Genomic DNA, 110,257 nt, shown 5'->3' with positions numbered 1-110,257 from the left:
TCTTGCACCTCCATTGCGTGGCTTCGCACTTGCCTCGCCGGCCAGAGTGCCCCAGCTACGTCGCAGGACAAACAGGAGAATTGAATGTCGGACCTCACGCTTCTCGGGCTTTCGGGATCGCTTCGCAAGGGTGCGCTCAACCGCCGTCTCCTCGCAGAGGCGGTAACGCGTTTCCGACCGGCCACCTATCTCGAGGGCGATCTGCGCCTGCCCCTTTACGACGGCGACCTGGAAGAGGCCGAGGGCGTGCCCGAAGAGGTCACGCGCCTGGCCGAGCAGATCCGGACCGCCGACGCGGCCGTGATTTCCTCGCCCGAATACAACAAGGGCATCACCGGCGTTCTGAAGAACGCGCTCGACTGGATCAGCCGGGTCGAGGGACGGGTCCTGGCCGGCAAGCCCACCGCCGTCATCTCGGCCAACGCCGGGCGCACCGGCGGCGAGACCGGGCAATACATGCTTCGGGCCTGCCTCGTGCCGCATGGCGCGCGCGTGCTGACCGGCCCCCCCGTCCTTGTCGCCAATGGCGAGAAGGAATTCGACGATGACGGCCGGCTTGTGACGGAAAGCTACCAGAAGGCGCTCGACGGGCTGATGGCGTCGCTCCGCGAGGAGGCCGAGGCGCGGCGCGGCTAGCCCGCGCCGCCGCGCGGCAGGCTTCGTTCGGGGCGCAGGGCGTCGGGGATCGCGTCCTCCCTGCCCTCGAGCAGCAGGTCCGCCATCGCCTCTGCCGCCTTCGGCGCCATGCCGAAGCCGATCTTGAACCCGCCATTGGCGATGAACTGCCCGGGGTGCGCCGGGTGCGGGCCCAGCACGGGCGCCCGGCTGCGTGCGCGCGGGCGCAGACCCGCCCAACGCTCCATCACGCGCGCGCCGTGCAGGACCGGCACGGCGGCCGCGGCGCGTGCGATCACCTCGTCGAGCTGTTCGTCGGTCGAGACGGGATCCTCGTAGTCCCGCTCGGTGGTCGAGCCCACCGCGACCGTCCCGTCGGCGTGGGGCACGACGTGAAGCCCCTCCGCGTAGAGCTGCGGGCGGTCGCGCATGTCGAAGTTGAGCAGTGCCGCCTGTCCCTTCACACCGGTGCCGAAGCCGCCGCCGATCTCGGCGAGGCCGGCCGCGCCGGTCGCCCGGACCACCCGGCCGGCATCCGCGCCCTCGGCCGTGACCTCGCCGCCGCGCGCGACGATGGCGGCCGCCAGCGCCGCGCAGGCGCGGCGCGGATGCAGCCGGGCCGAGAGCGTGTCGCGCACCAGCCAGCCCGTGGGCGATGCGGGCGCCCAGCCGCGGGCCTCCGCCGCCGGGATCACCTCCCAGCCCGCGCGACCCTGCCAGTGCGCCGCGGCCCCGGCGGCCCGCTCGCGCGCCCGCGCCAGCGCCGCCGCGTCGGCCACTGGCTGAAGGCGACCCAGCCGGGCATAGCCCGGATCGATGCCGCCGGTGTCGCGGACCTCGGCCCAGAACGCTTCGGCCATGAGCAGGCTGTCGAGCTGGAAGGCCTTCAGCGCGTTCCAACCCTCGGGCGCATGCGGGGCGAGCGCGCCCACCACGCCGCCGCTCGCCCCCGCGCCCGGCCCGCCCGGGTCGATCACGCGCACCCGCGCGCCGCGACGGCAGCACGCCCAGGCCACCGAAAGCCCGAAGATCCCCGCCCCGCGCACCGTCACCTCTGGCGTTGTCATCCGGTCACCCCTTCGCCACTCTCGCCGCGTTCCGGGAAGGCTTAGGGCAAACGGCGATGAGCGACCAGTACGCGGGGCTGACATGGAAGGAAGGCGTGCCCGTCTCGGGCCGCTTCGACGATCCCTACTACTCCCTCGCCGACGGGCTGGCCGAGGCGCGCCACGTCTTTCTCGCCGGCAACGGGCTGCCCGGTCGCTTCGGCGCGGGGTTCCGCATCGCCGAGCTGGGCTTCGGAACCGGCCTGAACCTGCTGGCCGCGCTCGGTGCGTGGCGGCAAGGCGGCGGGCCCGGCCCGCTCAGCTACACGAGCTTCGAGGCCTTCCCGATGGCGGCGGCCGACATGGTGCGGGCGCAGGCGGCCTTCGGGGAGCTTGCGCCGCTCGCCGCGGAACTCGCGCCCTTCTGGCGGGACGGCGTCCGCCGGATCGAGCTGCCCGACCTTCACTTCACGCTGGTCGTCGGCGACGCGCGCCGCACGCTTCCCGACTGGACCGGCATGGCGGATGCGTGGTTCCTCGACGGCTTCGCGCCCGCGAGGAACCCCGAGCTGTGGGAGCCGGCGCTTCTGGCCGAGGTCGCCCGCCACACCGCGCCCGGCGGCACGGCGGCCACCTACACCGCCGCCGGGCATGTCCGCCGCGCCCTCGCCGCGGCGGGCTTCGAGGTGACCCGCGTGCCCGGGTTCGGCGCCAAGCGGCACATGACGCGAGCGCGGCGGCCGTGATCGAGCAGAACACCCGGCTCGGCATCGCGCTGATGGTGGCGACCACCTTCGTCTTCGCGGTGCAGGACGGAATCTCGCGTCACCTGGCCAGCGAGTACAACGTGCTGATGGTGGTGATGATCCGCTACTGGTTCTTCGCCGCCTTCGTGATCGCGCTGGCCTCGCGCAAGGCCGGGGGCGTGCGCGCCGCGGCGCGGACCCGGCAGCCGCGTCTCCAGGCGTTCCGCGGCGCGCTGCTGGCCGTCGAGATCTGCGTGATGGTGCTGGCCTTCACCCTGCTCGGCCTCGTGGAAAGCCATGCCGTCTTCACCTCCTACCCGCTTCTCATCGCGGCGCTCTCCGGGCCCGTCCTGGGCGAGCGGGTGGGCTGGCGGCGCTGGACGGCGATCGGGGTCGGCTTCGCGGGCGTGCTGATCATCCTGAAGCCGGGCTGGGGCGTCTTCGCCCCCGAGGCGGCTGTGCCGCTCCTCGCGGCCTTCCTCTTCGCGCTCTACGGGCTGCTCACGCGCTTTGCGGCGCGCGAGGACAGCGCCGCCACGAGCTTCTTCTGGACGGGCACCGTGGGCGCCGTGGTGATGACGGCCGCAGGCCTCTGGACGTGGGAGCCGATGAGCCGCCCTGACTGGGCGTGGATGGGCACGCTCTGCCTTACCGGCGCGCTCGGCCACTGGCTGCTCATCAAGTGCTACGAGGTGGCCGAGGCGAGCGCGGTGCAGCCCTTCGCCTATCTCCAGCTCGTCTTCGCCAGCGTCATCGGCATCGGCGTCTTCGGCGAGACGGTGGCGCCCAACGTGGCCATGGGTGCGGCGCTGGTGGTCGCGGCGGGGCTCTTCACGCTCTGGCGGGCGCGGCGGGCCGGCTGATCTCAACCCCCGAGCAGGGTGCGCCCCTTGAGCTCTTCGGAGAACGGAACGGGGTGCGGATCGCGGCCGAGGCGCGCGCGGTAGACAGGCAGGCTCTCGGTCACGCGCATGACGTAGTTGCGCGTTTCGGCGAAGGGGATCGCCTCGATCCAGTCCACCACGTCCACGGTGCCGAGGCGCGGATCGCCGTTTTCCTCGATCCAGCGGATCGGGCGCGAGGGCCCCGCGTTGTAGGCCGCCGCCACCAGCACCGGGTTGCCGTCGAAGCGCTCTACCAGTTCGGCCAGGTAGGCGGAGCCGAGCGTGGCGTTGTAGCGCCAGTCCGACAGCACACGGGCGAGCGAGAACTCGAGCCCGAGCGCGTCCGCCATCTCCCGCGCGGTGCCCGGCATGAGCTGCATGAGCCCGCGCGCCCCCGCGCCCGAGATCACCTCGGGGTCGAATTCGCTTTCGCGCCGCGCGATGGCGAGAGCGAGCTCGGTGGGCACCGGCCAGTCGCCGTCCGCCATCGGGTGCAGTGGGTAGTAGGGCGCCGGGATCGTGAACCCGGCCCGCGCCGCCCGCTTGCCGAGCATCACCGCGACATGGGGCTGGTCGATCTCTGCGAGCATCGCGCCCATGCGGTTGAGATCCGCCTCGTCGAGGCTTTCGGCGAGATGGGTCAGGAAGCGCTCGCCGAGCGAGAGCTCGTCTGCGGCGAGCAGCAGGCGTCCCGCCTCGTAGACCGAGCTTTCGGTGAAGCCGGCGCTCGGCCAGTCGGGGTAGGGCTGTCGCCCGCCGAGCCGCCCGTCGAAGGGGAATCCGCCGCGCTCCGCCGCGAGCAGTCCGTAAAAGCTGGTCTGGTGGTCTGCGGCCGCCGCGTAGGCCGCGCGCGCGCCGGTGGCGTCGCCGGACGCTTCCCGCGCCCGCCCGAGCCAGTAGCCGGCGCGACCAAGGGAAATGGGCGTGCTGACATTGGCGCCGAGGCGTTCGAAATGTTCGGCCGCCCTTTCGCCGTTGCCGAGCTTGAGCGCGGCATAGCCCGAAATCCATTCGAGATCGGCGTAGGCATAGTCGTCGGTGGGGGCGATGTGATGCGCCGAGGCGATGCGGTAGGCGAGGATCGCGTCGCCCTCCTGCACGGCGTCCCGTGCGAGACGGCGGCGCAGGTTGGCCCAGGCCATGGGCTCGCCCAGCGCCTCCGCCGAGGTCGAAACGCGCAGCAGGAGATCGAGGGCGTCGAGCGTGCGCCCCTTGCGAACGCGCCACGCGAAACGCTCGTAGGCGAGCCCGGGGTGGCTTGCCAGCGATTCGGGAACCCGCGCGATCAGGGCGTCGACCCCGGGCGCCTCGGCCATCAGGGCAAGGCGCGCCTCGGCGAGCGCCCGCCAGGCGCCCGGGACGAGAGGAAGCATGGCCTCCGCATTGCGCTCCCACCCCTTCCAGAGCGTCATGTCGAGGCGCGCCTCGTGGTGCGGGGCGAGAAGATCGCCGTAGCGCTCCAAGAACTCCGCCTGCTCTCCCGCCCCGAGCGGGAGCGTGCGCCACGCAAGCACGATGCCCGCTTGCGCGGCGCCCACGTCGCCCGCCCGCTCGAGCGCGGCGGCCTGGGCGAGCGCGCCCGCTCCGGTCTGCGGAAGGTCTTCGGCGAAGAAGGAGAGGACGGTGGCGTCATCTGCGTCCGCGATGGCCGGCTCGCTCTTGCGCCCCAGCCAGTCGAGACCCGGCCAGTCCGGGTTGCGTTCGAGGAACGCCATCACCTCCTCGGGCGCGCCCAGACCGGCGCGCAGGCGATGCCACGTCACGATATCCTGCGCCACGGCCCCGGCCGCGCGCGCGTCCCGGGCGGCCTCTTCCCAATCGCCGGCGCGCAGCGCGTCCATGGCGCCGGCCACCGCTTCGGGCCCGGCGACAGCCGCGCGCGCCGCCGTTAGGACGATCACGATCACTGCCGCGAGACGCGTGGCCGCTTGCATTTTCCGCTCCGGCAAAGGATAGACACGCGGAAAATAGACCGCGCGCGCCCCTCTCGCCACTCACAAAGCCGGGAATTGGCGGCGCACCGCCAGAAGGACCCGGGTGCCATGTTCCACGGATCGATCCCCGCCCTCGTGACGCCGTTCCGGAACGGAGCGGTCGATCTCGAGACGTTGCGCAATCTCGTGGACTGGCATGTGGCGCAGGGCAGTCACGGGCTCGTGCCCGTCGGCACCACGGGCGAGAGCCCCACGCTGAGCCACGCGGAACACGAAACGGTGGTCGAGGAGGTCGTGCGCGCCGCGCGCGGCCGCATCCCGGTGATCGCGGGGGCGGGCTCCAACAACACCGCAGAGGCGGTGCGCTTCATTCAGCAGGCCGAGAAGGTGGGCGCCGACGCGGCGCTCGTTGTGACGCCCTACTACAACAAGCCCACGCAGGCGGGGCTCGTCGCGCATTTCACGCTTCTGCACGATTGCTGCGAACTTCCGATCATCATCTACAACATCCCCGGCCGCTCGGCCGTGGACATGATGCCCGACACCATGGCGGAACTCGCGAGGCTTCCGCGCATCGTCGGCGTAAAGGATGCCACGGGCGATCTGGACCGGGTCTGCCGCCAGCGCATGCTCTGCGGGGCCGACTTTCTCCAGCTTTCCGGCGAGGACGCGACCGCCCACGGCTTCAACGCACAAGGGGGGCGGGGCTGCATCTCCGTCACCGCCAATGTGGCGCCGCGCCTTTGCGCGGACATGCAGGAGGCGTGCCTCGCCGGCGATTACGGCAAGGCGCTGGAACTCCAGGACCGGCTGATGCCGTTGCACAAGGCGATCTTTGCAGAGCCGGGCCTGGTCGGCGCGAAATACGGGCTTTCCGTGCTGGGCCTCTGCTCGGACGAGGTGCGCACGCCGCTCGTGCCGCTGACCGAGGGCACGAAGGCGCGCGTCGAGGAGGGCATGCGCCACGCGGGGCTCATCAACTGAGCGCCCGCGCGGCCGGCGGCGTGCACTCTCTGCCGGCCTACTGGCCCGGCGTCGTCTCCAGCCCCTCGGGCTGACCGGCCACCACGAAGTGCAGCCGTTCGGGCTTCAGCAGCTCCGCGGCCACGCGGTTCACGTCCTCGAGCGTGATCGCCGCCAGCTGGTCGTTGCGCGTCTGCGGGTAGGTGGTCGGCAGACCGTCCATCTGCATCCCCACCAGGATACGGGCGATCGGCCCGTTCCCGTCGAAGCGCAGCGGGTAGGCGCCGGTCAGGTAGGTCCGGGCGGCCTCGAGCTCGGCTTCGGTCACGCCGTCCCGGGCGATGCGCGCCCACTCGCCGCGGATCACCTCGATCGCCTCGGCGATGCGGTCGTTGGCCGACGCCACGCGGCCCATGTAGAGCGCGGCGTGATCCTTCGGCGCGAGATAGCTGTAAACGCCGTAGGTCAGCCCGCGCTTCTCGCGCACCTCCTGCATCAGGCGGCTCTCGAAACCGCCGCCGCCCAGGATCTGGTTGAGCACGAAGGCGGCGAAGAAATCCTCGTCGTCGCGCGGCAGGCCCTCGTGGCCGAACACGGCGACGGACTGGGGCGTGGCGAATTCGACCACCGAAATGCCGCCGGGCAGCGCCACCGCCACGTCCCCGGGGCGCGCGCCGCCTGTCTCCGGCAGGCCGCCCAGAAGCTCGTCGAGCAGCCCCCCCAACTCCTCCGCGGTGATGTCTCCGGCGGCCGCGACGAAGACGCGGTCGCGGGCAAGCGCTTCGGCATGCGCGGCCACGAGGTCGTCGCGGGTCAGGGCGCCGACGCTCTCGATCGTGCCGTCGGACGCGCGGCCATAGGGATGATCCCCGAAGGCGAGGCGGGCGAACTCGCGGCTCGCGATGGCACCGGGATCGTTCAGGTCCGACCGGATCGCGGAAAGCGCCTGAGCGCGCACGCGCGCGATCGCGTCCTCGTCGAATCGCGGCTCCATGAGCGAGGCGCGCAGAAGTTCCACCGCCTCGTCGCGCGTCTCGGTCAGGAAGCGCGCCGAGACGGACACCGCGTCGTCGCGGGCGTCGTAGTCGAAATCGGCCGCGATCGTCTCGGTCGCCGCCGCGAAGGCTTGCGCGTCACGCTCCCCCGCGCCCTCTTCGAGAAGCGCGGCCATCAGGCGCACGGCGCCTTCCTTGCCCGGCGCGTCGAGCGAGGTTCCGCCCTGGAATCTCAGCTCCAGCGCGGTGAAGGGGATGTTGTGGTCCTCGACAAGCCAGGCGGTGATGCCGCCGGGGCTCGTGACTTCCTCGATCTCGATCTCGGCGCGCGCGGGCAGCGCGGCGAAAACCGCAAGCGCGAGGGGGGCCAGCCACTTCATTGCATCACCTCCGTGTTCGCAGTCTTGTCGGCCTCGGGCGCCCGGAGCCAGCCGGTGACCGAGCGTTCGGGCACCAGAACGTCGCGCGCCACGGCCATGATCTCTTCCCCGGTGATCGAATCGAGGATCCCGGGCCAGGCCGCGATGTCCTCGAGCGCGAGCCCGCTGGTCAGCGCGCGGCCGTAGCGCTGGGCCACCGACTGCACGTTGTCCTGCTGGTAGATGCGGCTGGCCTTCAGGCCGAACTTGATCCGCTCGAGCGCCTCGGCATCCACGCCCGTCTCGAGGAAGCGGGCGATCTCGGCATCGAGCGCGGCCTCGGCCTCGGCAAGGCCGACGCCTTGGGCCGGCACCACGACCACGCCGAACCGCGTCCGGTCCAGCGAGGTCGCGCCGTAGAAGGCGCTGGTGAACACGGCGACGGGATTGTCGTACTGAAGCGCCGTGGTCAGGACCGAGGTCTGCCCGCCGCCCAGAAGCTCGGACAGCAGCACGAGGGCCGCGGCCTGCCGCTGGTCGCCCGGATCGCGCTCGGGCGCGAGCCAGCTTCGGGTGACGTAGGGTTGCGCCACGCGGGCGTCCTCCATCGTCACGCGGCGGGGCGCGCGCTGCGGCGGCTCCTGCGGGCGGGCACGCTCCGTGACCGCGGGGTTCGCCGGGATCGGGCCGTAATGGGTTTCGGCAAGACGCCGCACCTCGTCCGGCGTGACGTCGCCCGCAACGATCAGGATCGCGTTGTTGGGCGCGTAATGCCGGGTGTAGTACGCGTTCAGGTCCTCGCGGCTCAGCGCCTCGATCTCGTGGCGCCATCCGATGATCGGCGCGCCGTAGGGATGGTTGAGGAATTGCGCGGCCGAGGTCTGCTCGCGGAAGAGCGAGCCGGGCTCGTTCTCCACGCGCTGGTTGCGCTCTTCGAGGATGACGCCCCGCTCGGTCTCGACCAGCTCGGGCCGGAGCAGGAGGTTGGCCATGCGGTCGGCCTCCATCTCCATCATCAGGCCCAGCCGGTCGGCGGCGACGCGCTGGAAATAGGCGGTGTAATCGTAGCTCGTGAAAGCGTTGTCGTTGCCGCCGTTCGCCGCCACGCGTTCCGAGAACTCGCCGGGGGCGCGCGTCTCGGTGCCGCGGAACATCATGTGTTCGAGGAAATGCGCAGCCCCCGAGGCGCCCGGCCGCTCGTCGGCGGAGCCGGCGCGATACCAGACCATGTGCACCGCGAGCGGTGCGCGGTGATCCTCGATCACGACGACCTGCATCCCGTTGTCGAGGACGAAGTCGGTGACGTTCTCGGTCGCGAGCGCGGGCCGGGCGATGAATGTGAGGGCAAGGGCGAGGAAAAGCGCGGCACGGCGCATCGGGGCACCTCCTGTCATGGGCACGCTGCTAAGCTACGCGGCGCCCGCGACCGTTCAAGCGTCGTTGACGGGTTTGTGAGGCGGACGCCTCACTGTGGCGGGGCGGATGGCGTGCGCAGGCCGGCGCGGCGGTAGGCCTCGAGCGCGGCGTTCGGGTCGAGCGCCTGCCGGCGATATGCCTGGCGGTACCGGTCGTTGCGGATGAGCTGGAAGGTGAAAAGCCCGAAGCGCTGGCGGTATTCCGCGTCCTCCGCCGCAAGGCGCGCGCGCAGGCCCGCCGGAACGCCGTAGCGCGACGCGTGCGAGACCAGCGCGCCGTCGGATGCGGGCACCCCGCGCTCCGACAGGGCCGCGGGATCGCCCCCCAGCGCGGCCACCGCGTCGGCATTGGGGGTCAGGTCCACCCGGTTGCGCGCGCCCGGCGTCGGCGTCGGCAACTCGGCGAAGCTCTGCGGTGTCTCCAGCGGCTTGAACGGCACCACGGCGAACTCTTCGGGGCCTTGCTGAAGGCTGTAGGGAAACTGCCTGAGATCGCGTTCGCCGCGCGCGCCACAGCCCGCGAGCGTCACCGCAACCAGAGCCACGAGCACAAGCCGCGCCCACCGCATCGCACCCTCCTCGATCATCGCCACAGCCTTAGCTCATCCCGCAGCCCGCGTCACGGGGCCTTTTTCGTGTCCCGGCGTCCGTCGCCGCCCGTGAAGAAGACGAGGCCGAGCGCCCCCGCGAAGATCGCGATGTCGGCCACGTTGAAGGCGTAGGGGTTTTCGATACCGCAACAGGACATGTTGAGGAAATCCGCCACCGCGCCGTAAAGGACCCGATCCACCACGTTGCCGAGCGCACCGCCGACGAGAAGGCCCGCCGAGACGCGCCCGGCGACGCCCGGCGGCTCGCGCCACATCCAGACCGTGACGGCGGCCGTGATCGCCAGCGCGACGACGATCAGGACCCAGCGCGCGGTTTCGGACCCGCCTGCGAAGAGGCCGAAATTGATCCCGGTGTTCCACGCCATGCGCAGGTTCAGGAAGGGCGGCAGCACGTCGATGGCACCCAGCCGCGCCAGCCCGAGCCAGTGGACGACGTAATATTTCAGCGCCTGGTCCAGCACGAAGACCGCCGCCGCCACCTGTATCACCAGCCGCATCGGGGCTCCTTTCGGGACTATGCCGGCCATTCAGTGACGGAAGTGGCGCTGGCCGGTGAAGACCATGGCAAGCCCGGCCTCGTCGGCGGCCGCGATCACCTCGTCGTCGCGCATCGAACCGCCCGGCTGGATGAGCGCGGTCGCCCCGGCCTCCGCCGCGGCCAGCACGCCGTCGGCGAAGGGAAAGAACGCGTCCGAGGCCACGGCCGATCCCTGCGTCGGCAGAACGGACAGGCCCAGCGTCTCGGCCATGTCGGCGGCCTTTCGCGCGGCGATGCGGGTGCTGTCCACGCGGCTCATCTGCCCCGCGCCGATGCCCACCGTCGCGCCGCCTTTCGCGTAGACGATGGCGTTGGACTTCACGTGCTTGGCCACCGTCCACGCGAAGAGCATGTCGCGCATCTCGCCCTCGCCGGGCGCGCGTTTCGTCACGACCCGCAGATCCTCCTGCCGCACGACCGCGGCGTCGCGGTCCTGCACGAGCCAGCCGCCCGACACCTGCCGCACGGCGAGGCCCGCCTCCGCGGGGTCGGCCAGCCCATGCGCGAGCAGCAGGCGCAGATTGGGCTTCGTCGCGAAAAGATCCCGCGCCGCCTGATCGATGGCGGGCGCGATGACGACCTCGGTGAAAAGCTCGAGAATCGCCTCGGCGGTCCCGGCGTCCAGCCGCGTGTTGAGCGCCACGATGCCGCCGAAGGCGCTGGTGCGGTCGCAGTCGCGCGCGCGCAGATACGCCTCGCGGAGCGTCTCCCCGCGCGCCACGCCGCAGGGGTTCGCGTGCTTCACGATCACGCAGGCGGCCCCGTCGCGCGGCATGAATTCCGCGCAGAGCTCGGCCGCCGCGTCGGTGTCGTTGATGTTGTTGTAGCTGAGTTCCTTGCCCTGAAGCTGCTCGGCGGCGGCCACGCCCGGGCGGTGGGAGCCGTCGCCGTAGAAGGCCGCGCGCTGGTGCGGGTTCTCGCCGTAGCGCAGCGTCTGGGCGAGCCTGCCCGCGAAGACCCGGCGCCGCGGGGCGTCTTCCTCCAGCGCCCCGGCCAGCCAGCCCGACACCGCCGCGTCGTAAGCGCCGGTGCGGCCGTAGGCGGTCAGCGCGAGGCGCTGGCGGAACGGGTACCGCGTGGCGCCGTCATTCCCGTCGAGTTCTGCCAGGAGCGCCGGGTAGTCCTCGACGTCCACGACGGTCGCCACATGGGCGTGGTTCTTCGCCGCGGCGCGGATCATCGCAGGGCCGCCGATGTCGATGTTCTCGATCGTCTCGTTGTAGCCTGCGCCGCGGGCCACCGTCTCCTCGAACGGGTAGAGGTTGACCACCAGCAGGTCGATGGGCGCGATGTCGTGCTCCTCCATCGCGGCGCGGTGCTCCGGCACGTCGCGCAGCGCGAGAAGCCCGCCATGCACCGCCGGGTGCAGCGTCTTGACGCGCCCGTCCATCATCTCGGCGAAACCGGTGAGGTCGGACACGTCCCGCACGGCAAGCCCCGCCTGCCGCAGCGTCGCCGCGCTGCCGCCGGTGGACACGAGCTCGACGCCCCGTGCCGCGAGCGCCTTTCCGAGCTCCGCGAGGCCTGTCTTGTCGGAGACGGACAGCAGCGCGCGGCGGACGGGAACGAGATCGGGCATGGGCTGGGGGCCTTTCCTGTCGGGAAAACGGGTCTCAGGGTTCGTATTCGGGCATGGCGTGGACCAGGTCGCGGACAGCCGTCGCGGTCTCCTGGGTCTTGGCCACGGACCATCGCACGCGCGTCGCATACTCGAAAGCGCGGCCGGACAAAACGATCTGTTGCGCGGCGCGCGGCCGCAACCGGCCACGCTCGAGGTAGACGCCCCGTTCGAGCGACAGCCGCGCCGCGCCGTCGTGGCGAAACACCCAGATCTCTCCCGAGGGCGCTGCGAGCGAGACCGCGGCCCCCCCCATGTCGAGCTCGGCGTCCACCTCCGGGTGCAGGTGGAACCGGATCTGGTAGGGCAGGCCGCGCAGCCTGGCGGCGTCGAGCGCGGCATCGAAGCGTCGCTTGTCGTGGGCTTCGAGCGCGAGCAGCAGATCCTCGCCCGAAAGCCCGCGCCCGTCGAGCGACAGGGCCAGCATCCGCGCATGGGTCACTCCCCAGCCCGGGCGGTACCCGTCATGCGCGCCCTCGAAACGATGCGCCTCGGCGTCCCGGTCGAGGTCCGCCGGGACGTCGGTGGGCGCCGCTTCAAGCATCTCGCGCCGCATGCCCGCCACGAGCACGGGCTTTCCGAGCCGTGCGCTCGACCGGCCTTCGAGGCAAAGCGTGGAATGGGAGGGCGTGGCGCGGCCCGCCCGCCGCCACTCCGCGCCGAAGCTGCCCCCCGCGCCGCAGTTGACGATGACGGGCCGGCGTCCGGAGGTCAGTTCGAAGGCGAGGGTCGAGGCATGGGCGTCGAAAGAGCCGCGGCCCCCGGGCGGGCGGGCCGCGTCCACGATCAGGGTCGTGCGGCCGGCGCGCAGCCGCGCATATCCCATGGCGAGCCCCGCGGGCGGCCTGCGCCGCGCGTCCGTCGCCGCGAGCGCCTGGTCCAGCCGGCCCTCCACCCCCCGCCCGCCACCGTGAAAGCGCGGCAGGCCGCCGTCGGCATGGCGCAGACCGCGCAGCGTCGGGGCCACCCGCGCGATCGCCGCGGCCAGCTCCGGCCCCGGATCGCGGCCCGCGTCGCGCAGCACAGCGACGATCCAGGTGAGAAGCGTCAGCACCTCCATCAGCTCTTCGGGGTTGCGCGTGGGAATCGCGCCGCCCGCGTCGATCTCGTCGCGGCAAACCCTCTCGAGCGCGGCGAGGCCGGCGTCGAGCCGGTGCTCCAGCCCCTCCAGCATGAGCCCGGCCAGAACGACGCCCGACACGGCCTCGAAACGCTCCAGCCCGGGAGGGGCGGCGCGCCAGCGCCGGGCGGCGAAGGCGGCCTGCACGGCGAGGGCGCGAAAGAACGCCGCCTGCGTCGCCGCGTCCCGCCCCATCGTCAGGAAGAGCGCGTGCTCTATCCAGCGCGTGAGGCGCCGCCCCGCGAGGTCCGCCGTCCATCCCGGGCCGCGCCCGGCCCCGTAGCGCCCGATCCAGTCCCAGAGCCAGTCCTGCGCCAGTGAGCGCGCCGGGGCGGTGCCTACCGCGGCCAGGTCATCGAGCCAGCCGAACCCGTGCAACTCGGCCGTGAAGGCGGGGTCGGGGGGCGCGATGCCCCAGGGCCGGGTGCCGGGCGGCGTTTCGACGAGATGGCCCGCGAACATCAGGTTCCCCGCGAGAAGCTGCCGCCCGCGCGCGACAAGCCCGAAGGTGCGCGGCTCGGGCGGGGTGCGGAACCCCGTGGCCGGCCGTGCCCGGGCCGCGCGCCACGCCGCCCAGCCGTCCAGAAGGCGCGCGCTGCGCGCCGGCCAGCCCTGCCCGTCTGCCATTCCGATCTGCCCCGGTTCCGCGCCTCTCGGGCGTGCGCGATCGTGCGCAGTATAGGCGCGTGGAAAGGCCAAGTCACCTTCGGCGACGCGCAAGGCGCGTGCCTGTCAGGCGCGGCGCAGCACTGCCATGTAGAACCCGTCCATGCCGCCCGACGCCGCCCAGTAGTCGGGGCGCAGACGCAGCCCGCCCTCGGCGCTTCGCCAGGCCGGGTCGAGGCCCGGGCGATCCAGCGCCGCCCGGTCCGCGACCAGCCCGGGATGACGGGCGAGGGCCGCGGTGACCTGCCCCTCGCCCTCTTCGGGCAGAAGCGAACAGGTGCAGAAGACGAGGCGGCCCCCGGGGGCGAGCCGGGTCAGGGCGTGATCCAGCATCTCGGCCTGAAGCGCGACGAGCGCGTCGATGCCCGAGCCGTCCCGCACATGGGGCAGGTCGGGATGGCGGCGGATCGTGCCCGTGGCCGAACAGGGCGCGTCCACAAGCACCGCGTCGTAGGGTCCGCCGGCGTGGGCGCGCGCGTCTTCGGCGCAGAGCGTGGCCGACAGACCGGTACGCGCGAGGTTGCTGGCCACCCGCGCGAGGCGCTCTGGCGACATGTCGACCGCGGTCACCTCGGCCCCGGCCGCGGCAAGCTGAAGCGCCTTGCCCCCCGGCGCGGCGCAGAGGTCCAGCACCCGCTCGCCGGGCCGGGGCGCGAGAAGGCGGACCGGCAGCGCGGCCGCCGCGTCCTGAATCCACCAGTCGCCTTCCGCGTAGCCGGGCACGGCCGACACCCGGGTGTTGCCCGACACCCGCACCGAGCCGGTGGGCAGCAGCTCCGCGGCGAGCCGCGCGGCCAGATCGCGCGGATCGCCCCGCGCCGTCAGGTCGAGCGGCGCGCCGGCGAGATGCGCGGCCTCCATCGCCGCCACCGCGTCGGCGCCCCATGCGTCCAGAAGCGGATCGCGAAGCCATGCCGGCAGCTCGGGCACGGGCAGCGCGTCCCAGCGGCCCGGCGCCTCGGTCGCCATCTTGCGCAGCACGGCGTTCACCATCCCGCGTGCGGGCGCGGCCTTGCGGCCCAGCGTGCCCACGATCGTCACCCAGTCGTTCACCGCGCCATGCGCGGCCGCCCCCCTGGCAAGTTCCGTCGTGCCGAGCCGAAGCGCGTTGCGTACGATCCGGGGCGGCGCGCGGCGCAGATGCGGCGCAAGCAGCGCGTCGGCCCGGGCAAGCCCGCGCAGCGTGTCGCGGGCGAGACGAAGCGCACGCGCGCGATCGGGCGGCGCAAGCTGCGCGATGCGGCCATCGGCCTCGGACAGCGTCTGCGCCTCGCCGGTCACGGCGTCGAGCAGCGCGAGCGCGCCGCGCCGGGCGGCGCGTCCGTGCCCCGGATCGGGCGCGACGGGATCGGGCGCGGTGGCTGTCATGGGGGCCTCGGCTTGGCGGTGGCGAAGGCGCGGTCTATATCAGCGGCGAGACCGCGAGGGAAGAAGATGGCCGACGACACGCCCGAAACACCCGCAGACCACGCGCGGCGCGACCTTCCGCCCGCCGCGCAGCGCGCCCTGGCCGAGGCCGAGGAGCGCCGCCGAAAGGCGAAATCCCTGGAGCTTCCGCCCGAACTCGGGGGCCGCGACGGCCCCGAGCCCGTGCGCTACGGCGACTGGGAGCGCAAGGGGCTGGCGATCGACTTCTGAAACGTTCCGCCCGGCGCGTGCAGGGCTGGGCGCGCGCGCGCCGCTCTGATAGCGAGCGTTTCGACGACGCGGCGAGGATGACGGAAATGACAGGCAGACCCGTTCGGGTAGCGATCAACGGCTTCGGGCGCATCGGGCGCACGCTCATGCGCCTGATCCTGTCGGAGGCGCGCGACATCGAGCTTGTCCTGGTGAACGACATCGCCGAGCCCGATCTCATGGCCTATCTTTTCGGATATGACAGTGTCTTCGGGCCATGGCCCGAGCCGGTGACGGCCCGCAACGGCGCCTTGCAGGCCGGCCGCCACAGCGTCCCGCTGCACCAGGCGGAGGATCTGCGCGCGCTCGACCTGTCCGGCGTCGACGTGGTGCTGGAATGCACAGGGCTTGCCACATCCCGGCCCGTGGCCGAGGCGGGCCTCGATGCCGGGGCGCGGCGGGTGCTGATCTCGGGTCCGTCGCCCGCGGCGGACGTCACGCTCGTGCTGGGTGCCAACGACGAGCGGCTGGCCGGGCAGCCCGTCGTCTCCAACACGTCCTGCACGACGAACGCGCTCGCCCCGCTGCTGCGGCTCCTCGACGGAACCTGGGGCGTGGAGAGCGGGCAGATGACCACGGTGCACTGCTACACGGGCAGCCAGCCCACCGTGGACAAGCCCCGCGGCACGCCGGAACGCTCACGTGCCGCCGCGCTGTCGATGGTCCCCACCACGACAAGCGCGGGCGCGCTCATCGGCGAGGTGCTGCCGTCCCTCCGGGGCCGGGTGGAGGCGCGGGCGCTGCGTGTGCCCACGGCGAGCGTCTCGTCCATCGACCTGACGGTAAGACTGAGACGTCCGGCCCCGCCCGAGGACGTCAACGCGGCGCTGCGGGATGCGGCCGAAGGCTCAGATGTCTTCGGCTGGATCGAGGCGCCACTCGTCTCCACCGACCTGCGCGGACGGTGCGAGTCCATCATCATGAGCGGGCCGGGCACGTCCGTCGCCGGCGATCTGACCCGGCTCTTCGGGTGGTACGACAACGAGTGGGGCTTCTCTTGCCGGATGCTGGACATGGCACGCCGGATGGCGGCCGAGGGGTGACGACCCTCAGCGAACGCGGAAATCCGCGTGGTCGCCCTGCCCCTGATCGGCGGTGAAGCGTACGGTGTTTCCGCTCATCTCGACGGTCTGGCAATTGTAACCCAGATCCCGTTCGCCCCAGTAGAGGTCGCGGCAGAACAACCCGCTCTGCCATTTCCAGGCGCCCCTGACCTCGCGCAGCGCGCCGGTGCCGCGGATGGCGCCGTCGGGCTCGACCTGGAGGCGGACGAGCGGGCGGGTGAGCTCCTTGCCCACGACGAGGTCCATGAACTGGGACCGGTCGGTGATCTGCGCGAAATCCGCCCGGACCGGAAGCGTCCCGAGGACGAGCGCGAGCGTGGCTGCAACAAGTATACGCATGGTCGGCATCCTCTTCGTTTAAAGGGGACTACGGTGTTACAGCCGGGCCGGATCAGTCTTTGCGTTCCTCCGCGAAGCCCAGCACATCGATCATGTCGTATTCGCCCGGCCCCTTGTCCAGACCCCAGAGCGCCGCGCGAAGCGCGCCCCGCGCGAACACGGACCGGTCGCTGGCCACGTGGCGCAGCGAGACACGTTCGCCTTCGCCGGCGAAGATCACCTCGTGCTCGCCCACGATGTCCCCGCCGCGCACGGCGTGAAATCCGATGGCGCCGCGCCTGCGCGGACCGGTCATCCCGTCGCGGGCACGGTCCGCCACCTCCGACAGGGCGACCCCGCGGCCCTCTGCCGCCGCCGCGCCCAGCATCAGCGCGGTGCCCGAGGGCGCGTCGGCCTTGTGACGGTGGTGCGCCTCGACGATCTCGATGTCGTAATCGTCGTCGAGCGCCTCCGCGACCCTGCGGGCCAGCAGCGTCAGAAGATTGACGCCAAGGCTCATGTTGCCGGCACGCACCATCGTCGCGTGGCGCGCCGCGGCGCGTAGCTTCGCGAGATGCGCGTCGTCGAATCCGGTGGTCCCGACCACGTGAACGAGGCGCGCCTGCGCGGCGATCTCGGCGAAGGCGACAGTGGCGTCGGGGCTGGTGAAATCGAGAACCGCGCGCGCGGACGCGAAGGCCTCCAGCGGATCGTCGCTCACCGTGACGCCGAGGGGCGCACCGCCCATCGCCTCGCCCAGGTCGCACCCGATCCAGGGGTGTCCCGGCCGTTCCACCGCGCCGGACAGGCGCGCGCGCTCCGAGTCGCGCACCGTTTGAACCAGCATCCGTCCCATGCGCCCCGAGGCGCCTGTCACCACGATCCCCGGCAGATCGGCCATCCCGTATTCCTCCCGACAAGGCGCGGCCTCCTTAGCGCCTCCGGCACCGCTTGGCAAAGCCCGCGGGAGGGCATATCTGTCGGCCATGTCGCGATCCCGCAATCATGCCGAACAGGGCCCCAGCCAGCGCCAGCTTCGCGTCGGGGAACTGATCCGGCGCACCCTTTCCGACGTTCTGAACCGTGGCGATATCCACGACCCGGAGCTCAACCGGCTGTCGCTGACCGTCGCGGAAGTGCGGGCCTCGCCCGACCTGAAGGTGGCGACCGTCTACGTCATGCCGCTTGGCGGGCGCGGACAGGAAGACGCCATCGCGCTTCTCGACCGCAACCGTGGCGAATTGCGGCGCGCCGTGTCGCGCGAGCTCACGCTGAAATACGCGCCGGAGCTGCGCTTCGTGATCGACGAGACATTCGACAGGATGGACGAGACGCGGCGCCTTTTCGAGCAGCCCTCGGTGCGGCGGGATCTGGAAGAGTGATCCGCGGCCTTGCCGCGCTCGCCTTCACGCTGGCTCTCGCCGGCGGGGCACACGGCGTGGAATGCCGGGATCAGACGCATGACGGCATTCCCTACACGGTCTGCGAGGTGGATCCGGCGCGCGAAGAGCTGAGGCTCTTTCACGCCGGCGCGGATGGCGTGCCCTACGGGCATTTCTCGACGCTGGAGCGTGCGCTGGGCGCGCGCGGACGGCATCTCGCCTTCGCCATGAACGCGGGCATGTATCACCAGGACCGCGCGCCCGTCGGCCTTTACGTGGAGGACGGCGAGCAGACGATGTCTCTCGTCACATCGGCCGGACCGGGCAATTTCGGGCTCCTGCCGAACGGCGTTCTGTGCATAGAGGCCGCACGCGCGCGGGTGATCGAGACCCGGCGCTTCGCCGAGACCGGGCCGGAGTGCCGCCACGCCACGCAATCGGGCCCCATGCTGGTGATCGACGGCGCGCTGCACCCCAGGTTTCTCGCCGACAGCACGTCGCGCTTCGTGCGCAACGGCGTCGGCGCGACCGAGTCGGGAGACCGCGTCGTCTTCGCCATCTCGGGGCGCCCCGTCACCTTTCACGAGTTCGGGCGGCTCTTCCGCGACCGCCTGGGCCTGCCCCAGGCGCTTTACCTCGACGGCAACGTCTCGCGCCTGCACGCCCCCGGGCTTGGTCGCTCCGATATCGGAAGATGGATGGGTCCGATCGTGGCCGTCGTGGAGCCGGCCGCCGATTGAGCGGGCGCGGCCCGCATTCCTCGTATCGAATCTGCGGCCGCGGCCCCGGATCGCCTCGCGCGCGACCCGGTGCGGCAGCCCCGCCGCGCGCCCGGGTGCGGGCGCGGCGGCGCGCTTACCACGTCGTCGGACCCTTTTCCGCGAACTGGTGGACGAGGAAATCGATGAAGGCGCGCACCTTGGGCTGGGTGAAGCGGCCCGGCGGGTAGACGGCGTAGATGCCGTGGGATTCCACCGGCAGATCGGGGATCGCGTCCTCGACCAGCCCCTGCGCCATCGCGTCGGCGTAAAGGTAGGACGGCAGGTAGGCGATCCCGAGCCCGGCGATGCAGGCGTTCAGAAGCGACTGCCCGTCATTCACCGAAAGCCAGCCCGCGGTGCGCACCTGGCGCTTTTCGCCCGAGGGTGCGGTCACGCGCCAGACACTGCCCGAGGACTGGCTCGAATAGTGCAGGAGCTTGTGCTCGTTCAGGTCGTCGATCCGCTGCGGGCGTCCGAATTTCTGGAAGTAGGACGGCGAGCCGATCATGCGCTTGGTCGTTTCCGTGAGCTTGCGCGCCCGCAGGCTCGAGTCTTCCAGTTCGCCGATCCGCACCGCCATGTCGAAGCCTTCGGAAATCAGCTCCACGTAGCGGTTGCTCAGAACCATGTTGACCGTGATGTCGGGAAATTCCTGAAGGAAGTCCCCGAGCACGGGAGAGAGATGGTTCACACCGAAATCGGTGGCCACCGAGACCCGCAGCAGCCCCGACGGGGCCGACTGCATCGAGGTCACCAGCGCGTCGGCCTCGCCGGCGTCGTTGAGCACGCGCCGCGCGCGGTCATAGTAGACAAGCCCGATCTCCGTCGGGCTGACCCGGCGCGTCGTGCGGTTGAGAAGACGCGCCCCCAGACGCGCTTCCAGCGACGAAACATGCTTGGAGACGGCGGATTTAGAAATCCCCAGCTTCTTCGCCGCGTCCGTGAACCCCCCCTGGTCCACGACGGTGGCGAACGCCTCCATTTCCGTGAGCCGATCCATACGATTTACCCTTTCAACACTATATTTGGCAGCAGGGTCGGGTATCGGTGGAAAATCCGGCGGTTTTTGGACTCTGGGCCGACAATACGGCGGTTTGAGTGTGCCAGTTCAACGGTAGGAAACGATCAAACCTGCGACATTCAACTCAGAGGTGTAATCGCCGCCTCGAGGATCGCATCGGCATGAAGCGCGGTCGTGTCGAAAAGGGGAAGGTCCGTGTCGCCCGGGCCGATCAGCAGGCCGATCTCGGTGCAGCCCAGGATGACCCCGTCCGCGCCCGCCCGGGCGGCGTCTTCGATGGCGGCCACGTAGCGCGCCCGGGACCCGGGGCGCACTTGGCCGCGGCAAAGCTCCTCGTAGATCACGCGGTGCACCTCCGAGCGCGCGGGCTCGGGCGGGATCGCGGTGTCCATCCCGAGGTCGGCCAGGCGGCCGCGGTAGAAATCCTGCTCCATCGTGTAGCGCGTGGCCAGAAGGAGCGGCCGCTTGCAGCCCGCGTGGCGCACCGCCGCGGCCGTGGCGTCGGCGATATGGACGAGCGGCACGCGCACCGCGCCGGCCACCTCGCCCGCGACCTTGTGCATGGTGTTGGTGCAGATCGCGATGCAGCCCGCCCCGGCCGCCTCCAGGCGCCGCGCGATCGCGGCGAGCTCCTCTCCCCCCCGCGCCCAGTCGCCGTCGGCCTGCATCCGCTCGATCCGGGCGAAATCCACGGACCAGAGGAGGATCTCAGCCGAGTGCAGGCCGCCGAACCGCTCGCGCGCGCGCTCGTTCAGGAGGCGGTAATAGACCGCCGTGCTTTCCCAGCTCATCCCGCCGATGAGACCTATGGGCCGCATCAGAGCGCCGCCGCGAGCCGGGTGCCCTGGTCGATGGCGCGCTTGGCGTCGAGTTCCGCGGCCACGTCCGCGCCGCCGATCACATGCGCGCGAACGCCCGCCGCCTCTAGCGCCTCGGCAAGGGCGCGCTCGCTCTCCTGCCCGGCGCAAAGAACGATGGTGTCGGCCTCGATGCGGGTGGGCCGCTCGCGCGCCTCCCCGAAGGAGACATGCAGGCCGCCCGCGTCGATGCCCTCGTAGTTGACGCCCGAGAGCATCTCGACGCCCTTCATCCTGAGGCTCGCGCGGTGAATCCAGCCCGTCGTCTTGCCGAGGCGGCGGCCCGGCTTTTCCGCCTTGCGCTGCAGCAGCGTGACCTTCCGCGCCGCGGGGTGCGGATGCGGCTCGGCCAGGCCGCCGCGGCGGTCCTCCGGGTCGCCGACGCCCCATTCCTCGCGCCAGAGGGCAAGGTTCTCGGTGGGGCTTTCACCCGCGTGGACGAGGAACTCGGCGACGTCGAAGCCGATGCCGCCCGCGCCCACGACAGCCACGCGCGGCCCGACCTCGGCGCCGCGCAACACCTCGGCGTAGCCCAGCACGTTGGGCCCGTCCTGTCCCGGGATGCCCGGATCGCGGGGATTGACCCCGGTGGCCACGATCACCTCGTCGAAGGCGGCGAGATCGGCCGCCGTCGCCGCCTTGCCCAGCCGAAGCGCGACGCCGTGCACGTCGAGCATCCGCGCATACCAGTCCACGAGGCCGTGGAACTCTTCCTTGCCGGGGATCACCCGCGCCAGGTTGAGCTGCCCGCCGATCACCGCGTCCCGCTCGAACAGCGTGACATCGTGGCCCCGCTCCGCCGCGGTGATCGCCGCGGAGAGCCCCGCGGGCCCGGCGCCCACGACCGCGACGCGCTTCGGGGCTGCGGCGGGCGCGATCACCAGCTCGGTCTCGTGGCAAGCGCGCGGGTTCACGAGGCAGGAGGAGACCTTGAGGCTGAAGGTGTGGTCGAGGCAGGCTTGGTTGCAGGCGATGCAGGGCGCGATCTCGTCGGCGCGCCCCTCGGCGGACTTCTTCACGAAATGCGCGTCCGCGAGGAAGGGCCGGGCCATGCTCACCAAATCGGCGCAGCCTTCGGCCAGCACCTTCTCGGCCACCTCCGGCGTGTTGATCCGGTTCGACGTCACCAGCGGCACGCCGACCTTGCCCATGAGCTTCTTCGTCACCCAGGCGAAACCGGCGCGCGGCACCGAGGTGGCGATGGTGGGCACCCGAGCCTCGTGCCAGCCGATGCCGGTGTTGATGATGTCGGCGCCGGCCTCCTCCACCGCGCGGGCGAGTTCGACCACCTCCTCGTGGGTGGAGCCCTCGGGCACGAGGTCGATCATCGAGAGCCGGTAGATCACGATGAAGTCGCGCCCCACGGCCGCGCGCACCCGGCGCAGGATCTCGACCGGCAGGCGCATCCGGTTCTCGTAGGGCCCGCCCCAGCGATCGGTGCGCTTGTTGGTGTGGGTGACGAGGAACTGGTTGATGAAATAGCCCTCGCTTCCCATGATCTCGACGCCGTCGTAGCCCGCCTCCCGCGCCCGTGCGGCGGTGGCGGCGAAGTCGGCGATCTGCTTCTCGATGCCCGCCTCGTCGAGCTCGCGCGGGACGAAGGGAGAGATGGGCGACTTGATCGCGCTCGGCGCCACGCAGTCCTTGCCGTAGGCGTAGCGGCCGGCATGCAGGATCTGCATCGCGATCCGGCCGCCCGCCTCGTGGACGCCCTCGGTCACGATCCGGTGGTGGGCCACGTCCTCGTCGCTGGCCAGCGCCGAGGCGCCGGGAAAGACCGCGCCCTCCGGGTTGGGGGCGATGCCGCCCGTCACCATGAGGCCCACGCCCCCGCGGGCCCGCTCGGCGTAGAACTCCGCGATACGGTTCCAGTCGCCGAGCTCCTCGAGGTTGGTGTGCATGGAGCCCATGAGCACCCGGTTGGGAAGCTGCGTGAAGCCCAGGTCCAGCGGTTCCAGAAGTCTCGGATAGGCGGTCATCGGCGGGTCCTCCTCACACAGGGTCAACCTGCCTCCGGGCGCGGGGGATGTCACCCGAGAACGCGGCGTCACGCCGCCCCCTCAGTCCCCGAGATAGGCCCGCAGCGCGGGCGGCGGCGCGGCGAGGATCTCCGCCGTGGGCACCGGCGCGGCGGCCCGGCCTTCCGCCACCAGCAGGATGTCGTCCGCGATGCGGCGGGCGTCCGCGGGGTCGTGGCTGACCAGAAGGACGGTCGCGCCGGTCTCCTCCGCGATCTCGCGGACCAGGTCGAGCATTCCGCCGCGCAGGGCGGGGCCGAGCGCGGAAAAGGGCTCGTCCAGCAGCAGAAGCGGCTTCGATTGCAAGAGCGCCCGGGCCAGCGCCACGCGCCCCTGCTGGCCGCCCGAAAGCTGCGCCGGGCGCCGTTCGCCGAGCCCGGAAAGGCCCACCCTGTCGAGCGCCTGTTCCACCGCCGCGGCCTCGGCTCGCGAGAGCCGCGCCCGCGGCGTGAGGGCAAGCGCCACGTTCTGGGCGGCCGTGAGATGGGGAAAGAGATTCGCCTCCTGGAAGAGCATGGCGACGGGCCGCTCGGCCGGGGTCAGCCGCGTGATGTCGCGCCCGTCCCAAAGCACGCGACCCGCGCTCGGGGCGAAGAAGCCCGCGATGACGTTGAGAAGGGTGGACTTGCCTGCGCCGGAAGGCCCGATCACGCCCACGATGCGGCCCACCGGGACGGTAAGATCCGCCTCCAGCCGGAACGTGTCCTGCGTGACGACGAGCCGCTCAAGCGCGAGCATCGATACGCCCCCCGCGGTCGAAGGCCCAGAAGAGCGCGAGGCTGAGCAGCAGCAAAAGAAGCGCGGCGCCGGCCGCGTCCGACGTGCGGTAGGCCCCCATGAGCCGATACATCTGCAAGGGCAGCGTCGCGCGCTCCGGGTCGGCGAAGAGCGCGATCACGCCGAGATCCCCCATGGAGAGCGCCGCGGCGAGCCCCGCCGCGAAACCGAGCGGGCGGCGCAGCCGAGGCAGCGCGACCCGCGTCCAGAACCGCCGCCCGGTCAGGCCGAGCGACAGGCAGAGGCGGCCGTAATCGGCCCGCACCGCCTCGAGCTCGGGGCGGATCGCGCGGAGCGCGAAGGGCAGCGCCATCAGCGCGTTGACGAGGGCGGTCACCGGAAGCGCCACGTCGCCCGGCGCGGCCACGGGTCGGAGGATCAGGAAAAGGCCGGTCCCGAGCACGAGCGGCGAGACGGCGATGGCGAGCACCGCCAGCAGCTCGCCCCGCCGGCTCGCCAGCGCGAGGGCGAGCGCGATGGCGAGCGCGGTGGAGACGAGCGCGACGGCGACAGAGCGCCCCGCGGCCGTCCACACGCTGCCCGGCAGCCGCGCCAGCCCCGGCACCCCGTCGATCACGATCATGGCGAGCGGCACAAGCAGGAAACCGGCGGCAGCCCCGATCCACAGCGCGTCCTGCACCCGCAGACCCGGGCGGTCGGCGTCCCAGCGCGGCACCACCCGGTCCAGCCCGGCGCCCATGGCCGGCGGCAGGGCGAGGCGCGCGGCAAGCATCGCCGCGCCGCCCGCGAGCGCCAGCTGGACGAGCGCGAGGGCCGCGGCCTTGCCGAGATCGAACTCGAAGCGGAACGCCTGGTAGATGGCGAGTTCCACGGTGGTGGCCGCCGGCCCGCCCCCGAGGATCAGCACCACGGCGAAGCTGGACAGGCAGATGACGAAGATCACCACCGCCGCGCCGGGCAGCACGCGCACCAGCATGGGAAGCTCGAGCAGGCGGAACACAGTCCTCGGCGGCAGGGCGAGCGCGGCGGCGAGGCGGAACCGCTCGCCCGGGATGGCGAGCCAGCCCTGAAGCAGAAGCCGCGTGGCCAGCGGCAGGTTGAAGAAGACATGGGCGAGCACCACGCCGTGCAGGCCGTAGATCGACAGCGGCTCCTGCCCCGCGAGGTCCAGCAGGTTGCTGGCGATGCCGTTGCGCCCGAACACGGCGAGAAGCCCGAAGACGGCCACGACGACGGGCAGGATGAAGGGCGCGCCCAGCAGCGTGACGAGCGCGCCGCGCCCCGGGAACCGGCGGCGCGCCAGCGCCCGCGCCACGGGCACGGCGAGCGCGGCCGACAGAAGCGCCGAGAGCGCGGCCTGGGTGAGCGAGAAACGCACCGCGGCCCAGTCGCCCGGGCCGAGCCGCCCCGCCGCGCCCGCGGTCCAGATCACCGCGATCACGGGGGCGAGGACGAGCGCGGCGACGAAAAGCGCCGCGCCCGCCGCCGCCCAGGGCGGCGCGCCTAGCGCGCCAGCGCCGCGCGCCATTCCTCGAGCGCCGGGCCGCGAAGCGCCGCGGCCTCCGCCGGCGGCAGCAGAAGGGCCGTCTCGGGCGCGATCAGCGTCTCGAAGCCCTCGGGCAGACCCTCGGGCGGGATGACCGCCGGGTACATCCAGTTCGTGGTCGGGATCACGGACTGGAAGCCGGGACCGGTCATGAACTCGAGGAACTGCCGGGCGAGGTCGGGCTGCTCGGTGCCGGCGAGCATGCCCGCCACCTCGACCTGCATGTAGTGCCCCTCCTCGAAGGGCGCGGCGGCCTTGGAGGGATCGTCCTCGGCGATCAGGTGATAGGCCGGAGAGGTGGTGTAGGAGAGGACCATGTCCGCCTCGCCGTCGAGGAAGAGCCCGTAGGCCTCCGACCAGCCGGGCGTGACGGTGACCACGTTGTCGGAGAGCCCTTCCCAGATCGTGCCCGCCTCGTCGCCATAGGCCGCCTTCACCCACATCAGCAGCCCGAGGCCGGGCGTGGAGGAGCGCGGATCCTGGATCAGGATGTCGAGATCGCTTTCCGCCAGCGCGCGGAAGGAGGTCGGCGCGTCGAGGCCCGCCTCGTGGACGAAGGCGAAATAGCCCCAGTCGAAGGGCAGGAAATGCGGGTCGTCCCACGCCACCGGAAGGTCGAATTCCGCCGCGATCCCGTGCTCGGCGAAAAGTCCCGTCTCGCGGGCGGCATAGGTCAGGTTCGTGTCGAGTCCAAGCACCACGTCGGCCTGCGTCCTCTCGCCCTCGAGCCGCAGCCGGGACAGGAGCGCGGCGCCGTCGCCCGCGCCCACGAAGCGCAGGTCGCAGCCGCAAACCTCCTCGAAGGCTGTCTCGATCTGCGGGCCGGGGCCCCAGTCGGAGACGAAGCTGTCATAGGTGTAGACGGTGAGTTCGGGGGTCTGGCCCGCCGCGCCCGTGGCGGCGGCGACGAGACCCGTGGCAATCATCGAAGCGCGCATCGTCTTGCTCCTTTCTTGCGACGGGCGGAGCAAGTCAGGGGAGGCGGGCGATCTGCCCCGTTGGTCCTGTCCCTTCCCTCCGCCGGTCCTAACCGGTTCAGGTTCAACGGGTTCGCCGTCCGGCATCTCAGGCCCGCGCGCGTGCGGGCCACCCCGAGGTGAGCGCGACGTTAGACCGCCGCCCTTGGCCCTTCAAGGCGAAACCGCTTGAGAGGAGGGGGTGCGCGGGCTAGACCGCCCAGTCAGGAGGACCATCTCGCATGAGCCTGAACAGCTTCGGCCACGTCTTTCGCGTGACCACCTGGGGCGAAAGCCACGGCCCCGCCCTCGGTGCCGTGGTGGACGGCTGCCCGCCCGGCGTCGCGCTCGACGAGGCCGCGCTCCAGCTCTGGCTCGACCGGCGCAAGCCGGGACAAAGCCGGTACGTGACCCAGCGCCGGGAGCCCGACGCGGTGGAGATCCTGTCGGGCGTCTTCGAGGGGCAGAGCACCGGCACCCCGATCCAGCTTCTGATCCGCAACGCCGACCAGCGCTCCAAGGACTATTCCGAGATCGCCAAGACCTTCCGCCCCGGCCATGCCGACATCGCCTACTGGCAGAAATACGGCATCCGCGACTATCGTGGCGGCGGGCGCTCCTCCGCGCGGGAGACGGCGGCGCGGGTCGCCGCCGGCGGCGTGGCGCGCGCCGCGCTGGCCGCGCTGGCGCCGGGCCTGGAAATCCGGGGCTACATGACTCGCATCGGCCCGCACGCCATCGACCGCGCGCGCTTCGACGCGGCGGTGATCGACGGGAACCCCTTCTGGTGCCCCGACCCGCAAGCCGCCGAGGACTGGGCCGCCTATCTCGACGCTCTGCGCAAGTCCGGCGACAGCGCGGGCGCCGTGATCGAGGTGGTCGCGTCGGGCGTGCCGCCCGGCCTCGGCGCACCGGTCTACGGCAAGCTCGACACCGATCTCGCCGCCGCGATGATGAGCATCAACGCCGTGAAGGGCGTGGAGATCGGCGAGGGCATGGCGGCGGCCGAACTGACCGGCAGCCAGAACGCCGACGAGATATTCATGGGCAATGACGGCGAGCCGGTCTATTCCTCCAACCACGCGGGCGGGGTGCTGGGCGGCATCTCCACCGGGCAGGAGGTCGTGGTGCGCTTCGCGGTGAAGCCCACCTCGTCGATCCTGACGCCGCGGCGCACCGTCACCCTCTCGGGCGAGGCGACCGAGATCGTCACCAAGGGCCGCCACGATCCCTGCGTCGGCATCCGCGCGGTGCCGGTGGGCGAGGCGATGATGGCCTGCGTCCTGCTCGATCACCTGCTTCTCGACCGTGCGCAGACCGGCGGCGCGCGGGGGCCGATCGGCTAGACCCCGTGCTCGACATCCTGGCGATCACCTTTCCCATCTTCGCGCTGGTGGGGCTCGGATACGGCTCGGTGCGCTTCGGGGCCTTCCGTCCCGAGGACATGCGCGTTCTGGGCCTTTTCGTGATGAACGTGGCGCTGCCCGCGCTGCTCTTTTCTGCGGTGGCGGGCCGCAAGCTCACCGAAAGCGTGAGCCCCAACTACATGGCGGTCTTTCTCGCGGGCGGGCTGGCCACCATCGCGCTGGCCTGGACCTGGCACACGCTGCGCGGCACAGGCCCGGCGCGCAAGGCCATCGCGGTGATGGGGTCGAGCTGTCCGAACTCGGGCTATGTGGGCTACCCGCTGATGCTGCTGCTGCTGCCGGAGGACGCGGGGCTCATCCTCGCGATGAACCTCGTGGTCGAGAATTTCGTGCTCATTCCCCTCACGCTGTTGTTGCTGGAAGGCTCGCGCCCCTCGCATGTCGGCAGCATCTGGCCGCGGCTGAAGGCCCTCATCTGGGGCGTGGTGCGGCGGCCCATGGTGCTGGGGCTGCTCGCAGGGCTAGCGGTATCTCTGGCCGGGCTCTCGGTGCCCTCCGGTGTGGCGCGGCTCCTCGACCTTCTGGCGTCCTCCACCGGGGCGATCGCGCTTTTCGTGATCGGCGGCTCGCTCGTCGGGCTGCCGGTGCGCGGCAACCGGATGCTCGCCGCGGAAATCGTCGCCGGAAAGCTCCTGCTGCATCCGGCGATGACCGCGCTCGCGCTGGTGGTGCTGCCGCTCATCGGGTTCCACGTCGCCGACCCGGATCTTCGCCTCGCCGTCGTGCTGTCGGCGGCCATGCCGATGTTCGGGATCTACGCGCTCTTCGCCCAGGATTACGGCCACGAGGGCATCGCCTCGCTCGCGCTCCTCGGCGCCACGACGGGCGCCTTCTTCACGCTGACGGTTCTTCTGGCGATCCTCGGCTAGCCGCGCCGCGCCGCGGCCGGCACGCGCTGCTGGCGCGACAGTTGCACCGCCAGGATGCCGAAGGCGATCACGGTGACGCCCACGATATCGAGCGGACCCAACGCCTCGCCCAGCAGAAGCGCCGCGATCGCCACGCCGAGAAACGGGTTGAGAAAGTGGAAGGTGGCCGCCTTCACCGCGCCCACGCGATCCACCAGCAGGAACCACACCAGCGTGGCGGCGAGGCCCGGGACGAGGATCGTGTAGGCGTAGGCCAGCCCCAGCCGCCACGACCAGTCGACCTCGATCGTCTCCAGCATGGCCGCGGGCACGGCCAGTGCCGCCGAGCCCACGAGCATCTGAAGCCCGACGACCATCAGGAAGTTGCCCCCCGACGAGGCGCCCCGCACCGAGAGCGTCGCCACGGTCAGCGCCCCCACCCCGACGACGCAAAGGGCCAGGCCGTAGGGATCGACCCCGCCCTGGAAGCGTGCGCCCATGATGAGCGTGACGCCCACGAAACCCGCCACGAGGCCGGCAAGGCCGAGCGGCCGGATCCGCTCGCCGAGGAAGACCCGCCCGGACAGCGCCACCAGAAGCGGCATGGTCGAGGCGATGATCGCGGCAAGTGAGGCCTCCACCGTCTGCATGGCGATCCAGTAAAGCCCCAGGTAGAGCGCGTTCTGGCAGACGCCGAAAACGACGGTGGCGCGCCACTGCGCCGGCGTCAGCCGCCAGGACTGCCCGAGATACCGGGCCACGGCGACGCCGATCAGACCCGAGATCAGGAACCGCAGCGAAAGCGACGAAAGCGGCGGCGCCGAGGCCACGATGATCCGCGCCGCGCTGAAGGCCGAGGACCACATCACCGCGAAGGCCAGCCCCAGAACGATCGCGCGAATGTCCAAGCCGCCGGCCCCCTCCCATCGCGGGCGACCCCCCTTCCGAAGGGAAGCCTCGCAAACCCCGCGCAATGCCCGCCCGGCCTGCCGTGGGACAGGCCGGTCCCACGCATGTGCCACGGGGGCGCGGCAAAGAAAAGGGCCGCCCACGGGCGGCCCCTGTCACCGGGACGAGGCGGGCGTCAGCCGTTCGCGCTGTCCTTGAGCGCCTTGGCGATGGTGACCTTCACCTGCTTGTCGGCGGGCTTCTTGAACTGCTCGCCGGTGGCGGGGTTGCGCACCATGCGCTCGGGACGTTCGCGCAGGTAGAACTTGCCGACACCGGGAAGCGTCACCGCGCCGCCATCCGCCACCTCGCGGGTGATCAGCCCGCATACCGCGTCGAGCGCGGCGCCGGCGGTTTTCTTGTCGCTGCCCATTTCCTCGGCCAGCGCGGCCACAAGCTGGGTCTTGGTCATCGGTTTGGCCATTTCCTGGTCTCCTTCCACTGCCCGCAATCTTGGGCCTCGCTTCGATCATATAACTTCATGTGGGCAACAAACACAACAAATGGTGGCCGCATACAAGCGGGATTCATGGTATTACGGCAACGTTTCGCGCGTTTTCCCGCTCAAAGGAAGGCGGTTTCGTCGAAACTGCGCAGTTTCCGGCTGTGGATCCGCTCCAGCGGCATCGCCGCGATGAGTTCCATCGCCCGGATCCCGATGCGCAGATGCCGCGCCACCTGGGTCTTGTAGAAGTCCGAGGCCATGCCCGGCAGCTTGAGTTCGCCGTGAAGCGGCTTGTCCGAGACGCACAGAAGCGTGCCGTAGGGCACGCGGAACCGGTAGCCGTTGGCGGCGATGGTGGCGGATTCCATGTCGAGCGCGATGGCGCGGGACTGGCTCAGCCGCTGCACCGGCCCGGTGTGCTCGCGCAGTTCCCAGTTGCGGTTGTCGACGCTGGCCACGGTGCCCGTGCGCATGATCCGCTTGAGGTCGTAGCCGGCCATCTCGGTCTCGGTGGCGACCGCCTCCTGAAGCGCGATCTGGATCTCGGCGAGTGCCGGGATCGGCACCCAGACCGGCAGATCGTCGTCGAGCACCCGGTCCTCGCGCAGGTAGGCGTGGGCGAGGACGAAATCGCCCAGCTTCTGGTTGGTCCGCAGGCCGGCGCAATGGCCCACCATGATCCAGGCATGCGGCCGCAGCACCGCGATGTGATCCGTCGCCGTCTTCGCGTTGGACGGTCCGACGCCGATGTTGACGAGCGTGACGCCCTGCCCGTCGGGCCGCTTGAGGTGATAGGCGGGCATCTGCGGCAGTTTCGGCAAGAGCGGGATCTCTGCGTCAGGGCTGGTGATCTCGACGTCGCCGGTGGCGACGAAGCTGGTGTAGCCGCTGCCGCGATCGGCGAGCTTCGCCCGCGCCACCGCTTCGAACTCCTCGACGTAGAACTGGTAGTTGGTGAACAGGACGTGGTTCTGGAAATGCGCGGGATCCGTCGCGGTGTAGTGGCGCAGCCGCGCGAGCGAATAGTCCACGCGCTGCGCCGTGAACGGCGCGAGGGGCGCGGGTTGCGCGCCGCTCGCCCAGGCGAGGCCGTTGACGATGTCGTCGTTCGTCGTGAAGAGGTCCGGCACGTCGAAGACGTCGCGCAGCGTGAAGCTCGCCGCGCCTTCCTGGGGGACGCCCAGAAGGGATTGCTGCGCCACCGCGAAATGGATCGGGATCGGCGTGTCCGAGGGGCCGATCATCACCGGCACGCCGTGGTTCTCGACGATCAGACCGATCTGCTGGCGCAGGTAGTTCGCGAAGAGGTCGGGCCGCGTCACCGTGGCGGCATAGGTGCCGGGCTCGGCGACGTGGCCGAAGCTCAGGCGGCTGTCGACCTGGGCGAAGGTGGTCGTGGTCAGCCGGATCTCGGGATAGAAGGCGCGGTAGCGCACGCACGGATCGCCATCGCGCATCGCCACCTCGAACCGCTCGTGAAGAAAGGCGCAGGCCCCATCGTAAAGCGCTTTCAGGTGCTCCACCGCCGCATCGGGGTCGTGGAAATCCCGTGGCGCGGGCTGGTCCGGGCTGACGACGCGCGGCGGGGAACTGTGCATGAGGGATCCTGACTGGTGGGACGGTCGGGGGAACAGGGGCCAAGTTGACACCTCCGCGGGGGGCGATCAAGCTCCGCTCCGGGAGGCGCGCGATGGATTTCGAGACGGTCAGCCCCGACGCGTTCGGCCGGTCGCTGCGCGGCCTCGGCCTCAACCTACTCGTGTGCGACGTGGCCCGCAGCGCGGCGTTCCTGCGCCATGTGTTCGGGATCGCGACCCACCGCGAGAGCGCCGATTTCGCCATCGCGGCCTATGGCGCGCAGCTCTTCCAGCTCCATGCCGACGCGACCTACGGCAGCCATCCGCTGCCCGGCCTGCTGCCCGAGGCGGGCGCGCGGGGCGCGGGGCTCGAAATCCGTCTTTACGACACCGACCCCGACATTGCCGCCGCGCGCGCCGAAGCCGCGGGCGGCGTCGTGCTCCAGCCCGCCACCGACAAGCCGCACGGGCTGCGCGAGGCCTGCATCCTGGACCTGGACGGCTACGCCTGGATCCCGTCGCGCCCCATCCACCCTGCCAAGGAGGACACGCCATGAACGCCCCCGCATCCCGACCGAACCTCGATCACTGGACCGAGCGCTGCGACCTCGCGGCGGCGCTGCGCTGGACCGCGCGGCTCGGCATGCACGAGGCGGTGGCCAACCACTTCTCGCTTTCCGTGAACGAGGACGGCACGCGGTTCCTGATCAACCCGCAGAAGCACTTCGCCCGGGTACGCGCCTCGGATCTCCTGCTCGTGGACGCGAACGATCCCGCGACGCTGGAGCGTCCGGGCGCGCCGGACCCCACCGCCTGGGGCCTGCACGGGGCGCTGCACCGGCGCGTGCCCCATGCGCGCTGTGCCATGCACGTCCACTCGATCCACGCCACCGTGCTCGCCTGCCTGGAGGATCCGCGCCTGCCGCCCATCGACCAGAATACCGCCGCCTTTTACGACCGGACGGTGATCGACACCGGCTATGGCGGGCTGGCCTTCGAGGCGGAGGGCGAGCGCTGCGCCGGGCTTTTCGACGACCCGAAGCGCAAGGTGATGATCATGGGCAACCACGGGGTCATGGTGATCGGCGACACGGTGGCCGAGACCTTCGACCGGCTCTACTACTTCGAACGGGCGGCCGAGACCTACATCCGCGCGCTGCAGACCGGCCAGCCGCTCAAGGTGCTGTCCGACGACGTCGCCGAGACGACCGCCCGCCAGATCGAGCAGTACGAAAGCGGCGGCGAGCTGCATCTCGCGGAGCTTCGGGCGATCCTCGACGAGGAAGGCGCCGACTACGCGTCCTGACCCGGCCTCAGACGAGGCCGAGCTGGAGCGCCAGCACGCCCGCGTAGGCGGCCAGAAAGGCCGCGCCCTCGCGGCGGTCGATGCGCCACCCGGTCACCCCGGCCGCGGCGAGGGCAAGGGCCGCGGCGAGCATGACCCACACGTCGCGGCCTGCGATCTCGGGCGGCACGGGAAGCGGCGTCACCATCGCCGTCACGCCCGCGATGCCGAGGATGTTGAAAAGGTTGCTCCCGAGGACATTGCCGAGCGCCAGCGCGCTCTGGCGCCGCAGTGCCGCGACGACGGAGGTGGCGAGCTCGGGGAGCGAGGTGCCGACCGCCACCAGCGTGAGGCCGATCACGGTCTCGGAAACGCCGAAGCCGCGGGCGAGCACGAGGGCCGAGCGCACGAGGAACTCCGCGCCGACGACGACGCCCGCGATGCCGAGCGCGGCCAGCCAGAGCCCGCGCCAGAGCCCGCCCTGGGGCGTGTCTTCTTCCGTCGCCACCTCCTGCCAGCCGGTGCGCTCGGAGCGCAGCGTGTTCAGCGTGTAAAGCGCGAGCGCGACCAGAAGCGCCGCGCCGGCGAGGCGCCCGACCGTGCCGTGAAGCGAGAGCGCCGCGAGGGCGAGGCTCGCGCCCACCACCGCGGCGCCGTCGCGCAGGAAGGCGCCCCGCGACACGGCGACCGGCGCGATGACGGCCGCGAGGCCGAGGATCAGGAGCACGTTGGCGATGTTGCTTCCGACGACGTTGCCGAGCGCGAGCCCCGGCGCGCCCGCCGCTGCGGCCTGAAGGCTCGCCACCAGCTCGGGCGTCGAGGTGCCGAAGCCCACGAGCGTGAGGCCGATGACGAGCGGCGACACGCCGAGGCGCGTGGCGGCGAGCACGGCGCCGCGCACCAGCGCCTCGCCTCCCGCCAGAAGCAGGACAAGTCCCGATGCCAGAAGAAGCCATGTCATGGTCGCGTCTCCCGGGGGGCGGCACGGCGATGTCGCCGCCGGTGCGCAGCCCCCGAAGGCGTCCGGCAGCGCCTCACATCGTGTCGCGCGGTCCGCGTTCAAGACGGCCGTGCCGGCGGGGGCGAAAAATCAACCCGGGCGCTTGCGAAAGCTCAGCACGCGCGCCGTGTCGCCGGCGTGGGCGCCCGTGGCGCCGGGGCCATAGATCGGCTCCTCCACCGTGGCGAGATCCTCGATCGCGGGCGCGAGCGCCGCCATCTTCGCCGCGAAGCCTTCGCTCTCGAAGGCGCGCGCGTTGACCGAGATCACCAGCAGGGCGCCCGGCGCGGCCACGCGCAGGAGTTCGTCGAAGCCCGAGGGCCCGACATGGCCCAGCGTGAACGTCCCGGCGCTGACGACCCCGGCATAGGCGCCGTCCGCGATGGGAAGCCCGGCGAGGAGGTCGCCCTCGACGAGGGCGCGGTAGACGCGCTTGCGCTCTGCCACCGCGAGCATCTCGGGCGAGAGGTCCACCGCGTCCACCGGTCCGATCCCGTGCGCGGCGAGGGCGACCCCGCCGAGCCCGGTTCCGGCGCCGGCGTCGAGGACAGGCCCCGTCCCGCCGGCCTGCGCGAAGAGCCGCGCCACCACCCCGGGCGGGCGGTAGGCGTTCGCCTCGGCGAAGGCGGCGTCGTAGGTGTCCGCCCAGTCGGCGTATAGCCGCCGGGCGTCCTCGGCCCCGGAGAGCGCATAGGCGTCGCTGAGGCCCGGTTGCTTGTTGTCCGACATGGCCGCCATGAAACCGCGCCGGGCGCGCGAATGCAATCGCGTTGACCGGCTCTCGCGAATCGGGTTGGCGTCATACGGTCAGACCGCCCGGCCGAACGGGGCCGCCCGTCGGAGGAGAGCGCGATGCTTCAGGTTCTGGGCGGCGTCTGGGCGCTACTGCTCGGCATCACGCTCATCATGATCGGCAACGGCATGCAGTCCACGCTGATCGGCGTGCGCGGCGGGCTGGAGGGCTTCTCGGCCTCCGCGCTCGCGGTCGTGACCTCGGGCTATTTCGCGGGCTTTCTCGCAGGCGCGCGGCTCGCGCCGCGCCTGATCCGGAACGTGGGCCATGTCCGGGTGTTCGCCGCGCTCGGCTCCTTCATGTCCGCGGGGCTCATCGCCTTTCCGCTGCTGACGGAGCCCTGGGCCTGGACGCTTTTTCGCCTCGCGCTCGGCTTCTGCATGTCGGGCGTCTACGTCACCGCGGAAAGCTGGCTCAACAACGCCGCCACGAACGAGAACCGCGGCAAGCTGCTGTCGGCCTACATGCTGGCGCAGACCCTGGGCATGATCGCGGCGCAGGGGCTTCTGACGCGCGCGGACGCGGGCGGCGCCACGCTTTTCATCGCCGCCTCGATCCTCGTGTCGCTTTCCTTCGGGCCGATCCTCCTGTCGGCCACGCCGGTGCCCGCGGCCGAGATCACCAAGCCGATGAGCCTGCGGCGGCTCTACGAGGCCTCGCCGCTCGGAACAGTGGGCATCTTCCTGCTCGGCGGCGTCTTCGCGGCGCAGGCCGGGATGGGGGCGGTCTACGGGTCGCAGGCGGGCCTCACGGTGGATCAGGTGGCGCTTTTCGTCGCGATGCTTTTCGCGGGCAGCCTCGTGCTGCAATACCCGATCGGCTGGGTCTCGGACCGCATGGACAGGCGGCTTTTGATCCTTTCGCTCGCGGCGATCGGCGCGGCCTCCTGCCTGCTCGGCTACCTCTCGGACCTTGCGCTCTGGCCGCTCATGGCGGCGGCCTTCGTGATGGGCGGCATGGCCTCGCCGCTCTATTCGCTCTTCGTCGCCTACACGAACGACTACCTCGAGGTGGAGGACATGCCGGCCGCCTCCGGCGGGCTCGTCTTCGTCTACGGGCTGGGCGCGATCTCGGGGCCGCTGATCGCCGGGTGGGCGATGCAGGCGGCGGGGCCGCAGGCGTTCTGGCTGTTCCTGATCGCGCTCTTCGCCGCGATCTCCGGTTATGCCGGCTGGCGCATGACGCGCCGCCCGTCGCTGCCCGCCGGGGAGACCGGCGCCTATGTGGGCGTCATGCCGACATCGTCGCCCATGGCGCTGGAAGCGGCGCAGGAATGGTCCTACGAGCTTGCCGAGCAGGAGGAGGCGAAATCGGAAAGCGGCGCGCCCTGAGCGCGGGTCGCGCCGTCGTGGCGGACCGTCGTGCCGGAGGCCGGGCGCGGCGAAAGCCCCCCGGCACGAACGGGACCGAGGCGGCATGAGCAGGCCGCCGGTCGCAACGCCGGGCGCGGTGCGATGCCGGCCGGTCCAGAAATCCGGGCGACGTGACAGGGGCGGTCGGGCAGCGCTTGCCGGGGCCGACCGGCGCCCCGGTCGTTCCGCGCGCGTCCGGCCGACGCGTCGGCCCTTGCATCCCCTGCCGGCCGCGCGTATATGCGGTGCCAACAGCGGCTCGTCGGGCATCGCACGGCGAACCACCGGGAAAGATCGACGGGCCGCGCGCCCGTTTTTTCGTTCCGGAGGCCCATGTCCACCCTCGTCGCCAAATCCCCCATCGACCGGCGTATCGCCGAGATCGTCCAGCCCGTGATCGAGGGGCTGGGATACGAACTCGTGCGCGTGCGCCTGATGGCGGGCAAGACGCAGACGCTGCAGATCATGGCCGAAAGGCCCGGGGGCGGCATCGAGGTGGACGACTGCGCGGCGATATCCAACGCGGTGAGCGCGGTGCTCGACGTGGAGGATCCGATCCTCGATGCCTACACGCTCGAGGTCTCGAGCCCCGGGATCGACCGGCCGCTCACGCGGCTGAAGGATTTCGCCGATTACGAGGGCTACGAGGCGAAACTCGAGACCGCCGAACTCATCGACGGGCGCCGCCGCTTCAAGGGCGTGCTCGCCGGCGTCGAGGGCGACGAAATACTGGTGAACCTGGACGAGGGCACGGTCGGCCTGCGCTTCGACTGGCTGTCCGACGCCAAGCTGGTGCTTACCGACGAGTTGATCCGCGACATGCTGAAGGCGCGCAAGGCGCAGCCGGTGGACGCGGACGCGTATGACGAGATCCGGTCGGACATGTCCGACCCCGAAGAGGACTGAAGACAGATGGCGATTACTTCTGCGAACCAGCTCGAGCTCTTGCAGACCGCGGAAGCGGTGGCCCGCGAGAAGATGATCGATCCCCTGCTCGTGGTCGAGGCGATGGAAGAAAGCCTCTCGCGGGCGGCGAAGTCGCGCTACGGCTCCGAGATGGACATCCGCGTGAGGATCGACCGCAAGACCGGCCGCGCGGACTTCACCCGCGTGCGCACCGTGGTACCCGAGGAAGAACTCGAGAACTACCAGGCCGAGATGACCGCCGAGCAGGCGAAGCCCTATTTCGCCCCGGCGAAGCCCGGGCGCGACGAGTTCTGGATCCGCGAGGGCCAGCGCATCGACCCCGCCGAAGCCGGCGCGCCGCAGGTCGGCGACGAGTTCCACGAGGCCGTCCCGCCGGTGGAGATGGGCCGCATCGCCGCGCAGTCGGCGAAGCAGGTGATTCTCCAGAAGGTGCGGGAGGCCGAGCGCGACCGCCAGTACGAGGAATTCCAGGACCGCGTCGGCACGATCATCAACGGGATCGTCAAGCGCGAGGAATACGGCAACATCATCGTGGACGTGGGCCGCGGAGAGGCGATCCTGCGCCGCAACGAGAAGATCGGCCGGGAAAGCTACCGCAACGGCGACCGCATCCGCTGCTACATCAAGGACGTGCGCCGCGAGGCGCGGGGCCCGCAGATCTTCCTGTCGCGCACGGCGCCCGAGTTCATGGCCGAGCTCTTCAAGATGGAGGTGCCGGAGATCTACGACGGCATCATCGAGATCAAGGCCGTGGCCCGCGACCCCGGAAGCCGTGCCAAGATCGCCGTGATCTCCTACGATTCGTCGATCGACCCTGTCGGCGCCTGCGTCGGCATGCGCGGCTCGCGCGTGCAGGCCGTGGTCAACGAGCTTCAGGGCGAGAAGATCGACATCATCCCGTGGAACGAGGATCAGGCGACCTTCCTCGTCAACGCGCTTCAGCCCGCCGAGGTCTCCAAGGTCGTGATCGACGAGGAGGCGCAGCGCATCGAGGTGGTGGTGCCCGACGAGCAGCTTTCGCTGGCGATCGGCCGGCGCGGTCAGAACGTCCGCCTGGCGAGCCAGCTGACCGGGCTCGACATCGACATCCTCACCGAGGAGGAGGAGAGTCGCCGCCGCCAGAAGGAGTTCGAGGAGCGCACCCAGCTCTTCATGGAGACGCTGGACCTCGACGAGTTCTTCGCGCAGCTCCTCGTCTCCGAGGGGTTCACCAACCTCGAGGAGGTCGCGTATGTCGAGCTCGACGAGCTTCTGGTGATCGATGGCGTCGACGAGGACACGGCGACCGAGCTTCAGACCAGGGCCCGCGAATACCTCGACGAGCAGGCGCGCCAGGCCCTCGAGCGCGCCCGCGCGCTCGGTGTGGAGGACAGCCTGATTGACTTCGAGGGCCTGACACCCCAAATGATTGAGGCGTTGGCGCAGGACGGCGTGAAGACGCTCGACGATTTCGCGACCTGCGCCGACTGGGAGCTTGCCGGCGGCTGGACGACGGTGAACGGCGAGCGCGTCAAGGACGACGGTGTCCTGGAGCCTTTCGACGTATCGCTCGAAGAGGCGCAGAACATGGTCATGACCGCACGGGTCATGCTGGGCTGGGTGGATCCCGAAGAGATGCTCGGCACCGCGTCCGAAGAGGGTGACGGCGAAGAGATCGTTTCCGACGAGGCCGCCGCCACCGACGAGGCGCGCCCCTGAGCCGGTCGCCGGAGATCCGCGAGATGCCGCGCGGCGGGCGTGAGAAGACGCGGGACGACGGGCCCGAGCGCAAGTGCATCGCGACGGGCAAGGTGCTGCCGGCCGCCCGCATGGTGCGCTTCGTGGTGAGCCCCGACGGCGTGGTGGTGCCCGACATTCTGGGCAAGCTGCCCGGTCGGGGGATCTGGGTCGCGGCCGATCGCGCGGCGCTGGAGCGCGCGGCGTCCAAGGGGCTTTTCGCCCGGGCGGCCAAGGCCCCGGTGACGGTGCCGGAAGGGCTCGTCGACGAGGTGGAGCGCCAGCTCGCGCAGCGCGTGATCGGGCTCGTCAGCCTGGCCCGGAAATCCGGGGCGGCCGTGACGGGCTACGAAAAGGTGAAGGCCTGGCTGGCGAACGGCGAGGCCGAGGTCCTGATCCAGGCCAGCGACGGCTCGGAGCGGGGCAAGACGAAGCTGAGCACGCCGCATGACGGAAGCTGGCTCGGCTGGATGACGGCGTCCGAATTGGGTTTGGCCTTCGGACGTGAAACTGTGGTACATGGCGCGCTGGCGTCTGGCGGTCTGACGAAGCGTGTTGTAGAGGAGGCCGCAAGACTTAAAGGCTTGCGCGCCAGCGACGGTGGCACCGGCCACCGGAAAGGATAAGACGGCTTTATGAGCGAGAACGACGGCAAGAAGACCCTCGGGCTGCGGAGCGGCCCGCGTTCGGGCAGCGTGAAACAGAGCTTCAGCCACGGCAGGACGAAGAACGTCGTGGTGGAGACGAAGCGCAAGCGCGTGGTCGTGCCGAAACCCTCCGCGGCCAAGAGCGGCGGCGCCGGTGGCGCCGGCGGCAGCGGCACCACGCCGTCCGCCGGCGGCGCGAAACGTCCGGGCGGCATTTCCGAAGCGGAAATGGACCGTCGTCTCAAGGCGTTGCAGGCCGCCAAGGCGCGCGAAACCGAAGAGGCGAAGGAGCGCGAGGAAGAAGAGCGCCGCCGCGCCGAGGAGCGTGAGCGCCGCCGCGCGGAACAGGAGGCCAAGGAGCGCGAGCAGCGCGAGGCCGAGGAGCGCGCGCGCCAGAAGGCCGAGGAGGAAGAACAGCGCCGGGCCGAGGCGGAGCGCGCGAAGCAGCCGCAGCCGCCTGCCGAGCCCGGCGACGTGGCCAAGCCCGCCAAGGCGGTCCCGCCCGTCGCCCGCAAGAAGGAGCGGGAAGAGCCCCGAGAGGCGAAGAATCGCAAGAGCGAACGCGACAGCGCGCGCCGCTCCGGCAAGCTGACCCTGAATCAGGCGCTGGCCGGCGGAGAGGGCGGGCGCCAGAAATCGCTCGCCGCGATGAAACGCAAGCAGGAGCGCGCCCGCCAGAAGGCGATGGGCCAGCAGGCCCCGCGCGAGAAGGTGGTGCGCGACGTCCAGCTTCCCGAGACGATCGTCGTGTCGGAACTCGCCAACCGCATGGCCGAGCGTGTGGCCGACGTGGTCAAGGCGCTCATGCAGAATGGCATGATGGTCACGCAGAACCAGGTGATCGACGCCGACACCGCCGAACTCATCATCGAGGAGTTCGGCCACAAGGTCGTGCGCGTTTCGGACGCCGACGTGGAGGACGTGATCAAGGAGGTGGAGGACAAGTCCGCCGACCTGAAACCGCGCCCGCCGGTCATCACCGTGATGGGGCACGTCGATCACGGCAAGACCTCGCTGCTCGACGCGATTCGCGAGGCCAAGGTCGTGTCCGGCGAAGCGGGGGGAATCACCCAGCACATCGGCGCCTACCAGGTCGAGGCGCCCAACGGCGACGCGCTGACCTTCCTCGACACACCGGGCCACGCGGCCTTCACCTCGATGCGCTCGCGCGGCGCACATGTGACCGACATCGTGGTCCTGGTGGTGGCGGCCGACGACGCGGTGATGCCGCAGACCATCGAGGCCATCAACCACGCCAAGGCGGCGAAGGTGCCGATGATCGTCGCCATCAACAAGTGCGACAAGCCGGAGGCGAACCCTGACAAGGTGCGGACCGATCTTCTCCAGCACGAGGTGATCGTCGAGAAGCTGTCCGGCGACGTGCAGGACGTCGAAGTCTCCGCCATTACCGGCAAGGGCCTCGGCACACTGCTCGAGGCGATCGCGCTGCAGGCGGAGATCCTGGAGCTTCAGGCGAACCCGGACCGCGCCGCCGAGGGCGCGGTGATCGAGGCCCAGCTCGACGTCGGCCGCGGGCCGGTGGCGACGGTGCTCGTCCAGAAAGGCACCCTGCGCCAGGGCGACATCTTCGTCGTCGGCGAGCAGTGGGGCAAGGTGCGCGCGCTCGTGAACGACAAGGGCGAGCGCGTGAAGGAGGCCGGCCCCTCCGTGCCGGTCGAGGTGCTCGGCATCAACGGCACCCCGGAAGCCGGCGACGTGCTCAACGTCGTCGAGGCCGAGGCGCAGGCGCGCGAGATCGCCGAGTACCGCCAGGAGAAGGCGAAGGAGAAGCGCGCTGCCGCCGGTGCCGCGACCTCTCTCGAGCAGCTTCTGGCCAAGGCCAAGGAAGACGAGAACGTCACCGAGCTTCCGGTAATCGTGAAGGCCGACGTGCAGGGCTCTGCCGAGGCGATCGTCCAGGCGCTGGAGAAGGTCGGCAACGAAGAGGTGCGCGTGCGCGTGCTGCATTCGGGCGTCGGCGCCATCACCGAAACCGATGTCGGCCTCGCGGAAGCCTCCGGCGCGCCGGTGATCGGCTTCAACGTGCGCGCCAACGCGCCGGCGCGCAACTCCGCCAACCAGAAGGGCGTGGAGATCCGCTACTACTCGGTGATCTACGACCTGGTGGACGACGTGAAGGCGGCAGCGTCCGGACTTCTCTCGGCCGAGGTGCGCGAGAACTTCATCGGCTACGCGGAGATCCGGCAGGTCTTCAAGGTGTCGGGCGTCGGCAAGGTGGCGGGCTGCCTCGTCACCGAGGGCGTGGCGCGCCGGTCCGCCGGTGTGCGCCTCCTGCGCGACGACGTGGTGATCCACGAGGGCACGCTGAAGACGCTCAAGCGCTTCAAGGACGAGGTGCCGGAAGTTCAGTCGGGTCAGGAGTGCGGCATGGCCTTCGAGAAATACGAGGACATCCGCGAAGGCGACGTCATCGAGATCTTCGAGCGCACCGAGGTCGAGCGCAAGCTGGACTGAGCCGCGGAAGAAAACGCGTAAGGGAACGCCCGGCCGTATCATCGGCCGGGCGTTTTCGTGTCGGCATCGCGGGCCTTGGGTGTTTGTCTTGCGCAAGCGCGGTGAGTCCGCCACCGCCCATTCTCGGCAGGTTACGCCCAAAGGCGCGGCGGCATCGCCGTTGTGCTTGTCCGGCGCGCACGGCCTGGCGGGGTCGTCCCGACACCGCTACTGACCTGCCACGGGATTTTCGCGCCGTCCGTGTCGCGCGAGCGTCAGCGGCTGCTAGAGCCAGTCGCGGAGAATCGGTATCAGCGGGACATCGGCGGGCGGCATGGGATAGTCCCGCAGCTCCGCCGCGCGTGCCCAGGAAAGGCGCTGCCCCTCCTGGCCGACGGGCACGCCCTCCCATTTCCGGCACGCGAAGAGCGGCATGAGCAGGTGAAAATCGGCATAGCCGTGGCTGGCGAAGGTCAGAGGCGCGAGACAGCTTTCTTCCGTGTCGATGGCGATCTCCTCGCGCAGCTCCCGGATGAGCGCGGCCTCGGGCGTCTCGCCCGGTTCCACCTTGCCGCCCGGAAATTCCCAGAGCCCCGCCATCGGCTTGCCCTCGGGGCGTTGGGTGAGCAGCACGCGGCCGTCCCGGTCCACCAGCGCCACGGCGGCGACGAGCACGACCTTCGTCACGAGCGGTAATCCGCGTTGATGTCGATGTAGCCGTGGGTCAGGTCGCAGGTCCACACCGTGGCGCGGCCTTCCCCCAGGCCGAGATCCACGGAGATCCGCAATTCCTGCCCTTTCATGTACTCCGCCGCGGCGGCTTCGTCGTAGCTTTCGGCCACCCAGCCCTTCTCGGCCACGAGGATGTCGCCGAAGCGGATCGCCAGAAGGTCGCGGTCGGCCGGGGCGCCCGATTTCCCGACGGCCATCACCACGCGCCCCCAGTTCGCGTCCTCGCCCGCGATCGCGGTCTTCACCAGCGGAGAGTTGGCGATCGACATGGCGTGGCGCCGCGCGTCGCTGCGCGAGGTGGCGCCGGTCACCGTGACCTCGACGAATTTCGTCGCGCCCTCGCCGTCGCGCACGACCTGCTGCGCGAGGTCGAGCATCACCATCCCGAGCGCTTCGCGGAAGGCGTGGGTGTCGGCCCAGACCCGCGCCCCGCTCGCCCCGGTGGCGCCCATCAGCAGCGTGTCCGAGGTGGAGGTGTCGCCGTCCACCGTGATGCAGTTGAAGGTCCGGTCGGCCAGTTCCGCCACGATGGATTGCAGCACGGGCCGGTCCACCGCCGCGTCGGTGAACAGGAAGACGAGCATCGTGGCCATGTCGGGGGCGATCATGCCCGAGCCTTTCGCGATCCCCGAGATGGAGACCGTCCGCCCGTCGACCTCGACCTGCGCGCCCGCGCCCTTGGGGAAGGTGTCGGTCGTCATGATCGCGCGGGCCGCGGCCTCCCAGCCGCCCGGGGCCAGGGCGTCGGTCAGCGTGTCGAGCCGGGCGCGGATGCGCTCGTGCGGGAGCGGCTCGCCGATCACGCCGGTGGAGGCGGTGAAGACGCGGCGCGCGGGAAGTCCCGCCGCCTCGGCCACTGCGCCGGTCAGGGCGTCCACCGCGGCCGCGCCGGCCTTCCCGGTGAAGGCATTGGCGTTGCCCGCGTTGACGAGGAAGGCCGCGCCGGCCCGGTCGTCCCCGGCGATCTTCGCCTCGCAGTCGAGGACCGGCGCGGCGCGCGTCGCGGAGCGCGTGAAGACGCCCGCCACGGTGCTGCCGGGCGCGAGGCGCGCGAGCATCACGTCGTCGCGCCCGGCGTAGCGGACGCCGGCCGAAGCGACGGCGAGCTCCACGCCCGCGACATCGGGCAGGTCCGGGAAACGGTCGGGCGCAAGCGGCGAGCGCGGCGGCGTGGCGCCCATGCGTCAGTTCTCCAGGATCGAGGTGTCGCTCAGCGCGGAGGGATCGACCGCCCCCTCGTCGGGCATCGTGATCTCGGCCTCGGCGCGCAGCGCCTCCAGCCGTTCGGTCACCGCGGCCTGGCGGATCTCCTCGGCCAGTTCCTCGCGGACCTCGTCGAGCGGCGGCGCCGCCTGGCTCCGCGTGTCGTTGAGCGTGATGACGTGCCAGCCGAACTGCGTCTCGACGGGCTCGGACACCGCGCCCACCTCCATCGCCATCACGGCTTCCTCGAAGGGCGGCACCATCATCCCGGGTCCGAACCAGCCAAGCTCGCCGCCCGATGGGCCGGAGGGGCCGGTGGAATGCGCCATGGCCAGTTCGCCGAAATCCGCGCCCTGCTCGAGCTGGCGGACGAGATCGCGGGCCTCCTCTTCCGTCCCCACCAGGATGTGCGAGGCGTTGTACTCGGTGCCGAGATCGGCATCGGCGAAGCGCGCCTCGTAGGCGGCGCGCAGCGCCTCGTCGGTCACGACCTCGCCGATGATGGTTTCGACCGCGTCGCCGGCCCTGAGCAGGCGGCGCTCGTTCTCGAGCGCGACTCGCGCCCGCGTCGACAGGGTGTCGCCGGTCTGCTGGGCCAGAAGCGTCTGCTGGATCATCTGGTCGAGGATCCCCTCGAAGAGCACGTCGTCGGGAAGTTGCCGATACTGCTGCGGCAGGGACGTCCGCGCGACCACCATGTGCCCCAGCGTGATCTCCTGGCCGTTGACGGTGGCGACGACGGTGTCGGCGTCCGGCGTCGCGGCGGTGTCCTGGGCCGTGGCGGGCAGCGCAGCGGCGAGCGCGAGCGTGGCGGCGAGAGAGCGAATCGGAGCGATCATGGGGTTTCCTTCCGGGCGGGCCGCGGGGGGCGGCGTTGACACTCAAACAGGCGCCGCTTACATCCGGTGGCCAAGGCCAGTCGGCGCCGTCTTCCCCCAACACCTATGGGCTCCGGATCGGACGGGCAAGCCGATGCGGCGCCACCAGAACGTCAGCCAAGGACGGAGACATCACGCATGGGCCTCGGACGTATCGCCAGAAAGGTGTTCGGCACGCCGAACGACCGGAAGATCAAGGCGACCCGCCCGCTGATCGACAGGATCAACGCGCTGGAACCCGAGATGCAGGCGCTTTCCGACGACGCGCTCACCGCGAAGACCGCCGAATTCAAGAAGCGCCATGGCGATGGCGAGTCGCTCGACGACCTGCTGCCCGAGGCGTTCGCCGCCTGCCGCGAGGCGGGCCGGCGCGCGTTGGGTCTGCGCGCCTTCGACGTCCAGCTCATGGGCGGCATCTTCCTGCACCAGGGCAACATCGCCGAGATGAAGACCGGCGAGGGCAAGACGCTGGTCGCGACCCTGCCCGCCTACCTGAACGCGCTGACGGGGCGCGGCGTGCACATCGTCACCGTGAACGACTACCTCGCCCGGCGCGACGCGGAGTGGATGGGCAAGGTCTACGGCGCGCTGGGCCTGACCACCGGCGTGGTCGTGCCGATGCAGGATCACGAGGAGAAGCGCGCCGCCTACGAGGCCGACATCACCTATGCCACCAACAACGAGCTGGGCTTCGACTATCTGCGCGACAACATGAAATCGTCGCTCAAGGAGATGTACCAGCGCGGCCACTATTACGCGATCGTCGACGAGGTCGACTCGATCCTGATCGACGAGGCGCGGACGCCCCTCATCATCTCGGGCCCGAGCCAGGACCGGTCCGAGCTCTACGTCTCGGTCGACCGGCTGATCCCCGACCTCAAGGACGAGCATTTCTCGATCGACGAGAAGACGCGCAACGTCACCTTCACCGACGAGGGCAACGAGTTCCTCGAGGAGTTGCTGCACGAACGCGGCCTGCTCGAGGAGGGCCGCTCGCTCTACGACCCCGAGAGCACGACGGTCGTTCACCACGTCAACCAGGGCCTGCGCGCGCACAAGCTCTACACCAGGGACAAGGACTACATCGTCCGCGATGGCGAAGTGGTGCTCATCGACGAGTTCACGGGGCGGATGATGCCGGGCCGGCGCCTGTCAGACGGTCTGCACCAAGCGATCGAAGCCAAGGAAGGCTGCGAGATCCGGCCGGAGAACGTCACCCTCGCCTCGATCACCTTCCAGAACTATTTCCGCCTTTACGACAAGCTCTCCGGCATGACCGGCACCGCCTCGACCGAGGCCGAGGAGTTCGGAGAGATCTACGGGCTTGGCGTCGTCGAGGTCCCGACGAACAAGCCGATCGCGCGGACGGACGAGGACGATCAGGTCTACCGCACCGGCCGCGAAAAGTATGCCGCCATCGTCGAGGAGATCCGCAAGGCCCACGAGAAGGGGCAGCCGGTCCTCGTCGGCACGACGTCGATCGAGAAGTCCGAGGCGCTTTCGACGCTGCTGCAGAAAGAGAAGATCCCGCACAACGTGCTGAACGCGCGCCAGCACGAGAAGGAGGCGCAGATCGTCGCGGACGCGGGCCGCCTCGGCGCGGTCACCATCGCGACGAACATGGCCGGCCGGGGCACCGACATCCAGCTCGGCGGCAATGTCGACATGCAGGTCATGGAGGAACTCGCCGCGGATCCGGAGGCGGAGCCCGACGCGCTGCGCGCCCGCATCGCGGCCAAGCACGCCGAGGAGAAGCGCAAGGTCATCGAGGCGGGCGGCCTTTACGTCCTGGCCACCGAGCGCCACGAGAGCCGCCGGATCGACAACCAGCTGCGCGGCCGGTCCGGCCGCCAGGGCGATCCCGGGCGGTCCTCCTTCTTCCTCAGCCTCGAGGATGACCTGCTGCGCATCTTCGGCTCCGAACGGCTGGAAAAGATGCTTGCCCGGCTCGGGCTTCAGGAGGGCGAGGCCATTATCCACCCCTGGGTGAACAAGAGCCTCGAGCGGGCGCAGGCGAAGGTCGAGGGGCGCAACTTCGACATCCGCAAGCAGCTGCTGAAGTTCGACGACGTGATGAACGACCAGCGCAAGGTCATCTTCAGCCAGCGGCGCGAGATCATGGAGGCGGAGGATCTGTCCGACGTGGTGCGCGACATGCGCCACCAGGTCGTGGACGATCTCGTCGACACCTACCTGCCGCCCAAGACCTACGCCGACCAGTGGGACGCCGAGGGGCTTTACGCGGCGGCGATCGAAAAGCTCGGCGTCGATGTGCCCGTGATGGAGTGGGCCGAGGAGGACGGGGTCGACCAGGAGGTCATGCGCGAGCGGCTCGAAAAGGCGGCGGACGAGCATATCGCCCGGAAGGCGACGGAATTCGGCACAGAGAACATGCGCCAGATCGAGAAGCAGATCCTGCTTCAGACCATCGACGGAAAGTGGCGCGACCACCTCCTGACGCTCGAGCACCTGCGCTCCGTCGTCGGGTTCCGCGGCTACGCGCAGCGCGATCCGCTCAACGAGTACAAGTCCGAGGCGTTCCAGCTTTTCGAAAGCATGCTCGACAGCCTGCGCGCCGACGTCACCCAGAAACTCGGCCAGATCCGCCCGCTCACGGAGGAGGAGCAGCGCCAGATGGTCGACGAGATCCGCGCGCAACGCGCGGCGATGGCCCAGGCGGCGCAGGCGGCCCATCCCGACGCCCCCGCGCCCCAGCCGGAGATGGCCGGCGCGGACGCGCCGCCACGACCGGCTGCGTCCGGTGCCGCCCCCCAGCTTGCCGCGGAGCCGGCGGCCGGCTTCGACGAGGCCGATCCGTCCACCTGGGGCGATCCGGGACGGAATCAGCTCTGCCCCTGCGGCTCGGGCAAGAAGTTCAAGCACTGCCACGGCCGCCTCGCCTGACGGCGCAGGCGACCCCCGGTTGCGTAAAAACGCCCCAATCTATCCCCCCGCTCGCCTCATGGGTGCCCCGATTGGGCGGAAACATGACCCAAGATTGCACAGGGCGTGGTATGTCTGCCGCGGGCCGAGGAGGCGAATATGCTGATGTCGAACCGCTTCATACTGTCAGGCGCGACGGTTCTCGTCGCTCTGGGGATTGGCGCCGTCATGCAGTGGGGCGGCTTGCCCGCGCAGATATCCGAGCGCGATGGCGCACGAACGGCGGGCGACGGCCTCGCCGACGGGTCCGGGCCAGCGGGTGAAGGGCCCCGCGCCCTCAGCGCCCCCGACATGACGGATGCCCCGGGCCTGAGCGGCATCACCTTCACCTCCGCGCCCCCGGTCGCGCGCGACGCGGTCCGGCCGCTTCCGGTGCCGGGCCTGCCCGAAAAGGCAGTCGCGCCCCAGCCGGACGAGGCGCCGGTCATCGACGCGCGGGAGCAGGAAGAAAGCGCCGTTGCCGGGACCGGCTGCGAGATCGGCTTCGCCGCCACGCCGGCCGAGGGGGGCGTGGTCCGGCTCGACCTCGACGCGCCGTGCCTGCCGGGAGAGCGTGTCACCCTGCACCACAACGGCCTGATGACGACGGCGGTGACCGACGAGGCCGGGGCCCTCGCGCTCGACATGCCGGCCTTCGCGCCGGCGGCAGTCTTCATCGCGGCCTTCGCGAACGGCGATGGTGCGGTCGCGCAGGCCAGGGTCGACGGCATGGAGGACCGCGCGCGCGTGGCGCTTCAGTGGCGCGGCGATACGGGCATCGCGCTCCATGCCCGCGAGAACGGCGCGCGCTACGGCGAAGAGGGGCACGTCCACGCGGACCGCGCGGGTGTGCCGGGGTCCGAAGGGTTCCTGGTGCGGCTCGCGCGGGACACGATGCCCGCGGCGCTGGGCGCGGAAGTGTACACCTTCCCCGAAGGTGTCGCGCCCGGCGATCCGTCCGTCCTCGTGACCATCGAGGCCGAGGTGACGGAGGCGAACTGCGGCAAGGACCTCGACGCGCAGCTCCTCGTGCGGCGTGACGGGGTGCTGGAGGTCCGCGACATCGCCCTTTTCATGCCGGCCTGCAGCGCCGTGGGCGACTTTCTGGTGTTGAAAAACCCCTTCGCAGATCTGAAACTCGCCCGAAACGACTGACGCGTTTCGGCCGAGGGAAAACATGAAGGCATGGCGTGCGGCGGGTTTCGTCGCACTTTTTCTAGCGGCTGCCGTGATGCCGCATGGCGGGGCCGCGCAGGACGTGACGCTGAGCTCGCCCGACGGCGCGGTGGAAATCTCGGGCACGTTGCTCGGCTTCGACGGGGAGTTCTACCGGGTCGAAACCGTTTACGGCGAACTGACGGTCGACGGCTCGGGTGTCCGTTGCGAGGGGCCGGGGTGCCCCAACCTGGAGGCTTTCGTGGCCGAGCTGCGCCTGTCGGGCGCGTCCTCCGCCGGCGACGTGCTGCTTCCCGCGCTGATCGAGGCGTTCGCCATGCGCTCCGGATACGGCATCCGGACAGAGCGCTCCGACAAAGACCAGGTCACACATGTCCTGACAGAGGGCGAGGACGGGACACCGGTGGCCCGCTTTCGCATCCGTGCCACCACCACCGACGAGGGGTTCGCCGATCTGCTTGCGGACGAGGCGGACATCGCCATGGCGGTCCGCGAGATCCGGGGCGCCGAGGCGCGGCTCGCCGCGGCGGCGGGGCTGGGCGATCTGGACGCGGCGGGCCGCTCCCGCGTGCTCGCCCTCGACGCGCTGGTGCCGGTGGTGGCGCCCGGGAATCCGCTGCGGGCGATTTCGATGCGCCAACTCGCCCGGGTCTTCGGCGGGATCATCGACAACTGGAAGGATCTGGGCGGGCCCGATGCGCCCATCGTGCTGCATCTTCGCGATGCCGGGTCGGGACTGGCGCAGGCCGCCGAAGACCGCCTTCTCGCGAATGCGGGCCTGTTGCTGTCCAGCACGGCGTTGCGCCATGCATCGGACGCCGATCTGGCCCGCGCGGTCGCGGACGACCCGCTCGCGCTCGGCCTCGCCAGCCTGGCCGAGACGGGCAACACGCAGCCCCTGGCGGTCCGGGGGGCCTGCGGCTTCACGCTGCGGGCCGAGCGCCGCACCATCAAGACCGAGGATTACCCGCTCACCGCGCCGCTCTTTCTCTACCTTCCCGCGCGGCGCCTGCCGAAGATCGGGCGCGATTTCCTGGGCTATCTGGGAAGCGGGCCGGCGCAGATCGTCATCCGCCGCGCGGGCTTCGTGGACCAGGCCCCCGAGGAGGTGCCGGTGGCCGAACAGGGCGACCGCTTCCTGAACGCCATCGTTCAGGCCGGCCCCGAGGTGGGCCTCGACGAGTTGCAGCGCATGGCCGAGACGCTCGCGCCGATGCGCCGTCTCACCACGTCCTTCCGGTTTCGCCCGGGCTCCGCCCGTCTCGATGCGCAGTCGCTTTCGAACGTGGAACAGCTCGCCCGGGCGCTGGAAGAGGGGCGCTACGACGCGCGCCGCATGGTCTTCGTGGGCTTCAGCGACGGGCAGGGGCCGGCCGCCGGGAACCGCCGGATCGGGATGGATCGCGCGGAGGCCGTGCGCGCCGCGGTGGTCGCCGCCGCCGACGGCGCCGACCTCGACCGGGTGGCGCTGGACGTCGAGGCCTTCGGAGAGGCGCTGCCGATGGCCTGCGACGACAGCGCCTGGGGCCGGCAGGTGAACCGCCGCGTCGAAGTCTGGGTGCGCTGAGGGCCGGTGCAGGCCCACCCCGGATCCGGTCGGCGCGTCGGCCGCGCGCAACGCGCGCGTTAAGCGGCGATTCACCCCGCCGCGCCATCCTCCCGCCCGAAGAACGGGGTCGGGAGACAGGCGCCGATGGATCTGACCGGCAAGCTTGCCGAGGAACGCCGCGCGCGGCTCGCCGCCGAGCGGCTTCTGGAACAGAAGCAGACGGAACTCTTCGCGGCCAACCGCAAGCTTGCCCGGCAGGCGCGGCAGCTTTCCGCCGAGATCGTGGAAACCCGCGCCGAGGTCGCGACCATGCGCGACGAGAATCGGCGCGTCAGGTCGGATCTGACCCGGGCCAACGAAAAGATCGCCATCGTCGAAACGCAGCTCTGGAGCGCGCTCGAGACGGTCCGGGACGGCTTCGCCATGTTCGACGCCGACGGGTGCCTGGTTCTCGCCAACGCCGCCTATCTGTCTGTCTTCGACGGGCGCGAATCGATCGCCGCGGGGACAAGTTTCACCCATCTCGTGGACGTCATGATCGCGGACGGCATCGTCGATCTCCGGGACGAGCCGCCGGCCCGCTGGCGTGAAAGGATGTTGGGCCGCTGGGAGATGGACGAGATCCCGCCCGAGACCATCCGGCTATGGAACGGCCAGTTCGTGCAGCTCATGGACCGGCGCATGCCCGATGGCGGGCTCGTCACGCTCGCGGTCAACATCACCGACCTGATGCGGATGTGGTCCGCCGTCGAGGAGCTGCCCGACGGTTTCGTCGTCTATGACGCGCAGGACCGGCTTGTCACCTGCAACGCCCGGTACCGGGAGCTCTACGCCAGAAGCGCCCCCGCGATGGTGCCCGGCGCTCGGTTCGAGGATATCCTGCGTTACGGTCTTGCCCGTGGACAGTACGCCGACGCCATCGGCCGCGAGGAGGCGTGGCTCGAGGAACGCCTGGAGCATCACCGCAACGCGCCGGGGGAGATCGAGCAGCAACTCGACGACGGGCGCTGGCTCAGGATCTTCGAGACCCTGACCTCCGACGGCGGGCGCGTCGGCCTGCGGGTGGACATCACCCAGTTCAAGGAACAGCAGCGCGCGCTCGAGGTGGCGACGGAACGCGCCGAGGCGGCAAATCGCGCCAAGTCGGCGTTCCTGGCCAACCTGACCCACGAGATCCGGACGCCGATGAACGGGGTCGTGGGAATGGCCGAGCTTCTGTCGGACACCGAGTTGACCGAAGAGCAGCATCTCTACGTGGGCACCATCCGGCGCTCGGGTGAGGCTCTTCTCGTCATCATCAACGACGTGCTGGATTTCTCCAAGATCGAGGCGGACAAGCTGACGCTTCACCCCGAGCCCTTCGACCTGGAACGCTGCATCCACGAGATCGTGATACTTCTGCAGCCCGCGGCCCGCGACAAGGGGCTGGCCGTTCTCGTGGACTACGACCTCTTCATGCCCACCCGCCTCGTCGGGGATCCGGGCCGCATGCGGCAGGTTCTCACGAACCTCGTCGGCAACGCGGTGAAGTTCACGGACGCCGGCCATGTCCTGGTGCGGGTCACCGGATTTCAGGACGGGGAGGGCGCGGCCGCCGTGCACGTCACGGTCGAGGATACCGGTATCGGGATCGCCGCGGAAAAGGTCGATCACATCTTCGGCGAATTCAACCAGATCGAGCAGGGCCGCGACCGCCGCTTCGAGGGCACCGGGCTGGGCCTGTCGATCACGAAACGGCTGATCGGTCTGATGGGTGGCGAGATCTGGGTGCACAGCGAGCGGGGGAAGGGCGCCTGTTTCGGCTTCCGCGTGACGTTGCCGATCGCGGCGCCGGCCGTGGGCGCCCCGGAATTGCCGCCCATGCTCCGCACGGCGCTCGTGGTGGATGACCTCGACGTGAACCGCGAGATCCTCGTCAGGCAGCTCTCCGCCCTCGGGTTCGAACTTCGCGCGGCCGCAAGCGCCGAGGCGGCGCTTGCGCTGCTCGACCCGCCGCCCGATCTCGTGCTCGCGGATCACCGGATGCCCGGGCTCGACGGGCTCGCCTTCGCCCGCCGGCTCCGTGAACTCGGGCACGACATGCCGGTGCTGTTGCTGTCCTCGGAGGCGGGCGTGGACGAGGCCGAGATGGCGCAAGCCGGGCTTCAGGGCGTGCTTCAGAAACCGGTGCCGCGGCATGCGTTGTTCGGGCGGCTCTGCGCCCTCGGCACGCCCGCGCCGGTGCAGGCCGCGCCCGGGCGCGCGATGCGAGTCCTCGTTGCGGAGGACAACGGCACCAACCGGCTCGTGCTGTCCAAGATGCTGAAGAACCTCGACCTCGACCTCGAATTCGCGGTGAACGGAACCGAGGCGCTGGAAGCGCACGGGCGTTTCGCGCCCGATCTGATCCTGATGGACATCTCGATGCCGGAGATGGACGGCCGCGACGCCACGCGGGAAATCCGCCGCAGGGAGGACGGCAAGGACCGCCGCGTTCCCATCGTGGCGGTGACGGCCCACGCGCTCCGGGACGATCGGGATTCGATCCTGGAGGCGGGTATCGACGGCTACCTCACGAAGCCGATCCGGAAGGCGGCGCTGGTCGAGACGATCCTCGCCCACTGCCCCGAGGAGGCGCGCCGCCCCGAAGCGCCGCGCGGGGACATGCGCGCCGGCAAGACCACAAAGAACGGGCAGGCCGCCCGCCAGCCCCGGCCCGAGTGTCCGGCCTGCCGGGGCGGGTGAGCGGCCTTCGTCGCCCGCGCGGCGTCCGGCGCGATTCGAAACCGCTTGACCTGCGGGTCAGGCGGACCGCTTTCGGGCCTGCGCCTCGGCGCCGCGCAGGAAGGCGGGCTGCCCCGGCTTCGACAGCTCCGGCGCGAAGGCGTAGCCGCCGCTGTCGAACTCCGCCAGCGCCTCGGGATCGGTCAGCCGGTTCTCCACGATGAAGCGGGCCATCGCACCGCGCGCCTGCTTCGCGTAGAAGCTCACGACCTTCGGGCCCCCCTCGCGGTCCTCCAGGAAGACCGGCGTGATGACGGGCAGGCCGAGCGCGTCCGTATCCACCGCGCCGAAATATTCCTGGCTCGCGCAGTTCACCAGCGCGGCGGCGCCCACGTCGCGCGCAGTGTCCTTCAGAGCGTGCCCGAGGCGCGCGCCCCACCAGTCGTAGAGCGTGCGGCCCCGCTCGGTCCCAAGGCGGCTGCCCATCTCCAGCCGGTAGGGTTCGATCAGGTCGAGCGGGCGCAGCAGCCCGTAAAGCCCGGACAGGATGCGCAGATGCCCCTGGGCCCAGCGCAACGCATCCGCGTCGAGCGTGCCCGCCTCGAGCCCGCGATAGGTGTCGCCCGCGAAGGCGAGCGCGGCGGGCTTGCGGGGCTGTTCCCCGAATTCCGCGAAACGGTCCCGGTTGAGCCGGGCGAGATCGTCGCTGATGCCCATGAGCTTTTTCAGCCCGGTCACGTCGAGGCCGCGCGCCACGTCGGCGAGCTGCGCCGCGTCCTCGGCGAAGGCGGGTTCCGTGGTCCCGGCGACCTCCACCGGGGTCATGTCCATCTTCTTTGCGGGCGATATCACGGTGAGCATGGGATGTCCTCTTCCGCTGCGCCCCGCCGATCTAGTCCGCCGCGCGCAGAACGTCCAGAAAGGCCGGTCCGAAGCGTTCCACCTTCTGCTCGCCCATGCCGGGGATCCGGGCGAGCGCCTCGAGCGTTTCCGGACGCCGCTCGGCGATGTGGCGCAGCGTGCTGTTGGTGCAGGAAAGCGGCTTCTCCACGCCGTCGGCCCCGCGGGCGAGACGGTTCTGCGTCTCGGCCAGCCGGTCGTAGAGCGTGCCGGCGGCCCGCCCCGCGAGCTTGCGGCGGGTCGGATGCATCGCCTGCACCTCGCCCGCGATCACCTCGAGGAAGGCCGCGCCGTAGCTTTCGAGCTTCTTCGCGCCCACGCCCGGCACGCCCGCCATCTCGTCCAGCGTCGAGGGGCGGCGTTCGGCCATCTCGATCAGCGTGCGGTCGGGAAAGACGATGTAGGCGGGCACACCCGCGGCCTCGGCAAGCGCGCGCCGCCGGGCCTTGAGCGCGGCCAGAAGCCCTGCGTCCTCCTCGGCCACGAGTGCGCGCGGCGCCGGCCTGGGGCGCGTTTCGCGCAACGTGTCGCGGCGCAATTCGACGGCTTCCTCCCCGCGCAGCACGGGCCTTGCGGCCTCCGTCATCACCAGTGCGCCGTGGCGCTCGGGATCGGGGCGCAGCAGGTCGCGCCCCATGAGTTGCCGGAAGATCGCCTGCCATTCGGGTTTCGAGAATTCGCGCCCGACGCCGTATGTGGGCAGCCGGTCGTGCCCGCGCTGCCGGATCCTGTCGTTTTCGGCGCCGAGGAGGATGTCGATCAGGTGGCCCGCGCCGAAGCGTTCGTCGGTGCGCAGCGCGGCCGAGAGCGCCTTGCGTGCGGCCTCCGTGCCGTCGAAGCGCTCGGGTGGCGTGTCGCAGAGATCGCAATGGCCGCAGGGGGCGGCCTCTTCGCCGAAATAGGCCAGCAGCCTCTGCCGCCGGCAGCCGAGCGCCTCGGCGAGTCCCAGCAGCGCGTTGAGCCGCCCGTGATCGGCGGCGCGCCGCTCGGGCGGGGCGAGCCCCTCGTCGATCTGTGCGCGGCGCAGGCGGATGTCGTCGGGGCCGTAGAGGGTGAGCGTCTCGGCCGGCGCGCCGTCGCGCCCGGCGCGGCCGATTTCCTGGTAGTAGGCTTCGATGGATTTCGGCAGGTCGGCGTGGGCCACCCAGCGGATGTCGGGCTTGTCCACCCCCATGCCGAAGGCGACCGTGGCCACCACGATCAGCCCGTCCTCGTTCGCGAAGCGCGCCTCCACCGCGCGGCGGGCCTCCGCCTCCATCCCGCCGTGATAGGCCGCCGCGGCATGACCCGCCTCGCCGAGCGCGGCGGCGAGGCTTTCGGTCTTCGCCCGCGTGCCGCAATAGACGATCCCCGAAAGTCCGCGCCGGGCATCGGCGAAGTCGAGGATCTGCCGGCGCGGCTGGTTCTTCGGGCGGAAGGCGAGGTGGATGTTGGGCCGGTCGAAGCCGCGCAGGAAGATGTCCGGCACGTCCTCGTCGAAGAGCCGGGAGACGATCTCGGCTTGCGTTTCCTCGTCCGCGGTGGCCGTGAAGGCGGCAAGCGGGACGCCGAGATCGCGCCGAAGCGTGCCGATCCGCAGGTAGTCGGGCCGGAAGTCGTGACCCCACTGGCTGACGCAGTGGGCTTCGTCCACGGCGATGGCGATGGCGTTCGCCCGGCGCAGCATCCGCAGTGTTCCGGACGATGCGAGACGTTCGGGCGCGAGGTAGAGCAGCCGAAGCCGCCCCTCCTCCAGCGCCTCGTGGACGGCGCGGGTCTCTTCCTCGGTGTTGCCGGAGGTGAGCGCCCCCGCGCTGACGCCTGCGGCGCGAAGCCCGCGCACCTGGTCGCGCATCAGTGCGATGAGGGGCGAGATGACCACCGTCAGCCCGTCCCGCATGAGCGCGGGAAGCTGGAAGCAAAGCGACTTGCCGCCGCCGGTGGGCATGATGGCCAGCACGTCGCGTCCCGACGCGACCGCTTCCACGATTTCCGCCTGGCCGGGGCGGAACGCGTCGAATCCGAATACCTCGCGCAGGAGCGCTGTGGGGTCCGTCATTGGGCCTGTCGTGGTTTTTTGCGGCTGCTCTTGCAGGTGATCGTAACCCCGTGCCTCGCGGGCGGGCAAGGCGGGATCACGACCCGTCGCGCGCTAGTAGAATACGGCGGCGTTGTTCACCAGGATGATGCGGAGCGCATAGACGCCGATCAGCGTCACGAGGGGGGCGAAGTCGATCCCGCCCATGGGGGGGAGGATCCGCCGGATCGGCTGGTAGATCGGCTCCATGATGCGGTTGAGGCCGTCCCAGATCTGCGCGACGAGCTGCTGGCGCAGGTTGAGCACCTGGAAATTGATGAGCCAGCTCATGATGACATGCGCCAGGACGAGGAACCACAGCACGTCGAGCAGAAGCATCAGGATCTGGAAGAGCGATTGCATGGAATCCGTCCTTGGGCCGCGTCAGCGCAAGACCTAGCGGCCCGGCGCCCGGGGGGCAAGAGTACCGCGCCGTCGAGGGTTGACGCCGTCGCCGCAGCGCGGCATCCCGGCCCTTGAACGGAGGCCCGAATGTATCCTTTCTTCCGCCTCGCCCTCGAATACCGGACGCATCGCGGCGCCGCGCCTCTGCCGCTGACCGGGACGCATGTCTCGCATCATCGCTGCTGGCCCTGGGATCTCGACATGTGGGCCGAGCTCAACAACGGGCGCACGCTTACGCTCTACGATCTCGGCCGCATCCCGCTCGCCATGCGCACGGGCCTCGTGATGGCGATGCGGGAGCAGGGCTGGGGCCTGACGATCGCGGGGTCGTCGGTGCGCTACCGCCGGCGCGTGCGCGCGTTCGAACGCCTCGAGATGCGGTCCCGCGTCGTCTGCTGGGATGCGCGTTTCATCTACCTCGAGCAGTCGATGTGGCGGCGCGACGGCGAGTGCACGAGCCATGCGCTCTATCGCTCCGCGGTGACCTCGGCGGACGGCATCGTGCCGCCCGAAAAGGTGCTCTCGGCGATGCGGCAGACGGCGACCTCGCCGCCGATGCCCGACTGGGTCGCGGCCTGGAGCGCGGCCGAGGCCCTGCGCCCCTGGCCGCCCATGCAGGACGAGACGCCGGAAGCGCTTGCCAGACGGGCACACGCATAGTCTTGTGAGCCCGCAGGCGGGAACGGGGCGGCCATGGGGCAGATATCGGCGCGCAAGCGCATCTGGGGCTGGTTCTTCTTCGACTGGGCGAGCCAGCCCTACAACACGCTTCTCATCACCTTCATCTTCGCGCCATACGTCAAGGAACTGATGGGCGACGGCAGCGCGGCGCAGACGGCCTGGGGTTTCGGGATCGGGCTCGCGGGCATCGTGATCGCGCTGCTCGCCCCGGTGCTGGGCGCGATGGCCGACACCGCGGGCGACCGCCTGCGCTGGATCTGGGGCTTCTCGGCCATGTATGTCGTGGGCTCCGCGGCGCTCTGGTTCGCGGTGCCGGGCGATTTCAGCATCTACCTCATCCTCTTCTTCTTCGCGGTCGGCATGATCGGGATGGAGTTCGCGACGATCTTCACCAACTCCATGCTGCCCGACCTCGGCCCGCGCGAGACGATCGGCCGCATCTCGGGCAATGGCTGGGCGTTCGGGTATCTGGGGGGGCTGACGGCGCTCGTGATCATGCTGGGGTTCTTCGCGGAAAGCGGCGAGACGGGGCGCACGCTTCTCGGCCTCGCCCCGGCCTTCGGGCTCGATCCCGCGATGCGCGAGGGCACCCGCTTCGTGGGGCCGCTCACCGCGCTCTGGTACATGGCCTTCATGGTGCCTTTCTTCCTGTGGGTCCGCGATCCGAAGCCGGTGGGCACGCCGCCCGGCGCGGTGCGGCGCGCGCTGGGAGAGGTGGTGTCCACCCTCCGCGGCCTGCCGCGCAACCGCTCGCTCTTCGCCTATCTCGCCAGTTCCATGTTCTACCGCGACGCGCTGAACGGCATGTACACCTTTGGCGGCATCTACGCCGCGGGCGTGCTCGGCTGGACGGTGGTGGACGTGGGCATCTTCGGCATCCTCGCCATCGTCACCGGCGCGGTCTTCTGCTGGATCGGGGGGATGGCGGACACGCGGTTCGGGCCGAAGCCGGTGATCGCCGCCTGCATTCTCGCGCTGACCCTCGTCGCGGTCTCCATCCTCTTCATCGCGCCGGGCTCGCTTTTCGGCATCGCGCTGCCCGAGGGCTCCGCCCTGCCCGACATCGCGTTCTACCTCTGCGGCGCGGTGATCGGCGCGGCGGGGGGCGTTCTGCAGGCGGCGAGCCGCACGATGATGGTGCGCCAGGCCGACCCCGCGAAGATGGCCGAGGCTTTCGGGCTCTACGCGCTCGCGGGAAAGGCGACCTCCTTCCTCGCGCCGCTCTCCATCGGGGTCGCCACCTGGGCCACGGGCAGCCAGCAATTGGGGGTTACGCCGCTCATCGCGCTTTTCCTGTTGGGGCTGTTGCTGCTACGCTGGGTGAGACCTGAGGGAGACAGCACGCCATGGCACGCCTCGCAGCCAGCCTCTGCCTGATCCTCGGCCTCGCCGCCTGCGGCGACGGGCGCGACATCCCGACCAGCGGCGCGGATCTTCCCGTCTATGACGGCGTGCTCTCGACCCGCGAGGCGAAGCATCTTTTCGGCGCCGAACGCGGTGCATCGCCGCAATCCCCGCAGGTGATCGGCGGCTACGCGAAGGGCTGCCTTGCCGGCGGCGTGGAACTGCCCGAGACCGGCCCGACCTGGCAGGCCATGCGCCTTTCGCGGAACCGGAACTGGGCGCATCCTGTCACCGTGGATTTCGTGCAGGCTCTCTCGCGCGCGGCGGCGCGCCAGCCGGGCTGGCAGGGCCTCTACGTGGGCGACATGAGCCAGCCCCGCGGCGGGCCGATGCTCACGGGCCACCGGAGCCACCAGTCGGGCCTCGACGTGGACATCTGGATGCGGCCGGCGGACCGGCTGACCCTCTCCCGCGCCGAGCGCGAGCGCCTCTCCTCGATCTCGCTCCGGCGCGCCAACGGCGCCTACACCAACGGTAGCTGGAGCCGGGCGCATCACGAGATCATCAAGGCCGCCGCCTCGGACCCGCGGGTGGCGCGCATCTTCGTCTTCCCCGGCGCCAAGGCGCGCATGTGCGCCGACGAGACGGGCGACCGGGCGTGGCTGCGCAAGGTGCGCCCGTGGTGGGGGCACCACTACCACTTCCACGTCCGCCTCGAATGCCCGAGGGGCGAGGCCACCTGCGTCGCGCAGGATCCGCCGCCGCCCGGCGACGGCTGCGCCGAGGCGGACGAGTGGGTGCGGAACATCCTGAACCCTCCGCCGCCCGACACGGACACGCCGCCGCCCAGGCCCCGGCGCGAGCTTACCATGGGCGACCTGCCGGCGCAGTGCGCCGCGGTGCTGGCCGCGCGCTGAGCCTTGCATCCCGGCCCGCGGGGCTGTATGCGCCGCCCGTCCGCCATGAGGGCGGGCCAAGTCCCCGCAACCTTGCCAAAACGGGATAACCCATGACTCGCGCGCATCTGCCCGGCATCGCCGCCATGGCCGCCATCGTGGTGGCCTCCAACATCCTCGTGCAGGTCCTTTTCGGCCAGTGGCTGACCTGGGGGGCCTTCACCTACCCGCTCGCCTTCCTCGTCACCGACGTGATGAACCGCGTCTACGGCGTCGCCGCCGCCCGGCGCGTCGTCTTCGCGGGCTTCGTCGTGGGCGTGCTCTGCTCCCTCGTGGCCTCGGCCTTCGACGCCACGACCTTCCGCATCGCGCTGGGCTCGGGCCTGGCCTTCCTCGCCGCGCAGATGCTCGACGTGGCGGTGTTCGACCGGCTGCGCGGCGGGCGCTGGTGGCGCGCACCGCTCGTCTCCACGCTCGCGGGTTCCACGCTCGACACGGCGATCTTCTTCTCGGTGGCCTTCGCGGCGGGGCTCTCCTTCCTCCAGCCCTCGGCCGATGTGGGCTGGGCGAACGAGGCGCTGCCGCTCCTGGGCCAGGGGCCCGTGGCGCCGCTCTGGGTGTCGCTCGCGGTGGCGGACTGGATGGTGAAACTGTCGCTCGCACTCCTGGCGCTGGTGCCCTTCCGGCTGCTGGTGAAGCGCCTCACGGCACAACCGGTATGATTTTGCTTTGCGTGGCGCACAAACTGTGCCACGCTCACCTCAGGTCGCAACAGAATTGAAAGGAGGTGGTCCAGTGTCGAGAGAAACATTGGAGCGGGGTGTCGGAACAGTCCGGGAGGCGCGCCTCTGAGGCAGCCCTGAGGGGCGAGGCCACCGGATTGGCGCCAGCCTGAACCGGCGCCACCTCCGAATTTCTCGAAAGGGCCGCCCGCACGGGCGGCCCTTTTTCGTGGCGCGATTGCGCCCCATACTGGGCCCATGTTGCGGATCACCGATCAGATCGAACTGGAAGAGTGGGAACTGACCGAGCAGTTCACCCGCTCGGGCGGGCCCGGCGGGCAGAACGTGAACAAGGTAAGCTCGGCGGTGGAGCTCCGCTTCGAGGCCGCGCGCTCGCCCAACCTCCCCGAGCCCGTGAAGCGGCGGCTGCGGCGGCTGGCGGGCTCGCGCTGGACGAAGGAGGGTGCGGTGGTGATCCGCGCCGAGGACACCCGCCACCAGTCCCGCAACCGCGAGATCGCCCGCGAACGCCTGGCCGAGCTGGTGCGCAAGGCCACGGTGGCGCCGAAGAAACGCAAGCCCACCCGCCCCACCCTCGCCTCCAAGCGCCGCCGGCTGGAGGCGAAGAAGAAGCGCGGGGAGGTAAAGGCGCTGAGGGGCACGCCGGGGGAGGGGGACTGACCGCGGCGAGGGGCGAAGCGCCGCCCGGCAAGCGCGATGACCTCAACGGTGCGGGGCCATGAGAACGAAGGCCACGACACGCTCGAAGGGACGGTAGAGGTCGTCCAGTCGCACCGGAGGGGGACGCGGGGTGTGGGGGTGGAGTTCCCTCCGTCCATCGTTACTGCGATCTTGATCAAGTACATCTTTTTTGATTACTTTCAGCAGCACATAATTCTCGAGGAAACTATGCCGCTCGTCGAAGAAGTTTTTCGCTTATCTGGGACGCCCAAGTATAACTTCGTTCCACCCATCCGTTACGGGGCAATAACGATTGCAATTCGAACCCCTGGGCGGCCTGTTATCATTGAGGGGCCATCCGGCATCGGAAAGACAACCGTAGTGACCAGGATTCTGGAAGAGCTCGGCATTAGCGGAGCTGTGACGCAGTTGTCCGCGCGGCGGGAGGCGGATGTCGAGTATATTCAGATACTTCCCGACACGGAATCGATCGGCACAGTAGTTGTAGATGACTTTCACCGTTTGCCTACGGTAGTGAAAGAGAAGCTGTCAGATTATATGAAGGTGCTGGCAGATTCTGGCGATGAAGAATCAAAGCTGATTTTGATCGGGATAAATAAGGCTGGCGATCAGCTTGTGAGATTTGCGCATGATCTCGGAATGCGTCTCGATGTTTTTCGTCTTGAGGCCAATCCTCCCGAAAAAATTCAACGAATGATTGAGCTCGGAGAGGAAGCTTTGAATATCTCAATCACGGACAAGGAGGTCATAGCTGCAAGAAGTCAGGGAAGCTTCCACATTGCACAAGTTTTATGCCACAATTTGTGCGTAGAAGCAGGCGTGATTGAAACACAACCCGCCCACTTGGCTGTGAATTTGTCCGGTGACGTAGTGACAGAGAGAGTTATGGACACGCTTTCCGGTCAGTTTATGGAGGCGGCTATAGAATTTGCTCGAGGTTCCAAGATTCGACGGGAAGGACGTGCTCCATACTTGCACATGCTTAAGTGGCTCTCCGAATCGGAAGAGTGGTCGCTTGACCTCGCAGATGCTGTTCGCGCAAAGCCTGAATTGGAGGCGAGTGTCAATCAGGTGATCAAGAAAGGGTATCTTGAGGCTTTGCTTGAAGAGAAAGCAGAGATTCTCGGATCGCATTTTCATTACCAGCCTGAGACTAAGATTTTGAGCGTCGAAGATCCAAAGATAGTATTCTTTCTTAGAAACTTGGTTTGGAGAAACTTCTCCCGGAAGGTGGGGTATACTGCAGACTATTTCCGCGGTCGCTACGATATAGCGCTTTCCTTCGCGGGTCCTGATAGAGACGTCGCTGAACTTCTATTTGAGCGGCTGACTCAAAGAGAGGTCGCCGTGTTTTACGATAAGAACGAGCAGCATAGGATCATAGCTGAGAATATCGAGGACTATTTGGGAAAAATATACCGAACGGAAGCCAATTATGTGGTGCCTTTCCTGTCTCCGGATTATCCGACGAGAATTTGGACTAAATTTGAAAGTGACAATTTTAGAGAGAGGTTCGGGCAGGGGGCTGTAATTGGTATTCGATACAGAAACTTAAAACCGGGTTATTTTTCGGACGAGCAGAACTATGGCACGCTGTCTTTCGATCCAGCTGGCGATGTTGAAGCGCAGATTGAAGAGATAGCGGAGGCCATATGCCAGAGACTTCAAGAGGATCGTGAGACAGAGAAGCGGCCTAAACCACCACCTCCCGCCTAACCTGCTCCCCCACCCCGAACACCCGCTTGTAGCGGGCGATTTCCTCGGCCGGGCCCATGGCCTTTTCGGGGTTGTCCGAGAGCTTGACGGTCGGGCGGCCCTCGGCGGCGGCGGCCTTGCAGACGAGGGAGAAGGGGGCGAGGCGGTCGCCCTCCACCAGCCCGCGGAAGTCGTTGGTCAGGAAGGTCCCCCAGCCGAAGCTCACCCGCACCCGGCCCGAGAAGCGCTGATAGAGGTCGAGGATCACGTCGGTATCGAGCCCGTCGGAGAAGATCACCAGCTTTTCGCGGGGATCCTCGCCCATCCTCTCCCACCAGCGGATGGCGATCTCCGCCCCCTCCGCCGGGTCGCCCGAGTCCACCCGCACCCCCGTCCAGCCGGCAAGCCAGGCGGGCGCGTTGTCGAAGAAGGATTGCGAGCCGTAGGTGTCGGGCAGGATGATGCGCAGGTTGCCGTCATGCTCCTCGTGCCAGTCCGAGAGCACCTTGTAGGGCGCGCGGGCCAACTCCTCGTCGGTGTCGGCGAGCGCGGCGTAGACCATGGGCAGCTCATGCGCGTTGGTGCCGATCGCCTCCACCTCGCGGCGCATGGCGATGAGGCAGTTGGAGGTGCCGACGAAGCGCTTGCCCAGCCCCTCGAGCATCGCCTGCACGCACCAGTCCTGCCAGAGGAAGGAATGCCGCCGCCGCGTGCCGAAATCGGCGATGCGCAGGCCCTCGTGCGGGCGCAGGCGCTCGATCTTCTCCCAGAGCTTGGTCATGGCGCGGGCGTAGAGCACCTGAAGCTCGAAGCGGCCCATGTCGCCCAGCACGGCGCGGCCGCGCAGTTCCATCAGCACGGCGAGGGCGGGGATCTCCCACAGCATGACCTCGGGCCACTTGCCCTCGAAGGTCAGCTCGTACTGGTCGCCCACGCGCTCCAGGTGGTAGGGCGGCAGGCGCAGGTTCTCGAACCACTCCATGAAATCCGGGCGGAACATCTGACGCTTGCCGTAGAACATGTTGCCGCGCAGCCAGGTGGATTCCCCGCGCGACAGACCGAGGGAGCGGATGTGGTCGAGCTGTTCGCGCAGCTCGCCCTCGTCCACGAGCCTGGCCAGCGGCACCTCGGTGGAGCGGTTGATCAGGCTGAAGGTGACGGTCGTCTCCGGCTTGTTGCGGAAGATCGACTGGCACATCAGCAGCTTGTAGAAATCCGTGTCGATCAATGATCGCACGATCGGATCGATCTTCCACTTGTGATTGTAGACGCGCGTGGCGATGTCGACCATGAGGCCGCGCTCCTTCCCTACGAGGCGTCACCGGTTAGAGCAAGCACGCCCCCTCAGGGCAACCCCGCACGGCTCCGGTCGCGCCGGGACCGCGACAGTTCCGCGTCGAGCGCGCCGGGCTTGTGGCGCGACGCGGCGAGCGCGTCCTCGAGGCTCGCGCCCTCCACCGCCGCGGCGGCCAGGCGCGACAGCGCATGGGTGGAAACGCGGCGCACGCCCCGGAGCGCCGCGCGGCTCAGCCCGAGCGCGGCGAGATAGGTGTGATAGGGGCCGAGCGTGCCCGGCCCCTGCGCCGGAATACCGCCGGCCACCCGCTCGCAGGCGGCGGCGTCGGTGGAGACGTAGCTGCGGCAGATCACCGGCCGTGCGTCATAGGCCCGGCAGGCGCGCGTTTCGGGATCGAGCGCCGGGCAGGCCCGGGGATGCCAGGCGCGCCCGTCCGGCTGACCCGCCAGCGGGCGAAGCGCCGCGTGGAGCGCGCGCGCCTCGGCTTCGGTGATCGTGGCGCCATCCTCGCCGCCCAGGATGCAGCAGAAGGCGCAGCCCCGGGTGCAGGCGAGCCCCGCGGGGGCCGCCGTGGCCGACAGTGCGACGCGGGCGATCCCCGTCGCCGCCTTTCCCTCCGCGATCTCGGCCAGGGCGGTCTCGGGCGCGGCGCCCTGCGCGGCCATCCCGTCGACATAGGCGAAGAGGCCCGCCCGCGCCCGTTCCGCCACGGCCGACGGCGCGGCGACACGGGCCCCACCGATGCGCGCGCGGAGCGGCTTTTTCATGCGAGCGTGACGCCCGCGGCGCGCATCCTCGCGATCGCGTCGGACAGCGACCCGTCGAGGTCGATGGCCCGGCAAAGGTCCTGGCGCACCTCCACCGCGACGCCGAGCCGTGCCGCGTCGAGCGCCGACCACGTCACGCAGAAGTCCGTGGCGAGGCCGGCGAGGACGATCCGTTCGATCCCGCGCGTGCGCAGGTAGCCCTCGAGCCCGGTGGGCGTCTCGTGGTCGTTCTCGAAAAAGGCGGAGTAGCTGTCGATCTCGCGGCGGAACCCCTTGCGCAGGATCATGTCGGCATCGCCGGTGCGGAGATCGGGGTGGAACGCCGCGCCCGCGCTGTTCTGGATGCAGTGGTCGGGCCAGAGGACCTGCTCGCCATAGGGCATCCGGGTCGTCTCGAAGGGCGCCTTGCCCTCGTGCTCGCTGGCGAAGGAGGAATGGCGCGGCGGGTGCCAGTCCTGGGTGAGGATCACCGCGCGGAACTCGTCCATCAGCGCGTTCACGCCGGGAACGATCTCGTCACCGCCCTCCACGGCGAGCGCGCCGCCCGGGCAGAAATCGTTCTGCAGGTCGATGACCACCAAGGCTTCGGTTGCAGGGCGCATCGGTGCTCCTTCGGCCACTTCCGCCATGAATGCGTAGGCCGCGGGGCCGGTCCCGTCAACGTCCGCGCCTCTTGCGCTTGCACCGGTGGCGCCCCTAGATGCGCGCCATGTTCACCGTGGCCGCGCTATACCGTTTCACGCCTTTCGACGATCCCGGAGCGATCCGCGCACCCCTCGAGCGGGTCTGCGCCGCGCACGGCGTCACCGGCACGCTTCTGCTGGCGCGTGAAGGGATCAACGGCACGATCGCGGGCAGCCGCGCGGGGATCGACGCGGTGCTCGCCCGTATCCGCGCGCTGCCCGGCTGCGCCGGGCTTGAGTGGAAGGAAAGCGCCGCCTCGGCGGCGCCCTTCGGCAAGCTCAAGGTCCGGGTGAAGCGCGAGATCGTGACCATGGGCCAGCCCGACGTGGATCCGCGCGCGCGCTCCGGACGCTACGTGGAGGCGCGGGACTGGAACGACCTGATCCGCCGGCCCGACGTCGCGGTGATCGACACGCGCAACGACTACGAGGTGGAGATCGGCACCTTCGAGGGCGCGGTGGATCCCGGCACGGCCAGTTTCCGCGAATTCCCGGAATGGTGGGAAAGGAACCGGCACCGCTTTCACAACAAGCGCATCGCCATGTTCTGCACCGGCGGCATCCGCTGCGAGAAATCCACCAACTGGCTGCTGTCGCAGGGGGTGGAGGAGGTCTATCACCTCAAGGGCGGCGTGCTGAAATACCTCGAGGAGGTGCACGAGGCGGAAAGCCTCTGGCGCGGGGCCTGCTTCGTCTTCGACGAGCGGGTTTCCGTGGGCCACGGCCTCGTCGAGGGACCGCACGAGCTCTGTCATGCCTGCCGGCGGCCAATCCTTCCGGAGGATCGCGAGCATCCCGGTTTCGAGGAAGGCGTCAGCTGCCACCATTGCATCGGGGAGACGAGCGCGGAGGACAAGGCGCGTTTCCGCGAGCGACAGCGCCAGATCGCGCTCGCCCGGGCGCGGGGAGAGCAGCATCTGGGCCGGCACGGCGCGACCGCACCGGGCGCCGGCACGGAAGTCGCGGACGCCGCCCCGGGCCCGGGCCGCGCGGAAGGCGGGGACTGATGGAGGCACGGGCAAGCCTGGAACGCATCTGGCGGGCCGGTGTCGCCGCCGTGGGCGGGCATGCCGCCGTCGCGCGCGCGCTCGGCTCCGAGGACGTGCCGCGGCCCGACCGGATCCTCGCCGTGGGCAAGGCCGCCGTCGAGATGGCGCGCGCCGCGCTCGTCCAGTACGGCGCGGTTCCGGCCCTTGCGGTGACGAAGCACGGCCATGGCCAGCCCGTTCCCGGCCTCGACGTCATCGAGGCGGGCCATCCCGTCCCCGACGCCACGAGCCTGAAGGGCGGCGCGGCGCTGGTTGCGGCCGTGAACGACTGCGGCCCGGATGATCATCTGCTTCTGCTGGTCTCCGGCGGCGCCTCCGCGCTTGCAGAGGCACCCGAGGACGGGCTCTCCCTGGGCGACGTGGTGGCCGAAACCCGGCGCCTTCTCGCCTCCGGGGCGGATATCGCCACCATGAACGCTCGCCGCCGGGAGCTTTCCCGCATCAAGGGCGGGCGGCTTCTGGAAGGCTTTGCCGGTGCGCGGGTCACGGTGCTTGCTATCTCGGACGTCGAGGGCGACGGGATCGGGGTGATCGGGTCAGGGATCGGGCGGGTTCCCGACGGCGCGCGCTTCGCGTCGCTGACGCGGATCGTGGCGTCGAACGCCCACGCCCGGGCCGCCAGCGCTCGGGCGGCGCGCGCCGAGGGCCTGGCCGTCGTGACCGACGAGGAAAGCCTTTACGCCGATGTCGCCGATTGCGCGGCGCGGATCGGCGCGACGCTTCGGGCCGGGCCGGCCGGTCTGCACATCTGGGGCGGGGAGCCGACGGTCGTGCTGCCCGATGCGCCGGGTGAAGGCGGGCGGAACCAGGCGCTCGCCCTCATGCTGGCCCGAGAGATCGCGGGCCGCCCCGACCTTGCCGTGCTCGTGGCCGGGACGGACGGCACGGACGGGCCCACCGACGCCGCCGGAGGCTTCGTCGATGGCCGAAGCTGGGAGGCGGGCGCCGACGCGGCCCTGGCCGCGGCCGACAGCGGGCGCTGGCTCGCGGCGCGCGGTCTGACCTTCGCGCCCGGGCCCACCGGCACGAACGTGATGGACCTGGTGCTCGCGCTTAAGTCGGACAAGGGCTGAGGCGGCATGCGGCTCTTCCTGGCCCTCGACCTGCCGGAGCCCGCGCGCGACGCGCTGGAGGCGCTTCAGGCCGAGATGCCGGCCGGACGCCCGGTCGACCCCGAGACGATGCACCTGACCATGGTCTTTCTGGGCGATCTCGACGAGGAGACGGCCGAGGCCGCGCACACCGCGCTCGAGGGGCTGCGCCACCCGCCGGTCGAGGTGGTGCTTCGCGGGCTCGGCACGTTCGGCGCGCGGCGGCCGCAGGTGCTTTTCGCGGGCGTCCGGGACGCCCGGCCGCTCGCCGCGCTGCGGGCGAAACTTCTCGCGCGGCTGCGCGCGGCCGGTATCGCGCCCGAGCGCCGGCGCTTCCGGCCCCACGTCACCCTCGCCCGCTTTCCCGGGCGCCTGCCGGCCTTCGATCTGGACCGGCTGCGGGATTTCCTCGAAGCGCGCGCCGATGTGGCGTTCGCGCCGTTCACCGCCGAGGAGGTGCTGCTTTTCCGTTCGCATCTGCGACCCGGCGGGGCGGAGCACGAGGCGCTGGCAGCCTACCCGCTGGCGTAAGGCGTGACCTGCTCCCCTTGAAATCCGCCCGGGCGTGGCGCCTCCCGCTTTCGCATGCTTTTCCCGCGCCCCGAGTTTCCGTTTTCCTTCGTTTTGCGCGGCAAGTCGTGTAGAGTTTCTGCAAGTATTGCGTGTCGCGCCCTGATACGCGGAAACGATGACGGGAGATCAGGTTTCGTGTGTCTTTCCTGCGTTCAGGCAGATCCCGCGACGGGCGGGGCCGCGATCGATTGTTGCCTTTGCGGCGCGCCCACCACCCAGGCCGCATTCGCCCGGATCGAGGCCGATCTCAAGCGGCGTGAACTGATCGGCGGCGCTGCGGCGGTGCTGGGCATGTTCGCGGGGTTCGGGCTTCAGCCGTCCGAGGCGCGCGCCCAGACACCGGGGCGGCCGCTCCTGCTGACCAATCTTCGCTATTTCGACGGCACCACCTTCTCCATGCAGGAGGGGCGCGACATCCTGATCGAAGGCGGCCGCATCTCGGCGCTTCCGCCGGCGGGCGAGGGGCCCGAGGACGCCCAGCGCGTCGATTGCGGCGGGCGCGCCGTGATCCCCGGCCTGATCGACGCGCACTGGCACTCCACCCTTGTCGCCGTCACCCAGACGCAGGCGATGGCCGCCGATATCGGCTTCGTGCACCTCATGGCGGGGCGCGAGGCGGGGGCGACGCTGATGCGCGGCTTCACCACGGTACGCGACACCGGCGGACCGGCCTTCGGGCTGAAGCTCGCCATCGACCGTGGGGCACTGCCCGGCCCCCGCATCTTTCCCTCCGGGGCGATGATCTCGCAGACCTCGGGCCACGGTGATTTCCGGTTCCTGAACGAGTTGCCCCGCGCCGACGGCGACCTGTCCTATGCCGAGCACATGGGGGTCGCGGCCATCGCCGACGGGCGCGCAGAGGTGCTGCGCCGCGCCCGCGAGCAGCTGATGAAGGGCGCGAGCCAGATCAAGATCATGGCGGGCGGCGGCGTCTCCTCGCTCTACGATCCGCTGGAATCGCTCCAGTTCCTCGAGGAGGAGATGGAGGCCGCCGTGCGCGCCGCCGCCGACTGGGGCACCTATGTCTGCGCCCATGTCTACACCTCCGAGGGCATCCAGCGGGCGCTGCGCGCGGGCGTGAAATCGATCGAGCACGGGCAGCTGGCCGATACTGCGACGATCCGCATGATGCGCGAAGAGGGCGCGTGGTGGTCGATCCAGCCCTTCCTGGCCGACGAGGACGCGAATCCGAAATCCGATCCGCGCCAGCAGGCCAAGCAGATCGAGGTTGCCGAGGGGACGGTCCGCGCCTTCGAGGAGGGCCGCGCAGAGGGCGTGCAGATGGCCTTCGGCACCGACATCCTGATGAACCCGGCCGGAACCGCCAGCCATGGTCGCCAGCTCGGCAAGCTCACGCGCTTCATGCCCCCGCTCGAGGCGCTTCACCTCGCAACCGGCGCGGCGGGCGAGCTGCTCGCGCTCTCGGGCGCGCGCGCGCCCTATGACGGGCGTCTGGGGGTGATCGCGGAGGGCGCGCCGGCCGATCTTCTGGTCGTGGACGGCGACCCCGAGGCGGGGCTCGACTGGCTCGACACGCCGGAGACGAGCCTGCCGCTCATCATGAAGGGCGGCGCGATCGTGAAGGACCGGCTGTGATGCTGGGTCGGGTCAAGGCGGCCCTCGCCCTTCTCGCCATCGGGGCAGCCCCGGCTGCGGCGCAGGACTGGAACGTGCAGATCACGCCCTATGCCTGGGGCACCGGGGTGGGCGGTGACGTGAGGCCCGTGCCCGGCGGGCCGACGCTCTCGTTCGATCAGGGCCTGTCGGAGGTGCTCGAGGATCTCGACGCCGCGTTCTTCCTCACGGGATACATGCGCAGCGGCCGGTTCGTGTTCCTGGGCGACTACTCCCGCTCTGTCAGTTCGCGCTCCGGCCGGGTGCCGGTGCTGGGCCTGCCCGCGCGCGGCGAGGTCGAGCAGAGCTCCATCACGCTCGCGGCCGGCTACCGGGCCTATAGCGGGCCCGAGCTGACCCTCGATGTGCTGGCCGGCATCCGCCACTGGTCGATCGAGGCGGAGGCGACGACCCCGGTCGTCCCGGGCCTCTCGGCGGGCGTGGACATCGACTTCACCGATCCGATCCTCGCATTGCGCACCAACATCCCGCTGTCCGAGCGCTGGTCGCTTATCGCCTATGGCGATCTGGGCGGCTTCGGGGCAGGGTCCGAATGGACGGGACAGGTCGTCGCCACCGTGAACTGGAAAGCGAACGACTCGCTTTACCTGTCCGCAGGCTACCGCCACCTGTTCGTCGATTACGACGATGGCGGCCCGGCGGTCGATGTCTCCTTCTCGGGGCCGCTTCTGGGCCTGACCTACAGGTTCTGAAGCGCGCCTCGGGCCGGCCTCGTCGGCAGAAACGGCGGGGCCACGGACCTGCCGCCGGGTGCAGCGAAAGCCCGAGACCGCCAGCGTGAACGCCCCCGGAACGATCCCCATCGGGGCCCGCCCGGCGGCACCCGACGCGCAGCCCGGACGCCCCCTCGCTTAGAAATCCAGGTTCTCGACGCTCAGCGCGTTTTTCTGGATGAATTCCCGGCGCGGCTCGACCACGTCGCCCATCAGCTTGGTGAAGAGGTCGTCCGTCTCGGCCACATCGTCCACCTGGACCTGCAGCAGCGTGCGCGCCTCCGGATCCAGCGTCGTTTCCCAGAGCTGGTTCGGGTTCATCTCACCGAGGCCCTTGTAGCGCTGAAGCGTCAGGCCCTTCTCGCCCTCCTCGAGGATCGCCTTCAGCAAGTCTAGCGGGCCGTAGATGTCGGTGCCGCGCTCCTTGCGCATCAGCCGGGCGGGACCGCGATAGACCTCCTGCAACGGCTGCGTCATGCGGCCGAGCTTGCGCGCCTCGCCCGAGCGCAGCGCCTGCCCGTCGAGCGTGCGCGCCTCCTCGACGCCGCGCACGATCCGCGACAGCCGGATGCCGCGGTCCTGCGTGGGCCGCCCCTGCCAGCCGCGCTCGTATTCCGGGGCGATGAGGTCGAGCCGCTCCGCCACGCGCTCGGCCACGCCGTGCAGATCGATGTCGGCCTGCCCCTCGAGGAAGGCGCCGGCGATGGCGGCCTGCTCGAGGATGTGCCTGGGGTAATGGGTCGGGAAGGCGTCCAGGATCCGGCGGACCTGTCGGGCCTCCTCGACCACCCGGACAAGGTCGGGGCCGGCGATCTCTTCCCCGTCGGCGAGCCGGAGCATGGCGCCATCGGTGCCCTGGTCGATCAGGTAGTCGTTGAGCGCGCTCTCGTCCTTCAGGTAGACCTCGGACTTGCCGCGCGCGACCTTGTAGAGCGGCGGCTGCGCGATATAGAGGTGCCCGTGTTCGACCAGCTCGGGCATCTGCCGGTAGAAGAAGGTCAGCAGCAGCGTGCGGATGTGGGCGCCGTCCACGTCTGCGTCCGTCATGATGACGATCTTGTGGTACCGCAGCTTCGACAGGTCGAACTCGTCGCGCCCGATCCCGGTGCCCAGCGCCATGACGAGGTTGCCGATCTCCTGGCTGGAGAGCATCCGGTCGAAGCGCGCGCGCTCCACGTTGAGGATCTTGCCGCGCAGCGGCAGCACGGCCTGCGTGCGCCGGTCGCGGCCGGACTGCGCCGATCCGCCGGCGCTGTCGCCTTCGACGAGGAACAGCTCGGTCTTGGAAGGATCCTTCTCGGAGCAGTCCTTGAGCTTGCCGGCGAGGTAGTTCACGTCCATCGCCGTCTTGCGCCGGGTGAGTTCGCGGGCCTTGCGCGCCGCCTCGCGGGCGAGCGCGGCCTCGACGATCTTGCCGACGATGGTCCGCGCCTCGTTCGGGTGCTCCTCGAACCACTCGTTGAGCCGCTCGTTCATCATGCCCTCGACCGCCGGGCGCACCTCGGAACTGACCAGCTTGTCCTTGGTCTGGGACGAGAATTTCGGGTCCGGCACCTTGACCGAAAGCACGCAGGTCAGCCCCTCGCGCGCGTCGTCGCCGGTGAAGCTCACCTTCTCGCGCTTGGCGATGCCGCTGTCGGCGGCGTATTTCTGCAGCGTCCGCGTCAGCGCGCCGCGAAAGCCGGCCATGTGGCTGCCGCCGTCGCGCTGGGGGATGTTGTTGGTGAAGGGCAGCACCGTCTCGTGGTAGCTGTCGTTCCACCACATCGCGATCTCGACGCCGATGCCGTCTCGCTCGCCGGTCATGTAGATCGGCTCCTCGATCAGCGGATGCTTGGAGCGGTCGAGGTAGCGCACGAACTCGCGCACCCCGCCCTCGTAGAACAATTCGCTGCGCAGCGCCTCCGCGGGGCGTTCGTCCTCGAGGATGATGCGCACGCCCGAATTCAGGAAGGCCAGTTCGCGCAGGCGCTTTTCCAGCGTCTCGAAGGAGTAGTCGAGATTCGAGAAGGTCTCGAGCGAGGCGAGAAAGCGCACCTCGGTGCCGGTGCGGTCCCCGGCGTCGCCCACCTCGTGCAGATGCACCACCGTGTCGCCCCTCTCGAAGCGGGCGTGATACGCCTTTCCGCCGCGCCAGATCCTCAACTCCAGCCAGTCGGAAAGCGCGTTCACGACCGAAACGCCGACGCCGTGCAGGCCGCCCGAGACCTTGTAGGAGTTCTGGTCGAACTTCCCGCCCGCGTGAAGCTGGGTCATGATGACCTCGGCCGCGCTGACCCCTTCGCCGGCATGGATGTCGACGGGGATCCCGCGCCCGTTGTCGGCGACCGAAACGGAGCTGTCGGCGTGGATCTTGACGTGCACATGGTCGGCATGGCCCGCGAGGGCCTCGTCGATGCCGTTGTCGACGACCTCGTAGACCATGTGGTGCAGCCCCGAGCCGTCATCGGTGTCACCGATATACATGCCGGGCCGCTTCCGCACGGCATCCAGACCCTTGAGAACCTTGATGGATTCCGCGCCGTATTCCTGCGGCGCCCCAGCGTTTGCGGCCATGCCTGCGAACCTCTTGTTTTGCCCGCGGGTTATAGGCCCTCCGGGCCGGAATGTCACGCGCATGACACGGTTTTCGGCGGATGCGCTCAGGCGAAGGGAATCGCGACGCCGACCGCCACCAGAAGCCCGCCTGCCACCAGGTTCGTGCGCCGCAGCGCGCCGGGGGAGGTGAGCCGTTGCTTCACCCGGTCGACGAGGAGCGCGAAGCCGAGGTTGCAGACGAACGGCACCGCCATGGAGATGAAGACGATCGCCGCGATGTCGGGCGCGCGCACCGCCGCCAGGTCGAAGAAGCCCGGGAGCATGCCCATGTAGAACAGGATCGCCTTGGGGTTGCCGAGAATGGCCGCCAGCCCGGCGAGGAAGCCCGCCCACATCCCGGGCCGGACCAGGCGGCTGTCGGCGCCGATCGTGCGGTCCGCGTTGCGCAGCACCGTGACGCCCAGCCAGACGAAGACGGCTGCGGCGACCCAGCGCAGCACCGTCATCGCGGCGCCGTAGGTGGACACGACCCAGGCGAGGCCGAGCAGCGCGAGGAGCGACCAGAGCGCGTCGCCGATCACCACGCCCGCCGCGAGCGGCCACGCGGCCTGCACGCCGCCCGCGAGCGTGCGCGCGGTCAGCGCCATCCAGACCGGCCCCGGCGTCATGAAGAGCACGAAGACGGCGGCGGTGTATAGGGTGAGCTCGGCGGCGGTGACGGTCATCTTGCGGACTCCGGTGACCGGGCGAGCCTACGTCGCTTCAGTGCGCGCGCAAGCGGCTTTCTCCGGCCGCGTCCGTCACCTCGATCCGTTGCGCCCGCTCCCCCAGCGCGGTGAAGAGTTCGGGGCCGGTCCCGGTCATCCACGCCTGCGCGCCAAGGGCGCAGAGCTCGTCGTAAAGCGCGGCGCGCCGGTCCGCGTCCAGATGCGCGGCGACCTCGTCCAGCAGAAGGATCGGCGGCGCGCCCAGCTCGTCCGCGAGCGCACGGGCATTGGCGAGGATGAGCGAGATGAGCAGCGCCTTCTGCTCGCCGGTGGAGCAGTCCTGCGCCGGCATGGATTTCGGGGCGTAGACCGCGGCGAGATCCGCGCGGTGCGGGCCGGCAAGCGTGCGCCCGGCCTGAAGGTCCCGCCCGCGGCCGCGGGCGAGCGCCTCGGCGAGCGCGGTCTCGTCCTCCGGCATGTCTTCCTCGCCGTAGGCCACCGACAGCTCGGCCGCCGGAAAGGCGGTCCGGGCGTCCGCCTGCGCCGCCATCACCCGGTCGATCGCGGCGCGCCGCCCGGCGGCGATCGCGGCGCCCGACCTCGCCATCTGCGCCTCCAGCGCGGCATACCACCTCGCGTCGCGCACCTGCTCCTTCAACAGGCGGTTGCGCTCGCGCATCGCCTTCTCGTAGCCCAGCGCGGCGTCGGCATGTTCGGGAAAGAAGCTGAGCGCCACCCGGTCGAGAAAGCGCCGCCGGCCCTCCGCCCCCTCGATCCACAGCCGGTCCATCGAGGGCACCAGCCAGAGCACCCGCGCGAGCCGACCCAGCGCGACCTGCGGCGCGGGCTTGCCTTCGATGCGCAGCTCGCGGGGACCGCCGGCCTCGCAGCGCATCTCGATCCCGTGGCCCATGCCGAAGCTCTCGAGCCGGCCCTCGACCTTCCAGCCCAGCGCCTCGGGCTTGCGCGCCATGTCCGCCGCGGCGGCCCGCCTGAGCCCGCGCCCCGGCGAGAAGAGCGAGACCGCCTCGAGAAGGTTGGTCTTGCCCGCGCCGTTCGGCCCGAAGATCGCGACGGGCCGCGCGTCCGCCTCGACCACCGCGCGGCGGTGCGAGCGGAAATGCGACAGGGCGAGATGGGTGAGATGGAGGCCGGGCACGCCCAGTCCTTCTGTTGTCTAAGCCGCTGCGCCCGACGGCGCGCCCCTCGTATGATAGGGGCAGGGACAGGCGCGCAACCCCCGCCGGGCGCGGTTCACTCAGAAGCGGCTGAGTCGCGCGAAGCTCATCGACAGATGCGCCCGGCGCAGCAGCGCCGCGGCCTGAAGGTCGCCGGCGCGGAGCGCCTCCGCCGTCCCGGACATCTCAGCGCGGAAATGCGCGATCTCGGCGGCGAGGTCCATGCGCGGGATCGCCTGCAGCCAGATCCGCGCGGTGCGGTAGTAAAGCCGCTCGGAAACTTCGCGCAGCGGCTCGTTCCGCGTCAGGGCGAGGCCGAAGCCGAAGAAGGCCATGTTGAGCCGCGCGAAGCCGCGCGGGTCGGGCGCGGCGGCGAGACGGTCGCCGTCGGCGACGAGCGTATCGAGAGCGTCGAGCGTGGCCTGCGTCACCGGCGCGGGGTCGAGCATGCCGACGAGTTGCGCGAGTTCCAGCCGCAGCGCGTAGGTCTGGCCCATCTCCGAGATGTCGACGTCCGTCACCAGCGTGCCCACGCCGTGGACCGCGCGCACCAGCCCCTCGTCCTCCAGCCGTGCCAGCGCCCGGCGGAGCGGCGTGCGCGAGGTGCCGTGCTCTGCGGCCAGCGCCTCTTCCGAGAGCTTCGCGCCGGGCGGGTAGTCGAGAAGGCAGATGCGCTCGCGCAGTTCGGCATGCAGGCGGGCGAGGCGTGCGGCGGCGTCGGAAACCGCCTCGTTCATGCCGCCAGGCGCCCGCCCAGCCGGTCCAGCATGTCGAGGCAGGCGGAAAGCTGGTCGAGGCTCACGTATTCGTCGGGCTTGTGCGCCTGCTCGATGCTGCCCGGCCCGCAGACCACGGCGGCGAGACCCAGCTTCTGGAAGAGGCCGGCCTCGGTGCCGAAGGACACGACCTCGGCGCCGTTCGCGCCGGTGAGTTCGGCGACGAGCCGTCGCGCCGCGTTCTCGGTCATGGGCTCGAGCCCCTCCACCTCGCCGATGGTCTGGGTGGAGATGTCGGCGCCGGGCCAGACCGACCGCATCGCCGGAAGAAGCTCCTCCTCGACATAGGCGGCCATGGTCCGTTTCACGAAGGCCTGGTCGGCCGCGCTGACGGGGCGCGTCTCCCATTCGACATGGGCGTGCGCCGCGATCACGTTGTGCGCCACGCCGCCCTCGATCCGGCCCACGTTCACGGTGCTCCAGGGCGGATCGAAGGGGCTGCCCTCGGGCGCGCGCGCCACGAGGTCGCGGCGCAGCTGCAGCAGCCGCCCGACATAGGCCGCAGCGTATTCCGCGGCGTTGACGCCCCGTTCGGGTTGCGATCCGTGCCCGGCGCAGCCCCGGAAATGGGTCGTGTACTCGCAGCAGCCCTTGTGCCCTTCCACGATCCGCATGGAGGTGGGTTCGCCGATGATCGCTGTCGCGGGGCGGACCTCGCGCCGCGCCAGCTCCTCGACGAGGGCCCGGGCGCCGATGCAGCCCACCTCCTCGTCGTAGGTGAAGGCGAAATGCACCGGCCGGGTCAGGGCGGCGGCGTCCAGCCCCTCCGCCGCCGCGAGCGTGGCGGCGATGAACCCCTTCATGTCGCAGGCGCCGCGACCGTAGAGCCGGCCCTCGCGCTCCACCATCTCGAACGGGTCCGAGCTCCAGTCCTCGGCCACGGCCGGCACTACGTCGGAATGGCCAGAAAGCACCACGCCGCCCTCGCGATCCGGCCCGAGCGTGGCGAAGAGATTGGCCTTGTGCCCGGTCTCGTCGTGGAAGAGGTCAGTTCTGGCGCCGAGGTGGCTCAGCCTGTTCGCCAGGTAGACCATCATCTCCAGGTTCGAGTCCGACGAAACCGTCGGGAAGGCGATCAGGTCGGCCAATGTCTGCCGGGCGCGGGATAGCTTGTTCATGCTCTTTCACGAACATCTTTCTGGGTCGGTTGCAAAGGGTCTCGGCCGGGCCGTCCTCGCGGATCGTGATGGATTCGGTGATTTCCATCCCCCAGTCGCGCATCCAGAGACCCGGCATGAAGTGGAAGGTCATGCCCGGCATCAGCACCGTCTGGTCTTCGGGGCGCAGCGACACCGTCCGCTCGCCCCAGTCCGGCGGGTAGCTCAGACCGATGGCGTAGCCGCAGCGCGCGCCGCGCTCGATGCCCGCCCGCTCCAGCGGCAGTGCGAGCGCGTTGGCCACGTCGCAGGCGCGGTTGCCCGCGCGCGCGGCGTCGAGCCCGTCCTCGAGCCCTTCGATCAGCGCGGCCTCGGCGTGACGGATCTCGTCGGGCGGCGTTCCCAGGAAGATCGTCCGGCAGAGCGGCGCATGGTAGCGCCGGTAGCAGCCCGAGACCTCGAAGAAGGTGGCCTCGCCGCCGGCGAACGGGCGCCCGTTCCAGGTCAGGTGGGGCGCGGCGGCGTCGGAGCCCGACGGCAGCAGCGGCACGATGGCCGGGTAGTCGCCCCAGTGGCCGTCCGCGCCGCGGATCGCGTCGCCATAGGCCTCCGCCACGATCTCGTTCTTGGGCACGCCGGCGCTCACGCGTTCCACTAGGCCGTCGATGATGCGCTCGGAGATGCGCGCGGCGCGGCGCATGAAGACCAGTTCCTCTTCCGACTTCACCGCGCGCTGCCAGTTCACGAGCGCGGTGGCGTCCTCGATCGTGGCGCGGGGCAGGGCTTCGGTCAGCGCGTGGTGCGCCTTTGCGGTATAGTAGTAATTCTCCATCTCGACGCCGATCCGGGCCTCGCCCTGCCCGAGTTCGGCGAGCTTCGCGGCAAGGTCCTGCATCGGGTGACGTTCGATCGACTGGACGTAGTTGTCGGCGTAATCGAGGACATGCGCGTCCTCCATCCAGACGGTGCGCAGCGCGCCCTGCGCGTCCTGCCGGCGGCCCCACCAGAAGGGGTCGGCGTCCTTGAGCACGATCACGCCCTGGTGCACGTAGAAGGACCAGCCGTCATAGCCCGTGAGCCATGCCATGTTGGACGGGTCGGTGACGAAGAGTGCGTCGAGACCCGAGGCCTCCATCGCGATGCGCGTCCGGTTGAGCCGACGTTCGTATTCGGCGGCGCTGAAGGGAATGTCCTTGCGAATCACTGGCGCACCTCCTGGATCGAAGCAACTGTGCAATCCTGCGGCAGTTGTGCACAACAGGTCAGGTCAAAGAGCGACATGCAGCATGCCGCTTTCAGGATATTCATTGAATGTCTTAAGTTTGTGCGGCCGCGCCCCGGGCAGAGACGAATTGTTGTGCACAACTGAAACGATCCTGGGGGAGAGATCATGATCGAGCCCTGCGATATCCCCGCCGCCGCACGCCGGATCCGGCGCGTTGCGGACGCCACGCCACCGGTGCCGCTCCGCCGGCAGGACCGCATGGTGGCAGAATGTGCCGGCGTGATCGGGATCGCGGCGGTGCTAGCGGGAAACTGCCCGCGCTTGCCGTCCCGTCGCGACCCTCCTGGCCGGCCGCAACCCGACATGGCCTTGTTAATATGCGTCGTCACCGGGCAGGATATCGTCCTTGGCGATACCGTCGTGAAAGGACGACCCCATGCCGCATGACAGTCACATCACGACGGAGGCCGGGCCGCGCGCGCCGGTGCAGCTCGTGCCGGCGGTCTTTCTCGACAACGGATGCCTGACCGGCCTCCAAGCGCCGGGCCGGCGCACGGAGGAGGAGATCCCCCGCGCCGACCTCACCGGCACGGGCGCGCAGGATGCGGCGATCGTCGTCCACGCCGCCCGGGCGATCGGGACGGCGGGCCCGGGCGCGCGGGCATGATCCGGCTGGACGCGCGCGATATCGAGATCCTGCGCACGCTCGTGGCGGAGGGGCGGATCACCAAGGCCGAGCTCGCCGAGAAGGTGGGACTCTCGCCGACCCCCGCCTGGGAGCGGATGAAGAAGCTGGAGCGCGCGGGCGTGATCGAGGGCTACGGGGCGCGCGTCGCGGCCCGGGCGCTCGGCCCGCATGTCACCGTCTTCGTGGCCGTGGAGCTCTCGCACCACACCGCTGCGAGCTTCCAGACCTTCGAGCGCGCGGTGCAGGGCTACGAGGAGGTGTCCGCCGTCTGGGCGCTCGGCGGCGGCTTCGATTACCTCATGCAGGTGGTCGCGCGCGACATCGACGCCTACCAGCGCCTCATCGACGGGATGCTGGCGGCGCGGATCGGCATGGCGCGCTATTACACCTACATCGTGACGAAGCCGGTGAAGGGGCCGCCCGCGCCGCCGCTCTGGCTTCTCGGGCAGACCGATTGATCCCGCCCGGCGGGTGCGGGCAGACGGATCTTCTGCCAGGGCGGCGCATTTCAGACCCCACCCCCGCCGTCGTGGCGCCATGATGGCGGGGAAAGGAGGGCCCGCCCATGTCCCTGCATCAGCACCTCGCCGCCTCGCCGCTCGACGGTCTCGCCGACCCGCGCCTCGCGCGGAGCTTTTCCTACGTGAATGGAAAGTGGGTCGGCGGCGACCGCGCGGCCATCGCCGTGACCGACCCCGCGACGGGGGCGCGGCTGGGCGAAGTGGTCAGCCTGGACGCGGCGCAGTCGCGGGCCGCCGTTGACGCCGCCGCGGCGGCGTTTCCGCACTGGTCGGTCGCGCTGCCGCAAGAGCGCGCGGCGGTGTTGCGGCGCTGGTACGAGCTGATGATCGCGCATCGCGAGGACCTCGCCCGGATCATGGTCATGGAGCAGGGCAAGCCGCTCTCGGAAGCCCGCGGCGAGATCGACTATGCCGCGAGCTTCGTGGAGTTCTACGCCGAGGAGACACGCCGGCCCAACATCGAGGGCGTCACCAGCCACCTCCCCGACGCCGAGGTGGAGCTCTGGCGCGAGCCGGTGGGCGTCGCCGCGCTGGTCACACCGTGGAACTTCCCTTCCGCGATGCTGACGCGCAAGGCCGCCGCCGCGCTGGCCGCCGGATGCACCGTCGTGGCGCATCCCTCCGCCGAGACGCCCTTCTCGGCGCTGGCGCTTGCCGAGCTCGCCGACCGGGCGGGGATGCCCGCGGGCGTCTTCAACGTGGTGACGGGCGAGGCGCCGGTCGTCGTCGGCCCCTGGACGGAGGACGCGCGGGTGCGGGCGCTCTCCTTCACCGGCTCGACGGAGGTGGGGCGGCTCCTTTACCGCCAGTGCGCGGACACGGTGAAGCGGCTGGTCCTGGAACTGGGCGGCCATGCGCCGGTTCTCGTCTTCGCCGACGCCGATCTCGACAAGGCCGTGGCGGAGACGATGAAGGCCAAGTTCGCGACCTCGGGTCAGGACTGCCTCGCCGCGAACCGGATCTACGTGGAGCGCCCCGTCTACGAGGCGTTCTGTTCGCGGCTCGCGGCCGCGACCGAGGCGCTGGGCGTCGGGCCGGGGATGGAGGATCCCGACATCGGGCCGCTGACCAACGCGGCGGCGCTCGCCAAGCAGGAGGCGCATGTCGCCGACGCGGTGGCGCGTGGCGCGCGGGTGCTCGCCGGCGGCGGGCGCCGGGCGGATCTGGGCGATCTCTTCTTCGCGCCGACGATCCTGGCGGATGTCCCGGACGCGGCGACGATCATGGCCGAGGAAACCTTCGGGCCGGTCGCGGCGGTCGCGCCCTTCGACACCGAGGACGAGGTGGTGGCGCGCGCGAACGCGACCGAATACGGTCTCGTCGCCTACCTTCACAGCCAGGACCCGCGCCGCATCTACCGTATCACGCGGGCGCTGCAGTTCGGCATGGTGGCGGTGAACCGGACCAAGGTGACCGGCGCGCCCATCCCCTTCGGCGGCATGAAGCAGTCCGGGATCGGACGCGAAGGGGCCCGGCAGGGGATGGAGGCCTTCACCGAGATCAAGTACGTCTGCCGCGACTGGGGGTGAGGCGCAAGACGCTTCGAAGCGTCTTGCCAAGGGGTTTCGAAACCCCTTGGCCCCTTCGACCGGGCGTCGCGGCCGAATGGCCGGCGCGCCGCGGCGGACGGGGTCCGACAGGAAAGGGCAGCGGGGGTGCGACCCCGCGCAAGCAAGAGGACGAAGATGCTGAAGAACGACATGCTCGACCAGTGGGACCGGGAGAATTTCTTCCATCCCTCCACCCATCTCGCGCAATTCGCGCGGGGTGAGGCGCCGAACCGCGTCATCCGGACCGGCGAAGGCAGCCATATCGTGGACCGCGAGGGCAATCGCCTGCTCGACGCCTTCGCCGGGCTCTACTGCGTGAATGTCGGCTACGGCCGGACCGAGATCGCCGACGCCATCGCCGAGCAGGCGCGCGAACTGGCCTACTACCACGCCTATGTCGGGCACGGCACGGAAGTCTCGATCCGTCTTGCCAAGATGGTTCTCGACCGTGCGCCCGCCAACATGAGCAAGGTCTATTTCGGTCTCTCGGGATCGGACGCCAACGAGACCAACGTGAAGCTCGTCTGGTACTACAACAACGTGCGGGGCCGTCCTGAGAAGAAGAAGATCATCTCGCGCTGGCGCGGCTATCACGGTTCTGGGCTGATGACCGGCTCGCTCACCGGGCTGGAGCTTTTCCACAAGGCCTTCGACCTGCCGCTCGTGCAGGTGCTGCACACCGAGGCGCCTTACTACTACCGCCGTGCGGACCCGGCGATGAGCGAGGCGGATTTCGTGGCGCACTGCGCGGCCGAACTCGAGGCGCTGATCGAGCGCGAGGGCGCCGACACGATCGCCGCCTTCTGGGCCGAGCCCGTGCTGGGCACGGGCGGCATCGTGCCCCCGCCGGCAGGCTACTGGGAGGCGATCCAGCCGATCCTCGAGAAGCACGACATCCTGCTCGTGGCCGACGAGGTGGTCACCGGCTTCGGCCGGCTCGGGACGATGTTCGGGTCCGAGCATTACGGGCTGCGGCCGGATCTCATCACCATCGCCAAGGGGCTGACCTCGGCCTACGCGCCGCTGTCGGGGTCCATCGTGTCCGAGCGCGTGTGGAAGGTGCTCGAGGAGGGGACCGACGCGATGGGGCCCATCGGGCACGGCTGGACCTATTCGGCGCACCCGGTGGGCGCGGCGGCGGGCGTGGCCAACCTCGAACTCATCGACAAGCTCGATCTCGTCAGCGCCGCGGGCGAGACCGGCGCCCATTTGAACGCCGCGCTGCGCGACGCGCTGGCTGCGCACCCGCATGTCGGGGAGGTGCGCGGCGAGGGGATGCTGGCCGCGGTGGAATTCGTCGAGGACCGCGACGCGCGGCGTTTCTTCGACCCCGCCCGGAAGGTCGGTCCGACCGTCGCGGCCGCGCTTCTGAAGCATGGCGTGATCGCCCGGGCGATGCCGCAGGGCGACATCCTGGGCTTCGCACCGCCCTTCTGCCTGAGCCGCGCGGAGGCCGAAGAGATCGCCGCCAAGACCGCGAGGGCGGTGGCCGACGTTCTCGGTTGACCCGCCGCCGCCCGGGCCATGGCAGTCCGATCGACTGCCATGGCCTGAAAATTAAGCCGATCGGGCCTGAAAATCGGGGTTGGCTTGGGAAACCGCTAGGCTATGCTTGCAACAGCGGCGGCGTCGCGGTTTTAATCGTCGCCGACAAAGCAGGATGCAAAACCTGCGAAACAACAACGGGGAGCCAGACTTGGCCGAGTCGCAGAACGACGAAGCGTTCGTCGCATTCGAGCGCGTGCAGAAGAGCTATGACGGCGAAACGCTCGTCGTCAAAGACCTGAACCTCAGCATGCCAAAGGGCGAGTTCCTGACCATGCTGGGGCCCTCGGGATCCGGCAAGACGACGTGTCTGATGATGCTGGCGGGCTTCGAGACCGCCACGCATGGAGAGATCAAGCTGGACGGCGTATCCATCAACAACATCCCGCCGCACAAGCGCGGCATCGGCATGGTGTTCCAGAACTACGCGCTGTTCCCCCACATGACCGTGGCGGAGAACCTGGCCTTCCCGCTGGAGGTGCGCGGGATCGGCAAGTCCGACCGGGAGGCGAAGGTCCGCCGCGCCCTCGACATGGTGCAGATGGGCGACTTCGGCGGCCGCCGCCCCGCGCAGCTTTCGGGCGGGCAGCAGCAGCGGATCGCGCTCGCCCGCGCGCTCGTCTTCGAGCCGGAGCTGGTGCTCATGGACGAGCCGCTCGGCGCGCTCGACAAGCAGCTGCGCGAACACATGCAGTTCGAGATTACCAACCTCGCCCACGATCTCGGGATCACCACGGTCTACGTCACCCACGACCAGACCGAGGCGCTGACGATGTCGGACCGGGTCGCGGTCTTCAACGACGGCAAGATCCAGCAGCTCGCACCGCCCGACGAGCTTTACGAAAGCCCGGAAAACAGCTTCGTCGCGCAGTTCATCGGCGAGAACAACACGCTTCTCGGCACGATCAAGGAGTTGCGCCAGGGCTACGCGCTCGTGGAGCTCGACGATGGCGAGGTGATCGACGCGAAGCCGGTCAACGTGGCCAAGCCGGGCGAACGCACCCTCGTTTCGATTCGCCCCGAGCGGGTGGAGATCGACAAGAACCGCCTGAAGCCGGACGCGCACACGCTTCCCGCGGAAGTGCTGGAGTTCATCTACATGGGCGACATCTTCCGCACGCGGCTGAGAGTCGCCGGCAAGGACGACTTCATCATCAAGACGCGCAACGCGCCGGACCAGCGAAGGATGAAGCCGGGCGAGAAGATCGAGATCGGTTGGCTGCCAGAGGACTGCCGTGCGCTCGACGCGTGATCCGCAGAACCGCTTTTCCGAAACACGCGCCGCAACGGCGCGGCAACATCGTCGCGGCCCGATGGGCTCGCCGACGCACCGAGGGCCAGGCCGTCCCGCCCGTGACGCCGGCCCCGTCAACGCAAGACGGGCGTTACAAGGGAGTATCCAATGAAACTCGCGAAGACATTTCTGGCCACGACGGCGCTGACCGTCGCCGCCGGCGGTCTTGCCGCACAGGACATGGAAAGCCCGGTCGCGGGTGAGCCGATGGCCGACAGCATGACGCTCGTCTCCTGGGGCGGCGCGTATCAGAACTCGCAGCAGAAGGCCTACGTCGAGCCCTATCTCGAGATGAACCCCGGCGTCTCCGCGACCTGGGACGAAAGCTCGAACGAGGCCGTCGCCAAGCTGCGCGCCATGGACGAGGCCGGCAACATCACCTGGGATCTCGTGGACGTGGTGGCCTCCGACGCCATCCGCCTCTGCGACGAGGGCCTCGCGATGGAAGTCGATCACGACGACATCCTCCAGCCCGCGCCGGACGGCACCGATGCCTCCGACGATTTCGGCGACCTGATCGTGTCGGACTGCTTCATCCCGCAGATCGTCTATTCGACGACCTTCGGCTACCGCACCGACATGGTGCCGGAAGGCGTCGATGCGCCGAGCAGCGTCTGCGATGTCTGGGACACCGAGACCTACCCGGGCAAGCGCAGCCTCGAGCGCCGTCCGATCAACAACATGGAATGGGCGCTCTACTGCGACGGCGTGGCCAAGGACGAGATCTACGACGTTCTCGCCACCCCGGAGGGCCAGGATCGCGCGCTCGCCAAGCTCGGCGAGATCAAGGACGACGTGATCTGGTGGTCGGCCGGCGCCGACACGCCGCAGCTTCTGGCCGACGGCGAGATCTTCATGGGCTCGACCTACAACGGCCGCCTCTTCTCGGTCATCGAGGAGCAGGACCAGCCCGTGGGCATGATGTGGGACATGCAGGTGTTCGACCTGGATGGCTGGATCATCCCCGAAGGTCTGGAAGATGAAGAGCTGAACCGCGTCATGGATTTCCTGTGGTTCGCCACGGATACCCAGCGTCTCGCGGATCAGGCGAAGTACATTTCCTACGGCCCGGCACGCGAGTCCTCGGCGCCGCTCGTCTCGACACATGCCGACCTCGGCATCGAGATGGCACCGCACATGCCGACGGATCCGGACAACGCGTCGAACACCCTGCTCTACAACTACGAGTTCTGGGCGGACTTCCGCGACGACATCGACGCGAAGTTCCAGTCGTGGCTCGCGCAGTAAGCGCCGTACGACCGTGACACCGCGAGGGAGCGCAACCGCGCTCCTTCGCTTCCGGGCACCGGACCAAACCGGCCGGTGCCCGGTTTCCCCAGGGCGCAGGGCACAGGGCGACACATGACCGACGTGACGGACACCACAACGGGCAAGCGCGCACCGACACCGGACGACGCGCTTCGAATCGCCTCGAGCGACGATTCGGGGCCGGTGCTTGCCGCCGATGGCACGCCGCTCAAGAAAAGCCTGCAACGCGCGCTGCGCGCACAGAAGCTCAGGGCGCTCGCGCTGATCGCGCCGCTGCTGATCTTCGTGCTCATCACCTTCATCGCGCCGATCGTGGACATGCTGTTCCGGTCGGTCGAGAACCAGATCGTGTCCGAGACGCTGCCGCGCACCACCGCGGAGCTCCAGGACTGGCCGGCCGACAGCGGCGAGCTGCCGCCCGAAAGCACGTTCGAGGCGCTTTACGCCGACCTCTTCCTCGCCGCCGAGCGCAAGGAGCACACCCGGCTCGGCAGCCGGCTCAACTACGAAAGCACCGGCATGTCGTCGCTGTTCCGGCGGTCGGGACGAGGGGTGGACGACCTTGGCGAGCTCTATCAGGACCAGTTCGAGGATCTGAACGAAGCCTGGGACGAGGCGCCGACCTGGATCGACATCATGGCGGATCCCGGCTGGGTGGAGCGCGACGCCGGCGTCGATTACGACGAAGAGAGCCCGCCGCACTTCGAGCTGCGCGAGGGCATCGCGGAGGTGCTGCCCCGCACCGCCGAGGCGTACCGCCTCTATGCGGAGTTCATGCAGGCCGAGGAGGAAGAGAGCCCCGCCGAGGACGAACCGTGGAGCTACGTCTACACGCAGCTCTACGAGGATCTTACGGGCGGCGCCGACCTCGCCGCCTATGACGGGCCGCACGCCGACCTCCTGCGCGCCGCGGCCGAGGCCGCGCCCGGGTTCGAGACGATGACCTACCGCGAGGCGATGATCGAAACCCATGAGGGGTGGGGCACGATCGAGCCCTGGCGGACGATCCAGACCTACTCTCCGCCCTACACGACGGGGTATTTCCTGAACGCGGTGGACATGCAGAAGAGCCCCGACGGCCCCGAGCTTCGTCCCGAGAACGAGCGGATCTACGGGCTGCTCTTCCAGCGCACGATGTTCATGAGCCTGATGATCACCTTCTCGTGCATCCTGCTCGGCTACCCGGTGGCGTGGATCCTGGCCAACCTGCCGATGCGGCAGGCCAACCTGCTTCTCATTCTGGTGCTTCTTCCCTTCTGGACGTCGCTGCTGGTCCGAACCTCGGCCTGGAAGGTGATGCTTCAGCAGCAGGGCGTTATCAACGACACGCTGGTCTGGCTGGGCCTCGTGGCCGACGAGTCGCGTCTCATCATGATCAACAACCAGTTCGGCACCATCGTGGCGATGACCCACATCCTGTTGCCCTTCATGATCCTGCCGATGTACTCGGTGATGCAGACGATCCCGCCCAGCTACCTGCGCGCCGCCAAATCGCTCGGCGCGACGGACTGGACCGCATTCTGGCGGGTCTACTTTCCGCAGACCGTGCCGGGGATCGGGGCGGGGTCCATCCTCGTCTTCATCCTGGCCATCGGCTACTACATCACGCCAGAGATCGTCGGCGGCACCACCGGCACGTTCATCTCGAACCGGATCGCCTATCACATCTCCAGTTCGCTCAACTGGGGCCTCGCGGCCGCGCTGGGCTCGATCCTGCTGGTCGTGGTTCTGGTGCTCTACTGGGCCTACGACAAGATCGTGGGCATCGACAACGTGAAGCTTGGGGGCTGACAGATGTCCGACGGGGTCGTCATCACCGAAACGAAGACGCTGCCATTCTCGTTCACGCTGCCCGTCGTGGCCGCCGCGGGGGCGTTCTTCGGGATCTTCGTGGGCACGGCGCAGGGCTCCACGCTTCTGGGCATCGTCGTCGGCGCGGCGGTCTGCGCGGCGCTGGCCTACGCGGCCCTCGCGGTTGCCGGGGTCGAGCGGGAACGCAGCCTCAGGTGGGGGCTGATCGCGCTCTTCGGCGTGGCCGGCTTCGCGGTCGGTGCCATACCCGGCGCCATCGTCGGTGCGCTTTTCGGGTGGTTCATCGGCTGGTTCATCTACTGGATCGGCCGCGGCCGCTACCGCATGTTCCTGCCACCCTACCTGACCGCGGGACAGGTGCTCTGGTACTACACCTTCCGCGTGATCTGCGGCGCGGTCTTCGTTTTCCTGATCACGCCGATCCTCGTCGTGATGCCGCTGAGCTTCAACGCCGAGAACTTCTTCACCTTCACGCCCGAGATGCTGGCCTTCGATCCCGAGGGTTACAGCCTCAAGCACTACCGCGACTTCTTCACCTCGTCGGACTGGCAGCAAGCGCTGCGCAACTCGCTTCTGATCGCGCCCGTCGCCACGCTGCTCGCGGTGAGCTTCGGCACGCTGGCGGCGATCGGCCTTTCCTCCGAGCATGTGCCGTTCCGCCAGGCGATCATGGCGATCCTGATCTCGCCGATGATCGTGCCGCTGATCATCTCGGCGGCAGGGATGTACTTCTTCTACTCGCGGGTCGGCTTGCAGGGCACCTATCTGGGCGTGGTTCTGGCCCATGCCGCGCTCGGCATTCCCTTCGTGATCATCACCGTGACGGCGACGCTCGTGGGCTTCGACCGCTCGCTGACGCGGGCCGCGGCCAATCTCGGGGCGGACCCGGTGACGACCTTCCGGCGCGTGCAGATGCCGCTCATCCTGCCGGGCGTGATCTCCGGCGGGCTCTTCGCCTTCATCACCAGCTTCGACGAGGTGGTGGTGGTGATCTTCGTCGGGTCCGCGAACCAGCAGACGCTGCCCTGGCAGATGTTCACGGGCCTGCGCGAGCAGATTTCGCCCACGATCCTCGCGGTGGCGACGATCCTCGTCTGCATCTCGATCGCGCTTCTGACGACGGTGGAAGTGCTGAGGCGCCGGTCGGAGAAGCTGCGCGGGATGTCGCCGGGCTGACGTCGCGCCGGCCGGCCCGGCGCGGCCCGCAAACCGCGCGCATGCTCCCTAGGCCCGGGCGCGGAGACGGCCGGTCCGTCGACCGGCCGCCGTACCCGAACTGCGCCGCGGCGCAAGGCCACTCTTTACCCGACACCCGTATCGCATGCGCTGCGGATACACGCTGCACCCTGTCCGGAAATCCTGACCAAATGATGAGCGTGGCGGGTTGTTTTCGCGCAAGTGTCGGGCGGAGCGCCGGGGTCGCGCGGGTGCGCCGTGGCGAAGGCCCGCCCATGTCCGGACGGGCCGCCGAGCCCTAGCTGCGGACCAGCGCCTCGTAGGCTTCGGCGATCTCGCGCGTCAGCGCACCCACCTCGAAACCATAGTCGCCGATCTGGCCCACGGGCGTGACCTCGGCCGCCGTGCCCGTCAGCCAGCATTGCTGGAAGCTCTCGAGTTCCGCCGGCTCGATATGCCGTTCGTGCACGGGCACCTGCCGGTCCTTCAGCATCCTGATCACGGTCTGCCGGGTGATCCCGTTCAGAAAGCAGTCGGGAAGCGGCGTGTGCACCTCGCCATCCTTGACGAAGAAGATGTTGGCGCCGGTCGCCTCGGCCACGTAGCCGCGATAGTCGAACATCATCGCGTCGGCGCAGCCCTTCGCCTCGGCCGCGTGCTTCGACATGGTGCAGATCATGTAAAGGCCCGCCGCCTTGGCGTGGGACGGAATCGTCTCGGGGCTGGGCCGCTTCCACTTGGAAATGTCCAGTTTCGCGCCCTTCATCTTCGAGTCGCTGTAATACGCCCCCCATTCCCACGCCGCCACGGCCAGGCGCACCGGGTTGCGCGCGGAACTGACCCCCATGTCCTCGCCCGCGCCGCGCCAGGCCACCGCGCGGACGTAGGCGTCTGACAACCCGTTCGCCTCCATCACGGCGGACTTGGCCGCCTCGATCTCGTCCGCGGTCCAGGGCAGCGGCATGTCGATCGCCGCGCCCGACGCGATCAGCCGTTCGGAATGCTTGCGGCTTTCGAAAATCCGGCCGCCATAGGCGCGCTCGCCCTCGAAGACGGAGCTTGCATAATGCAGCGCGTGGCTGAGGACATGAACTTTCGCGTCGCGCCAGTCCACGAGCGTCCCGTCCATCCAGATCTTGCCGTCGCGATCGTCGTAGCCTGCCATGTCGGATCCTTTCCCAGACGAGCCTTCACGAATGTTGCGCCGGATATGTCCGCAGCGGACACAAAATTGCGCAAAAATCGGGAATCGCTACCAGCCACCCCTTGGAATGTCAATAAGGCTGACGTAAGCTGCCATGGAAGACGGCCCCTTGCGAGCGGGGAGGGCGGCATGAACGACGGACGCGGCGGCGCGGGCCACGGCGGGGGGGAAACGCTCCTCTTCCTGACCGACGATCAACTCCGGCAGGGGATCGAGGCGATGTTCTTCGCCTATCGCGGCTTCACGGCCGACCCGGACCGGATACTCGCCGACTACGACTATGGCCGGGCGCATCACCGGGCGATGCATTTCATCGGCGTCGCGCCCGGAACGACCGTGAACAACCTGCTGGCCATTCTCGGCATCACCAAGCAATCGCTGAACCGCGTGCTCAGGCGGCTGATTTCCGACGGTCTCGTGCAAAGCCGCGTCGGCCGGTCCGACAAGCGCGAGCGTCACCTCTACCTGACGGACAAGGGCGCCGCGCTGGAGCGTGAGCTTTCCGACGCCCAGCGGGCGCGGATGCGCGCCGCCTATCGCGCCGCGGGCCCAGAGGCGGTGGCCGGTTTCCGTCAGGTGCTGGAGGCGATGATGGACCCCGAGATGCGGCGCCTTTATCACCGCCTGCGGGAGGGCCGCTGATGGGAGACGCCGCGCCGCATCTGCTGGTGGTGGATGACGACGAGCGCATCCGCGGCCTTTTGCAGAAGTTCCTCATCCGGCACGGGTTCCTCGTCACGGCGGCACGCGACGCGGCGCATGCGCGGCGGCTTCTTTCGGGGCTCGACTTCGATCTCGTGGTGCTGGACGTGATGATGCCTGGCGAGGACGGCGTCTCCTTCACCGCCTGGCTGCGCGAGAGCCGGGCGACCCCGGTGCTTCTGCTGACCGCCCTGGGCGAGACCGAGCACCGGATCGCCGGGCTCGAGGCCGGGGCGGACGACTACCTGTCCAAGCCGTTCGAGCCCAAGGAACTGCTCTTGCGGATCAACGCGATCCTGCGGCGCATGCCGGAAACGCCCGCCGATGTCGCGATGCCCAAGCTTCTGCAGCTGGGGCCGCTGCGCTACGACATCGAGCGCGGCGAACTCTGGCGCGGCGACGAACCGGTGCGCCTGACCGCGACCGAGGACCAGCTCATGCGGATCTTCGCCGCCGCGCCCGGCGAGCCCATCGGCCGCGCCCGCCTCGTGGAGGAACTTGGCCGCGTCGCGGGGCGCGACGGGGCGCAGGCGCAGGAACGCGCGGTGGACGTGCAGATCACGCGGCTGCGGCGCAAGCTGGAGGCCGACCCGAAACAGCCGCGCTACCTGCAGACCGTGCGCGGCTCGGGCTACATGCTCGCCCCCGACTGACCGGGCGCGGCCGGCTTGTGTCCGCCGGGCGGCTGGGGTTTAGATGCGCCCATGACAACCGCCCTTCTCACCCATGACGACGGTTTTCGTCACGTCACGCCGCCGGGCCACCCCGAACAGGTCGCCCGGCTGGAGCATGTGCTGCACGCCCTCGCACCGATGAGCGACCTGAAGCGCGTTTCGGCCCCGATGGCCAGCGAAAGCGACCTGCTGCGGCTTCACCCGCGCAGCTACCTCGACATGCTGCGATCCGCACTGCCCGAAGAAGGCTTCGCGCAGCTCGACGCCGACACGTTCCTGTCGCCCGGCTCGCTCGACGCGGCGTTCCGCGGCGCCGGCGCCGCGGTCAAGGCCGTGGACATGGTGGTCGCGGGCGAGGCCGGGAACGCGTTCTGCGCGATGCGTCCGCCGGGGCATCATGCCGAGACCGAGACGCCGATGGGGTTTTGCGTCTTCGGCAACGCGGCGCTCGCCGCGCGCCACGCCCTCGACCATCACGGGATGGAGCGTGTGGCGGTGGTGGATTTCGACGTGCATCACGGAAACGGCACGCAGGACCTTCTGTGGGACGAGCGGCGCGCCCTTTTCATATCGTCCCACCAGATGCCGCTCTGGCCCGGCACTGGCGCGCCGGACGAACGCGGCGCCTTCGACAACGTTGTGAACCTTCCGCTCGCGCCCGGAACGGGCGGCGCGGAGATGCGCGCGCTTTACGAGGCGCAGGTGTTCCCCCGGCTGCGCGCCTTCGCGCCGGAACTGGTCGTCGTCTCGGCCGGCTTCGACGCGCATGCCGCCGACCCGCTCGCCAATCTCGAATGGCGGACGGAGGATTTCGCCTGGGTGACGCGGGAACTCTGCGCGTTCGCGGCGGAGCTCTGCGGCGGGCGGCTCGTCTCGGTCATGGAGGGGGGCTACGATCTGGAAGCGCTGGCCGCGAGCGTGGCGGCGCATGTCACCGAACTGAGGGAGGCCGCGGCATGAGCGAGGAAACGCCCGTCGAGAAGATGAGTTTCGAGGAGGCCATGGCCGAACTCGAGAAGCTGGTGACCCAGCTCGAGCGTGGCGACGTCGCGCTCGAACAGTCGATCCGGCTCTACGAACGGGGCGCCGCGCTCAAGGCGCGCTGCGAGCAGAAGCTCAGGGAAGCCGAGGACAAGGTCGAGCAGATCCGCCTCGACGCCGAAGGCAAGCCCACCGGCACCGCGCCCGCCGACGGACTTTGATGTTCCGCGTCCGGCTGGAGGCCGCCGCCGCGGCGGTGGAAACGCATCTCGCCGCGGCGCTTGCGGGCTACGGCGATCTTCCGGTGGCGCGGGCCATGGCCTACGCGGCGGCGGGGGGCAAGCGGCTGCGGGGGTTCCTCGCGCTGGAGGGCGCGCGGCTTCACCGGGTGGAAGAGGCGCGCGCGCTCTGGCCCGCCGCCGCGATCGAGGCGGTCCACGCCTACAGCCTCGTGCACGACGACCTGCCCTGCATGGACGACGACGACCTGCGCCGCGGCCAGCCCACGGTGCATGTCAAATGGGACGAGGCGACGGCCGTGCTGGCAGGTGACGCGCTGCAAAGCGCGGCGTTCGAGATGGTCCTTCGCGAGGAGTGCCACCCGGACCCGGCGGTCCGCGCCGCGCTCGCCCTGACCCTCGCCCGCGCGGCAGGCGCGGCGGGCATGGTGCGCGGGCAGGCTCTCGACATCGCGGCGGAAAGCGCCGAGCGGCCGCTCGGACTTCGGGAGATCGAGGCGCTGCAGGCCGACAAGACCGGCGCGCTCTTCGGCTGGGCGGCCGAGGCCGGACCCCGCATGGCGGGCGCGGATGCCGCGCCGATGGCCGCCTATGCCCGCGCGCTGGGCCTGGCCTTCCAGATCGCCGACGACGTGCTCGACGTCGAGGGCGACGCGCGGAAGGCCGGAAAACGGCTTCAGAAGGACGCGGCGGCGGGCAAGGCGACCTTCGTGTCGCTCATGGGGCTCGCCCCCGCCAAGGCCCGCGCCGCCGCGCTTGCCGAAGAGGCGTGCGACGCCGTGGCGCCCTATGGCGCGGAGGCCCGAACCTTGCGGGAACTTGCGCGCTTCGTTATCTCCCGCGAAAGTTGACGGCCCGGCCGAGGAGGCCCGACACCCATGACGTCCGTTCCAGCTACCCCGATTCTCGATCGCGTCGAAAGCCCGGCAGACCTCAAGCGGTTCAGCGATGCCGAGCTGACCCGTCTCGCCCACGAACTGCGCGAGGAGACCATCGCGCAGGTCAGCCGGACGGGCGGCCATCTCGGCGCCGGGCTCGGCGTGGTGGAACTCACCGTCGCGCTGCACGCGATCTTCGACGCGCCGCGCGACAAGATCATCTGGGACGTCTCCCACCAGTCCTACCCGCACAAGATCCTGACGGGGCGGCGCGACCGGATGCGGACGATCCGCCAGAAGGGCGGGTTGTCGGGCTTCACCAAGCGCTCGGAAAGCCCCTACGATCCCTTCGGCGCGGCGCATTCCTCCACCTCGATCTCCGCCGCGCTTGGCTTCAAGGTGGCCGCCGATCTCGGTGGCGCGTGCCCGACCGGCCACGGCGACTCGATCGCCGTGATCGGCGACGGCGCGATGAGCGCGGGCATGGCCTATGAGGCGATGAACAACGCCGGCCATCTCGGCCGCCGTCTCATCGTCATCCTGAACGACAACGAGATGTCGATCGCGCCCCCCGTCGGCGCGATGTCGAGCTACCTCTCGCGGCTTTACGCCGAGGCGCCGTTCCAGGACCTGAAGGCGGCGGCCAAGGGGGCGGTGAGCCTCCTGCCCGAGCCGTTCCGCGAGGGCGCGAAGCGCGCCAAGGACCTGCTCAAGGGCATGGCGGTGGGCGGCACGCTCTTCGAGGCGCTGGGCTTTTCCTACATCGGGCCGATCGACGGGCACGACATGGACCAGCTCCTGCCCGTCCTGCGCACGGTGAAGGCGCGCGCCACCGGGCCAGTGCTTATCCACGCGATCACCCGCAAGGGCAAGGGCTATCACCCGGCCGAGACCGCGCCCGACAAGGGCCACGCGCGCGCGACCTTCGACGTGGTGACCGGCGAGCAGAAGAAGGCGCCCTCGAACGCGCCGTCCTACACCAAGGTCTTCGCGCGCGCGCTCATCGACGAGGCGGGCCGCGACCCGCGCATCTGCGCGGTGACCGCGGCGATGCCCGACGGCACCGGCCTCGACCTCTTCGGCGAGCGCTACCCCTCGCGCTGCTTCGACGTGGGCATCGCCGAGCAGCACGGTGTGACCTTCTGCGCGGGCCTCGCCGCCGGGGGCATGCGGCCCTTCGCGGCGATCTATTCGACCTTCCTGCAACGCGGCTACGACCAGGTGGTGCACGACGTGGCGATCCAGCGCCTGCCGGTGCGCTTCGCCATCGATCGCGCCGGGCTCGTGGGGGCGGACGGCGCGACCCATGCTGGCAGCTACGACATCGCCTATCTCGCCAATCTTCCGGGCTTCACCGTGATGGCGGCGGCCGACGAGGCGGAACTCGTGCACATGGTCGCGACGGCGGCCGCGCATGACGAGGGGCCCATCGCCTTCCGGTATCCGCGCGGCGAGGGCATGGGCGTGGAGATGCCCGAGCGCGGCGTGCCGCTGGAGATCGGCCGGGGCCGGATGATCCGCGAAGGCGGGCGCGTGGCGCTCCTGTCCTTCGGCGCGCGGCTCAAGGAGGTGCTGGAGGCCGCCGAGGCGCTGGAGGCGCGCGGCGTCGCGCCGACGGTCGCCGACGCGCGCTTCGCCAAGCCCCTCGACCGGGAGCTGATCCTGGCGCTTGCCCGCGGGCACGAGGCGCTCATCACCATCGAGGAAGGCGCCGTCGGCGGTTTCGGGTCCCACGTGGCGCAGCTTCTGGCCGAGGAAGGCGTCTTCGACACCGGCCTCAGGTTCCGCTCCATGGTGCTGCCCGACACTTTCATCGACCAGGCGAGCCCGCGCGAGATGTACGAGGTGGCGGGCATGAACGCGACCGACATCGAGGCAAAGGTGCTGGAGACCCTCGGCGTCGCACGGGTGGCCGGCCAACGCGCCTGAGGACAACGCCGGAGCGCGATGCACATCCCCACGGCCCTGCTTCGCCTCTGGCGGGCGTCCGGGCAAGAGGTTTGGAAACCTCTTGCCGCGCCGCTCAGTCGCCGTGCTCTGCGTCAAGCAGCGCGCGCAGCCCCGACCTGTAATCTGGATGAAGGAGCGACACGCCCAGATCCTCCTTGATGCGGTCGTTCCGGACGCGCTTCGAGTCGGAGTAGAAGCTTGCGGCCATGGGCGAAAGCTCGGCCTCCTCGAAGGGGATGGCGGGGGGAACCGGCAGGCCCAGCAGTTCGGCGGCATGTTCGATGACGTCCTGCGGCGGGGCCGGCAGGTCATCACAGACATTGTAGACCGCGCCGGGCGCCGGCCTCTGCATGGACGCGGCGAGGACCTGCGCGATGTCGTCGACGTGGATGCGGCTGAAGACCTGTCCGGGCTTCACGATCCGCCGCGCCGTCCCGGCGCGGAGCCGGTCGAGGGCGCTGCGGCCGGGGCCGTAGATGCCGGCCAGCCGGAAGACGTGGATCGGCAGGCCCGGGATCGCGCGCCATGCCGCCTCGGCCTCGGCGCGGCGGTGCCCGCGCTCGGTCGCGGGCGCGACCGGTGTCGTTTCGTCCACCCAGCCACCGTCCCGATCGCCGTAGACACCGGTCGTGGAGAGGTATCCCGCCCATTCGAGCCCCGGCGCCGCCTCGGCGATGGCCGCCCCGAGCGCCGAGAGCACCGGGTCGCCATCCGCGTCGGGCGAGACCGAGCTGAGAAGATGCGTGGCCTCGGCGAGCGCCGGGCCGAGGTCGTCGCCGGGCCACACGCGCGCGTCGATCCCGTCTTCGGCGAGGTCCCGCGCCTTGTCCGCGCTGCGCGTCGTCCCGATGATTCGCCAGCCGGCGCCGTGCAGCCGCCGTGCCAGGGCCTGCGCCGTGTAGCCGTGCCCGATGGAAAGAAGCGTTTTCTGCATGGCCACTTGATGGGCGCCGGATGGGCGCGATGCAAGTATTACAAAAATCTCTTGGGAGACGCGGTTTCGTAATATATACTGAAAGTGTTCATTTGGAGGAGGCGTGGCATGTACGCACAGGGTCTGATCGGCGCCGACGCGCGCACGGAGGAAAGCCCGGAATTCCTGGCGGCGTTCCAGAAACGGATCGACGCGGAAGAGAAGATCGAGCCCAACGACGCGATGCCCGAGGGCTACCGCAAGACGCTGGTCCGCCAGATCGGTCAGCACGCGCATTCCGAGATCGTCGGGATGCTGCCCGAGGGCAACTGGATCACGCGCGCGCCCTCGCTCAAGCGCAAGGCGGCGCTGCTGGCCAAGGTGCAGGACGAGGGCGGCCACGGGCTCTATCTCTACTCGGCGGCCGAGACGCTGGGCGTCTCGCGCGAGGAGATGACCGAGGAACTGCACTCCGGCAAGGCGAAGTATTCGTCGATCTTCAACTACCCAACGCTCACCTGGGCCGATATCGGCATCATCGGCTGGCTCGTGGACGGCGCGGCGATCATGAACCAGATCCCGCTCTGCCGCTGTTCCTACGGGCCCTACGCCCGCGCGATGATCCGCGTCTGCAAGGAAGAGAGCTTTCACCAGCGCCAGGGCTACGAGATCGTCATGACGCTGGCGCGGGGCACGCCTGCGCAGCGCGAGATGGTGCAGGAGGCACTGAATCGCTGGTGGTGGCCGGTTCTGATGATGTTCGGGCCTCATGACAGCGAGAGCCAGCACTCGGACCAGAACATGGCGTGGAAGATCAAGCGCTTCTCGAACGACGCGCTGCGCCAGAAGTTCGTGGACGCCACCGTGCCGCAGGGCGAGTACCTCGGCCTCACATTCCCGGACCCCGACCTGACGTGGAACGCGGAGAAGGGCGGCTACGATTTCGGAACCATCGACTGGGACGAGTTCTGGCGCGTGGTGAAGGGCGGCGGCGTGATGAACCGGGACCGCGTGAAGGCACGCAAGGCGGCCTGGGAGAACGGCGCCTGGGTCCGCGAGGCGGCGCTCGCCCATGCCGAGAAGCGGCGGCAGAGGGCGGCCGAGGCGGCCCCGATCGCGGCGGAGTGATGCGCTCGGGCGACGGGGCTGGCCCCCCGGGAGTATTTTCATCCAAGAAGAAGGAGTGGGCGCGATGAGCGGTGAAGTGCCTCTTTGGGAAGTGTTCATCCGGCCCCGCAACGGGCTTTCGCACAAGCATGTCGGCAGCCTTCACGCGACGGACGAGGTCATGGCGCTCGACGCCGCACGGGACGTCTACACGCGCCGCGGCGAGGGCACCTCGATCTGGGTGGTGCCGTCGAAGGCGATCACCGCCTCCGACCCGGATCGGGCGGCGGAGAATTTCGAGCCGACAGCGGGCAAGGTCTATCGCCACCCGACCTTCTACGACATCCCCGAAGACGTGGGGCACATGTGATGGCGCTGTTCGAGGCCCTGCTGGAGCTTGCCGACGATCACCTGGTGCTGGGCCACCGGGTGAGCGAGTGGTGCGGCCATGCGCCGATGCTGGAGGAGGACCTGGCGCTGCCCAACATGGCGCTCGATCTGATCGGCTCGGCGCGCTCGCTCTACACCTACGCGGGCGAGGTCGAGGGGGCGGGGCGCGACGAGGACGCGCTGGCCTATCTTCGCGACGAGACGGACTATCGCAACTGCCTGCTGGTGGAGCGTCCGAACGGCGACTTCGCCCAGACCATGCTGCGCCAGCTCTATTTCGCGGCCTTCATGGAGCCCTACTGGAAAGCCGCGCTGGAGAGCCCGGACGAGACCGTGCGGGGCATCGCCGGCAAGGCGGTGAAGGAGATGGCCTATCACATCCGTCATTCCGGCGAATGGGTGATCCGCCTCGGCGACGGCACGGAGGAGAGCGCGCGCCGCATGGCCGAGGCGGTCGAGGAGCTGCACCGCTACACCGACGAGCTCTTTCATACCTCCGAAGCCGCGAGCGGCGTGGCGGCGCTCCCTGACCGGGCTGCGATGCGCCCCGAATGGGATCGCGTGATCGGCGATATCTTCGCCGAGGCGAAGCTGACGATCCCGGAGGTGCGGTTCCCGCAGCAGGGCGGGCGCGAGATGCGCCATGGCGAGGCGCTGGGCCACATGCTGGCCGAGATGCAGGTCACGCATCGCGCGCATCCGGGGGCGGTCTGGTGATGGCCGAGGCGGCGACGATGGAAGAGGCCCGTGCCTGGGAGGCCGCGGCGGCCGTGCCCGACCCGGAGGTGCCCTGCGTCACGGTGGCCGATCTGGGTATCCTGCGCTGGGTCAGGATCGAGAACGGGGCCGCGGTGGCGGGTGTCACGCCCACCTATTCCGGCTGTCCCGCGACGCTCGCCATCGAGTTCGCGATCGAGCAGGCCCTGCGCGAGGCGGGGTTCGAGGCGCGGGTCGAGCGGGTGATGAGCCCGCCCTGGACCACCGACTGGATCACCGAGGAGGGGCGCGAGAAACTGCGCGATTACGGCATCGCGCCGCCCGTGGAAAGCGGCGGCAAGGCCACGCTTTTCGGCGCGCCCACGGTCGCCTGTCCGCGCTGCGGCGCCACGGACACCGAGCGGCTGTCGGAGTTCGGCTCCACCCCCTGCAAGGCGCATTACCGCTGCCGGTCCTGCGCCGAGCCCTTCGACTATTTCAAGTGCCTCTGAGGAGGAGCCCGATGTTTCACGAACTGACCATCGCCGAGGTGCGGCACGAGACCCCCGACAGCGTCGCGCTGAGCTTCGCGGTGCCCGACGAGCTGAAGGACATCTTCGCCTGGCAGCCGGGGCAGTACCTGACCCTGCGCGCGGAGGTCGAGGGTCGGGACGAGCGCCGGTCCTATTCCATCGCGTCGGCGCCCGGGGCGCCGCTTACCGTCGGCGTGAAGCATGTCGAGGGCGGGGTCTTCTCCACCTTCTGCCAGGATCTCGCGCCGGGTCAGCCCATCCGCGTGATGCCGCCCGAGGGGCGTTTCGTGACCCGGGACGAAGCCAGCGTGGTACTGATCGCCGCGGGCTCCGGCGTGACCCCGATGGTATCCATCGCGGCCGAGCGGCTGGCGGCCGGCGCCGAGGTGACCCTGATCTACGGCAACCGCGACACGGCGCACATCATGTTCCGCGATGCGCTCGAGGCGCTCAAGGACCGTTACGTGGACCGTTTCACGCTGATCCATGTGCTCTCCCGCGAGCCGCAGGACGTGGAGCTTCTGAACGGGCGCGTGACGGGGGAGCGCGTCACCCGCCTTGCCAACGCGGGGGCCGTGGACATCGACGGGGCCGACGGGATCTTTCTTTGCGGGCCGGGCGGCATGATCGACGACGTGTCCGAGGCGCTGACCGCCCGCGGCGTGCCCGCGGAGCGCATCCATTTCGAGCGTTTCTTCACCGAGGGCGAAGGGCCACGGCCCACTCGCTCGGAGGCCGCACAGGCCGCGGCCGAGAAGGGCGTTCAGGTCGAGGTCGTGCTCGACGGCGCCCGGCGGCTTTTCAGCGTGGACGCCGAGGACGACACCGTGCTCGAGGCGGCGGAGCGGCAGGGGCTGGAACTGCCCTATTCCTGCCGGGGGGGCATGTGCTGCACCTGCCGGTGCAAGGTCGAGGAGGGCAGCGCCGAGATGGCCGTGAACTACTCGCTCGAGCCATGGGAGATCGAGGCCGGCTTCGTCCTGGCCTGCCAGTCGCGCCCGACCTCCGACAAGCTGGTCCTCGACTTCGACGCGGCGTGACGCACGCCCGGCGCGCGGGTCCGCCCGCGCGCCCCGCGCACAGGCCCCGGCCATGCCGGGGTGCCGCCTGCCCGACCGGGGCCGGGCAGCCCTAGTGCGCGACGGCCAGCGATATCGTTCCCACCATGAGCAGGCTCGACGCCCAGACCATGTCCAGGTTGAACCAGCTTCTGGACAGGAAGCGCAATCCGAGCCAGCGGTGGACGCCGACGGCAAGCAGCCCGCCCGAAAGCGTCATGGCCATCGTGTGCGCTGCCGCGACGAGCACCGCGAGACCGGCATTGCCCGCCATGAGGTCCGACGCGGCGGCGTGGCCGGCATCCGTTTCCACCGTGCGGCAGATCCCTAGGTAGATCGGCACCAGCATGAGGCCCGCGCCATGCGCCATGGCCGACAGGAATGACCAGAGCGCCAGCCGCGACGGCGGCACGCGGGCGAGAAAGCGCGGATGCCTGCGATTGACGAGCAGGTAGATCCCCAGCCCGATCAGAAGGCAGGCGGCGCCGATCTGTATCTCCCGTTGCCATTCCGCGAGGAACAGAAGCGCCGTGAAGGGAAAAAGGATCGCCGCCATGGCGACCAGGTGCCCTGCCGCGAGCGCCGTCAACGCCCGGTAGAGGCTGCCGCGCGACCGCTCCATCAGGGCGGCGGACACGGCCAGGGGCCACCCCATGCCCGGGTTGACCCCGTGGTAGACGCCGGACGCGACAACGGCCCACCAAAGGGCCGTTGCTGTATCGAGGCCGTCCACGCCTCAGACGGAGGGGTAGCAGAAACTGTCGGTCGAACAGTCGCCGCCTTCGAGCCTGATCTGATGGCTGCGGTACCCCTTGGGAAACGCGATGTAGAACGCCTCGTCGAGCTCCAGCCCGCCCTGCTCGCCGACATTCGCCATCACCATCTGGCCGCCCTCGTCGTCGGGATAGAACTGGTCGTCCCAGGTCGAGTAGAGCGAGTTGGTCCAGTAGACGCGCTTTCCGTCGCGGCTGATCTCCACCATCTGCGGGCCGTAGGCGAAGGGTTTGCCGTTGGGATGCTTCGTGCCCCGGGCGATGCCGCCGATCTCGACCTTGCCGGCAAGCGTGGGGTTCATCGGATCCGAGACATCGTACTGGTGCATCTCGCCAAGGCCCCAGCAGGCGACGTAGAGGTACTTGTCGTCGAGGCTGAGATCGATGTCGGTGACAAGCGGAGGGACCGCTTCGAACCCCTTCAGCAGCGGCGGCAGGTTCTCGGGTTTCTCGGGGCGCGGGTCGATTGTGAGCGTCTTTTTCGCCTCGAAGGTCCCGTCCTCCTTCTGCCACCAGGTGAAGATCGCGCCCTGCAGGTTCGTGGTGTCCACCACCACGCCGCAGAAGCCGTAATCCTTGGCCGGGTCATGCGCGGGTCGGATTTCCAGCGCCATCTGGTGATTCTCGCCAAGGTCGATGGTCTGGACGTTGCGGCGCTCGCGCAGGTTCCAGAAATGGATCGAATGCCCGTACTTGTTGGACAGCAGGTCCTCGGCCACGAGGCCGTTCTCGAATTGCGGCGGCAGGCCCCATTCGGAGCTGACCATGTAATCGCGCGGCAGGTTCCACCAGAAATCGTAATGCTTCTCCTGCTTGCCACGGTCCATCTCGTAGCGGCCGAGGATCTCGAAACTCTCGCAATCCATGATGAAGATGCCGGGGGGGCCGTCCGTGCCGTCCTCCCCGCCGCCGCCGAGCGTCGAGACGTAGATGCCTTCGGGGCCGCAATGGATGGTGTGGGGCCGCGAATAGCCGGTTTTGGCGAACACCTCCTCGGGCTCGATGATCTTGTGGATCTTCGCCTCTCTCGGCTCCTTCACGTCGATGACGTAGATCCGCGAAGAGCGGATGCCGGGAATGATCAGATAGCGCCGCTCGAGAAAGGCATGGCCCGTCAGGGGCGACAGTGCCGAGGAACACGCGTTCCAGCCGAAATGGTGAAACTCGTCGCCCTTGTTCGGCATGATGAGCTGGTGGACGATCTGGCCGTAGCTGTCGGACGTCGGGTCGACGTCGATCACCGCCAGCCCGTCCGGCTGCGAGCCGTCCGGGCTCAGCATGAGCGTGAAGGCGAGCGTCTCCGCCGGCGCCTCCATGGCGAGTTTCGGGGTCGCGTGGAATGTCGGATCGGGTCTCAGGTTCATCTTCGGCTCCTCCCAGGTCTCGAGCGCCCCCGCGCGATTTGGATCTTTTCAGGGCGCTCTCGGGAAACTCTGCCACATCTCGCACGGAGTCGGGGCATGGAATCTGCCACGGGCGGTTATCTGCGATCCGGCGATAAAGGGGGTTTTGGCGACCCCGGCAGACGCCATTGCAAAATCTGGGATGTTCCGAGGATTGCCCAGGATGTATTGAAAACTTGGGGCCTTAGCCCCTTCCATTGCGCGAGGCGTTCCGCCATATTCCTTCACAATCCGCGCTTAGGTGGGGGATGTAATGGGGGACAAGATGTCGCGAGAGAACTGCCGAAAGCCCGAGCGGGCCCTGTCGGCTCGCTTTGTCGAGACGGTGACGAAGCCGGGCAAGTATTTCGACGGGCAGGGCCTGTTCCTGCGCGTGGCGAAGAACGGCGCGAAGCAATGGGTGCAGCGCATCACGATTCGCGGCAAGCGGTGTGAACTCGGGCTGGGCAGCCCGCCCGCAGTGTCTCTGGCGACCGCGCGGAAGCTGGCGCTTGAATACCGGGGCAAGGCCATGCTCGGCGGCGACCCGCTGGCCGAGAAGCGCGAGGGCCGTGCCGGGCTGACCTTCGCGGACGCCGTGGAGAGATACGCCGCCGCGAAGCTTGACGAATTCCGCAACCCCAAAGACCGGAAGCGATGGCGAACCGTTTTTGAGACCTACGCTCTTCGTACGCTCGGGCGAAAGGATGTGGCCGACATAACGGTGCAGGACGTGCTGCGCGTTCTTGAACCCATCTGGCACGACAAGACAGAGACGGCGAAGCGGCTGCGCGGGCGGATTGAAAACGTCCTCTCCTGGGCGACCGTGGCCGGACACCGGACGGGCGATAATCCCGCCCGATGGAAGGGGAACCTGTCGGAAATCCTGCCCAAGCCGTCCAAGGTCGCGAAGGGCGACAATTACCCGGCCCTTGCGCTGGGCGACGTGGCCGATTGGTGGGCCGCTCTTGCCCAGCGCGACGGCATGGCCGCGAAGGCGCTGCAATTCCTCACGCTAACCGCCGCACGTTCGGGCGAGGTGCGCGGCATGACCTGGGATGAAATCGACCTTGGGGACCGGGGCGAAACCGACAAGACACCCGTTGCGACACTTGCGACTTCTGCGACACGGCGGGCCGTCTGGACCGTTCCGGCTTCGCGGATGAAGAACGGGCGCGAGCATCGCGTGCCGCTTACCGCCGAGGCCGTCGCGCTTCTCGAAAGCCTGCCCCGGATGGAGGGCAGCCCTTACGTTTTCTTCGCCCCGCGCGGGGGGATGCTGTCGGACATGTCCGTTTCGGCCGTCATGCGGCGGATGCAGGAGGCCGAGGTGAAGGCGGGCCGTCCGGGCTATCTCGACCCGCGCACGAAGCGCCCCGCCGTGCCTCACGGGCTGCGCTCGACCTTCCGGCAATGGGCGGCGGAGCGGGGCTATCCGCGCGACATGTCGGAAATCGCGCTGGCGCACTGGATCGGCTCGGAGGTGGAGCGATCTTATCAGCGTTCCGACATGTTCGACCGGCGGTGGGCCATGATGGCGGAATGGGCGGCTTTCCTTCGCTGTGAGACGGTGCAGGGCTGCAACGTGGTGAAGCTGGGGGCGGCGGAGTGAAGCGTAGCAGCGAAATCGACCGTGCACTTGATAGTGCCAAGGCATTCTTCGACATATCTCCGGGCGAGCCATTAGCCCCTCGCGACAAGGTTCTGATACGAGAGCTCATACATGCGCAGGAAATTCTATTGACGCCAGATGGAACAGACTTGTCTTTCGACTACCTTCCAGAGGTTTATGAGCGGACGCTCGCAAGCTTGATTTCCGGTCGGCTTATCGCTGTTACTCTCCAAGACGACGCAATCATCCCGGCACAAGAGTGGAACGTGTATCGCCATGTCGGGGAGGATGCCTTCCATTCTGGGTTCTGGACGGGTGAGCTCTCGTTCCTGCACCACGATCCACCGTTCCGAGACAAAACACCAGTAGTCGACCGGAGTGCGGCGACAGATTGGATTTCCTGGCAATCGAGCTGTCCTCGCAAGGGCGGGCGTCCGCGCGTCGCGGGTGTCGCGGAGGCATATTGGAGGATTTACCCAGATGGCCACAAAGCAATTGGTGTCCAGTGGGAGGTCGCGCGTCGGCGTGTGAGCGAGGAAATCGGGGAAGACATATCAGAATCTCTTCTCAAACGGCGCGTCCGCCAAGAAAGATAGGTCAAAACCCCATGGCAAAACTCGCTTTCGGTTTTGCCAACTCTTCCAGTCTTGCTGCGTCGCCAAATCCGCCCTTTCGTCTTGGTCACTATCGGAATTGAAGGGAGCCGAGAATGACCGAGACTATGCGTACTCTGCTTGCAGCTAAGCAGGAGCGTCTACTCCGTCGACCCGAGGTGGAAGCCCGCACCGGTCTTTCGCGCAGTACGCTTTACGATTGGATGAAGCGCGGTGAATTTCCGCAGCCAGTGAAGTTGGGCGCGCGCATTGTCGCCTGGCGCGAAAGCGACGTGAGCGAGTGGATGGAGAGCCGTGAGACGCGGGGGGACGGCATGAGCGCCCCCAAGGAACTCCACCACGACAAAGGCACAACTCGCGAAAATTGACACCCCGCCGCGGTGGAGCGCGACGGGGCAGAGGGCAGTTCAAGAAAGCGTCTGGTGAGACGGTTTCATTGTACCCCACGCGCTCGGCCTCGGCAATCACGAGGAAGAGCAGAAATGGCAAAAATCCTTGAACTACACCGCGAGCGTCGCCTGCCGGGTGGGCATTTGCTCGAGTTCGCAGAGAACGGCGACGGCGGCGTGACTCTGATAATCTGGCAGGACGAGCACCGCGACGACGGCCTCGTGTTCGAGGTGCCGGACTGGCAAGCGGCGCTTCGCGCCGCCCGTGACGTGGAGCGCTACTGCGCGGAGCAATACGGGGGCCAGCCATGACCGCGCAGAGACTCCGCATCCGCCTTCTCATGCGTCTGCACGGGCTGACAGAGGCGCAGGCGAATGCGCTGGCTGCGCTCATCTGGGGAGGGCCGGCATGAGCACAGAAACTCGATCCCTCGACTCCGCCATCGGCGAGGCGCTCCGGGCGCACCCGTGCCCGGACTCATGGGCAGAATTGGGCGCGGCACTCACGTCCCGCCTCGAGCCCGATGAGCACGCGGCCCTCGCCTGGGCCGCGCTCCGCTCGCTGCCGGAGGATGTGGCCGTCAGCGTGGTCGGTATCGCACTACCGGCCGCCGGGCCGCCCCTGCCGCCGTGGAGCGATCCGCGGGAGGATGCGGATTTTTGGGCGCGCCTCGCCTCTCGGGACGAGCGCCGCGCCTACGCGACTGCGGCCTTCCGCACGCTCGAGCCGGGCGACCGTCGCGCATTCGCCAAGTGGGCAGGGAGGGCCGCCCGATGAGTGACATTCAAGATGACCCCTTCGCGCTCGGCGCGGGCGGCCAGGTCGACCTTCCGAATGGGAGCGATACGGACGCGAAGGCCGTGCGCGGCCGGGTCGCCGAGCTCGCGGACCTTGACCCGCTCGACTACGAGGTGCAGCGCGAGGCCGAGGCCCGTGCGCTCGGGATCCGCGTCTCGGTGCTCGACCGGATGGTGCGCGAGGCGCGCCCTCGCCAGGCCCTTGATGACGAGCCGCCTGAGCTCATTGAGGAGCACCTCGAGCCCTGGCCCGACGAGGTGGTCGGCGCCTCGCTCGCCGAAGAGATACGCGAGCGCCTGACCGCGCACGTCGCCTTCGCCTCGCACCACGACGCGACCGCCGCGGCGTTATGGATTCTCGGCACCTACCTCATGGACGTCTGGCGCGTCTGGCCGCGCATCATGGTCACGAGCCCGGAAAAAGGCTGCGGGAAGTCAACGCTCTGCGAAGTCATCGAGGCGATGGCGCACCGCGGCCTCTACCTATCGAGCTGTTCGGCCGCGGGCGTCTTTCGCGCCATCGAGACATGGAAGCCGACGCTGGTTCTCGACGAGGCCGACACCTGGATGACGGACAACCCCGAGCTGACGGGCATCCTGAACTCGGGCCACACCCGGCGGCAGGCCAAGGTTATCCGCGTCGAGGAGATAGACGGCGAGCGCAAGCCGGTCGCCTTCTCGACCTGGACGCCGATGGTCATCTCGGGCATCGGCGGGCAGCGCGACACGCTCGAGAGCCGGAGCATCATCATCTCCCTGCGGCGGAGGCTGAGCGGCGAAGCCGTTGAGCGGATGCCCAAAGACCTTCACGCGGAGATGTTGCGGATGCGCCGGCAAGCCCTGCGCTGGGCGCGGGACAACGCGCGGCGCATCGAGGCTGACGACGCCGAGCCACCGGAGAGCGGCGACGACCGCCGGCGCGACAACTTCACGCCGCTCTGGCGCATCGCCGGCGCCCTCGGCGAGCCCTGGCCGGAACGGCTTGCGGCAGGATACCATGCGCGCTCAGAGGCCGCCGGGGACGACGACGAGACGGCGCCGGCGGCTGTCATGCTCCTGCGCGACCTCTGGTATCTTTTCGGGCGGGACGGCGAGGACCGGCTCGGGCGCACCTACGTGCTCGGCGAGATCCGCGCCATGGAGGACCGGCCCTGGGCGGAGTGGCGGCACGGGAAGCCTGCCACGGCGCATACGTTGACGAAGCTCCTGAAGCCCTACGGCGTCCAGGCGCGGAAGGTGCGCTTCCGAGGAGGCGAGGTGCAGGGCTATCTCCGCGATCAGGTGGAGGACGCCTTCCGTCGCTATGCCTCCGCGCCCACCCCCGAAAATTTTGCCACATTGCCACAAGCCAATGAAAACAATGAGTTAGGCGAAAAATTTTCTGCCACGGGCATAGACGAAAAACACGGTTTTTCCACGTCTAAGCCACGGAAAAATAAGGGAAATGGCAATGTGGCAGAAAATTCGCCCCCGGTGGCCGGGGAAGGGGCGCGGCGGCGGTGCCTGAGCGTAGGTGGTCGGCCGCTCAATGGCTATGGCGGCCTTTCGACGGGAGGCGACCCCGATGAGTTCGCCTGACCCGCTCGTCCGTCTGACCTACGCCCGTCTCGAGGACCCGGACGGCATCGCCCGCACGCCCGAGGCCATCGAGGCTGTTTGGGACGAAGTCGAGGCGCGCACGGCGTTGGTGCGGCGTCTCGAAGGGCTGGATGAACCCGGAAGGAGAATGACATGACGAAGGAATTGAGCAGAGCGCCAGATGCGAGTGCGCCCGAGATTGAGAGCCGCGAGACGCCACAGGCGAGCCTGGAATGGGCGGATGACGGCGCCCTCAACGTTCGGGTCTCCGGAGACTTCGATGGCCTCGAGGCGGCTTGCAAAAATCGGGCGGTGATGACCGGGCTTGTCGAGCAGGCCGCAGCGCTGGGCTCGCATGGCAAGCAGATTGACGAGAAGGCCACCAACTTCGCGCTGGGCTACCTCGACGCGATGCAGCCCGAGGACCCGGCGGAGGCGATGCTGCTGACGCAGATGGCGGCGACGCACCAACTCATGATGGCGCTGTCGCGGCGCATGAACCACTGCGAGACCATCCCGCAACAGGACTCCATTGAGAGGGCTCTCAGCAAGGCCGCGCGAACCTTCGCGGTCCAGATGGACACGCTGAAGCGCTACCGCGCCAAGGCACAACAGGTCGTGCGCGTCGAGCGCGTCACGGTGGAGGATGGCGGGCAGGCGATTGTGGGAGCGGTCCAGACCGGGGGTGGGGGGCATGAAGAAAAGTGACGGCGACCCCATGCACGCGGCGAATGCTGCACCCCGGTGCACCGCCCGGTCCAAGCGCAGTGGGAAGCCTTGTCGTGCCCCTGCCGTTCGCGGCTGGACCGTCTGCCGGATGCATGGCGCGCGCGGCGGGGCTCGACCGGGACCGGCGAACTCGAACTGGAAGCACGGCGCGCGGAGCGGGGAAGCCGTTGCGCTGCGCAAGCTGGTTAATGCCTTGGGACGCGAGGCGCGGAAGTTGAAGGGTTAGCTGGGAAGTCCGAGGCGCGAGTCATGCTTCGCTACAGACTTCTCATGAAGCAGAGTCGTTGCCGTCATGTTACTTTGAACGCATGAATTGGTTGGGGCAGGTCAATCGCCATTCCAACAGCTGCCTTCTGTTGCCAAAGGCGCTCTTGCTCAATCATGCAGTTTGCGAAGGCTTCGGTGCCGAACTCCAGGCCGTATCCCTGACAATTCGCCCTGAAGGAATCCGACATCTCTCCGGCGCGGAAAAACATCTCTCCGGGTCCGAAGTCGAAAGGATAAAGGAGGCCGGGCTTGTACAGGAGCCACCGCACGACGTACCGCGCGTTCAGCGGATTACCTCGCACAAGCTCAGGATAGATGACGATTGAGTCCGCGGAAAGATCCCGTCGACGCGCGACTGGTGTGTTCAGCATGGGGTTTGTGACCAGCGGCTCCGGGCGCAACCAGTTGCGCAGGCGCTGACGTCGACCCGGCTTGTAGATCGGCGCGGCCTTCCACGGGAAAGCACGTTCCCCCATCCGGTTCAGCTCATGCACAAGATTGTGCATGAAAATGACACCGCCGTTATTCTCGTTCCACGAGAATGTGTACACAATATAATTGTTGCTACCGGCCAAGCTGAGCCTCTTTGGCCAAATATTCACGTTCTAGCTCAAGCAGATCGCGTTTTCGCTCGCGGAGCTTTCGTGCCGGGTTGCCGACATATATGGACCACGCATCTGTAGATAGCAGAACAAGCGACATGGCACCCACGGCCGTCCCCTCTGCTACAATTACACCGGGGCAGATTACGCTGTCTGTCCCCACGATCACATGACGTCCGACTTCAACCTTGGCAAACTTCTCAGCTTTCCACTCTTTGGGAACCGTCGGGTTAGTCATGGTTCGCCCACTGTAATCATCAGACTGCGCAAATATTTTTGCGCCATACGCTAAGCCCGAAAAATCCCCGAAGGAAACTCCTGGCTCGCCACCAGCAACTAAACAAAATGGCGCTAAATGAACGTTTCTCCCTATTTCAACCTTACCCGATACGACGCAGAAATCGTCGATCCGGCTATTGTCGCCAATCCGCATCTTATCGGCACCGTAAATGGCGGCCTTGTCGCTGATCTTCACGTTCCTGCCGAGTGCGGCAAAGCCCATTGCGCGCAACGCGTCGTCCGAAAGGTACGCCATGACCCTGACCTCAGGAATTCGCGCCCAACCAGGCGCTGGTAACGTCGATTACGCGGCCGATCTCGTCGCCCAGCGTGACATAGAGCGGGAGGCGGATTAGGCGGGCGTAGGTGGAGTCGGTTACCGCCAAATCACCCTCGGCGCGGCCAAACCTTCGGCCCCCTGGCGCGCTGTGTAGGGGAACATAATGGAACGGCGCGATGATCCCGGCCTCGCGCAGATGCGCGATCAGCGCATCGCGGTCGTCGATATCCCGCATCATGAGATAGAACATGTGCCCGTTGCCGGTCACCTCGCCCGAGTACCACGGCAGCGCAACCCGCTCGCGCTGTTCTAGGTCAGCGAAAGCTGCTGCATAGCGGTCGAAAAGCGAAAGACGGGTTTCACGGATCAGTTTTTCCTGCTCGAGTTGCGCGAAGAGGAACGCCTCCACCAGTTCCCCGGGCAGGAAGGACGAACCGATATCCACCCAGGTGTACTTGTTCACCTGCCCACGCAGGAAGCGCGACCGGTTCGTGCCCTTCTCGCGGATGATCTCGGCGCGTTCGGTCAGATCCTGCACGTTGACGGTCAGGGCGCCGCCTTCGCCGCTGATGATGTTCTTGGTCTCGTGAAAGCTAAGGCGGCCATGTCGCCGAGGCTGCCGGCCGGGCGCCCCTTGTAGGTCGAGCCCAGGGCTTGCGCTGCATCCTCGACGACCCTCAGGCCACGCCCCCGCGCGATTTCGTTCAAGCGGTCCATGTCGGCGGGGAAGCCGGCATAGTGGACCGCGAAAATGGCGCGGGTCAATGTCCACGAACACCGGGGTCGCGCCGCGCAGGGCGACAGCATTCGCGGTCGACACGAAGGTGAACGAGGGCATGATCACCTCATCCCCTGGCTTCAGGTCGCAGAGGATCGCCGCCATCTCCAGCGCAGCCGTGCAGGAGTGGGTGAGCAATGCGACGTCGGAACCGGTCAGTTCGGCAATGCGGGCGTTGCACTGCTTTGTGAAATTCCCGTCGCCTGACAACTGACCACGCTCGAGCGCCTCTTCGATACAGTGAAATTCTCGCCCAACGATCGACGGCTTGTTGAACCGATATTCCCCAAGTGGCGTGCCGTCTGACGTCAAGGTCGCCTGATTTTGCCCTTTGATCAAGCGTTTTTCGCCCTGAGCGCCGTGTGCAGTCGCGCAGACAGCTGGAACCGGGTGGATCGGGCCACGAATCCGCAGCGTGTTTGCCTGGCGGCGTCGGTTTTCAGCGCAGCGGACAGACCTGTCCAGCCGCTTTCGTTCAGTTTGAGCGTGGATCGCGGTCATGCGCATGACGGTGGCGCTCGCAGTCGGTGGATGGCGGCCAGGATGGCGCGCACCATCGGACCGGAGACCGCGGCCTCGGAGAGTTGGAAGGTGATCGCCCGGGCATGGCGCACAACGCGGGCCCCTGTCTTGATCAGCTTGAGTTGCAGGCTGGTGAGCGACCAGTCGGCCATCTCCTCGGGCAGCGCGACGGCGCGCAGGAAGGTGGCCAGGTTGTAGGCCAGGGCGTGCAACTGCAGCCGCACCTCGTTGTCGCCGAACCTTCGGCATGACAGCCGCGTCCAGTTGAAGGCGTATTTGCCTTCCTTGATGTGCTGCTCGGCGGTGCCGCGCTGGTTATAGAACCGCACCACCCAGTCTGGCTCCATCGGCAGATTGGTGACGATGAAGCCAACACGCGGGAACAGCTCGCCCGGATGCCATTCGATCTTGGCAATGACACTACGAGGCTTGTCCCAGCTCTGCGCCTGATACTGGAAGTCCTCGTAAAACCGCTTCACCTTGGTCTTTGACGGCCGCCCGACGGGCCGGGTCAACTGATGCGCGATCTTCTCGCGCAGGACGGCATTCGTGGGTAGCCGGATGGCGTAGAAATAGTCCGCCTCTTCAAGGCGCTCATATAGGTCCGGGGTCGCATAGGCGGCATCGGCTCGGAAGAACTTCATGATGTCGCGCTCGGCATACCGGGCGATGACGGGGTCGAGGACGTCGCGCCAACCATCGGCGCTGTGGACGTTGCCAGGCCGCAGGGCGCAGCGTTCCAGCGTGCCGAACTGGTTGAACAAGAAGTTGGGATGATAACAGGTGCAGTCGAAATGCCCATTCCAGGCGGCACCTTCCTGATCGCCATGGGTCGGGCTGACCGAGCTGTCCATGTCCAGCACGATATACTTCAACACGTTGCGGTCATGAAACCGGTCGATCCATTGGCCGTTCAGCTCGGCCAGCGCCGTCCGGTTCTCGGGCAAGGCAAGTGTCTCGGTCTCAAACCGACCCATTTGGGAAGCCGAAGCTGCTTGCGCGTCGACAGCCCTGCTGCCGACAACCTGACGCATGACCGGGTCGGTGGCCAGGCGGTCAGCATCGTTCACATCCTCGTATCCGGCCAACCGCCCGAACACCGATTGCCGGAACAGCCCGTCGAGCCGGTGGACCGCATTCTTGCCGCGACGGGTATCGCGCAGCGCCGCTGACGCCAGATCGGACAGCCCAAGCGTGTCATCCAGCTCGCGCATCACCAGCAGACCGCCGTCCGAACTGGCCTGCCCCCTGAAAAGTGGTCCTCCCTGAAGTAGGCTTTCGAGCCAGATGGAGGACGAAGGAATGCCCCAGAAG

General features: G+C 69.2%; 104 protein-coding genes, 1 pseudogene and 1 riboswitch (1 of these 106 cut by a window edge). Of the genes and pseudogenes, 59 read left to right on the top strand and 46 right to left on the bottom strand.

The window, feature by feature from the left end; translation table 11 throughout:
* Position 1, bottom strand: a 1-nt sliver of a protein-coding gene (locus AB6A69_RS14935; RefSeq protein ID WP_371061362.1) for a hypothetical protein. Its footprint begins 209 nt before the window's first position; a 1-nt sliver of its 210-nt coding sequence is all that appears in the window; the start codon is cut by the window's left edge — 1 of its three bases falls inside, at position 1; its stop codon lies beyond the left edge, outside the window.
* Positions 2-84: 83 nt separating this feature from the next.
* Between AB6A69_RS14935 and AB6A69_RS14930 the strand changes: the two genes are divergently transcribed.
* On the top strand, positions 85-636 hold the full coding sequence (locus AB6A69_RS14930; RefSeq protein ID WP_371061361.1) for an NADPH-dependent FMN reductase: 552 nt from the start codon (positions 85-87) through the stop codon (positions 634-636).
* Here the strand turns inward: AB6A69_RS14930 and AB6A69_RS14925 are convergent.
* Positions 633-1,682, bottom strand: a complete 1,050-nt coding sequence (locus tag AB6A69_RS14925; RefSeq protein WP_371061360.1) for an NAD(P)/FAD-dependent oxidoreductase — start codon at positions 1,680-1,682, stop codon at positions 633-635. The genes AB6A69_RS14930 and AB6A69_RS14925 overlap by 4 nt on opposite strands.
* Positions 1,683-1,738: 56 nt before the next feature.
* Between AB6A69_RS14925 and mnmD the strand changes: the two genes are divergently transcribed.
* Complete coding sequence (mnmD, locus tag AB6A69_RS14920) at positions 1,739-2,407, top strand: tRNA (5-methylaminomethyl-2-thiouridine)(34)-methyltransferase MnmD (protein ID WP_371061359.1); 669 nt, start codon at positions 1,739-1,741, stop codon at positions 2,405-2,407.
* On the top strand, positions 2,404-3,270 hold the full coding sequence (locus AB6A69_RS14915; RefSeq protein WP_371061358.1) for a DMT family transporter: 867 nt from the start codon (positions 2,404-2,406) through the stop codon (positions 3,268-3,270). Before mnmD ends, AB6A69_RS14915 begins: the two co-directional genes overlap by 4 nt.
* Positions 3,271-3,272: 2 nt before the next feature.
* Here the strand turns inward: AB6A69_RS14915 and AB6A69_RS14910 are convergent, their stop codons facing one another.
* The gene (locus tag AB6A69_RS14910) at positions 3,273-5,225 is read right to left on the bottom strand and encodes a transglycosylase SLT domain-containing protein (protein ID WP_371061357.1); all 1,953 of its coding nucleotides are present in this window, start codon (positions 5,223-5,225) and stop codon (positions 3,273-3,275) included.
* 108 nt (positions 5,226-5,333) lie between these two features.
* On the opposite strand from AB6A69_RS14910, the gene dapA reads away from it, so the two are divergent.
* Positions 5,334-6,209 (top strand): 4-hydroxy-tetrahydrodipicolinate synthase, encoded by an 876-nt coding sequence (gene dapA / locus AB6A69_RS14905; protein ID WP_371061356.1) that lies wholly within the window; start codon positions 5,334-5,336, stop codon positions 6,207-6,209.
* A gap of 37 nt (positions 6,210-6,246) precedes the next feature.
* On the opposite strand, the gene AB6A69_RS14900 is transcribed toward dapA, so the two are convergent.
* The 7 genes from AB6A69_RS14900 to AB6A69_RS14870 form a co-directional block, all read right to left on the bottom strand.
* Positions 6,247-7,563: a M16 family metallopeptidase gene (locus tag AB6A69_RS14900; RefSeq protein WP_371061355.1), complete on the bottom strand. Its 1,317-nt coding sequence runs from the start codon at positions 7,561-7,563 to the stop codon at positions 6,247-6,249.
* Positions 7,560-8,918, bottom strand: coding sequence for a M16 family metallopeptidase (locus AB6A69_RS14895; RefSeq protein WP_371061354.1), 1,359 nt, complete (start codon positions 8,916-8,918; stop codon positions 7,560-7,562). The genes AB6A69_RS14900 and AB6A69_RS14895 overlap by 4 nt, the downstream gene beginning before the upstream one ends.
* Positions 8,919-9,007: 89 nt before the next feature.
* A complete protein-coding gene (locus tag AB6A69_RS14890; RefSeq protein ID WP_371061399.1) occupies positions 9,008-9,544 on the bottom strand; it encodes a DUF3035 domain-containing protein in 537 nt (178 codons plus the stop codon).
* Between the two features lie 32 nt (positions 9,545-9,576).
* Positions 9,577-10,065 carry a signal peptidase II gene (gene lspA / locus AB6A69_RS14885; RefSeq protein ID WP_371038023.1) on the bottom strand — a complete coding sequence of 163 codons (489 nt, stop codon included), beginning with the start codon at positions 10,063-10,065 and terminating at the stop codon, positions 9,577-9,579.
* A 30-nt stretch (positions 10,066-10,095) separates the two neighbouring features.
* A complete protein-coding gene (purH, locus tag AB6A69_RS14880; RefSeq protein ID WP_371061353.1) occupies positions 10,096-11,685 on the bottom strand; it encodes a bifunctional phosphoribosylaminoimidazolecarboxamide formyltransferase/IMP cyclohydrolase in 1,590 nt (529 codons plus the stop codon).
* Positions 11,686-11,719: 34 nt separating this feature from the next.
* The gene (locus tag AB6A69_RS14875; RefSeq protein ID WP_371061352.1) at positions 11,720-13,471 is read right to left on the bottom strand and encodes a heparinase II/III family protein; all 1,752 of its coding nucleotides are present in this window, start codon (positions 13,469-13,471) and stop codon (positions 11,720-11,722) included.
* A gap of 105 nt (positions 13,472-13,576) precedes the next feature.
* Entirely contained in the window at positions 13,577-14,878 is a 1,302-nt protein-coding gene (locus tag AB6A69_RS14870) for an RsmB/NOP family class I SAM-dependent RNA methyltransferase (protein WP_371061351.1), read from the bottom strand.
* A gap of 66 nt (positions 14,879-14,944) precedes the next feature.
* On the opposite strand from AB6A69_RS14870, the gene AB6A69_RS14865 reads away from it, so the two are divergent.
* Positions 14,945-15,148 (top strand): DUF1674 domain-containing protein, encoded by a 204-nt coding sequence (locus AB6A69_RS14865; protein ID WP_371061350.1) that lies wholly within the window; start codon positions 14,945-14,947, stop codon positions 15,146-15,148.
* 86 nt (positions 15,149-15,234) lie between these two features.
* Positions 15,235-16,230 (top strand): type I glyceraldehyde-3-phosphate dehydrogenase, encoded by a 996-nt coding sequence (locus tag AB6A69_RS14860; RefSeq protein WP_371061349.1) that lies wholly within the window; start codon positions 15,235-15,237, stop codon positions 16,228-16,230.
* A gap of 6 nt (positions 16,231-16,236) precedes the next feature.
* On the opposite strand, the gene AB6A69_RS14855 is transcribed toward AB6A69_RS14860, so the two are convergent.
* Positions 16,237-16,590, bottom strand: coding sequence for a dihydrodipicolinate reductase (locus AB6A69_RS14855; protein ID WP_371038029.1), 354 nt, complete (start codon positions 16,588-16,590; stop codon positions 16,237-16,239).
* A gap of 52 nt (positions 16,591-16,642) precedes the next feature.
* Positions 16,643-17,470, bottom strand: a complete 828-nt coding sequence (gene dapB / locus AB6A69_RS14850; RefSeq protein ID WP_371061348.1) for a 4-hydroxy-tetrahydrodipicolinate reductase — start codon at positions 17,468-17,470, stop codon at positions 16,643-16,645.
* Between the two features lie 85 nt (positions 17,471-17,555).
* Between dapB and rbfA the strand changes: the two genes are divergently transcribed.
* Positions 17,556-17,951: a 30S ribosome-binding factor RbfA gene (gene rbfA, locus AB6A69_RS14845; RefSeq protein ID WP_371038031.1), complete on the top strand. Its 396-nt coding sequence runs from the start codon at positions 17,556-17,558 to the stop codon at positions 17,949-17,951.
* Positions 17,948-18,691: a phosphodiester glycosidase family protein gene (locus tag AB6A69_RS14840; protein WP_371061347.1), complete on the top strand. Its 744-nt coding sequence runs from the start codon at positions 17,948-17,950 to the stop codon at positions 18,689-18,691. The genes rbfA and AB6A69_RS14840 overlap by 4 nt, the downstream gene beginning before the upstream one ends.
* 115 nt (positions 18,692-18,806) lie before the next feature.
* Here the strand turns inward: AB6A69_RS14840 and AB6A69_RS14835 are convergent, their stop codons facing one another.
* The 6 genes from AB6A69_RS14835 to thiB form a co-directional block, all read right to left on the bottom strand.
* A complete protein-coding gene (locus tag AB6A69_RS14835; protein ID WP_371038033.1) occupies positions 18,807-19,712 on the bottom strand; it encodes a LysR family transcriptional regulator in 906 nt (301 codons plus the stop codon).
* Positions 19,713-19,852: 140 nt separating this feature from the next.
* Positions 19,853-20,551, bottom strand: coding sequence for an aspartate/glutamate racemase family protein (locus tag AB6A69_RS14830; RefSeq protein ID WP_371061346.1), 699 nt, complete (start codon positions 20,549-20,551; stop codon positions 19,853-19,855).
* Positions 20,551-22,569 carry an FAD-dependent oxidoreductase gene (locus tag AB6A69_RS14825; protein ID WP_371061345.1) on the bottom strand — a complete coding sequence of 673 codons (2,019 nt, stop codon included), beginning with the start codon at positions 22,567-22,569 and terminating at the stop codon, positions 20,551-20,553. Before AB6A69_RS14825 ends, AB6A69_RS14830 begins: the two co-directional genes overlap by 1 nt.
* Positions 22,570-22,650: 81 nt before the next feature.
* The gene (locus AB6A69_RS14820; RefSeq protein WP_371061344.1) at positions 22,651-23,346 is read right to left on the bottom strand and encodes an ATP-binding cassette domain-containing protein; all 696 of its coding nucleotides are present in this window, start codon (positions 23,344-23,346) and stop codon (positions 22,651-22,653) included.
* Positions 23,333-24,874, bottom strand: coding sequence for a thiamine/thiamine pyrophosphate ABC transporter permease ThiP (locus tag AB6A69_RS14815; protein ID WP_371061343.1), 1,542 nt, complete (start codon positions 24,872-24,874; stop codon positions 23,333-23,335). The genes AB6A69_RS14820 and AB6A69_RS14815 overlap by 14 nt, the downstream gene beginning before the upstream one ends.
* Positions 24,850-25,830 carry a thiamine ABC transporter substrate binding subunit gene (thiB, locus tag AB6A69_RS14810; RefSeq protein WP_371061342.1) on the bottom strand — a complete coding sequence of 327 codons (981 nt, stop codon included), beginning with the start codon at positions 25,828-25,830 and terminating at the stop codon, positions 24,850-24,852. The genes AB6A69_RS14815 and thiB overlap by 25 nt, the downstream gene beginning before the upstream one ends.
* Positions 25,831-25,887: 57 nt before the next feature.
* Positions 25,888-25,996: riboswitch (TPP riboswitch) on the bottom strand.
* A 94-nt stretch (positions 25,997-26,090) separates the two neighbouring features.
* Between thiB and aroC the strand changes: the two genes are divergently transcribed.
* Complete coding sequence (gene aroC, locus AB6A69_RS14805; protein ID WP_371038039.1) at positions 26,091-27,194, top strand: chorismate synthase; 1,104 nt, start codon at positions 26,091-26,093, stop codon at positions 27,192-27,194.
* A 5-nt stretch (positions 27,195-27,199) separates the two neighbouring features.
* A complete protein-coding gene (locus AB6A69_RS14800; RefSeq protein ID WP_371038040.1) occupies positions 27,200-28,144 on the top strand; it encodes an AEC family transporter in 945 nt (314 codons plus the stop codon).
* Here the strand turns inward: AB6A69_RS14800 and AB6A69_RS14795 are convergent.
* From AB6A69_RS14795 to AB6A69_RS14785, 3 genes are all read right to left on the bottom strand, one after another.
* Complete coding sequence (locus AB6A69_RS14795) at positions 28,141-29,031, bottom strand: DMT family transporter (RefSeq protein ID WP_371038041.1); 891 nt, start codon at positions 29,029-29,031, stop codon at positions 28,141-28,143. The two genes, AB6A69_RS14800 and AB6A69_RS14795, sit on opposite strands and share 4 nt — an antisense overlap.
* Before the next feature lie 176 nt (positions 29,032-29,207).
* Entirely contained in the window at positions 29,208-29,495 is a 288-nt protein-coding gene (locus tag AB6A69_RS14790; RefSeq protein ID WP_371038042.1) for an HU family DNA-binding protein, read from the bottom strand.
* 140 nt (positions 29,496-29,635) lie between these two features.
* Positions 29,636-31,114 carry an AMP nucleosidase gene (locus AB6A69_RS14785; protein ID WP_371061341.1) on the bottom strand — a complete coding sequence of 493 codons (1,479 nt, stop codon included), beginning with the start codon at positions 31,112-31,114 and terminating at the stop codon, positions 29,636-29,638.
* Between the two features lie 92 nt (positions 31,115-31,206).
* Here AB6A69_RS14785 and AB6A69_RS14780 point away from each other — a divergent pair, with 92 nt between their 5' ends.
* Both AB6A69_RS14780 and AB6A69_RS14775 read left to right on the top strand, forming a co-directional pair.
* Positions 31,207-31,650, top strand: a complete 444-nt coding sequence (locus AB6A69_RS14780) for a VOC family protein (RefSeq protein WP_371061340.1) — start codon at positions 31,207-31,209, stop codon at positions 31,648-31,650.
* On the top strand, positions 31,647-32,399 hold the full coding sequence (locus AB6A69_RS14775; protein WP_371038045.1) for a class II aldolase and adducin N-terminal domain-containing protein: 753 nt from the start codon (positions 31,647-31,649) through the stop codon (positions 32,397-32,399). The genes AB6A69_RS14780 and AB6A69_RS14775 overlap by 4 nt, the downstream gene beginning before the upstream one ends.
* A gap of 7 nt (positions 32,400-32,406) precedes the next feature.
* Here the strand turns inward: AB6A69_RS14775 and AB6A69_RS14770 are convergent, their stop codons facing one another.
* The gene (locus AB6A69_RS14770; RefSeq protein WP_371061339.1) at positions 32,407-33,339 is read right to left on the bottom strand and encodes a calcium/sodium antiporter; all 933 of its coding nucleotides are present in this window, start codon (positions 33,337-33,339) and stop codon (positions 32,407-32,409) included.
* 129 nt (positions 33,340-33,468) lie between these two features.
* On the bottom strand, positions 33,469-34,107 hold the full coding sequence (locus tag AB6A69_RS14765; protein WP_371061338.1) for a class I SAM-dependent methyltransferase: 639 nt from the start codon (positions 34,105-34,107) through the stop codon (positions 33,469-33,471).
* A gap of 123 nt (positions 34,108-34,230) precedes the next feature.
* On the opposite strand from AB6A69_RS14765, the gene AB6A69_RS14760 reads away from it, so the two are divergent.
* The 5 genes from AB6A69_RS14760 to infB all read left to right on the top strand — a co-directional run bounded on the left by AB6A69_RS14760 (position 34,231) and on the right by infB (position 41,288).
* A complete protein-coding gene (locus AB6A69_RS14760) occupies positions 34,231-35,502 on the top strand; it encodes an MFS transporter (RefSeq protein WP_371061337.1) in 1,272 nt (423 codons plus the stop codon).
* 354 nt (positions 35,503-35,856) lie between these two features.
* Positions 35,857-36,429 carry a ribosome maturation factor RimP gene (gene rimP / locus AB6A69_RS14755; RefSeq protein WP_371055330.1) on the top strand — a complete coding sequence of 191 codons (573 nt, stop codon included), beginning with the start codon at positions 35,857-35,859 and terminating at the stop codon, positions 36,427-36,429.
* A gap of 6 nt (positions 36,430-36,435) precedes the next feature.
* Positions 36,436-38,148 carry a transcription termination factor NusA gene (gene nusA, locus AB6A69_RS14750; protein ID WP_371061336.1) on the top strand — a complete coding sequence of 571 codons (1,713 nt, stop codon included), beginning with the start codon at positions 36,436-36,438 and terminating at the stop codon, positions 38,146-38,148.
* A 23-nt stretch (positions 38,149-38,171) separates the two neighbouring features.
* Positions 38,172-38,792 carry an RNA-binding protein gene (locus tag AB6A69_RS14745; protein WP_371061335.1) on the top strand — a complete coding sequence of 207 codons (621 nt, stop codon included), beginning with the start codon at positions 38,172-38,174 and terminating at the stop codon, positions 38,790-38,792.
* A gap of 9 nt (positions 38,793-38,801) precedes the next feature.
* Positions 38,802-41,288 carry a translation initiation factor IF-2 gene (gene infB / locus AB6A69_RS14740; RefSeq protein ID WP_371055327.1) on the top strand — a complete coding sequence of 829 codons (2,487 nt, stop codon included), beginning with the start codon at positions 38,802-38,804 and terminating at the stop codon, positions 41,286-41,288.
* A gap of 264 nt (positions 41,289-41,552) precedes the next feature.
* Here the strand turns inward: infB and mutT are convergent, their stop codons facing one another.
* The 3 genes from mutT to AB6A69_RS14725 are packed head-to-tail and all read right to left on the bottom strand — an operon-like array spanning position 41,553 to position 44,041.
* On the bottom strand, positions 41,553-41,954 hold the full coding sequence (gene mutT / locus AB6A69_RS14735) for an 8-oxo-dGTP diphosphatase MutT (protein ID WP_371061334.1): 402 nt from the start codon (positions 41,952-41,954) through the stop codon (positions 41,553-41,555).
* Complete coding sequence (gene argJ / locus AB6A69_RS14730; RefSeq protein ID WP_371061333.1) at positions 41,951-43,180, bottom strand: bifunctional glutamate N-acetyltransferase/amino-acid acetyltransferase ArgJ; 1,230 nt, start codon at positions 43,178-43,180, stop codon at positions 41,951-41,953. The genes mutT and argJ overlap by 4 nt, the downstream gene beginning before the upstream one ends.
* 3 nt (positions 43,181-43,183) lie before the next feature.
* A complete protein-coding gene (locus tag AB6A69_RS14725) occupies positions 43,184-44,041 on the bottom strand; it encodes a peptidylprolyl isomerase (RefSeq protein WP_371061332.1) in 858 nt (285 codons plus the stop codon).
* A 177-nt stretch (positions 44,042-44,218) separates the two neighbouring features.
* Here AB6A69_RS14725 and secA point away from each other — a divergent pair, with 177 nt between their 5' ends.
* From secA to AB6A69_RS14705, 4 genes are all read left to right on the top strand, one after another.
* Positions 44,219-46,984 (top strand): preprotein translocase subunit SecA, encoded by a 2,766-nt coding sequence (secA, locus tag AB6A69_RS14720; RefSeq protein WP_371061331.1) that lies wholly within the window; start codon positions 44,219-44,221, stop codon positions 46,982-46,984.
* Positions 46,985-47,122: 138 nt separating this feature from the next.
* Positions 47,123-48,157, top strand: a complete 1,035-nt coding sequence (locus AB6A69_RS14715; protein WP_371061330.1) for a hypothetical protein — start codon at positions 47,123-47,125, stop codon at positions 48,155-48,157.
* A gap of 22 nt (positions 48,158-48,179) precedes the next feature.
* Positions 48,180-49,745, top strand: a complete 1,566-nt coding sequence (locus tag AB6A69_RS14710) for a substrate-binding domain-containing protein (protein ID WP_371061329.1) — start codon at positions 48,180-48,182, stop codon at positions 49,743-49,745.
* A gap of 126 nt (positions 49,746-49,871) precedes the next feature.
* Positions 49,872-52,451 (top strand): response regulator, encoded by a 2,580-nt coding sequence (locus tag AB6A69_RS14705; protein ID WP_371061328.1) that lies wholly within the window; start codon positions 49,872-49,874, stop codon positions 52,449-52,451.
* A gap of 57 nt (positions 52,452-52,508) precedes the next feature.
* Here AB6A69_RS14705 and yaaA read toward each other — a convergent pair whose 3' ends face one another.
* The 3 genes from yaaA to AB6A69_RS14690 all read right to left on the bottom strand — a co-directional run bounded on the left by yaaA (position 52,509) and on the right by AB6A69_RS14690 (position 55,749).
* Positions 52,509-53,291: a peroxide stress protein YaaA gene (gene yaaA, locus AB6A69_RS14700; RefSeq protein WP_371061327.1), complete on the bottom strand. Its 783-nt coding sequence runs from the start codon at positions 53,289-53,291 to the stop codon at positions 52,509-52,511.
* Positions 53,292-53,322: 31 nt separating this feature from the next.
* Positions 53,323-55,368: a DNA helicase RecQ gene (gene recQ, locus AB6A69_RS14695; RefSeq protein WP_371061326.1), complete on the bottom strand. Its 2,046-nt coding sequence runs from the start codon at positions 55,366-55,368 to the stop codon at positions 53,323-53,325.
* A gap of 93 nt (positions 55,369-55,461) precedes the next feature.
* Positions 55,462-55,749 carry a YggT family protein gene (locus AB6A69_RS14690; protein ID WP_371038062.1) on the bottom strand — a complete coding sequence of 96 codons (288 nt, stop codon included), beginning with the start codon at positions 55,747-55,749 and terminating at the stop codon, positions 55,462-55,464.
* Positions 55,750-55,878: 129 nt separating this feature from the next.
* Between AB6A69_RS14690 and AB6A69_RS14685 the strand changes: the two genes are divergently transcribed.
* The 6 genes from AB6A69_RS14685 (at position 55,879) to AB6A69_RS14660 (ending at position 61,852) form a co-directional block, all read left to right on the top strand.
* A complete protein-coding gene (locus AB6A69_RS14685; protein WP_371055318.1) occupies positions 55,879-56,451 on the top strand; it encodes an acyl-CoA thioesterase in 573 nt (190 codons plus the stop codon).
* Positions 56,452-56,484: 33 nt separating this feature from the next.
* A complete protein-coding gene (locus AB6A69_RS14680; RefSeq protein WP_371061325.1) occupies positions 56,485-57,849 on the top strand; it encodes an MFS transporter in 1,365 nt (454 codons plus the stop codon).
* Positions 57,819-58,733 carry a penicillin-insensitive murein endopeptidase gene (mepA, locus tag AB6A69_RS14675; protein ID WP_371061324.1) on the top strand — a complete coding sequence of 305 codons (915 nt, stop codon included), beginning with the start codon at positions 57,819-57,821 and terminating at the stop codon, positions 58,731-58,733. Before AB6A69_RS14680 ends, mepA begins: the two co-directional genes overlap by 31 nt.
* A gap of 92 nt (positions 58,734-58,825) precedes the next feature.
* Positions 58,826-59,434 (top strand): VUT family protein, encoded by a 609-nt coding sequence (locus AB6A69_RS14670; RefSeq protein WP_371061323.1) that lies wholly within the window; start codon positions 58,826-58,828, stop codon positions 59,432-59,434.
* Between the two features lie 258 nt (positions 59,435-59,692).
* Positions 59,693-60,115, top strand: coding sequence for an alternative ribosome rescue aminoacyl-tRNA hydrolase ArfB (gene arfB, locus AB6A69_RS14665; RefSeq protein WP_371061322.1), 423 nt, complete (start codon positions 59,693-59,695; stop codon positions 60,113-60,115).
* Positions 60,116-60,151: 36 nt separating this feature from the next.
* A complete protein-coding gene (locus AB6A69_RS14660) occupies positions 60,152-61,852 on the top strand; it encodes a TIR domain-containing protein (RefSeq protein ID WP_371061321.1) in 1,701 nt (566 codons plus the stop codon).
* Here AB6A69_RS14660 and pncB read toward each other — a convergent pair.
* The 3 genes from pncB to pncA are packed head-to-tail and all read right to left on the bottom strand — an operon-like array spanning position 61,830 to position 64,497.
* On the bottom strand, positions 61,830-63,122 hold the full coding sequence (gene pncB, locus AB6A69_RS14655) for a nicotinate phosphoribosyltransferase (protein ID WP_371061320.1): 1,293 nt from the start codon (positions 63,120-63,122) through the stop codon (positions 61,830-61,832). The two genes, AB6A69_RS14660 and pncB, sit on opposite strands and share 23 nt — an antisense overlap.
* A 53-nt stretch (positions 63,123-63,175) precedes the next feature.
* Positions 63,176-63,895, bottom strand: coding sequence for a YkgJ family cysteine cluster protein (locus AB6A69_RS14650; protein ID WP_371061319.1), 720 nt, complete (start codon positions 63,893-63,895; stop codon positions 63,176-63,178).
* A complete protein-coding gene (gene pncA, locus AB6A69_RS14645) occupies positions 63,892-64,497 on the bottom strand; it encodes a bifunctional nicotinamidase/pyrazinamidase (protein ID WP_371061318.1) in 606 nt (201 codons plus the stop codon). Before pncA ends, AB6A69_RS14650 begins: the two co-directional genes overlap by 4 nt.
* A gap of 107 nt (positions 64,498-64,604) precedes the next feature.
* Between pncA and AB6A69_RS14640 the strand changes: the two genes are divergently transcribed.
* The 5 genes from AB6A69_RS14640 to AB6A69_RS14620 all read left to right on the top strand — a co-directional run bounded on the left by AB6A69_RS14640 (position 64,605) and on the right by AB6A69_RS14620 (position 69,618).
* Positions 64,605-65,585 (top strand): rhodanese-related sulfurtransferase, encoded by a 981-nt coding sequence (locus AB6A69_RS14640; RefSeq protein ID WP_371061398.1) that lies wholly within the window; start codon positions 64,605-64,607, stop codon positions 65,583-65,585.
* Positions 65,585-66,700, top strand: coding sequence for a DUF4147 domain-containing protein (locus AB6A69_RS14635; RefSeq protein WP_371061317.1), 1,116 nt, complete (start codon positions 65,585-65,587; stop codon positions 66,698-66,700). Before AB6A69_RS14640 ends, AB6A69_RS14635 begins: the two co-directional genes overlap by 1 nt.
* 6 nt (positions 66,701-66,706) lie before the next feature.
* Positions 66,707-67,249 carry an RNA 2',3'-cyclic phosphodiesterase gene (gene thpR / locus AB6A69_RS14630; RefSeq protein ID WP_371061316.1) on the top strand — a complete coding sequence of 181 codons (543 nt, stop codon included), beginning with the start codon at positions 66,707-66,709 and terminating at the stop codon, positions 67,247-67,249.
* A gap of 177 nt (positions 67,250-67,426) precedes the next feature.
* On the top strand, positions 67,427-68,887 hold the full coding sequence (locus AB6A69_RS14625; protein ID WP_371061315.1) for an amidohydrolase family protein: 1,461 nt from the start codon (positions 67,427-67,429) through the stop codon (positions 68,885-68,887).
* The gene (locus AB6A69_RS14620; protein WP_371061314.1) at positions 68,887-69,618 is read left to right on the top strand and encodes a hypothetical protein; all 732 of its coding nucleotides are present in this window, start codon (positions 68,887-68,889) and stop codon (positions 69,616-69,618) included. Before AB6A69_RS14625 ends, AB6A69_RS14620 begins: the two co-directional genes overlap by 1 nt.
* Before the next feature lie 159 nt (positions 69,619-69,777).
* Here AB6A69_RS14620 and gyrB read toward each other — a convergent pair whose 3' ends face one another.
* The 6 genes from gyrB to AB6A69_RS14590 all read right to left on the bottom strand — a co-directional run bounded on the left by gyrB (position 69,778) and on the right by AB6A69_RS14590 (position 77,139).
* Positions 69,778-72,195, bottom strand: coding sequence for a DNA topoisomerase (ATP-hydrolyzing) subunit B (gene gyrB, locus AB6A69_RS14615; RefSeq protein WP_371061313.1), 2,418 nt, complete (start codon positions 72,193-72,195; stop codon positions 69,778-69,780).
* An 86-nt stretch (positions 72,196-72,281) separates the two neighbouring features.
* Positions 72,282-72,902: a LysE family translocator gene (locus AB6A69_RS14610; protein WP_371038078.1), complete on the bottom strand. Its 621-nt coding sequence runs from the start codon at positions 72,900-72,902 to the stop codon at positions 72,282-72,284.
* A gap of 37 nt (positions 72,903-72,939) precedes the next feature.
* Entirely contained in the window at positions 72,940-74,043 is a 1,104-nt protein-coding gene (recF, locus tag AB6A69_RS14605; protein WP_371061312.1) for a DNA replication/repair protein RecF, read from the bottom strand.
* Between the two features lie 99 nt (positions 74,044-74,142).
* On the bottom strand, positions 74,143-74,799 hold the full coding sequence (locus AB6A69_RS14600) for a GntR family transcriptional regulator (protein ID WP_371055304.1): 657 nt from the start codon (positions 74,797-74,799) through the stop codon (positions 74,143-74,145).
* The gene (gene argE, locus AB6A69_RS14595) at positions 74,796-75,926 is read right to left on the bottom strand and encodes an acetylornithine deacetylase (protein ID WP_371061397.1); all 1,131 of its coding nucleotides are present in this window, start codon (positions 75,924-75,926) and stop codon (positions 74,796-74,798) included. The genes AB6A69_RS14600 and argE overlap by 4 nt, the downstream gene beginning before the upstream one ends.
* Positions 75,826-77,139 carry a M24 family metallopeptidase gene (locus AB6A69_RS14590; RefSeq protein WP_371061311.1) on the bottom strand — a complete coding sequence of 438 codons (1,314 nt, stop codon included), beginning with the start codon at positions 77,137-77,139 and terminating at the stop codon, positions 75,826-75,828. The genes argE and AB6A69_RS14590 overlap by 101 nt, the downstream gene beginning before the upstream one ends.
* Before the next feature lie 186 nt (positions 77,140-77,325).
* Between AB6A69_RS14590 and AB6A69_RS14585 the strand changes: the two genes are divergently transcribed.
* The 9 genes from AB6A69_RS14585 (at position 77,326) to AB6A69_RS14545 (ending at position 87,015) form a co-directional block, all read left to right on the top strand.
* Positions 77,326-77,607, top strand: coding sequence for a hypothetical protein (locus AB6A69_RS14585; protein ID WP_371061310.1), 282 nt, complete (start codon positions 77,326-77,328; stop codon positions 77,605-77,607).
* Positions 77,597-77,827, top strand: coding sequence for a hypothetical protein (locus tag AB6A69_RS14580; RefSeq protein ID WP_371038083.1), 231 nt, complete (start codon positions 77,597-77,599; stop codon positions 77,825-77,827). Before AB6A69_RS14585 ends, AB6A69_RS14580 begins: the two co-directional genes overlap by 11 nt.
* On the top strand, positions 77,827-78,306 hold the full coding sequence (locus tag AB6A69_RS14575; protein ID WP_371061396.1) for an Lrp/AsnC family transcriptional regulator: 480 nt from the start codon (positions 77,827-77,829) through the stop codon (positions 78,304-78,306). The genes AB6A69_RS14580 and AB6A69_RS14575 overlap by 1 nt, the downstream gene beginning before the upstream one ends.
* Before the next feature lie 107 nt (positions 78,307-78,413).
* Positions 78,414-79,898, top strand: coding sequence for an NAD-dependent succinate-semialdehyde dehydrogenase (locus tag AB6A69_RS14570; protein ID WP_371061309.1), 1,485 nt, complete (start codon positions 78,414-78,416; stop codon positions 79,896-79,898).
* A 156-nt stretch (positions 79,899-80,054) separates the two neighbouring features.
* On the top strand, positions 80,055-81,425 hold the full coding sequence (locus tag AB6A69_RS14565; RefSeq protein ID WP_371061308.1) for an aspartate aminotransferase family protein: 1,371 nt from the start codon (positions 80,055-80,057) through the stop codon (positions 81,423-81,425).
* 154 nt (positions 81,426-81,579) lie between these two features.
* Positions 81,580-82,716, top strand: a complete 1,137-nt coding sequence (locus AB6A69_RS14560) for an ABC transporter ATP-binding protein (protein WP_371038086.1) — start codon at positions 81,580-81,582, stop codon at positions 82,714-82,716.
* A 150-nt stretch (positions 82,717-82,866) separates the two neighbouring features.
* Positions 82,867-84,006 carry an extracellular solute-binding protein gene (locus tag AB6A69_RS14555; protein ID WP_371061307.1) on the top strand — a complete coding sequence of 380 codons (1,140 nt, stop codon included), beginning with the start codon at positions 82,867-82,869 and terminating at the stop codon, positions 84,004-84,006.
* A gap of 114 nt (positions 84,007-84,120) precedes the next feature.
* Complete coding sequence (locus AB6A69_RS14550) at positions 84,121-85,818, top strand: ABC transporter permease (protein WP_371061306.1); 1,698 nt, start codon at positions 84,121-84,123, stop codon at positions 85,816-85,818.
* 3 nt (positions 85,819-85,821) lie between these two features.
* Positions 85,822-87,015, top strand: a complete 1,194-nt coding sequence (locus tag AB6A69_RS14545; protein ID WP_371038089.1) for an ABC transporter permease — start codon at positions 85,822-85,824, stop codon at positions 87,013-87,015.
* Between the two features lie 298 nt (positions 87,016-87,313).
* Here AB6A69_RS14545 and AB6A69_RS14540 read toward each other — a convergent pair whose 3' ends face one another.
* Complete coding sequence (locus tag AB6A69_RS14540; RefSeq protein WP_371061305.1) at positions 87,314-88,180, bottom strand: branched-chain amino acid aminotransferase; 867 nt, start codon at positions 88,178-88,180, stop codon at positions 87,314-87,316.
* Between the two features lie 168 nt (positions 88,181-88,348).
* Between AB6A69_RS14540 and AB6A69_RS14535 the strand changes: the two genes are divergently transcribed.
* The 6 genes from AB6A69_RS14535 to dxs are packed head-to-tail and all read left to right on the top strand — an operon-like array spanning position 88,349 to position 93,622.
* On the top strand, positions 88,349-88,861 hold the full coding sequence (locus AB6A69_RS14535) for a MarR family winged helix-turn-helix transcriptional regulator (protein WP_371061304.1): 513 nt from the start codon (positions 88,349-88,351) through the stop codon (positions 88,859-88,861).
* Positions 88,861-89,574, top strand: a complete 714-nt coding sequence (locus tag AB6A69_RS14530; RefSeq protein WP_371038092.1) for a response regulator — start codon at positions 88,861-88,863, stop codon at positions 89,572-89,574. The genes AB6A69_RS14535 and AB6A69_RS14530 overlap by 1 nt, the downstream gene beginning before the upstream one ends.
* 51 nt (positions 89,575-89,625) lie before the next feature.
* Positions 89,626-90,555, top strand: coding sequence for a histone deacetylase family protein (locus tag AB6A69_RS14525; RefSeq protein ID WP_371061303.1), 930 nt, complete (start codon positions 89,626-89,628; stop codon positions 90,553-90,555).
* Positions 90,552-90,797 carry an exodeoxyribonuclease VII small subunit gene (locus tag AB6A69_RS14520; protein ID WP_371055295.1) on the top strand — a complete coding sequence of 82 codons (246 nt, stop codon included), beginning with the start codon at positions 90,552-90,554 and terminating at the stop codon, positions 90,795-90,797. The genes AB6A69_RS14525 and AB6A69_RS14520 overlap by 4 nt, the downstream gene beginning before the upstream one ends.
* The gene (locus AB6A69_RS14515) at positions 90,797-91,666 is read left to right on the top strand and encodes a polyprenyl synthetase family protein (protein ID WP_371038095.1); all 870 of its coding nucleotides are present in this window, start codon (positions 90,797-90,799) and stop codon (positions 91,664-91,666) included. The genes AB6A69_RS14520 and AB6A69_RS14515 overlap by 1 nt, the downstream gene beginning before the upstream one ends.
* Positions 91,667-91,693: 27 nt before the next feature.
* Positions 91,694-93,622: a 1-deoxy-D-xylulose-5-phosphate synthase gene (dxs, locus tag AB6A69_RS14510; RefSeq protein WP_371061302.1), complete on the top strand. Its 1,929-nt coding sequence runs from the start codon at positions 91,694-91,696 to the stop codon at positions 93,620-93,622.
* Positions 93,623-93,716: 94 nt separating this feature from the next.
* On the opposite strand, the gene AB6A69_RS14505 is transcribed toward dxs, so the two are convergent.
* A complete protein-coding gene (locus AB6A69_RS14505; protein WP_371061301.1) occupies positions 93,717-94,577 on the bottom strand; it encodes an SDR family oxidoreductase in 861 nt (286 codons plus the stop codon).
* Positions 94,578-94,685: 108 nt separating this feature from the next.
* Between AB6A69_RS14505 and paaA the strand changes: the two genes are divergently transcribed.
* The 5 genes from paaA to AB6A69_RS14480 all read left to right on the top strand — a co-directional run bounded on the left by paaA (position 94,686) and on the right by AB6A69_RS14480 (position 98,322).
* The gene (paaA, locus tag AB6A69_RS14500) at positions 94,686-95,684 is read left to right on the top strand and encodes a 1,2-phenylacetyl-CoA epoxidase subunit PaaA (RefSeq protein WP_371038098.1); all 999 of its coding nucleotides are present in this window, start codon (positions 94,686-94,688) and stop codon (positions 95,682-95,684) included.
* Positions 95,685-95,748: 64 nt separating this feature from the next.
* Positions 95,749-96,033, top strand: a complete 285-nt coding sequence (paaB, locus tag AB6A69_RS14495; RefSeq protein ID WP_371061300.1) for a 1,2-phenylacetyl-CoA epoxidase subunit PaaB — start codon at positions 95,749-95,751, stop codon at positions 96,031-96,033.
* On the top strand, positions 96,033-96,770 hold the full coding sequence (paaC, locus tag AB6A69_RS14490) for a 1,2-phenylacetyl-CoA epoxidase subunit PaaC (protein ID WP_371061299.1): 738 nt from the start codon (positions 96,033-96,035) through the stop codon (positions 96,768-96,770). The genes paaB and paaC overlap by 1 nt, the downstream gene beginning before the upstream one ends.
* Positions 96,770-97,261: a 1,2-phenylacetyl-CoA epoxidase subunit PaaD gene (gene paaD, locus AB6A69_RS14485; protein ID WP_371038101.1), complete on the top strand. Its 492-nt coding sequence runs from the start codon at positions 96,770-96,772 to the stop codon at positions 97,259-97,261. The genes paaC and paaD overlap by 1 nt, the downstream gene beginning before the upstream one ends.
* A gap of 11 nt (positions 97,262-97,272) precedes the next feature.
* Positions 97,273-98,322, top strand: coding sequence for a 2Fe-2S iron-sulfur cluster-binding protein (locus AB6A69_RS14480; RefSeq protein ID WP_371061298.1), 1,050 nt, complete (start codon positions 97,273-97,275; stop codon positions 98,320-98,322).
* A gap of 91 nt (positions 98,323-98,413) precedes the next feature.
* Here the strand turns inward: AB6A69_RS14480 and AB6A69_RS14475 are convergent, their stop codons facing one another.
* Both AB6A69_RS14475 and AB6A69_RS14470 read right to left on the bottom strand, forming a co-directional pair.
* Complete coding sequence (locus tag AB6A69_RS14475; protein WP_371061297.1) at positions 98,414-99,073, bottom strand: hypothetical protein; 660 nt, start codon at positions 99,071-99,073, stop codon at positions 98,414-98,416.
* A 3-nt stretch (positions 99,074-99,076) separates the two neighbouring features.
* Positions 99,077-100,477, bottom strand: coding sequence for a selenium-binding protein SBP56-related protein (locus AB6A69_RS14470; RefSeq protein WP_371061296.1), 1,401 nt, complete (start codon positions 100,475-100,477; stop codon positions 99,077-99,079).
* A gap of 304 nt (positions 100,478-100,781) precedes the next feature.
* Here AB6A69_RS14470 and AB6A69_RS14465 point away from each other — a divergent pair, with 304 nt between their 5' ends.
* From AB6A69_RS14465 to AB6A69_RS14435, 7 genes are all read left to right on the top strand, one after another.
* On the top strand, positions 100,782-102,107 hold the full coding sequence (locus AB6A69_RS14465) for a tyrosine-type recombinase/integrase (RefSeq protein WP_371061295.1): 1,326 nt from the start codon (positions 100,782-100,784) through the stop codon (positions 102,105-102,107).
* A gap of 709 nt (positions 102,108-102,816) precedes the next feature.
* Positions 102,817-103,089: a helix-turn-helix transcriptional regulator gene (locus AB6A69_RS14460; RefSeq protein WP_371061294.1), complete on the top strand. Its 273-nt coding sequence runs from the start codon at positions 102,817-102,819 to the stop codon at positions 103,087-103,089.
* A 114-nt stretch (positions 103,090-103,203) separates the two neighbouring features.
* Positions 103,204-103,422, top strand: coding sequence for a hypothetical protein (locus AB6A69_RS14455; protein WP_371061293.1), 219 nt, complete (start codon positions 103,204-103,206; stop codon positions 103,420-103,422).
* 97 nt (positions 103,423-103,519) lie between these two features.
* Positions 103,520-103,888: a hypothetical protein gene (locus tag AB6A69_RS14450; protein WP_371061292.1), complete on the top strand. Its 369-nt coding sequence runs from the start codon at positions 103,520-103,522 to the stop codon at positions 103,886-103,888.
* Complete coding sequence (locus AB6A69_RS14445; protein WP_371061291.1) at positions 103,885-105,486, top strand: DUF3631 domain-containing protein; 1,602 nt, start codon at positions 103,885-103,887, stop codon at positions 105,484-105,486. Before AB6A69_RS14450 ends, AB6A69_RS14445 begins: the two co-directional genes overlap by 4 nt.
* Positions 105,473-105,643 carry a hypothetical protein gene (locus tag AB6A69_RS14440; protein WP_371061290.1) on the top strand — a complete coding sequence of 57 codons (171 nt, stop codon included), beginning with the start codon at positions 105,473-105,475 and terminating at the stop codon, positions 105,641-105,643. Before AB6A69_RS14445 ends, AB6A69_RS14440 begins: the two co-directional genes overlap by 14 nt.
* Positions 105,640-106,194, top strand: coding sequence for a hypothetical protein (locus tag AB6A69_RS14435; RefSeq protein ID WP_371061289.1), 555 nt, complete (start codon positions 105,640-105,642; stop codon positions 106,192-106,194). The genes AB6A69_RS14440 and AB6A69_RS14435 overlap by 4 nt, the downstream gene beginning before the upstream one ends.
* A gap of 311 nt (positions 106,195-106,505) precedes the next feature.
* Here AB6A69_RS14435 and AB6A69_RS14430 read toward each other — a convergent pair whose 3' ends face one another.
* From AB6A69_RS14430 to AB6A69_RS14415, 4 genes and pseudogenes are all read right to left on the bottom strand, one after another.
* Positions 106,506-107,057 (bottom strand): hypothetical protein, encoded by a 552-nt coding sequence (locus AB6A69_RS14430; protein ID WP_371061288.1) that lies wholly within the window; start codon positions 107,055-107,057, stop codon positions 106,506-106,508.
* The gene (locus AB6A69_RS14425; protein ID WP_371061287.1) at positions 107,047-107,619 is read right to left on the bottom strand and encodes a hypothetical protein; all 573 of its coding nucleotides are present in this window, start codon (positions 107,617-107,619) and stop codon (positions 107,047-107,049) included. The genes AB6A69_RS14430 and AB6A69_RS14425 overlap by 11 nt, the downstream gene beginning before the upstream one ends.
* A 10-nt stretch (positions 107,620-107,629) precedes the next feature.
* A pseudogene (gene rffA, locus AB6A69_RS14420) lies at positions 107,630-108,922 on the bottom strand (dTDP-4-amino-4,6-dideoxygalactose transaminase).
* The gene (locus AB6A69_RS14415; protein WP_371061395.1) at positions 108,919-110,232 is read right to left on the bottom strand and encodes an IS1380 family transposase; all 1,314 of its coding nucleotides are present in this window, start codon (positions 110,230-110,232) and stop codon (positions 108,919-108,921) included. The pseudogene rffA and the gene AB6A69_RS14415 overlap by 4 nt, the downstream one beginning before the upstream one ends.
* Positions 110,233-110,257 lie beyond the last annotated feature (25 nt).

It is taken from the genome of Rhodosalinus sp. 5P4, assembly GCF_041365695.1.
In the GTDB taxonomy this organism is placed as follows: domain Bacteria; phylum Pseudomonadota; class Alphaproteobacteria; order Rhodobacterales; family Rhodobacteraceae; genus Rhodosalinus.
Note: the sequence above shows the minus strand (reverse complement) of the source record. Positions and strands in the feature narration are given on the sequence as shown.

What these genes read in the sequence shown, in the direction of transcription:
- infB (WP_371055327.1), top strand. Translation starts at nt 38,802, where the DNA reads ATGAGCGAGAACGACGGCAAGAAGACCCTCGGGCTGCGGAGCGGCCCG.
- paaC (WP_371061299.1), top strand. Translation starts at nt 96,033, where the DNA reads ATGGCGCTGTTCGAGGCCCTGCTGGAGCTTGCCGACGATCACCTGGTG.
- AB6A69_RS14875 (WP_371061352.1), bottom strand. Translation starts at nt 13,471, where the DNA reads ATGGCAGACGGGCAGGGCTGGCCGGCGCGCAGCGCGCGCCTTCTGGAC.
- dapA (WP_371061356.1), top strand. Translation starts at nt 5,334, where the DNA reads ATGTTCCACGGATCGATCCCCGCCCTCGTGACGCCGTTCCGGAACGGA.
- AB6A69_RS14585 (WP_371061310.1), top strand. Translation starts at nt 77,326, where the DNA reads ATGATCGAGCCCTGCGATATCCCCGCCGCCGCACGCCGGATCCGGCGC.
- AB6A69_RS14860 (WP_371061349.1), top strand. Translation starts at nt 15,235, where the DNA reads ATGACAGGCAGACCCGTTCGGGTAGCGATCAACGGCTTCGGGCGCATC.
- rbfA (WP_371038031.1), top strand. Translation starts at nt 17,556, where the DNA reads ATGTCGCGATCCCGCAATCATGCCGAACAGGGCCCCAGCCAGCGCCAG.
- AB6A69_RS14670 (WP_371061323.1), top strand. Translation starts at nt 58,826, where the DNA reads ATGACTCGCGCGCATCTGCCCGGCATCGCCGCCATGGCCGCCATCGTG.
- yaaA (WP_371061327.1), bottom strand. Translation starts at nt 53,291, where the DNA reads ATGCTCACCGTGATATCGCCCGCAAAGAAGATGGACATGACCCCGGTG.
- AB6A69_RS14930 (WP_371061361.1), top strand. Translation starts at nt 85, where the DNA reads ATGTCGGACCTCACGCTTCTCGGGCTTTCGGGATCGCTTCGCAAGGGT.
- AB6A69_RS14870 (WP_371061351.1), bottom strand. Translation starts at nt 14,878, where the DNA reads ATGACAGCCACCGCGCCCGATCCCGTCGCGCCCGATCCGGGGCACGGA.
- AB6A69_RS14790 (WP_371038042.1), bottom strand. Translation starts at nt 29,495, where the DNA reads ATGGCCAAACCGATGACCAAGACCCAGCTTGTGGCCGCGCTGGCCGAG.
- pncA (WP_371061318.1), bottom strand. Translation starts at nt 64,497, where the DNA reads ATGCGCCCTGCAACCGAAGCCTTGGTGGTCATCGACCTGCAGAACGAT.
- AB6A69_RS14725 (WP_371061332.1), bottom strand. Translation starts at nt 44,041, where the DNA reads ATGATCGCTCCGATTCGCTCTCTCGCCGCCACGCTCGCGCTCGCCGCT.
- nusA (WP_371061336.1), top strand. Translation starts at nt 36,436, where the DNA reads ATGGCGATTACTTCTGCGAACCAGCTCGAGCTCTTGCAGACCGCGGAA.
- AB6A69_RS14570 (WP_371061309.1), top strand. Translation starts at nt 78,414, where the DNA reads ATGTCCCTGCATCAGCACCTCGCCGCCTCGCCGCTCGACGGTCTCGCC.
- AB6A69_RS14820 (WP_371061344.1), bottom strand. Translation starts at nt 23,346, where the DNA reads ATGCTCGCGCTTGAGCGGCTCGTCGTCACGCAGGACACGTTCCGGCTG.
- AB6A69_RS14525 (WP_371061303.1), top strand. Translation starts at nt 89,626, where the DNA reads ATGACAACCGCCCTTCTCACCCATGACGACGGTTTTCGTCACGTCACG.
- AB6A69_RS14445 (WP_371061291.1), top strand. Translation starts at nt 103,885, where the DNA reads ATGAGTGACATTCAAGATGACCCCTTCGCGCTCGGCGCGGGCGGCCAG.
- AB6A69_RS14690 (WP_371038062.1), bottom strand. Translation starts at nt 55,749, where the DNA reads ATGCAATCGCTCTTCCAGATCCTGATGCTTCTGCTCGACGTGCTGTGG.
- AB6A69_RS14540 (WP_371061305.1), bottom strand. Translation starts at nt 88,180, where the DNA reads ATGGCAGGCTACGACGATCGCGACGGCAAGATCTGGATGGACGGGACG.
- AB6A69_RS14640 (WP_371061398.1), top strand. Translation starts at nt 64,605, where the DNA reads ATGTTCACCGTGGCCGCGCTATACCGTTTCACGCCTTTCGACGATCCC.
- thpR (WP_371061316.1), top strand. Translation starts at nt 66,707, where the DNA reads ATGCGGCTCTTCCTGGCCCTCGACCTGCCGGAGCCCGCGCGCGACGCG.
- AB6A69_RS14710 (WP_371061329.1), top strand. Translation starts at nt 48,180, where the DNA reads ATGAAGGCATGGCGTGCGGCGGGTTTCGTCGCACTTTTTCTAGCGGCT.
- AB6A69_RS14470 (WP_371061296.1), bottom strand. Translation starts at nt 100,477, where the DNA reads ATGAACCTGAGACCCGATCCGACATTCCACGCGACCCCGAAACTCGCC.
- AB6A69_RS14815 (WP_371061343.1), bottom strand. Translation starts at nt 24,874, where the DNA reads ATGGCGCGCGGCGCTGGCGCGCTAGGCGCGCCGCCCTGGGCGGCGGCG.
- AB6A69_RS14450 (WP_371061292.1), top strand. Translation starts at nt 103,520, where the DNA reads ATGAGCACAGAAACTCGATCCCTCGACTCCGCCATCGGCGAGGCGCTC.
- AB6A69_RS14530 (WP_371038092.1), top strand. Translation starts at nt 88,861, where the DNA reads ATGGGAGACGCCGCGCCGCATCTGCTGGTGGTGGATGACGACGAGCGC.
- AB6A69_RS14680 (WP_371061325.1), top strand. Translation starts at nt 56,485, where the DNA reads ATGGGGCAGATATCGGCGCGCAAGCGCATCTGGGGCTGGTTCTTCTTC.
- AB6A69_RS14480 (WP_371061298.1), top strand. Translation starts at nt 97,273, where the DNA reads ATGTTTCACGAACTGACCATCGCCGAGGTGCGGCACGAGACCCCCGAC.
- AB6A69_RS14425 (WP_371061287.1), bottom strand. Translation starts at nt 107,619, where the DNA reads ATGGCGTACCTTTCGGACGACGCGTTGCGCGCAATGGGCTTTGCCGCA.
- AB6A69_RS14650 (WP_371061319.1), bottom strand. Translation starts at nt 63,895, where the DNA reads ATGAAAAAGCCGCTCCGCGCGCGCATCGGTGGGGCCCGTGTCGCCGCG.
- AB6A69_RS14635 (WP_371061317.1), top strand. Translation starts at nt 65,585, where the DNA reads ATGGAGGCACGGGCAAGCCTGGAACGCATCTGGCGGGCCGGTGTCGCC.
- AB6A69_RS14550 (WP_371061306.1), top strand. Translation starts at nt 84,121, where the DNA reads ATGACCGACGTGACGGACACCACAACGGGCAAGCGCGCACCGACACCG.
- AB6A69_RS14580 (WP_371038083.1), top strand. Translation starts at nt 77,597, where the DNA reads ATGCCGCATGACAGTCACATCACGACGGAGGCCGGGCCGCGCGCGCCG.
- AB6A69_RS14610 (WP_371038078.1), bottom strand. Translation starts at nt 72,902, where the DNA reads ATGACCGTCACCGCCGCCGAGCTCACCCTATACACCGCCGCCGTCTTC.
- AB6A69_RS14620 (WP_371061314.1), top strand. Translation starts at nt 68,887, where the DNA reads ATGCTGGGTCGGGTCAAGGCGGCCCTCGCCCTTCTCGCCATCGGGGCA.
- AB6A69_RS14780 (WP_371061340.1), top strand. Translation starts at nt 31,207, where the DNA reads ATGGATTTCGAGACGGTCAGCCCCGACGCGTTCGGCCGGTCGCTGCGC.
- dapB (WP_371061348.1), bottom strand. Translation starts at nt 17,470, where the DNA reads ATGGCCGATCTGCCGGGGATCGTGGTGACAGGCGCCTCGGGGCGCATG.
- AB6A69_RS14515 (WP_371038095.1), top strand. Translation starts at nt 90,797, where the DNA reads ATGTTCCGCGTCCGGCTGGAGGCCGCCGCCGCGGCGGTGGAAACGCAT.
- AB6A69_RS14455 (WP_371061293.1), top strand. Translation starts at nt 103,204, where the DNA reads ATGGCAAAAATCCTTGAACTACACCGCGAGCGTCGCCTGCCGGGTGGG.
- AB6A69_RS14660 (WP_371061321.1), top strand. Translation starts at nt 60,152, where the DNA reads ATGACCTCAACGGTGCGGGGCCATGAGAACGAAGGCCACGACACGCTC.
- AB6A69_RS14895 (WP_371061354.1), bottom strand. Translation starts at nt 8,918, where the DNA reads ATGCGCCGTGCCGCGCTTTTCCTCGCCCTTGCCCTCACATTCATCGCC.
- AB6A69_RS14705 (WP_371061328.1), top strand. Translation starts at nt 49,872, where the DNA reads ATGGATCTGACCGGCAAGCTTGCCGAGGAACGCCGCGCGCGGCTCGCC.
- AB6A69_RS14520 (WP_371055295.1), top strand. Translation starts at nt 90,552, where the DNA reads ATGAGCGAGGAAACGCCCGTCGAGAAGATGAGTTTCGAGGAGGCCATG.
- AB6A69_RS14745 (WP_371061335.1), top strand. Translation starts at nt 38,172, where the DNA reads ATGCCGCGCGGCGGGCGTGAGAAGACGCGGGACGACGGGCCCGAGCGC.
- aroC (WP_371038039.1), top strand. Translation starts at nt 26,091, where the DNA reads ATGAGCCTGAACAGCTTCGGCCACGTCTTTCGCGTGACCACCTGGGGC.
- AB6A69_RS14555 (WP_371061307.1), top strand. Translation starts at nt 82,867, where the DNA reads ATGAAACTCGCGAAGACATTTCTGGCCACGACGGCGCTGACCGTCGCC.
- rimP (WP_371055330.1), top strand. Translation starts at nt 35,857, where the DNA reads ATGTCCACCCTCGTCGCCAAATCCCCCATCGACCGGCGTATCGCCGAG.
- AB6A69_RS14825 (WP_371061345.1), bottom strand. Translation starts at nt 22,569, where the DNA reads ATGACCGCCTATCCGAGACTTCTGGAACCGCTGGACCTGGGCTTCACG.
- paaD (WP_371038101.1), top strand. Translation starts at nt 96,770, where the DNA reads ATGGCCGAGGCGGCGACGATGGAAGAGGCCCGTGCCTGGGAGGCCGCG.
- recQ (WP_371061326.1), bottom strand. Translation starts at nt 55,368, where the DNA reads ATGACGGACCCCACAGCGCTCCTGCGCGAGGTATTCGGATTCGACGCG.
- AB6A69_RS14545 (WP_371038089.1), top strand. Translation starts at nt 85,822, where the DNA reads ATGTCCGACGGGGTCGTCATCACCGAAACGAAGACGCTGCCATTCTCG.
- AB6A69_RS14865 (WP_371061350.1), top strand. Translation starts at nt 14,945, where the DNA reads ATGGCCGACGACACGCCCGAAACACCCGCAGACCACGCGCGGCGCGAC.
- AB6A69_RS14900 (WP_371061355.1), bottom strand. Translation starts at nt 7,563, where the DNA reads ATGAAGTGGCTGGCCCCCCTCGCGCTTGCGGTTTTCGCCGCGCTGCCC.
- AB6A69_RS14890 (WP_371061399.1), bottom strand. Translation starts at nt 9,544, where the DNA reads ATGATCGAGGAGGGTGCGATGCGGTGGGCGCGGCTTGTGCTCGTGGCT.
- AB6A69_RS14565 (WP_371061308.1), top strand. Translation starts at nt 80,055, where the DNA reads ATGCTGAAGAACGACATGCTCGACCAGTGGGACCGGGAGAATTTCTTC.
- thiB (WP_371061342.1), bottom strand. Translation starts at nt 25,830, where the DNA reads ATGCGCGCTTCGATGATTGCCACGGGTCTCGTCGCCGCCGCCACGGGC.
- AB6A69_RS14760 (WP_371061337.1), top strand. Translation starts at nt 34,231, where the DNA reads ATGCTTCAGGTTCTGGGCGGCGTCTGGGCGCTACTGCTCGGCATCACG.
- mepA (WP_371061324.1), top strand. Translation starts at nt 57,819, where the DNA reads ATGGCACGCCTCGCAGCCAGCCTCTGCCTGATCCTCGGCCTCGCCGCC.
- AB6A69_RS14855 (WP_371038029.1), bottom strand. Translation starts at nt 16,590, where the DNA reads ATGCGTATACTTGTTGCAGCCACGCTCGCGCTCGTCCTCGGGACGCTT.
- gyrB (WP_371061313.1), bottom strand. Translation starts at nt 72,195, where the DNA reads ATGGCCGCAAACGCTGGGGCGCCGCAGGAATACGGCGCGGAATCCATC.
- paaB (WP_371061300.1), top strand. Translation starts at nt 95,749, where the DNA reads ATGAGCGGTGAAGTGCCTCTTTGGGAAGTGTTCATCCGGCCCCGCAAC.
- AB6A69_RS14830 (WP_371061346.1), bottom strand. Translation starts at nt 20,551, where the DNA reads ATGCGGCCCATAGGTCTCATCGGCGGGATGAGCTGGGAAAGCACGGCG.
- AB6A69_RS14785 (WP_371061341.1), bottom strand. Translation starts at nt 31,114, where the DNA reads ATGCACAGTTCCCCGCCGCGCGTCGTCAGCCCGGACCAGCCCGCGCCA.
- AB6A69_RS14435 (WP_371061289.1), top strand. Translation starts at nt 105,640, where the DNA reads ATGACGAAGGAATTGAGCAGAGCGCCAGATGCGAGTGCGCCCGAGATT.
- argJ (WP_371061333.1), bottom strand. Translation starts at nt 43,180, where the DNA reads ATGGGCGCCACGCCGCCGCGCTCGCCGCTTGCGCCCGACCGTTTCCCG.
- AB6A69_RS14535 (WP_371061304.1), top strand. Translation starts at nt 88,349, where the DNA reads ATGAACGACGGACGCGGCGGCGCGGGCCACGGCGGGGGGGAAACGCTC.
- paaA (WP_371038098.1), top strand. Translation starts at nt 94,686, where the DNA reads ATGTACGCACAGGGTCTGATCGGCGCCGACGCGCGCACGGAGGAAAGC.
- AB6A69_RS14910 (WP_371061357.1), bottom strand. Translation starts at nt 5,225, where the DNA reads ATGCAAGCGGCCACGCGTCTCGCGGCAGTGATCGTGATCGTCCTAACG.
- AB6A69_RS14715 (WP_371061330.1), top strand. Translation starts at nt 47,123, where the DNA reads ATGCTGATGTCGAACCGCTTCATACTGTCAGGCGCGACGGTTCTCGTC.
- AB6A69_RS14440 (WP_371061290.1), top strand. Translation starts at nt 105,473, where the DNA reads ATGAGTTCGCCTGACCCGCTCGTCCGTCTGACCTACGCCCGTCTCGAG.
- AB6A69_RS14775 (WP_371038045.1), top strand. Translation starts at nt 31,647, where the DNA reads ATGAACGCCCCCGCATCCCGACCGAACCTCGATCACTGGACCGAGCGC.
- AB6A69_RS14925 (WP_371061360.1), bottom strand. Translation starts at nt 1,682, where the DNA reads ATGACAACGCCAGAGGTGACGGTGCGCGGGGCGGGGATCTTCGGGCTT.
- AB6A69_RS14770 (WP_371061339.1), bottom strand. Translation starts at nt 33,339, where the DNA reads ATGACATGGCTTCTTCTGGCATCGGGACTTGTCCTGCTTCTGGCGGGA.
- mnmD (WP_371061359.1), top strand. Translation starts at nt 1,739, where the DNA reads ATGAGCGACCAGTACGCGGGGCTGACATGGAAGGAAGGCGTGCCCGTC.
- pncB (WP_371061320.1), bottom strand. Translation starts at nt 63,122, where the DNA reads ATGGTCGACATCGCCACGCGCGTCTACAATCACAAGTGGAAGATCGAT.
- AB6A69_RS14835 (WP_371038033.1), bottom strand. Translation starts at nt 19,712, where the DNA reads ATGGATCGGCTCACGGAAATGGAGGCGTTCGCCACCGTCGTGGACCAG.
- purH (WP_371061353.1), bottom strand. Translation starts at nt 11,685, where the DNA reads ATGCCCGATCTCGTTCCCGTCCGCCGCGCGCTGCTGTCCGTCTCCGAC.
- dxs (WP_371061302.1), top strand. Translation starts at nt 91,694, where the DNA reads ATGACGTCCGTTCCAGCTACCCCGATTCTCGATCGCGTCGAAAGCCCG.
- AB6A69_RS14765 (WP_371061338.1), bottom strand. Translation starts at nt 34,107, where the DNA reads ATGTCGGACAACAAGCAACCGGGCCTCAGCGACGCCTATGCGCTCTCC.
- AB6A69_RS14465 (WP_371061295.1), top strand. Translation starts at nt 100,782, where the DNA reads ATGTCGCGAGAGAACTGCCGAAAGCCCGAGCGGGCCCTGTCGGCTCGC.
- AB6A69_RS14600 (WP_371055304.1), bottom strand. Translation starts at nt 74,799, where the DNA reads ATGAACGAGGCGGTTTCCGACGCCGCCGCACGCCTCGCCCGCCTGCAT.
- secA (WP_371061331.1), top strand. Translation starts at nt 44,219, where the DNA reads ATGGGCCTCGGACGTATCGCCAGAAAGGTGTTCGGCACGCCGAACGAC.
- arfB (WP_371061322.1), top strand. Translation starts at nt 59,693, where the DNA reads ATGTTGCGGATCACCGATCAGATCGAACTGGAAGAGTGGGAACTGACC.
- lspA (WP_371038023.1), bottom strand. Translation starts at nt 10,065, where the DNA reads ATGCGGCTGGTGATACAGGTGGCGGCGGCGGTCTTCGTGCTGGACCAG.
- AB6A69_RS14685 (WP_371055318.1), top strand. Translation starts at nt 55,879, where the DNA reads ATGTATCCTTTCTTCCGCCTCGCCCTCGAATACCGGACGCATCGCGGC.
- AB6A69_RS14505 (WP_371061301.1), bottom strand. Translation starts at nt 94,577, where the DNA reads ATGCAGAAAACGCTTCTTTCCATCGGGCACGGCTACACGGCGCAGGCC.
- AB6A69_RS14560 (WP_371038086.1), top strand. Translation starts at nt 81,580, where the DNA reads ATGCAAAACCTGCGAAACAACAACGGGGAGCCAGACTTGGCCGAGTCG.
- AB6A69_RS14460 (WP_371061294.1), top strand. Translation starts at nt 102,817, where the DNA reads ATGACCGAGACTATGCGTACTCTGCTTGCAGCTAAGCAGGAGCGTCTA.